Origin of the sequence: Rickettsia endosymbiont of Thecocarcelia acutangulata, from assembly GCF_964263195.1 — a bacterium.
GTDB classification, from domain to species: Bacteria; Pseudomonadota; Alphaproteobacteria; order Rickettsiales; family Rickettsiaceae; genus Rickettsia; species Rickettsia felis.
In genome coordinates this window covers 978,937-1,094,279 of the sequence record NZ_OZ181652.1, presented here as the reverse complement: position 1 = coordinate 1,094,279, position 115,343 = coordinate 978,937, and the positions used below count along the sequence as shown (strand labels likewise).

Below are 115,343 nucleotides of genomic sequence, written 5' to 3'. Positions count from 1 at the left end.
AGATGAATATTTTATTGAGAGAAAATTATATCCAAATGTTGATTTTTATTCAGGTATTATCTATAAAGCTATGGGTATACCATCGCAAATGTTCACGGTACTTTTTGCAATAGCAAGAACAGTAGGCTGGATGGCACAATGGAAAGAAATGCACGAAGACCCTGAACAAAAAATCAGCAGACCTAGACAGCTTTACACCGGTTATGTACATAGAGAGTATAAGGGTATCGGGGAGAGGTAAAACCCGCTGTGTCATACCGTGGCTTGTACCTGCGGTATCTAGAAAAGCAGTTCAAGGCGTACATTTTTTGGTATTTTTTTGGATACCGTGGTCAAGCCACGGTATGACACAGAGGTATATAATGAATTTTATTGATGAAGTTAAAATATATATAAAAGGTGGGAACGGCGGCAATGGCTGTGTTAGTTTCCATCGTGAGAAATTTATTGATAGAGGCGGACCGGATGGCGGTGACGGTGGACGTGGTGGCAGTGTTATTTTTAGGAGCAATCATCATCTTAATACGCTAGTAAATTATCGATATAAACAGCATTTTACCGCAGAAAACGGTGAAAACGGTAAAGGTTCAAATAGAAGCGGTAAATCAGGAAGATCGTTAGTTCTTGATGTTCCCCTCGGTACTCAAATCTTTTCCGAGGACGGCAATATATTATTGCATGACTTCACTGAGGATGACCAAAGCTTTGAAATAATTAAAGGAGGAAGCGGCGGTCTTGGTAACAGTCATTTCAAAACGTCGGTTAATCAAGCTCCAAGAAAGCGTACGGAAGGGGAAATTGCTGAAGAAATGTGGATTCATTTAAGCTTAAAACTCCTCTCTGATGTTGGGCTTGTGGGGTTGCCGAATGCTGGTAAATCTACTTTTTTATCGGTTGTAACGGCAGCTAAGCCTAAAATTGCCGATTATCCCTTTACTACTTTAGTGCCGAATCTTGGAGTGGTGTATGTTGATGACGAAGAGTTTGTTATAGCCGATATTCCCGGCTTAATTGAGGGGGCTCATCAAGGTCACGGTCTTGGCGATAAATTCTTAAAGCATATAGAAAGATGTAATGTATTAATACATTTAATAGACGGCTCTAGTAATGATGTAATGGCAGATTATAATACAGTACGTCTTGAGCTTGAGTCATATTCCGATTATCTAAAAAATAAAATCGAAATCATATGTCTTAATAAATGTGATGTTCTTACCGATGAGGAAATACAAGAAAAAATAAATGAGTTGCAGAAAGCTACTAATAAAGAAGTTTTTCCTATCTCTACCTACACTAATCTAGGGGTAAATAAAATAGTTAAACTAGCTTTAAAGACTATAAAAAATCAGGAGTAATATATTGCCGGAGCTAAGAAAGACGGGCATTGCCTGCGTGAATACCGATGTCATTCCTGCGAAAGCAGGAATCCAAAAAAAAGTATAAATACAGCAAATTTTTAAAATTAAAAGCGGAGGTTATCTCGCTTTATGCTGGATTCCCGCTTTCGCAGGAAGGCGTTGTTGCGTGGATCAATTTTACCTCTGTCCATCCCGTGGCTTGACCACGGGATCCAATTAAAAATACTAAAATTATTAGTATTTTTTATTATTTTTATGGACCCTGTGGTCAAGCCACGGGGTGACACAGTTGGTTTTGCCGGTCCACACAAGTGCTACGAACTGCTCGCAATGACAATTAATAAAGCTTAAATCAAAGTAATACGTTGCTCTTCTGCCTCTAGATATTCTCTAGCTCTTCCTTAGTATATTTCTTTTCTTTAAGCTTTATTTCGTTATTAAATATATATTGTACAGCTTTATCTTCTAAGGCAGGACCTTTAAGTCCTTCAATTGCTCTAGGATTATTTTTATAAAAATCAAATATCATATTTTCCTGCCCAGGAAAATTACGTGCTTGTTGTATAATAACTTTCCTTAAATCATCAGGCTCTAATTGCAAATTTTTAGATTTTGCGTATTCAGCAAGTAATAAGCCTATTCGCACACGGCGTAGGGCTAATTTATTATAATATTCTGTTATTTCTTTAGGGGATTTATCTTTTAATAATGATTCATCTTGGTCATTTTTATCGGTTTCGGACTTTAGAATATCTTTTTCTTGCTCTAATAAAGATTCCGGTACGTCAAAATCTAACAATTTTTCTAAATTATCAAATAAGTTCATTTTCATTATAGTATTAATAGCTTCTTCCGATTCGTTTTCTATTTGTTTAGCAAAATGTGTACGCAATTCTTCAAGGCTATTACTTTGGAATTTTTTAGCAAACTCCTCATCAATAACGGTAGGTTCTGCAGTATGTACTGCTTTAATTTGTACTGCAAAACGAGCATATTTACCTGCTAAATCTTTAGCATGGTAATTTTCAGGAAAAGTAACATTAACATCTACTTCGCTACCTGTTTTAGAACCTATTAATTGTCTCTCAAAACCTGGAATAAGTGCATTACTACCTATTACTACCTTAAAATCATTTAATTTACCGCCTTCAAAAGCTTCATCCTTGATGTATCCGATTGCATCAATAGTAACCTGATCTCCGTCTTTTATTTTTGCTTTACTTTCTTTAGTATAGCTTTTTGTTAATGCAGCAAGTTTTTCTAGTTGTTCTTCAACATCTTTAGAGTTTACTTCTAATTTTGGACGATCTAGTGAGATTTTCTTTAAATCCGGAATAGTAATCTTAGGTAATAGCTCTATTTTTACGGTAAATTCTAAAGCTTTATCGGGTTCGTTTTGCAATTCTTCAATTTTGGGTCTACCGATTATATTTAGATTATGTTCTTTAATAACGTGATTTACCGAATGGTTAATTCTTCTTTCTATTATATCATTCCTGACGGAAGTACCGTATTTTTTCTTAACAATTGAAACCGGTACTTTACCGGCTCTAAAACCTGCTATTTTAACTTTTTTGGTTAAATTAAGTAATTCTTTTTGAATATCGTCATCTATCTCACTTAAAGGAGTAGAGATTCTTGCATGAAAATCCAATCCTTCGTTTTTTAATACGGTAATTCCCATTTTAATAATCCATTAATTCTGTACATAGTTTGCTAATCAAAATAAACTAATGAGCCGAAATATGCAATAGTTTTTATAAAATTCCATTAGGATTAGGTATTGTTAACTGTGTCATAGTAAATCACTAACTATTTAGACTTATTAGACTTAGCATTTAACAGCAATTGAACAATTTTTGTAGCAGTAAACCCTTGCTCTTCAAGGGCTTTAATAACTTCTGATATATCAAATATCGGATTGACATTATTAATATAACAATATCTAGTTCGAGTCCTCTTTTTTATTATCTTAATGTCCGGTTCTGTTTCTGATATATTATGTAATAACCTATTTAATTCGTGTCCGTAAATCTTTATGATAGCTTTTTTTTCTGCTTCTTTATTCTTAGTGCTAAGTAATCGTTTGTCGTTGCTTGTTTGTACTTTTTGTTCTATTTCTTTAGGATAATTATCAATAATCCATTCGGCTATTTGAGAATTACTAAATTCCTTGCCTGGGTGAGCTTTAAGGAACTCAATAATTGCAGTTTTACGATCAAATTTTTTATAATATACCTCATTATAATTAACCGTTCTATCAGTATTATTAACATAACAATATTTAGTCAAATGCCCTTTTTTTATCATCTTAATGTTCGGTTCTATTTTTGGTATGGTTGTACGTAATAGTGTTTTTATTTCCTTTTTATACAAAAGTATAGCTATTTCTTTTGTATTACTCATCTTGTTAACGCTCATTAATAGCTTATCGTTACTTGCTTGCACTTTTCGTGTTGCTGCTTGAGAATATGCTCCAACTATCCATACGGCTATTTTAGAAGCAGTAAACTCTTTTCCGGCATTATCCTTAAGAAACTTAATAATTATGGACTTAAGATCAAATTCTTCATGAATCGTAAATTCATAATTAATTACCTTATCAACATAACAATATTTAGGTTTAGGACCTGCAGTTATTTTAATTCCTGGTTCTGCTTTCTGTAAAGACGTACGAAAGCCTAAAGTAAACTCATTACTATATAACCCTATAATAAACTGCTTTCTCTTTGCCTTATTAGTAATCTTAAGTAGCTTTTTATTTCTGCTCATTTTCTCTTTTTGTTCAGCCTCTTTAGGATATGTGTTAACTAGCCATGTTGCTATTTCAATAGCCGTAAACTCTTTCCCTGGATTAGATTTGAGAAATTTAATAATTGCAATTTTGCGGTTAAAAAAAGACATATTCGGTAATTATATTAAGTTAAAATTCATTTCACTTTAATTTTTTAGACATTTTTAAATAAAGATTGATATTGTCATGAGCTAAGAGACTAGACGTAGTCAATATTTTTAGTACTAACTTGTTTTCTTTTTTGTTATTACTCGTTTGTTCTTTATCTGAGTTAGCTTTAAAAATTTAATTGAATATCATACAAGATAATAAATTATAAATTCTCCAAAGTAAACAAGCAATTATATAGAAATAAAAGAATTAATATTATAGTGGTATAAAAATACAACTGTTTTTTAAATTATATAGAAATGAGGCATTTAGGGGGTAAATTTTATTTTTTAAAAAGAATTTAAAGGGTTATATCTTAGAGGCTATCTGTAAATAAATTTTAACCGATAATAGACCTCTTCGGAAACTCGCTTATAGGGAAGAATTTGAAGGAGACACGAAGCACAGAACTGCAGCGTACACAAACGTACGTGAGGATTCAAGCATCGGATTGACGTACAAATTACCCCTAGAAGTAGAGTTTCCGAAGAGGTCTAATGTAAAACAACTAAAAATACTAATATTTTAGTATTTTTAACTGGATACCGTGGTTAAGCCACGGGATGACAGAGGTGAAATTGATCCACGCAACAAGGCCACGCGGGAATGACATAAAACGAACCATGCAACAAAGTTACAAATTCCTCACAATGGCGTTAAGCAATAAGATTCAAGCGTACTTCTTCGTTTAGTTCTTTTGTAGAAGATAATTCTATGTCAAGTTCGGCAAATATATGCACTAAGGCTATAGATAAATCATTGATTATTTTATCGGTATGGGCAGGGGTTGGGATGATTCGGAGGCGTTCCGTACCTCTCGGTACGGTTGGAAAATTGATATGTTGAACGTAAATACCGTATTTATTAAGGAGCATATTTGAGGCACTAGCTGCTTTAATCGGATCACCGATAATTATCGGCACTATATGACTTTCATTTTTCAAATAAGGTATATTAAAATTTTCAAAAGAATTTTTAAGTTTTGTAACTACTTCTTGATGTTTTATTCGTTCTTCATTCGATTCTTTAAGGTGTCTAATACTATGCGTTGCAGCGGTAGAAATTACCGGCGGTAATGAAGTAGTGAAAATAAATCCTGGAGCGGTTAGCCTTATAGCATCGACTAAATTATGGTTGCTAGTGATATAACCGCCGATAGTGCCGTATGCTTTGGCAAGTGTACCTTGAATAATATCGATTTGATCGCTACAATTAAGAAGCTCGGCAATACCGCCTCCATGTTTACCGTATAAACCGACCGTATGAACTTCATCGATAAAGGTTAAAGCATTATATTTTTTGGCTAAGTTGATTATATCTTTGATGGGTGAGAAGAAACCGTCCATAGAGTAAGCCGATTCAAAAACAATAATTTTCGGTCTATTAATATCGACTGATTGTAAAAGCTCTTCTAAATGCTTAACGTCTAAATGTCTATATATATATTTCTCGGCTCTTGAACTTGTAATTCCTGCAATTATTGAAGCATGATTTAGCTCATCGGAGAAAAATACTATATCTGGCATGATTTTAGCAAGACTTGCAAGCGTTGTATCATTTGCAACAAAACCGGATGTAAAAACTAAAGCTGCTTGCTTTTTGTGTAAATCTGCAAGTTCTTTCTCAAGCTCAAGAATGGCAATATTATTACCGCCGATATTGCGAGTTCCGCCTGATCCAACACCGTATTTTAGCAAGGCATCTATAGAAGCTTGCATTACTTTTGCATGTTTACTCATACCCAAATAGTCATTAATGCACCACATAACTATTTGTTTATTAGCGTGTTCTGCAAAAGGAAAATTATCGGCTTGTCTTTTTAAGGCTTTAAATTCTCGATATCTTCCTTCGCTCTTAATTTTGTCTATATGTTTGCTAAATATAGTATCGTAATAAGACATTAGAACTATTATTTGTTTGAAGTTTTTTATGTGAATTGTATACCCGTCATTGCGAGCAGTCGTAGTACTTGCGTGGCAATCTCGTCAAATATCCTGAGATTGCTTCGTCGAATTACTATGTAATTCTCCTTGCAATGACGATATCTCAGCAACCATTCTACATTAAAATTTAAAAAGTTTAAAGTTATAATATAGCTTTTTGTACAATATCGTTTAATCTCTTTGAAAATGCACCGGTATCAGCAACCGGTTCGCCCTCTAAAATACAGGCTTGATCAAATATTAGATTAACCAATTCTTCATTATTTTTATTATTTGCTTTTAAGTCGTTAAAGATTTTCTCTATGATTTTATTTTTAGGATTTAGCTCTAAATTTTTGGCAGATGCAGCAGCTATTTGTTTCTGCTCAATCAAAAACCTCTCCATGCGAATATCCATAGCAGCTTCGCTAACGGCAAGACAAGCAGGGCTTGAGGTTAGTTTTTTAGAGATCTTAACTTCTTTTACTAACTCCCCAAGCGTCTCTTTAAAATAATCGGTTAGCAATTTATATTCGTCATCGGATTTTTTACTATCTGCATTTTCCTCCTCAGATTGTGAAGTAGTTTGCTCTACATCGATATCGCTTCTTGTTGCTGATTTAATAGCATGTCCTTTATATTCGCTATTAACATTTACCCAAAAATCATCCACTGTATCGGTAAAAAGTAATACATCGATATTTTTACTAAGTAGTCCTTCGATTTGTGGGCTTGAAAGTAATTTATCGGGATTATCCCCGCTTAAATAATATATAGTATTCTGCCCCTCTTTAAATCCTGCTATATATTCGTCAAGGCTAATCATTTTATTATGCAAGGCACTTCTGAATATGCATACCTCTAATAATTTTTCATGGTTGGTAGTAGCCTCACATAAACCCTCTTTTAAAGCACCACCGAAATTAGCCCAAAACTTATTATATTCTTCAGGTGATTCCTCTTTCTTTTTTCTAAGCTCTGAAAGCACTCTTTTTGTAATAGCATTCTTGATTTTCTCAAGTACACTATTATGTTGCAATGACTCACGGCTAATATTCAGCGGTAAGTCTTCTGAATCAACCACACCTCGTAAAAACCTTAAATATGAAGGAATTAAATCTATATTCTCATCGGAAATAAATACTCTTTTTATATATAATTTTACACGCCTTTTGCGATCAGGATGGAATAAATCGAATGTTTTGCTCGATGGAATGAAAAGCAAGTTAGTAAATTCTATAGCTCCTTCGTTTTTATTATGCATAGTTATCCAAGGGTCATCAACGGCATAAGATAGGCTTTTGTAGAATTCTTTATATTGTTCTTTCGTAATTTCTGATTTCGGTCTTGTCCATAATGCAGAAGCTGAATTAAGCTGGATTTCATTATTACCGGCTTCATCAAAGAAATATATCGGTACTGCTATATGATCGGAATAGCTTTTAACGATGTGTTTTAATCTAAAATGATCAAGGAATGTATCTTCTTCCTTTTTGATATGTAAAACGATTTCCGTGCCTCTTGTGAATTCTTTGTCCAAATCTGAAACAATGTACTCGCCAAGCCCGTCCGATTCCCAAACATGGACTTTATCTTCCCCGGCTTTTCTTGAAGTTACAGTCACTTTATCAGCTACCATAAAGCTTGAATAAAATCCAACACCAAACTGACCGATTAGCATATTATCTTTTTTAGAATCACCAGAAAGGCTTTTAAGAAAATTTGCCGTACCTGATCTTGCAATAGTACCGAGATTTTCAATCAAATCCTCTTTATTCATACCGATACCGTTATCACGGATAATAATCTGTCCTTTATCTTTATCAACTTTAACCGTAATTTTGAAGTTGCTATCGCCTGATGTTAATTCACTATTACTTTGAGATAAATAACGTAATTTATCGCAAGCATCCGAAGCATTGGAAATTAACTCTCTCATAAAAATTTCTTTATTACTATAAAGAGAGTGAATCATTAAATTTAAAATCTTGCCAACCTCGGCATCAAATTTCTTTTTTTCTTGTGTCATATTAAACCAATTTATAAATTCTTGTTTTTAGCTTTGTTACTAGGTCAGTTTTTTCGTCATTGCGAGAAAAAATTGAAAATTTTGACGAAGCAATCTCGTGCTATAGTCCTGAGATTGCCACGTCGCTTTGCTCCTCGCAATGACGATTTTGGCATCTTGTAACAAAACTTTATTTATTTAATATAGGAATTAATAATCAAATTTAAATAGTCTTCATCAATATTTTTTATCAATATCGTTTTTAAGCTATTAGTATGACCTTTAATAATTTCTATATCCTTGCGTGATAATTTCCATTCTTTTGCTAGATAATTTATGATTTCTTCATTAGCTTTACCTTGCTCCGGTGTTGCTTTTATAGATAATTTTAGATATGGGATATTATTGATGATTACAAAATCGCTAATTAGATTCTGTTTAGAATTAGGCTTTACTTTAAGATTAAGTAAAACCTGATGTGAAGAAAAATTGTAATTATAGAATTTATTCATTATGTTATTTATCACATTTATTTATGATAATAAAAGAATACTTGAAAAAACTATTAAAACTGATATAAAGTTTACCGTAAATGTTTAGCACCCTTAGCTCAGCTGGATAGAGCAACAGATTTCTAATCTGTGGGTCAGAGGTTCGAATCCTTTAGGGTGCGCCATTCTTCATTTTTCGGTATTTCTACAAAAATATCAAACCGCAGATGCAGCATAAAATCAAGCTTTTTGCCGTTTAATGAAAGGTTCGATAAAACTAATTTTTATTAATTGTCTTTCACCAAATCTCTAAACTAAGCAGCTTTTCTCTTTCTTCTAAAATTTAATTAACCAGCAAGCCGTCTTAATCTCGTTTATTTTCAACTGCGGCGGCGGAAAATTCCAAGCATCAACATTTAATCCTCTAAATACCCATAAATCCCTTAAATTAATCTCAACTCGTCTATTCATACTTCTAATTAAATTTCTATTGCATTCCTAAAACTCCCTACTATGATTCTATCTATAGCTCATTTTTAACAAAATATTAAAATTTATAGAATTTAATAAGGAGTAGATTATGCTTAAATGGTGGTTTCAAACTAAATATGATAGGCTAATAGAAGCAATATGTGTAGGAAACGAAGCAGAAGCACAGAAGTTAATTGCCCGAATGGATACAAACGTAATAATGATGGGGATACAACTTTAAGCTTGGCTGTTTTGTATCGTTTAGAAAAAGTTTGTGTGTTGCTTATTGATAAAATATCCGAGCAGGCTATTAATCACGTTAATAATGACAGCGAAACAGCTTTAATTTGGGCTGCAAGTAAAGGCTTAGACAAAGTATGTGAAATGCTTATTAATAAAATGTCCGAGCAGATTATTAATCATATTGATGATAATGGCAACACAGCTTTAACTTTGGCTACTGGTAAAGGATTCGATAAAGTTTGCGAATTGCTTATACCTAGAATGTCCGAGCAGGTTAATTAATCATATTGATGATAATGGTAACACAGCTTTAATTTTGGCTGTTAGCAAAGGCTTAGACAAAGTATGTGAAATGCTGATTCTTAAAATGACCGAGCAGGCTATTAATCATATTGATAATAACGGCAACACAGCTTTAATTTTGGCTGCTACTAGTAAAAGATTCGACAAAGTATGTGAAATGCTAATACCTAAAATGTCGGAGCATGCTATTAATCATAGTGATAAAGACAACGATACAGCTTTAACTTTGGCTGCTTATAAAGGATTCGACAAAGTATGTGAAATGCTAATACCTAAAATGTTGGAGCATGCTATTAATCATAGTGATAATAACGGCAACACAGCTTTAACTTTGGCTACTAGCAAAGGATTAGAAAAAGCTTGCGAAATGCTAATACCTAAAATGTCCGAGCAGGTTACTAATAATGGTGAAACGGCTTTAAATATAGCTAAGAATAAAGGCGTAAAATATATATATGACTTATTACATAAAATAGATGGTTTTCAAAAGTTGGCTGATGGAATAAACGATAAAGTAGCTACTAATATTGTAATAAATGCTAAAGATAAAGCTATAATAAAAGACACTATAGAAGAGATAATACATAAAGCTAAAGGACTTAATAATACAACCGATATAGACAAAATAACTGCTAGTATGCAAGGGCTTATAGTTGATAAATCTACAAAATTAAAAATTATGACTATAGAAAACCAGCTTAACGAAATAATTGACAACCAAAATATAAACGATGATATTAGCATGTTAGGTGGTGATAATACTTTTGTACCCGCTGCCGGTTAATAATAAAATGCAAAAATATTTATCAATTAAGCAGATATCACTGGAGAAGGGGTGAAAGATTTCGTTGGATAATTTCCACTTTCTTTCTCCAATTTTTCAAAATGAAATATACCAAATCCAAATCCAATACTTGTTGGAATCATAATAATTAATACTCCCCAGTTTCCAAAGACTTCTATTAAATGAGGAAAACCAAAAGAGCTAATAACATACATACAAGCAGCTGATAAAGCATATGTAAATGTTACGGAAGTAAATCGTTTAAAGATTAGAAAATGTCTAAAACAATTTGGTACAGCCGGCATAACATTAAGGGCAAAAGCCATGATAAGTGATTGAATAATGAATATTTAATTTGGATTAGAAGCCTTATTTAATAAATATGGACATAGTAATATTGTAATAGTAAAAATACCTAATAACGCTTTTAGAATTTTTAAAGGATATATCTTATAACTTAATGCTGCTACTATTATTATACTTATAAGTTCTATTATAGATAATTTGAAATTTTGTTTTATAACTTGTTCGGGAGTACAGTCAAATTTGGTTACAAGAATATCGCCGCAATAAATATATGCAAAATAAAAACATACAGGCCATGCACAATCCATTATAAATAGAGCTATTGCTGTCTTTTTATTAATTTTTTCTTTCCAAATAGGATTATTTTCTAATACTTTTATATTCCTATTAGCTTTTTCAAAAGTTTTAAGTAATTTAAGCTTTGCATTAGCAAATTCAGGAGTTTCTCGTAATGCGGTTCTTGCTAATGTTCCTACAACGGCAACAATTGCACCGATACCAAATGCATAACGCCAATTAAAGCCATAAGAAGTAACAATAGTAGCAACCCCTAAAGCTGCGAAAGTTCCTACAGTAGCGAAAACCGTAGCTAAGGCTACAGTAGGATATTGTATTGGAGGTTTAGTAAACTCGGTTAAATAAACTTCTGTTCCTATTACCTCTTCCATTGAGGACATACCTTGAACAATTCTACATAATATTATTATAATAGAAGCTGTTATACCAATTTCATTGTAAGTAGGAAGTAATGCTATTACTATGCACGAAGTAGCCATCATCATAGTTGTTATAACTACTGTAGTTTTTCGCCCATATGTATCGCCTAAATATCCGAAAACGAGAGCTCCGAGCGGTCTAAAGATAAAAGTAGCACATAAAGCTGCTATAGAGTAAAGCGAAGTAGCATAAGCATCAGCTTTTGGGAAAAAAAGCTCATTAAGAAGTACGGACATATGGACATAAAGCATAAGATCAAAATATTCTAATAAGGTTCCTACAGATAACAACCCTACGGCTTGCTTCTGTTCTTTTGTCAAACTTCTTTGTTCTTTTTCGTAGCCTAGCATAATCCTTGTATAAAAAATTAAATTGTAAAAAGAATTATACTGTTTTGTATAAAAGTCAATAAAGGATTTTGTCTTAAAGGTTATAAAGAGCTTTTTTAGAGAAAATTGATAAGATTTTTGAAAGCATTTAAATTCTTTGGTCAAATTTTATTAAAAAGTAAGTCATGGCTTCCCTCTAGTGGCTCTGTATCTCCGCTTATTGCCTTTCAGTAACGTATGCTTAATCCAATCCTGATATATTTTACAAAAATCATCAACTATTGAAATTGAACATCTAGTTCTTTAAAGCTCTATTTATATAAGGTTTAATAACATTCCTCTATTCCTTTCTAACTTCAACTCTCCCATCATACCCGTTAATCAAAGATTATTAATATTTTATTAAAATATTAATAATCTTATTTACATAGAAGAATTTTTTCTATATAATGCTAATTCTAAAAAATAAATTAATTTTTAATTATCAGGTAAACTTTATGACACACGAAAACAAAATACCGGAATATGATGTAATAATCGGTAATTTTTATAAAATAGCTAAATATTCTCCTCACAATTTTGAATTTAACAATTTAACCGATTATTTAAATGCTCAAAAAGATGTAAATGATCCATCGATATCTAACGAAGAGAAAGCCAAATTAGATCTTTCAATAAAAAAACATGAATTTTTTAGAGATAGCTTTGTTAAAATATTCACAACAAAGGCCGAAAAAATAATCAAAAATAATACAACGCAGCATGAAAAGTTTTATACTGCGTATGAGGAGGCATATAGAGACGTTAACGGTATAGCCGGTCATCCCGAAAGTAGTATATTAAAAGCAATTCGTACAGGTGATCTTGAGCTAATTACGGATTATTGGAATGTAGGTATTTTTGAGAAAATCATAGAGAAAATGAACAATTTTTTAGAAGTTGCATCTTATAAAAAACAAGACGAAATAGTTAAATTTTTAATTGAAAAAGGCGTAGGTGTAAATATAGATTCTTCTTTATCGAATGCTATCTTGGCCGATTCTAAATCAACGGCAGAAATTCTTTTAAAAAAAGGTGCTAACCCAAATTTTGTAGATGAGAAAGGCATGCCACTTTTATCTTCTGCTATATGCAAAGAAAACTCGCTAACGGAACTTCTGCTGAAATACGGTGCTAATCTGGATGGAGTAGAGGGACAGAAGCCGCCTTTACACAATTGTATCTACAAAAATGATATACCGCAAATGAAACTTTTTCTGAAATACGGTGCTAACCCAAATGCAAAGTCAAAAGCAGAAAAGACCTCACTAGACATAGCAATAGAACGGGAAAATATAGATGCAATAAAGATACTGTTACGGCATGGGGTTAGTCCTGAAGTGAATGACGATTTTTTAATGCCGGGTAGTGATATATGTGCTCTTTTAAAGCTTGAATCGGCTTTTCGTACCAATGATATTAGCTTCAACACAATTAATTCTCATCCTATTGTTAAGATGGGGATAGAAGTTTTTGATAAAAATGACCCTTTTTTGAGCAATAAACTAATCACCGGTAGTCAGATCGAGAAGTTTGTTAAATGGAAAGCGGAAACATTATTAAGGACTGAAACTTTAAATGAATATACAACAAATTTATCCTATATGAAAAACTTAATTTCACTTTATGAATTTTGTAAAACCGACTCTAATCTTTTAAAAAGTCCTATAGTAAAACAACTAGGAGAAGGAATTAGTAAATATTTAGTCGGTAAAGATATAGAAGCTATAAAACAGCCGATACTTACTTTAAAAAATATGATAGTTTCTAAAATATCCGACTTCATAAAGGACGAGGAGTATAAAGACGATATTAGTATTTTAGAAGATGGGTTGAAAGCATGCACAATTCCGTTAAGCGGAGTACATTACGAGACGGTAGAAGGTTAATCTCGTTGCGAAAGCATATCGGTAATTTCTGAGTGACCTTTCATATATCGGATGCTTCACGAAATAAAAGAAAGCTTATATATCCCCAATAGACACTATTGGGGATATATATTAATAATATTTCTTAATGCTTAATTACAAGTTAGAGGAATATCTAATATATTAGACCAAACTTTATCCCAACCTTTTGCATGAGAAATATTAGGAAAAGTTTTCTTTTTTACACATAGTGAGTTACTTGTTTTTACGTAAAGTTCTGCTATGAAAGGCGGGACTCTTTTGTCATTTATGCCGGAGAGATGTAATTGAGGGATATTATTAACTTGCTTTGCATAATTTATCGGGTTTAACGATTTAACTAAGTAACCACGATAATTATGATATTTATCGAATTTTTTAGTATCTAAATTACCGGCAATTGTTATAATATCTTTAACATTACTATTTTGAACGGCAATTAATATTGTAAGCCCGCCGCCACCGGAGAAGCCGACTAAGCTAAATTTTTGTCCGTTATTGATAATATTTATGACATTGTTAATTGAATCTACGACTTCCTGCCCCATTCTTTTATCTAACCAATAATCGCTAACGCATTTTGGATTCATTTCTAAAGGAGTATATTGACAAGGTCGTGCTATATAAACAACATTCGGTCTTTTATCCATTGTAGCAAGCTTTAAGAGCATCGGATTAACAGGGGTAGGGTTGTCAGAGTTAACGCCGCCATCTGCAAGATGCCCATCTCCCTCAATATAGAATACGAAAGGTAGGTTATGGTTGGTAATACGCTGATAAGTCGTAAGAGTAAAATCATCACCGTTTACTAGCCTCATCTGAAAGTTATTTTGAGTTGCTATATCTTGTGAATGCTTTACCCTACTAGCTACATCATGAGTGGTAGAACACCCTGAAAGAAATATTGATTTAAGGAATATTATACAAAGAAGTTTTTTCATAATATTTACAGGCAATATTTGGTAGAAGTTACTTGCATGTCTTTAATGTTATTCCTGCGTGGACACCAAATCGTCATTGCGAGCGACTGAAGGCGTTGTTGCATGGATATCGATGTCATTCCTGCGAAAGCAGGAGTCCAGTAAAACCGACAAAAAACTAAATAATTAAAACGGTATTTCGTCGTCTAAGTCGCTATGGTCAAAGGAATGATTTTTAGCTTCAGGATGTTTATATTCGCTATGCCCTGAATCTTGAGTATGATTATTAGAGTTTTTACTATCTAATAATATTAATTGTGAATTAAAATTTTGTAACACAACTTCCGTAGTATATTTTTCTTGACCTGAATTATCATTCCACTTACGGGTTTGCAATGAACCTTCAATATATAATTTACTACCTTTTGTGACATAGCGTTCTACAACAGATACTAACCCTTCGCTAAATATCACTACTCTATGCCATTCAGTTCGTTCTTTTCGTTCGCTGGTAATGCGATCTTTCCAAGTTTCGGTTGTTGCTAAGGAAAGATTAATGATTTTTTTCCCTTCGCCCGTAGTTCTAATTTCCGGATCACGCCCTACATTACCTATTAATATTACTTTATTTAAACTACCTGCCATAGATTACTACCTATTTTAAAATATTATTATTGCAATAATAAAATAAAAGAGCCTATAATACTACAGGTTTTTTAAAAAATATCTCAAAAATTTTGTAGTGAAGTGATTATGAACCAAGAATATATTAAGGTACGCGGTGCTAAAGAGCATAATCTAAAAAATATAAATGTTGATATTCCAAGGAATAAATTTGTTGTTATCACCGGTCTTAGTGGTTCAGGCAAGTCTTCTTTAGCTTTTGATACTATTTATGCAGAAGGTCAAAGGCGATATGTTGAAAGCTTATCTTCATATGCAAGGCAATTCTTGCATTTACAAAATAAACCGAATGTGGAGTCTATTTCCGGATTATCGCCTGCTATTGCAATTGACCAAAAAACTACTTCTAAAAATCCTCGTTCTACAGTTGGAACTATAACGGAAATTTACGATTACCTTAGGTTATTATATGCAACGGTTGGTATTCCTTACTCTCCGGCAACCGGTCTTCCGATACATAGCCAAACGGTTTCTGAGATGGTAGATATAATTAATGAACTACCTAAAGGCACGAAAGTATATTTACTTGCTCCTATTGTTAGAGGACATAAGGGGGAGTTCAAACGTGAAATTATGAATCTGAAAAAGCAAGGCTTTCAGAAATTAATAGTTAACGGTGAAGTTTGTGAAATTGATGATTTACCAAAACTTGATAAAAATAAGAAGCATAATATAGAAGTCATCGTTGATAGAATAGTTCTAGACGAAAATTTAGGTAATAGGCTTGCAGATAGCTTAGAGAGTTCGTTAAATCTTGCCGAAGGTATTACTTATTTAGAAATTGTAGAATTACCGCCGGCAGTTAAGACCGAATTTGAAAAAAGTCAGCGTATTACTTTTTCCGAAAAATATTCTTGTCCGGTATCCGGTTTTCAGCTTACTGAAATAGAGCCTCGAATTTTTTCTTTTAATAGCCCTTTTGGAGCATGTCCTAAATGTGAGGGAATAGGTAAGGAGTTTTTCTTTGATAGAGAATTAATTGTTCTAGATCAAAGAATTTCTATTAAAGATGGTGCAATAGTGCCTTGGGGTAGCACATCTTCTAAATTTATCCTAGAGACATTAAAGGCTCTTGCCGATCATTATAAATTTTCTATTGAAGTACCTTTTGTAAGTTTATCACAAAATGTTAAGGATATTTTATTTGAAGGTTCAGGAGAAGAGGCAATAAAATTTGAATTTCACGACGGTTCTAAAACGCAAATAATAAAACAACCTTTTGCCGGTATAATACCAAGTTTGCAGGAAAAGGACCGTACTATAGAATCGGTTTTAATTAAAGAAGAACTAGCTAAATTTAAGTCAGAACATAAATGTACTGCCTGCTCAGGGTTTAGATTAAAAGACGAAGCATTATGCGTTAAAATAGCGAATTTTCATATAGGCGAAGTAGCAGGTATGAGTATTGCAGCATTGCAAAAATGGTTTAGTCACTTAGAAGAAAAATTAAATAAAAAGCAATTATTTATTGCTGAGCGTATACTCAAAGAAATTACTGAGAGATTAAAATTTCTTATGAATGTCGGGCTTGATTATCTAACGTTATTACGAGAAGCAGGTACTTTATCGGGAGGAGAAAGTCAGCGTATTCGTCTTGCATCTCAAATAGGATCAGGGCTTAGCGGCGTTTTATACGTACTTGATGAGCCGTCTATAGGTCTTCATCAACGAGATAATACAAGATTAATCGAAACCCTAAAAAGGCTTAGAGATCTAGGTAATACCGTTTTGGTAGTCGAGCATGACGAAGAAACAATGTATGAAGCAGACCATATTATCGATATAGGACCGGGAGCCGGTATTCACGGCGGTCGTGTTATTGCAGAAGGCAATGCAGAAGAAATAAAGAATTTTGAAGAAAGTATTACAGGTAGGTATCTAAGCGGTCGTCAAACAATCAAAGTGCCGTCTGAAACAAGAGTAGGGCATGATAATAGGTCAATTGAATTACTTGGGGCGGTTTCTAACAATTTAGATAATGTTGATATCAAAATTCCACTTGGTACTTTTACTGCTATAACGGGAGTATCGGGAAGCGGTAAATCAAGCTTGATGATTCATACTCTATATAAAGCGGCTCTAAAGCATTTAGAGCCGACTAGTAAAGTATTTCCTGGAAAATATAGAGAATTAAAAGGACTTGAATATATTGATAAAATTATCGATATTAATCAATCCCCGATAGGTAGAACTCCTCGTTCAAACCCTGCGACTTATACAGGTGCCTTTACCCATATTAGGGATTGGTTTGTGGAATTACCTGAATCAAAAGCTAGAGGGTATAAAGTAGGCAGATTTTCGTTTAACGTTAAAGGCGGTAGATGTGAAGCATGCCAAGGTGACGGGCTAATTAAAATAGAGATGCATTTTCTCCCTAACGTATATGTAAAATGTGATATTTGTAATGGTCACAGATATAATAGAGAAACACTTGAAATAAAATATAAAGGCAAATCTATTGCCGATATTTTGATGATGACGGTAGAAGATGCAATGCAATTTTTTGAGAAAATCCCGTTAATCTATGAAAAACTAATTACCTTAAATGAAGTGGGTCTAGGCTATATTAAAATCGGTCAGTCTGCTACTACTCTTTCAGGCGGTGAAGCACAACGTGTTAAACTTGCTAAAGAATTATCAAGACGTTCAACCGGTAAAACGCTTTATATACTTGACGAACCGACTACGGGGCTACATATTGACGATATTAATAAATTGCTGAAAGTTTTGCATAAACTCGTTGATATGGGTAATACCGTTTTAGTTATCGAGCATAATTTAGATGTTATAAAAACGGCAGATTATATTATTGATGTCGGTCCTGAGGGCGGTGACAAAGGCGGTAAGATAGTTGTATGCGGTACTCCTGCCGATATCGCTGCTTGTGCGGAAAGCCATACCGGCAGATATTTAAAGCAATATTTGGAATGATCTATCATATTAATTTGCTGTGGGTCTGTTAACAAAATAATTTAAATTGATATTTTATTAACAGCCCTATATTCTTTCTTTTTCTAAATTATTTGTTGAAAATAGTTATCACGTAGAAAAGTTAGTTAATTCTGGTCTTAAGATGCAAGAATTACTTGGTATGGAAAGAGAACAGCAAGAATCTTTCATTAAGAATGGTTTGGGAGAGTAGGAAGTTTAATTGATTTTGGTCTTAAGATACAAGAATTACTTAGTATGGAAACGGATCAGTAGAAATTATTTGTTGAGAATGGTTTTCAGGTAGAAAAGTTAATTAATTCTGGTTTTAAGATGAAAGAATTACTTGATATGGAAGGAGAACAGCAGAAATTATTTGTTGAGAATGGACATGAGATAGAAAAGTTAGTTAATTCTGGTCTTAAGATACAAGAATTACTTGGTATGGGAAGAGAACAGCAGAAATTATTTGTTGAAAAAGGTTTTCATGTAGAAAATTTAATTAATTCCGGTCTTAAGATGCAAGAATTACTTGTTATGGAAAGAGAACAACAAGAATTTTTTATTGAAAATGTTTATCAGGTAGAAGGTTTAGTTGATTCCGGTCTTGATATATCTAATAGACAAGAATCAAATATTACAAATGACAATGATTTAATTTGGTTTGATAATACGGACTATAATTTATCAGAAGTAGATCTAATGAGTCTAGATTGAGCGTGGAATAAAATTTAAGTACATTAGACTACCCATACGATAGGTGATCTAATGCCTATGGTTGTGGTGGTGGGTATAGAAGCCTAGAGAAGAAAGTGCATTTGAAAATTCAGAGTTAGGAGTTATTTCGTTTGGTATTCCGCTACAACATATATGACCGTTTAAGCATATCACTTGTTCGGAGTTTTTTATTACGGTAAATAAATCGTGAGAGATCATAAAGACCGTAATATTTAGCTTTTTACGAATCAGATTAATAAGCTGATAAAATTCCTGCTGGCTTGTTACGTCTAAAGATTGCAGCGGTTCATCTAAAATAATTAAGTCGGGGTTATTAACTATTGAACATGCAAGAACTACCTTTTGAAACTGTCCTCCTGAGAGTTTAGAAATTTCTTGATCTTTTATATGTTCCAAATCAATAAATGAGTTAATCTCTTTAATATTGTTATTAAAATTACTTGGTGCTAACAAATCTAAAAATTTTTTTACTGTAATAGGTAGATCAGGGTTTAATCCGAACTTCTGCGGTACATATCCGATTTTTAATTTGGAATCAATTATAATCTCGCCCCTTGTCGGTTTTTCAAGCCCAAGCATTAACCGTACTATGGTAGTTTTACCTGCACCGTTAGGTCCGATTAAAGTAGTGATATTGTTTTTTTTGACGGTAAAGCTAACATTATTTATCGGCAATTTATTACCGAATTTTTTAGATACGTTACGAAACTCGATTATAGGTTTTTGCAAGATAATATTTTGTGTTTAAAGTTTTATTTCTAGCTAAAAGCGTGGTTGTTGCATGGTTCGTTTTATGTCATTCCTGCGAAAGCAGGAATCCATCATAAAGCGAGATAAATCGAGCTTTTAATTTCAAAAATTTGTTGTATTTATACTTTTTTGGATTCCTGCTTTCGCAGGAATGACATCAAGCCGTTTCGCGAGCCGTGCAACAACGCCTATGATCGCTCGCAATGACGGTTTAATGTGGGTAAGCCATGACATTATGTAGAATAAATGCCGATTAATTCAGTTTCAGCTAGTAAATGTTTTTGCAAAGCTAATACTAAATCTTGCTTGCTAGCGTTTTCATCAAGCTCAAGATAATCATTTAGAGCATATAGTTTGAAAAAATAACGATGAGGTTTACCGGCAGGTGGACAAGGACCTCCGTATTTCTTTTCTTTCCAGCTATTATCTAAAATTTTAATATTGCTATCTATTTGTCCTTCTGAAAGCTCAGTAATAGAAGCAGGAATATTATATATTATCCAATGATCCCATATACCGTGCGGTGGTGCTATTTCTATTGGTGCATCAGGGTCATCCATGATAAGCACAAAAGATTTAGTATCTATAGGAGCATCACTCCACTCTAAATGCGGAGAAACATTCTGTCCTTTACAAGTAAATTTATCAGGAATACGCTCATTATGCTTAAACGCCGTACTTGTTATTATGAAAGTCATAGGTTGCTCCTTTTATTATAACGTCATTGCAAGTAGGTATTGCCATGCGGATATTGAAGGTCGTCATTGCGAGGAAATTGCATAGCAATTGACGAAGCAATCCAGTAAAAAATTCTGATTTTTAGAATTTTTTTATTATTTTTCTGGATTGCCACGCTCCTTATCAGTCGCTCGCAATGACGATTTGGTATCCATGCAGGCAATGCCTACTCGCAATGACGTTTGGTCTATCAATTCACAACTTGCCATTGTCCGTCAGGTTGGCGGCATGCGTTACCGTATGCTTTTTGTTGTTTTCCGCCTATTACAACTGTTTGAGTGTACTCACGGCAATATTGACCAGTACTATTTCTATAAGTTTTATTAGGTGTTACGTAACCGTAATTGCCGTTATCCGGATTACGCCATTCTACGTTACTACCGCTAGGAGCTGCTTCTAAAGCTCTTTGTGAAGTGAGTTCAGCAAGTCTTCTATCCTGCTCATCCATACCTGCACCTATTTGTCCGCCAAGAACTGCTCCAAGTAATGCACCTACACCTACTCCGACAAGCTGTCCTTTGCCCTTACCGAATTGAGAACCAAGTAATGCACCGCCGGCACCGCCAAGAAGTGTTCCTGTACCTTGTTTATTCATACCACCTGGACCGTTACAGGCTTGTAACATAGAAGCTGCAAGAGCTATAATCATAATTTTAGATAATAGTTTCATATAAATTCTCTCTTATTAAATATATAATTTAATAAGTATATGGTTTTTAGAATTTTGTAAAGTTAAAACTAGATTCTGTAAACAAAATTTAAATTATTTGTATTTTAAAATATTATTTTTAATTTTGTTCACGGAACCTAATTATAATTGAATTTTATATTTTCTTTGTTAAACTACAAAAAATAAATTGGAAAGATTCGTTATGGATACTAATAGCCGTAATCGGTTAATAAAATCGGCATCTTATTTATCGGTTACTACGGCATTAATTATTTTAAGTATAAAATTATACGCTTGGGTTGTTACCGATTCGCAATCAATTCTTGTTTCTTTAATTGATTCAATGCTTGATATAACTTCTTCCTTTATTAATCTAATAGCTTTAAGATTTGCCCTGCAACCGCCCGATCATCATCACAGGTTCGGGCATGAAAAAATGCAGGATTTAACAATTTTTTCTCAATCGATATTTTTCTTTGCTTCAGCTTTTTTTGTAGGCTTTTCTTCGGTTAAATCTTTATTTGAAAAAACAAAACCGGAGAATATCAGTGACGGTACTACGGTAATGTATGTATGTATATTCTTAACAATTATTTTAGTACTTTATCAAACTTATGTAATTAAAAAAACAGGATTGGAGATAGTAAAAGCCGATAAGCTTCATTATTTCACAGACTTATTAACTAATGTTATAGTAATTATCTCTATAAATTTAAGTGATTATTTTTGGTTTGTTGACCCATTATTTGGTGTAGTTATTTCGTTATATATATTTCACTTTTCTTATTCTTTATTTAAAAGGGCATTTAAAAATTTAGTTGATCATGAATTACCTGAACAAGATAGACAAAAAATTATCTCGATAGTTAATAACCATTTAGGCGTAAAAGGTATGCACGAAATGAAAACTAGATATGCCGCTCAAAAAGCTTTTATTCAGTGTCATTTGGAAATGGACGGCAATATGTCGCTTTATAATGCTCATAAAATTAGCGATGAGATTGCTTTTGAAATATTACAGGAATTTCCGGAGGCTGAAATAATTATCCACCAAGATCCTTTTGGAATCGAAGAACACGTAAATTACCGTGAATATATTGTTAGATAAAAAAACGGATTTTAATAATTTTTTCATGGAGCAAGCTTTAAAACAAGCACGGCTCGCTTTTGATAAAAATGAAGTTCCGGTTGGAGCGGTGATTGTAGATAGGTTAAATCAAAAAATCATTATTAGTAGTCATAATAATACCGAAGAAAAAAACAATGCTCTTTGTCATGCTGAAATTATTGCTATTAATGAAGCATGTAATCTTATATCTTCTAAAAATTTAAATGATTATGATATTTACGTTACTTTAGAACCTTGTGCCATGTGTGCAGCGGCTATAGCTCATAGCAGGTTAAAACGTTTATTTTACGGGGGTTCTGATTCCAAGCACGGAGCAGTCGAAAGTAATTTACGATATTTTAACAGTAGTGCTTGTTTTCATAGACCGGAAATATATAGCGGAATTCTTGCGGAAGATTCGAGGCTATTAATGAAAGAGTTTTTTAAGAGGATACGATAATCATGGTAGAACTGTTGATATCGGAGTCGTCATTGCGAGCAGCCGTAGGCTGCGTGGCAATCTCATGAAATAATAACAAACTCCTGAGATTGCTTCGTCGAATTACTATGTAATTCTTCTCGCAATGACGATTAGGCATCTATGCAGGTAATGCTGAGTTAGGAATGACATTGGGAATAAAAAAATATGCTAAAACTATTAACCCCCTATTATTTTAATAAATTATCAAAGGTTATTATAATACCTATATCTACTTTTGTCATGATGATTATAGGTCTTTATTTAGCTCTAATAGTTTCACCGGTAGATTATCAACAAGGCGAGTTTGTACGCATTATGTATGTTCATGTTCCTGCTTCTTGGATGGCCCTTGGTATTTATATTTTCATGGCAGCATGCAGCTTTAGTTATTTAGTATGGAAAACTACTATTAGCTATTTGCTAGCTGTAGCTTCTAGTTACGTTGGGGCTACTTTTACTTTGATTAGCTTAGTAACAGGTTCTTTATGGGGAAAACCTATATGGGGAACATGGTGGGTTTGGGATGCAAGACTTACCTCTATGCTCATATTATTTTTATTATATCTAAGCTATATTATCATAGTAAATAGTGCGGATAATATAAGAAAGGCACAAAATCCTGCTTCTATTATTGCTCTTATCGGGCTGATTAACATACCGATAGTAAAATTCTCGGTAAATATTTGGTATAGTTTGCATCAGCCTGCTAGTGTTTTAAGGCTAGGGAGTCCAACTATTCACTCTTCAATGCTAAAGCCTTTAATTATCATGTTTATCAGTTTTATATTATATTTTCTATTAGTATTATTTTTAAGAACTTCTATATTAATCGACAAAATCAAAAACAGATAACAAAATGACCTATGTTATAACTGATGAATGCGTAAAATGTAAATATACCGATTGCGTTGACGTATGCCCTGTAGATTGTTTCTACGAGGGTGAATTTATGCTAGTTATCAATCCTGATGAATGTATAGATTGCGGCGTATGTGTTCCTGATTGTCCTATAGATGCTATCAAACCCGAATCACCGGAGTTAATAGAATGGGTAGAACGTGCAAAAGATTTTATAGAAAATAAAGGATGGAAAAATATTACCAAAAAAAAACCTGCCTTGCCTGATGCCGATAAATTTAAAGATGAGAAAAATAAGTTTAATAAATATATAAATAATATGAATTAAATACATGTGTTTATTTTGTCACAAAACTTTATAAAAGCTTTATTATATGAATCTAATTACCGATTAAATATAGAACTAAAAAATATAATATGTTATATATGCCATTAAAGATAATGTTTAATTATTTAATTTGAGGTGCTAACCATGAAAAAGTTACTTTTAATAGCTGCTACAAGTGCAACAATTTTATCTTCTAGCGTATCATTTGCTGAGGGCATGGATAATGAATGGTATTTAAGAATAGATGCCGGTGCAGCAATGTTTAATAAAGAAAAAGATAAGGCAACTGGTGTTAAATTAAAATCTAATACGACTGTTCCGGTTGATTTAGGTATCGGTTATTATATTTCCGAAAATTTTAGAGCCGATTTAACTTTAGGTACTATAATAGGTAGAAAGTTAAAGAAATCTGGAACTGCAACTAATGCACCTTTTACCGGTACTAACATTTCAGCAAGCCATAAACCTACTATTACACGTTTACTTATTAACGGTTATGTAGATTTAACTAATTTTGATATGTTTGATGTTTTTGCCGGTGCAGGTGTTGGTCCTGCATTAGTTAAAGAGAAAATTACATATAATGGTATAACAGGTCTTTCATCTAACACTAAAAACAGAACTAATATCTCTTACAAGCTAACTTTAGGTACTTCTGCACAAATCGCCGACGGTGTTAAAGCAGAACTAGCTTATAGCTGGATAGATGATGGTAGAACAAAAAGTAAGAATGTAATTTACCAAGGAACAAGTGTACCAACCGGTGGCATGCGTTATCAAAGCCATAACTTAACAGCCGGTATAAGATTTGATATATAATTAACAAGAATATATTAATAGTTTTAGGTAATAGCCCAATGTCATACCGTAGCCCCACCACGGTATCTAGAAATACAAAATAAAGACTGGACTCCGTGGTCAAGCCACGGAGTGACATTAAGCGACAACTCAGAAATGTCACTTAAAACTATTTTTTATCGAATTTAGGTAAAAATTATTATCTAATATCGTTTTTACTAACAACTAATAAAATTTAAAGGAAAAATTTAACAATATGAAAAAATTACTTTTAATAGCAGCTGCAAGCACAGCACTTTTAACTTCCGGTCTTTCATTCGCTGATTGTGATATGAATTCTTCCGTAGATTCATCTACTAATTCATCGATGTCATCATCTATGGAAAATCAATGGTATTTAAAACTTAATGCCGGTGGCGTAATTTTTAACAAAACAAAGCCTAAAGGTACAGATTTTAAATTAAAATCTAACACAGGTTTTACTGGTAATATCGGAGTAGGTTATTATATCATGGATAATTTAAGAACCGATTTAACAATTGGAACAGTAACAAATGTTCATTTGAAAAAATCAATAACTGAAAAAAATAGCTCAGGAGGTAGTTTAACTCAGTCAGTAAAACATAAGCCTACTATTGTAAGTGCATTACTTAACGGTTATGTAGATTTTGTTGATTTAAGTATGTTTAAAGTTTTTGCTGGTGCTGGTGTTGGGCTTGCAATGGTAAAAGAGAAAATTACAGGAAAAGATGTTGTTACAACTGCTAGTGGTAGAACTACAACTCTTAATGATCCTAGCCTAACTACTAAAAATAAAACAAATTTTGCTTATCAATTATCTTTAGGTACTTCATTTGAAGTAGCACAAGGCGTGAAAGCAGAACTCGTTTATGCTTGGACAGATTACGGTAAAACAAAAAACACCACTAAAGATGGAGTTCAATATAAATTTGGTGGAACCCGTTATAAAGGTAATAACTTAATGGCAGGATTAAGATTTGATATGTAATTAACTCTCAAATCTTTTTATAATCGATTAACACGAAAAAGGAGTCTTTAATTAAAGACTCCTTTTTTTTGTTTGTGTACCTGCCTGTATGGATTCTCAATCGTCATTGCGAGCGACTGAAGGTCTTGTTGCATGGCTCGAAAAATGCACTCGGTGTCATACCGTGGCTTGTCCACGGTATCCAGAAATACTAAAATTATTAGTATTTTTTATTGTTTTTATGGACCTAGTTAGCAAGCCACGGGGTGACATTAAGGATTACTGGATTCCCGCTTTTAGCTAGGAATGACATAGAATAAAAATTGTCCGGTACTATACCCGTCATTGCGAGAAGACATTTATGCCGACGAAGCAATCTCATGAAATTTAAAAGAGATTGCCACGTCGCTTCGCTCCTCGCAATGACGATTTGATACCCATACTAAAGAGTCATCTTATCTTAGGTTTTTGCTTATAAAACGTTACGTTCATTTGATGTATTGCCTCAAAGCCTAAATAAATTTTAATACGTTCTAAAATAATATCTCGATAATAAGGTAATTCTGCTGCCGTAGCATTATCTTCTGCTTGTATAAACAGCGTATTAATCTTTTGTTTTTTATAAGTATAGGTGGTGATTTTTAAAGGTAATGCTTTAGTGCTGAAGTTAAATCCGACTATTTTATTCCAGTTAATCATGATTTCAGGCAGCAATGGATGTTGTTTGGCAAATATACGTCTAACTATTTTATCGATATCCTCTTTAATTAGCTTCATTTTAATAAACTCTGCACTGTTAAAGTTATGACGGCTATTGCAAGCATTATAGATATTACGGGAAAATATAAAGATGTAACCGATATAATCATTAAAAATATATTACAAACTGCTATAATCGATACTACTTGTTTATGAGACTTACCTTTCTGTACTGCTTTTTGAAAAAAATGTTTTAGATGAGGTTGCCAAATTTTTTCTTTATTGAGTAGCCGAATTAATATGGTTAGCACTGCATCAGTGATGTAATATAGGCTAGCAATAGCACAAGCTACAAATAAATTAGTGCTTGTAAGAGCAAGCAAGAGTAAGCAAAGGCCTGTTAAGAATCCAAGACTAATACTTCCCACATCTCCTAAAAATATTTTTGCCGGATGCCAATTAAATATTAAAAAACCACAAGAACAACCAAGAATAATCACATTTACGCTAGCTATAAAATACGGATTATCAATAGCAGGAAATTGTAAGAAACATAATATAAGCATGGTGCTAGATAGATGGATAGATTCCACACAACTCATACCGTCTATACCGTCCATAAAATTATATATATTAATAAAACCGCTTAAAGCTATAACTAAAATAGAATATATTATTATATGAATGGAATTTACCTGCGAAAAAAGAAAAATAGCAAAAGCTGCACAAATTAAGTGAAATATTAAACGAATTAGAATAGGTACGGCTTTTAAGTCATCTAAAAAGGAAATCGAGGCAATTACCAATAATAACGGTAATATTTTTATTGAATTAGCAAGGTTATTGCTCGTTATATATTCAAACCCGCTCAAAGCAATCATTACGACAATTACAATAGCAAGACCGCCACCGCGCGGTGTTATCTTATCATGAGAGCGACGACTACTAGGTACATCAACTAAACCGATTGCAGGAAGATATTTAGTTAATATATATGTTAATATAGCGGTCGCTATAAAAGAAAAAATAAATAGTAGACTTCCTGCATAACTTGTTTCTAAAGGTAATTTGTACGTCACTCCGGTACTCGCATCTGTGCGAACTAAAGTGTACGCTGCGGTGCTGTGTTCCGTGTTTCCTGCAAATTCCTCTTTATTAGCTGTGTTATGCAGGAAGTCTAATGTGCTATAGCTATTTATATTCATAGTAACATATTAGATTTAAAACTATAATATTTGTTATTACTTATAATGACATGATCATGTACCATAATATTTACGGTTTGGCATGTCTCTACTATCTTATTTGTTATATGAATGTCGGCTTTTGAAGGTTCAGGGCTGCCGCTTGGATGATTATGCACAAGTATAAGGCTGCTTGCTCCATTAAATAAAGCTCGTTTAATTATCTCACGTGGATATACTGCAGCTTGGTCTATAGTTCCTTGACTTAAAACCTCATCGGCAATTAAAATATTTTTCTTATTCAAAAATAATATACGAAATTGCTCTAGTCGCATATTACCCATATTAACTTTTAAATAATCAATCAAAGAACTCCAAGAAGCAATAATATTTTTATTTATTATTTTTTGTTTCAATACTCTATTTATCAACTCACGTATTAAAGCAAAATTGATATATAAATTTTCATTGGTGCCTTTAATACTAAGTAGCCTTTCCTTATCAAGGTTAATTAAATCCGTAATATCAAAATGATCAAGTAATTTTTTAGCAAGAGGTTTTACGTCTTTACGAGGGATAGCCGAAAATAACATTACTTCAAGTAATTCGTAATCGGAAAAATGTTCTGCTCCGGCAGCGACGAAGCGTTCTTTTACTCTTTTACGGTGACCTATATAATGAGGCGTATCATCTATTACTAAATTCTATCAAATTATTTTCTAACATTCTTTATGTTTACTCAAATTTGTTGCTGATGTCATTCCTGCGAAAGCAGGAATCCAAAAAAATAACCTATAATTATTAGTACAAAATACATATAAAAAACAAGTTTTTTAATATGTTCTGTTGGATTCCTGCTTTCGCAGGAATGACATCAAACCGCTATGCCAAACCATACAACAAAATCAATTTTTATCCTATAGTTTAGTATGGAGGATAATCAAGTTTTTTAGGTGATAACGTAAATATTTCAAAACCGTCTTTAGTCACGCCTATAGTATGCTCAAATTGAGCCGATAGTGATTTATCACGTGTAGTAACCGTCCATCCATCTAATTTACTTAATATAGTATCATAATTACCGGCATTTATCATAGGTTCAACGGTGAAAAACATCCCTTCTTCTAACGTTAGACCCGTGTCGCTGCGACCGTAATTTAATATTGACGGTTCGTCATGAAAAACTCTTCCGATACCGTGACCAGTATAATCTCTGACCACCGAATAATTATGTTTCTCGGCATAGCTTTGAATAGCATACCCAATATCACCGAGTTTAGCACCGGGTCTAACTACTTCAATCCCTTTCATCATTGCATCATAAGTTACTTGAATAAGACGCTTTGGCTTAATTGCTACGTCACCGACATAATACATACGGCTAGTATCGCCGTACCAACCGTCTAAAATTACTGTAACATCAATATTTACTATATCACCGTTTTTTAACGGTTTATCGTTTGGAATGCCGTGACAAACCACATGATTTATAGAAGTACAAATCGATTTCGGAAAGCCTTTATAATTTAACGGTGCAGGAATGGCATTATGAGAAGTAATAAAATTATGACAAAGGTCATTTAAACTATTAGTAGTGACGTTCGGTTTTACGTAATCAGTAATAAAATCGAGCGTCTCTGCAGCTAATTTTCCAGCTGCCCGCATCTTTATGAAATCTTTTTCCGTGTGGATTTTTATGGTCATATTATATTATAAGTTTTTTAAAATCGTTTATAGTATAACATTTTTTTCTAAGGTGTAAATTTCAAAAATTGACACTAGGCTCTGTGAACATTTCTAATTGATTTGCTATTTTGAGGTATTTTTTAGCGAAAATTAATAAGATTTTTGCCGGAATAGTTATTCATATTTCAAAAAAATCTTATAATTTGCAGCAAAAAATAACCAAAATTGAATCTTTTTAGAAATATTCACAGAACCTATAAATCATATTAAATTAGCTTGTCTAATTTACTTTAAAAATGTATTTTATATTAAAATTTTCTAAAAATTACCTAATGCTATATTACATAAATAAAATTCTTTCAAACAATAAAGTACAAGCCGTTATCTTAGGGATAATCGGGTTTGCTATTGTTACTGTTCTCACGTCATATAATATAGACGATCCGTCTTTTAACTCGGTTACAACAGAGTATCCTAGTAATTTAGTCGGAATTCCTGGCTCTTATTTATCAGACTTTTTATATCAATTTTTTGGGTTGGCTGCTTTTATTATACCTCTTGCTTGCTTTGTTTGGGGTAGAAATTGTTGGTATGGAAGATATCGCGGCTCATTTATCCGTATATTTGTAATGTTGCTTGCTCTCATTAGCAGTAGCACATTATTATCTAAGATTAAGCTAGAATTCATACCTGCAAATGCAGGAGGAGCTGTTGGAATAATAGCTTCTAATTTTTTTGAGCGATTTACAAATCAACTATACTTATTATTAATATTTTTTACCTTTATTATATTAGTTGTTTTACTTGAAATTAAATGTACTTCTTTAAGAAATTTTATTATTAAGCTAGGTAAATTTTTAATCTATCGGGTACAATATTTTTTACATAATGTATTTTCACGATTATCGTCGATAAGATTATTCCCTACTAAAAACAATGATAAGATAAATATAACTTCTTCTTACCAAAAGCCTGTAAGTGAAAAAGTAAAATTCACTGAAGAAGCAAAACCCGTACCTGCAAATCCTATAAAATTCTTTAGCAAACCCCCAGCAGTTCCTAAAATATCTCAAAGTGAAATAGCAGAATTGCCGCCTATTTCGTTATTACGTGATCCTGAAAACCATCATGTAAAAGGGGCTTCTTCCTCAGAGCTTAAGCAAAAAGCCGAGGAGCTGTTAACCGTGCTGAATGATTTTGGAGTTAAAGGGCATATAACTAATATAAATCAAGGACCTGTTGTAACTCAATATGAATTTGAGCCGGCAGCAGGTACGAAAACATCAAGGGTAGTAGGATTATCCGACGATATAGCACGCTCGCTTTCGGCTCTATCGACAAGGATAGCAGTCATACCGGGGAAAAATGTGCTTGGCATTGAGCTTCCTAATAAACAACGAGAATTCTTTTGTTTAAAGGAGTTGATAGAGACTCCCGAATACCAAGACAAATCAACTTTATTACCGTTAGTTTTGGGTAAAGATTTAGCAGGTAAGCCGCTGATTGCCGATCTTGCTAAAATGCCTCATTTATTAGTAGCAGGAACCACCGGCTCAGGTAAATCGGTCGGTATTAACGCTATGATAGTCTCGCTCTTGTACCGCTATACTCCTGAAGAATGCCGCTTTATCATGATTGACCCGAAAATGCTTGAATTATCGGCTTATGACGGAATACCGCATTTGCTAACTCCTGTGGTAACCGAGCCTTCTAAAGCGGTAGTTGCTCTTAAATGGGCGGTTAAGGAAATGGAAAACCGTTATAGAATGATGAGTAATATCGGCGTTAAGAATATCGCAGGTTACAATGCAAAAATCTTAGAAGCGGTTAAAGAGAATAGGGTAATTGAGCGTTCGATTCAAACGGGTTTTGACCCTGAAACAGGTAAGCCTATTTATGAAACCGTTACGATGAATATGGAAAAGCTACCTTACATAGTGGTTATTGTTGATGAGATGGCTGATTTAATGCTAGTTGCCGGTAAGGATATCGAGATGCTGATTCAAAGGCTTGCTCAGATGGCAAGAGCGGCAGGCATCCATATTATTATGGCAACTCAAAGGCCTTCTGTAGACGTTATTACCGGCGTCATTAAAGCCAATTTTCCAAGCCGTATTAGCTTTAAAGTTACCTCTAAAATCGATAGCCGAACGATTTTAGGAGAGCAAGGTTCCGAGCAGTTACTAGGTATGGGTGATATGCTATTTATGGGGAACACTTCAAAGATAAGTAGGGTACACGGACCGTTTGTTAATGAAGCAGAAATCGAAAAAATTACGGAATATTTGAAAGAGACCGGTACGCCTGAATATATCTCTGCCGTTACCGAACAACCTGAGGAAGACGATAGTAGTATTGATATCGGCGACGGTACATCTGATGAAGTGCTTTACAAAAAAGCTGTGCAGATAGTGCGTGACGAACGTAAATCCTCCATTAGCTATATCCAAAGGTCGCTTAGAATCGGCTATAACAAAGCTGCTAATTTGGTTGAGAAGATGGAGAAAGAGGGAATAGTCTCACCGCCTAATCATACAGGTAAAAGAGAGATATTACTGCCCGAGAGGTAGGAGTGGTTTTTCGTCATTGCGAGGAGCGAAGAGTCTTGTTGCATGGATCGAAAATTGTTGCAAATTCGGCTATGTCATTCCTGCACAGGCGGGAATCCAGCATAAAGCGAGATAAATCGAGCTTTTAATTTTAAAAATTTGCTGTATTTATACTTTTTTTCTGGATTCCCGCTTGCACGGGAATGACATAAAATGAGCCATGCAACAACGCCGGAGCGAAGCTTTGCTGCAATCTCATGAAGTAGTATAAAATTCCTGAGATTGCTTCGTCAATTGCTATGCAATTTCCTCGCAATGACGCCTCGGCTTACATTTTTCATTGACATTATTCTTAATATATTTTAATAATTGCCGCCGCAATATATTAAATAATAGAAATAATTCAATGACTACCTCTGATACTGGAACCAGATACCCAAGTTACTACATCCCATATACCAAAACTACTTCTAATATAATATCACGTCTTAAAGCTTTAAAAGCTAAGATAGCGAAAGTAAACCCGATGGCTATAAGAGATAATAAATGGTTGGATTTACATATAGCGGTAGGAGCTAAAGAAATAAAGTTAGTAAAAGCTTTATGCAATGAAAAAAATATTAATGCTACAGATGCTAAATGTAGAACTCCTTTGGAGTTAGCAATACTTGGCAATGATTTAGAAACAGTAAAATTTTTAGTTCAGATGGGAGGAAAAATTGCTCCTAACATGTATGGTTGGTCTGCTATTCATTTAGCAATAAAAATCGGTAATGTAGAAATGGTAGAATATTTATATGAAAATACGGAATTTCAAAAGTACGATAAATATGGATATACTTTACATGATTGGGCAGAAGCAATGGGGCGTGGAGAAATAGTACGGTTTTTTCATGATAAAAATCATAATAATAAAACCCCTTTAGAGTTAGACGTAGAATCGAAGAACATTTCATCAGTAAAAGCATTAATTAGCAAAGGTGCTAAATTTGATATTAAAAGCGAACTCGGTTATAAGATTTTTGAACTTGCTATTGATTCTGAAGATATGAAATTAATAGAGTATCTAGTAAATCATACGCTAGTCGGTAAAAACACAGGGCAGCAAACTCTTTTAGAAAAAGTAGCTCAAATTTATGACAAGAATATAAATCTCTCGAAACTAGTAAAATTTTTGATTAAAAATAATGCAGGATTTGATAAAGCTTTAGGACAAAAGCTTTTACAAAAAGCAATATATGCTGATGATTTGGAGTTAGTAGAAACTTTATATAATAAGGGTGTTGATGCCCAGTATAAAGACCAATTAGGACGTAGCGGCTTACATCATGCTATAAAAGCTAATTGCGGTGAAGAATTAATCCAGTTTTTGATTGAACACACTACGGATATTAATTATCGTGATAAATCGGGCTTAAATCCTTTAGGCTTAGCAAAGAGTAATAATTGTACCGTAGCTACAAAATTATTACTCGAAGCCGGTGCGTATGAAGGTTATATGTATGATGATGTTATTAAGGTGTTAGGAGAATACGGATACTAAATAGTCATTGTGAGCGGGCGTTGCCTGCGTGGAGCGATTCCCTCCCTGTCATCCCGTGGCTTGACCTATAGTACCGGACATTTTTTTAAAAAATCTCGATGTCATCCCCGCGTGGATACCAACTCGTCATTGCGAGGAGCGAAGCGACGTGGCAATCTAGAAAAAATAATAAAAAAATTCTGTAAATCAGAATTTTTAACTGGATTGCTTCGTCGAATTACTATGTAATTCTTCTCGCAATGACGAAAAAACGAGCCATACAACAAAGCTACCACCATTGCAGAATGCAAATGCCACATATTCATACTAAATTTGTAAAATATTGTATATAATTATTAATTATAATAGACATATTAAAAAATTGTATTAAAATTGTAACAATTCCTAAGTTATTTAATTTTTATTAAGGTTTACATATTATGGCGAATATTTCTCCAAAATTATTTCAAAAAGCAATACAACAAGGTCTTAAGACTGCTTTATTCACCACCTCAACCGCAGCAATAATGCTGAGTAGTAGTGGGACACTCGGTGCCGGTGTCGCTTCTGGTGTTATTTCTGTTAATGATGCAGCATTTAGTGATCTTGCTGTTGCCAATACTTGGAATGAGATAACGGCTGCAGGAGCAGCTAATGGTAATCCTGCTAACGGTCCTCAAGACATTGAGGCATTTACTTACGGTGGGGATCATACTATCACTGCAGATGAAGCTGCTTGTATTATTACTGCTATAAATGTTGCAGGCACTAATCCCGGAGGTTTAAATATTACTCAAGATACCAGCGTCGGTTCTATTGTTACAGGCGGTAACTTGTTACCTGTTACTATCGCTGACGCCAAAAGCTTAACTTTAACCGGTACTGAGGCTGTTGCTGCAGTTCATGGTTTTGATGCTGCTGCTGATACCTATACAGGTTTAGGAAATATAACTTTAGGGGGAGCGAATGCTGAACTAATTATACAATCTGCAACTCCGGCAAAGATAACACTTGCAGGAAATATAGATGGAGGAGGTATAATAACTGCCAATACAGATGCTGCCATTAACGGAATAATAGGTAATACTAATCCGGTAGCTCAAATAAGCATTGGAGCAAGTACTCTTTCTCTTGGAGAGGCAGTTATTAAAACTACTACAGCTAAGTTAACAGATGCAGGGTCGGTATTAACGCTTACAAATGTAATATTAACCGGTGCTATAGATAATACCGGTAATGCAAATAACGGTGTAGTAACATTTACCGGTGATAGTACGGTAACAGGTAGTATAGGTGGTACAGAACTCTTCGCAACAGTGAATATAGGAGCAGGAATAACATTACAAGCCGGAGGAAGCCTAGCTGCGAATAATATAAATTTTGGAGCCGCGAGTAATTTAGAGTTTAAAGGTCCTGCCGGTGAGAATTATAACTTAATCGGAACTATAGCAAACGGTAATAATGCTACACTTAATATTAATGCTGCCGGTACAGTGATTGCAAATGATAACAGTATCGGTACGGTTGCACAAATTAACATTCAAAATAATAAGATTTTTGTAATAAATGCTAAGAACGCTGATGTTGATATATTAGACGCTCAGGCGATTAGTTTTAAAGGAGCAGCTTCACGTCTTTTCTTAGCTAACGTTAGTACTACAGATGATAGAGTTATCACTCTTAAAAATCATTTACCCGGCCTTGCTAACGGTGGTGGTGAGTTAATTCTTTTGAGTCCAACAAAACTTATAACCGTACAAGGTGACGGTGGAGCTAAAACAATAGGTACGGCAGGAAATGAATTGGCATCATTAAGTGTTTTAGGTCATGTAGCATTGAATGATATAGATGCTACAAATGTTCCTGTATTTAATATCCTAAATGTTACAGACTTTGTTGATGTAGGCGGTATTACTAACCAAATTAATGTAATAAATATCGGTGCTGCAGGCGTAGGGCCTACAGGTGAAGCGATTCCTGCCGCTGCCGGTTCTTATACGATTGATGCAAATGGCGGTAATGTAGGAATTTTAGCAAACGGTCAGACTATTAATTTTGCTCATGAAGACGCAACTTTAGTATTACAAAATAGTGCAGCCGGTAACGGTATGATAACATTAAATGCCGCACTTGATCCTGGAGTTCCAAATAAAGGTAAACTTGCTGTAGATTCAGGAGCTGCGGGTGGGAAAGTAATTCTTGCAAGTGTCGGAAATGCTACTTACGGTACTGCAGTAAATAAATTAAAAGAATTAGAATTTAGAGGAAACGGAACATTCCAAATAGATACTGATATATTTGCTAACGATTTAGAATTATCAGTGCCGGCAATTACCTATAATAAGGATATCAACTCTAATTTATCATTCGGTGCTGCTACTGCTTTAACTCAAAACGGTAATATTAACGGTAATGTAGATTTCAATAATCAAGCAGCAGTTATAAAACTTGGTGCAAATAAAAATATCATCGGTAGCGTTACAAGCAGCAATGGAGTTAACGGTACAATCATTGCAACCGGTGCAAGTACTATTAATGGACCTATTACAAATATTGCTATGTTAAAAGTAGGTGCCGGGGCTGTAAGCATAACCCAAGACGGTAATACTAGCATCACTGAAATCCAAGGTAACGGTACTGCACTCTTAACATTACCTGCAAACTTTAACTTAACAGGCAGCATAAATAAAACCGGCGGTCAGGCTCTGAAGTTAAACTTCACGAATGGCGGTAGTGTTAGCGGTGTTGTAGGGACTGCGGCTAATTCGGTTGGTGATATCACAACGGCAGGCACAACAAACTTTGCAAGCAGTGTTAATGCAAAAGGTGCGGCGACGCTCGGCGGTACTACAAGTTTTGCCGATACATTTACTAACACCGGTGCAGTTACTTTAGCTAAAGCTTCTATCACTAATTTTGCTAAAAATATAACAGCTACCAGCTTTGCAGCTAACAATGCTACTATTAATTTCGGTAATAGCCTAGCCTTTAATAGTAATATAACAGGTAGCGGTACTACAATTAACCTAGGAACAAATCAAGTAACATATACTGGTACCGGTAGCTTTACCTATACGCTAACCTTAAATACTACTTTTGACGGAGCAGCTAAGTCAGGTGGTAATATCTTAATTAAATCAGGTAGTACTCTTGATTTATCAGGGGTTTCAACTTTAGCACTTGTTGTTACTGCTACTAATTTCGACATTAATAATATAAGTCCGGATACAAAATATACGGTAATATCTGCAGAAGCGGCAGGTGGATTAAAGCCTACTCCCGCAGGTAATGTTAAAGTAACCGTTAATAATGATAACCGCTTTGTCAACTTTACTTTTGATGAATCTACTTTAACGTTATTTGCGAAAGATGTATCTCAAGAAGTTATAGATAACGACTTCAAACCGGGCGGACCGCTTGCAAATATCCCAAATGCTGCAAATGTAAAGAAATCGCTTGAGTTAATGGAGCAAGCACCAATCGGTTCAGATGCACGTTTAGCTTTTGATAACTGGGGTAAACTGAATCCAATCCAAGAAGCAGATGCTGTAACTCACCTCATACAAGACGTTGTAAAGCCTAGCGATACTATAGCTGCTATTAATAATCAAGTTATACTAAGTAATATCTCAAGTAGCTTAATTAATCTAAATGCTAGAATGGATGCAATACAGCCGGCTGCCGTAGCTGCCGGTGATGAGGACAGAGATGCTAAGTTTGGTGCATGGATAAGTCCGTTTGTCGGTAATGCAACGCAGAAGATGCGTAACAATATAAGCGGTTATAAATCTGATACAACCGGTGGCACTATAGGTTTTGACGGCTTAGTTAGCGATGATCTAGCACTAGGGGCTGCATATACAAGAGCCGATACCGATATTAAGTTGAAAAATAATAAGACGGGCTATAAGAATGAGGTAGAGAGTAACATCTATTCCGTATACGGTTTATATAATGTACCTTATGAAAATCTCTTCGTTGAAGCTATAGCATCTTACTCGGATAATAGGATAAAAAGCAAATCAAGACGTGTTATTGCAACGGCACTAGAGACTGTCGGCTATCAAACTGCAAACGGTAAGTATAAATCTGAAAGCTATACAGGTCAGTTAATGGCTGGTTATACCTATATGATGCCTGAGAACATTAACTTAACACCGCTAGCTGGGCTTAGATATTCGGCTATCAAAGATAAGGGTTATAAGGAAACCGGTACTACTAACCAAAACCTTATAGTTAAAGGCAAGAACTATAATAGCTTTGATGGTTTACTCGGCGGTAAAGTATCAAGTAATATCAATGTCAATGAAGAAGTAGTGCTAACACCTGAGCTTTACGCAATGGTTGATTATGCATTCAAGAATAAAGTTCCGGCGATTGATGCAAGATTACAAGGTATGACTGCTCCTTTCCCAACGGGCAGCTTTAAGCAAAGCAAAACAAGCTTTGATGTCGGCGTCGGTGTTACTGCTAAGCACAAAATGATGGAATACGGTATTAACTACGATACAAATATCGGAAGTAAGTATTTCGCTCAGCAAGGTAGTGTAAAAGTTCGTGTAAACTTCTAATGAGCATGGTACTCGTTATTGCGAGCAGGCATAGGCTGCGTGGCAATCTCATGAAATAGTAACAAACTCCTGAGATTGCCACGTCAAGGCTTCGCCTTTCTTCGCAATGACGGAAAGCCAAACTACGCAGAAATGACATCGAACATCTACAAAAACAATATAAAAGCCTATATAGTTTGACTATATAGGCTTTTTTGCTTTATAATGTAGTCTTGAGAGCCGTCATTGCGAGCAGTCATAGGCTGCGTGGCAATCTCGTCAAACATCCTGAGATTACCGCGTCGCTTCGCTCCTCGCAATGACGATAAAAACTTAAATAAAAAATTATGTTAGATAATATTAGAAAAACTGCCGATAGTTTTATAATGCGAGTTTTATTCGCAATGATAGCTTTTGCTTTTGTCGGCTTTGGTATTAAAGATGTATTAAACGGAAGAAGAAGAGGTGATATTGTTACTTTTTCTCATGTGAAAAATATCTCCCAAGAAGATTTTTTGAGAGCGAAATCTTTAGAAATTAATGCTATAAGTAAGCAAACAGGAACAAGTTTAACGGATGAAGAAATAGCACAGTTAAATATTGATAACCGAATCCTAAAAAGGCTTGTTTACGATAATGTTTTAGATTATTTAGTTAGTTATTATGACTTAGATCTAAGTGATGATACAGTTAAAATTTTAGTCAAAGAATCACCGGTTTTTAAAAATGAGCAAGGCGTTTTCGATATAAAAATTTTTAAAACTTATTTTAGAAATTCTTATATGGATGAAGAAAAATATTTATTAAACTTCAAAGAAAAAGCTCTAAAAAATATTTTTGTCGGTAGTTTTGTAGAAAGTTTCTATGTTCCTAAAGCTATGACTGACAATATAGTAGATTATATGGCTGAAAAAAGAGAGGTAGAATTAGTACAGATAGATTTACAAAATAAACCGAAAGATTTACAAATCTCTACCCCTACCGACCAGCAATTAAAGGATTTTTACCAAGATAATAAAACCTCGTTTGAAGTACCTGAGAAACGCAGCTTTTCTTATATTAAAGCTAATATTAAGGATTTAAAAGCCTTAGTTACTCAAGATGAGTTGTTAGAGTTTTATAATGAAAATAAAGATGAATTCGGTGATCAAAGTTTTGAAGCAGTACAGAAACAATTACATGATTTATTAAAGGCTCAAAAAATCGACATACTTAATATGGAGTTTGCTAAAAAGCTGGAAGATGAGACGGCAGCCGGTTCTAGCTTAGTTGAAATTGCCGAAAAATATAAGCTACCGATACAAAACGTTAACTATATCAGCTATGCAGAACTTATTGAAGATAAAATAATTGCCGAAAATGTTGATAGTATTTTTGAGCTTTCGGAAGGAGAATTATCTTATCCTATAGAAGCAGAAGATAAAAGCTATCTTATATTGGTAGAATTAAAATCGATTCAGCCGGCAAAAATACCTGAATTTGATGCTATTAAAGAGCAGGTAAATAAAGCTTGGATAAAGCGAAATATTGCAGATGTGAACTTAAAAATTATCAAGAATTTAGCAAAGGAGTATAATTCAGATCAAGAGAACATAAAAGAGCTTAAAACTACCGGAATAAAAATAAGCAAAAAAAGCTATATTAGATCCGAAATGGAAAATGATCTAACCCTAACTCCTGAAATATTATTATCAATTTTTAATACTAAAATAGGAAGTAATACACCTATATTCCAAGTAGGTGATGAAGTATATTTCGCACATATTAAATCTAGAAGTATCGATGAATTAACGGCTAAAAATATTCATGTCAATTCAGAAAAAAATATAATATATAATATTAAAAATTCTGTAATTGACGAGCTAATTAACTACACAATTATTCAGAATGATATGCAGGTAAAAGGGAATTTTAGCAGATGATGAGGAAGTGTTTTCGATGTCATTCCTGCGAAAGCAGGAATCCATTACTTTAAAACGTTTTAAAAGCTCGATTTATCTCGCTTTATGATGGATTCCTGCTTTCGCAGGAATGACATAAAACGAGCCACGCAATAATGTCATGCAGTAATGACATAAACATTATAAACAAAAAAATAGAACTATGAGCTTTAAAGATTTACCGGAGTTTTTAAAATTTTTAGAAAAAAACGGTGAGCTAAAGCGTATTTCTACCCCAGTTAAAACTGACCTAGAAATTACTGAAATCAGTAGAAGAGTATTAGCACAAGGCGGACCTGCATTACTTTTTGAAAATGTTATAAAAGCCGATGGCACTAAATCCGATATACCTGTTCTAACTAATCTTTATGCTAGTATAAATCGTATTTGTATGGGACTTAAACTTAAGTCACCTAAAGAATTAAGAGAGCTTGGCGTTTTACTAGCATTCCTTAAACAGCCGCAACCTCCTGCATCTTTTAAAGAAACATTATCAATGTTACCGCTTGCTAAGCGTATATTTGCGATGTCTCCTAAAATCGTATCAAAAGCAGCTTGTCATGAAATCGTCATTGACAAACCGAATATCAATATATTACCGATCCAAAGATGTTGGCCTGATGATATTTCGCCTTTAATTACCTGGGGGATAGTAGTTACTAAAGGACCTAGTAATGATAAAATAGATAATTACAACCTTGGTATATATAGGATGCAAACAATAGCTCCTAATAAGCTATTGATACGTTGGTTAAAGTTACGGGGCGGAGCAGAGCATCATAAACGTTGGAAAGAAGCAAAAAAAGAGCCGTTTCCTGCTGCTATCGTTATTGGGGCAAATCCGGCAGTAACTTTGGCAGCGGTTACACCGATACCTGAGAATATCTCAGAATATAATTTTGCAGGTTTACTCGGTAATGAAAAAGTAGAGCTGGTGCAATGCAAAACTATTGACTTAAAAGTACCTGCACATAGTGAAATAGTGCTAGAAGGTTATGTAAGTTTAGAGGAATATTTGCCTGAAGGCCCTTTTGGGGATCATACCGGATATTATAATGATGTTGAGGAGTTTCCGGTCTTTACCGTAACTGCGATAACGATGAAGAAAAATCCAGTATATTTAAGTACCTATACCGGAAAACCGCCTGATGAGCCGTCAATCTTAGGTGAAGCATTAAATGAAATCTTTATTCCTATCTTGCAGCAGCAATTTCCGGAAATAGTCGATTTTTGGCTTCCACCTGAAGGTTGTTCATATAGAGTTGCGGTAGTATCGATTAAAAAGCCTTATCCTGGTCATGCTAAAAGAATAATGCTTGGGATTTGGTCGTACTTACGGCAATTTATGTATAGTAAGTTTATTATAGTTGTAGATGATGATATTGATGTTCGTAATTGGCAAGAAGTAATTTGGGCAATAGCAACAAGAAGCGATCCAAGGCGTGATACGAGCTTTATAGATAATTCCCCGATAGATTATTTAGATTTTGCATCACCCGAGTCAGGTCTTGGTAGTAAAATGGGAATAGATGCAACCGATAAAATATACCCTGAGACAAATAGAAAATGGGGTAAAAAAATAGAAATGAGTCAGGAAGTTATCGACAAGGTTGATAGTATGTGGGATGGTTTAAAGATATAAAGTATATACTCGCTGAATTTGAAAAATTGGCGTCGTTGTTTCATATTTTTTGATCCTCACGTACTAATATGTACGCTGCGGTCAAAAAATGTGAAACGCCTTGCTCTTTTCCAAATTAAACTTCGTTTACTATTTATATTAATTGTTAATTTTTTAGAAACATCTTGGAACTAAACATGTATAACATCCCGCACGAGACGATAATTAATAATTTCAAAGAAATAGCCTATAAATCCGCCTTTAAACTCGGTCAAAATATTGCGGCAACAAAAGGAAAAGTTATATTCCAAAATGATTTAATGCAATTAATATGCTATGAACCGAAAGAGAAAGTTCATAAGATTCCGATATTTATTATTCCGCCATGTATAAATAAATATTATATACTTGATTTATCTTCGCATAATTCTCTAGTATCTTTTTTGGTAGAAAATAATTTTCAAGTTTTTCTTATTTCATGGGTTAACCCTGATATTTCTCTATCGGAAAAAGGCTTCGAGGATTACTTAAAAGACGGTATTTTAGCACCTTTTGAGTATGTTAGAAATCTTGGTTTTGAGAAAATTGATTTTGTCGGGGCTATTGCATGGGTGGTACGTTCCTTGCTATAATTATCGCCTACTTTAAAGTAAAAAAATAGATTCTGTTCACAGTAGTACTTTCTTTACTACTTTGCTTGATTATACTCACCCGGGCGAGCTTGGAATATTTTTTAATGAAGCTACGATTAATTACATTAAAGAAGATATAAAGCTAAAGGGCTATTTTGACGGACAATATTTATCAAATAGTTTTAGTTTGCTAAGGGCAAATGATCTAATTTGGACGTTTTTTGTCAATAATTATTTGCTTGGTAAAAAACCTATGCCTTTTGATTTGCTATATTGGAATGCGGATTCTACTAACTTGCCGGCAAAAATGTATGAGGAATATTTACAAAATACATATTGTAATAACTTGCTAAAAGAGTCTAATAATTTAGAGGTACTCAGAATAAAAATAGATCTTGGAAAAGTTGATTGCAACACTTTTTTCGTAGCCGCAAAAGAAGATCATATAGCTCCATGGCGTTCAATATATGATGGAGTAAAATTATTAAACGGACATAAGATTTTTTGTCTCACGGATTCAGGTCATGTAGCAGGTGTAGTTAATCCTCCTGCAATTGCTAAATATAATTATCGGCTTAACGATGACTTAAGTTTAAGTAGTCATGAGTGGCTTATAAAGGCTACGGAATATGAAGGCTCATGGTAGAACTATTGGCTTGATTGGCTTATAAAAAATAATGATAATAAGCTAGTAGATTCTTTAGATTATCAGAATCTAGAGGCTATTGAAGAGGCACCGGGCAGTTATGTAAAAAGATAGGTGTTATGGCGTATTTCGTCATTGCGAGCAGCCGTAGGCTGCGTGGCAATCTCATGAAATAATATTCCTGAGATTGCTTCGTTAATTACTTTATAATTTCCTCGCAATGACGATTTGCAAGCCACGCCTAAAATATAAATAAGTTATGAAGAGAAAAAATAATAAATTTATAGAAATATCTATTGCCTTTATCTTAGGAGTTGCTTTAGGTATTTATGGACAGAATCCGGATTATTTTACTAATCTAATAAATCAAAAATCATTAGCTTCATCTGCACCGAAAATAAAGCATTACAATACTTCAGAGCTTTCAAGAAGTAAAGTTAGTACATGTTTTACTCCTCCTGCCGGTTGTACTAAGTTTATAGCAAATCAGATAGATAGAGCTGAAGAATCTATTTATATGCAATCATACGGTATGAGCGATGCGTTAATTACTACTGCACTTATTAATGCACAGATGCGAGGAGTAAAAGTTAGAATATTGCTTGATCGTAGTAATCTTAAGCAAAAATTTTCTAAATTGCATGAATTACAACGAGCAAAAATTGATGTGGGCATAGATAAAGTACCGGGAATCGCTCATAATAAAGTTATCATTATCGATAGAAAGAAAGTAATAACCGGTTCGTTTAATTTCACGGCTGCTGCTGATAAACGTAATGCTGAAAATGTAATTATTATAGAAGATCAGGAACTAGCAGAGTCTTATTTACAAAATTGGTTAAACAGAAAGGCGAGTAATTGAGGGGAAAGCCGTTATTGCGTGGACAACGCTCCGTCATTGCGAGCAGCCATATGGCTCCTTTATGTCATTCCCGCGGAGGCGGGAATCCAGAAAAAAGTATAAATACAGCAAATTTTTGAAATTAAAAGCTCGATTTATCTCGCTTTATTATGGATTCCTGCTTTCGCAGGAATGACATAAAAAAATAGTTAAAAATTACGCAGATTTCTTATTAAAGTTTTTTTGTACTTGTTCTGTCATATTTTGCATATTATTAGAAGCATGATGAACATTCTCGGCAATATGCTTATTTGCAGCTTCTAATATTTTGTTTGAAGACTCATAAGCAATACTTGCTAATTCCTTAGCATTATCCATAGATGTTTCATAAATAGATTTTAAACATTTTTGATGACATTCACTAGCTTGTTTGAAATCTTTAGAATTTGCTGCTTCTTTAGTAGTATTCAAAATAGTATTAACATTATTTTGTATAATCTCGGAATTTTTCCTAAGCAAATATTGCATGCTTTCTGTAGCAATTTGGTTAGTTGTTAAAAGAATATTCATAGCTCTTTGCATTGTATTTGTGATAGATGAAAGATCTACACTAGGAATATTTTTCATAGAACTCATATAAAATTCCGGATTCATATAGGATTTCATTAAATCTAAAAATTGTGTATTATTTAACATTATTCATTTTCCTAAAATAAATTAAATTTTTTACTTAAAAAATTTTTTGTGTTTTATAGGTTACGTATATGTAAACATAAATCCTCAATTCATGCTAACATTTATAAAATTATGAGTCAATAATTGTTAGCATTAAGAATAATATTAAAAATAGTTAAGTTTTTATAAATGTTAGACACATCAATTCAAGAATTAATAGATAAGTGGCAAAAATACCTCGTTTTGCAAAGAAATTACTCTAATCATACAGTAATTTCTTATAATAATGACCTTAAGCATTTCCTTGAGTTTATGAATTATTATAATTCAGAGCTTGTAACGATAAACCATATTAAAACCGCAGATATAAGATTGATCCGAAGTTGGCTTGCAAAACGTAACTGTGATAATTTTACCACTTCTTCAATTTCACGTGGTTTATCTGCAGTAAAAAATTTTTATAGGTTTTTAGAGAAAACAACGCAATTAAATAGTCATATAATTTTTTCTATAAAATCTCCTAAAAAAACTAAATTATTACCAAAAGCTTTATCGGAGGATGATGTAGTAATATCACTTGAACATATTGAAGAATACGGGAATGTTAAGTGGGTAGAGCTTAGAAATAAAGCCCTACTTGTTCTTATATATGCTTCAGGTCTACGTATATCGGAGGCATTATCAATTACGAAACTTCATCTACAAAATCTAGAATTTATAAGAATAATAGGTAAAGGTAGTAAAGAAAGAATAATTCCGTGGTTACCGATTGCTAAAAATTTAATTACCCAATATTTAGAAATATTGCCGTATAAGCTAGGTGATAATGAACCGATATTTAGAGGAAAGCAGGGTAAGAAATTGCAGCCACCGGTATTTAATCGTGAATTAATTAAATTAAAGCATTTTTATGGTTTACCGCAGCATTTAACTGCTCATTCATTTAGGCATAGTTTTGCTTCACATTTGCTTGAGCATGGTGCAGATTTACGCTCTATTCAAGAGCTATTAGGTCATAAAAGTCTATCTACTACACAAAACTATACTAAAACAAGTATAAAGCATTTAGAGGCTGTATATACTACCGCATATCCAATTAAAAAATAAAATATATTAATATTCATAATCTTCTTGCGTTAATTTTAAGCTATATATTATATTTTTTTAAAAACCTTTAAACCTAATATAGGTTATCAGTAAATAAACTTTAATTAGTAATTAAAGAGTTTTTTTAGCGAAAATTAATAAGGTTTTTGTCGGAATAGTTATTCATATTTCAAAAAAATCTTATAATTTGCAGCAAAAAAGAACTAAATTACCGGTTAAAATTTGTTTACTGATAGCCTCTTAAAAGCTAATATTGAGATATTAATATGCTAGAAACACCTAAGTTACCTATGGGATATAAACCTTCTAAAGATGAAGAATATATGTGTCCTAATCACCTAGAATATTTTAGACAAAAACTTTTAAGATGGAAAGAGGATTTATTAAAGGAATCTCAAGAGACTTTAAATCATTTAAAGGAAGAAAATTTAAAAGAATCCGATCTTAACGATTGTGCTACTCACGAAACAGAAAGAGCTTTTGAGCTTCGTAGTAGAAATAGATATTGTAAATTAATGAGTAAAATAGAAGAAGCATTATCACGTATTAAAAATGGGGAATACGGTTACTGTGAAGAAACAGGCGACCCAATAGGTATAAAAAGATTAGAAGCACGACCTATTGCTGCATTATGTATTGAAGCTCAAGAGCGTCATGAAAATTATGAGAGAAGTCATTTGGATGAGCCTGGAAACTGAGCGGTTGGATATGAGTCGTCATTACGAGCCGGCATTTATGCCGGTGCGGCAATCTCAGGAGTTTTTTAAATATTATCTTATGAGATTGCCGCGTTTGCTAACGCAACTCCTCGCAATGACGATTCGGGTATCCACGCGGGCAATGTCCCGACTATTAGCGATTATATACCTTAAAACCTAAAGAAGTTAGAGTATTTACCGTTTCAAATAAAGGTAATCCCATAACATTTGAATATGAGCCGGAAATAAATGAGATAAAAGCTTCTGCATAACCGGAAATTTTACAGCCGCCGGCTTTATCTATTCCCTCATCCAAAGAACAATAAAAATTAATCTCTTCATCACTTAATTTTTTGAACTTAACAATAGTCTGAACTATTTTTTGCCTAACTGTAAGCTGATCATTCTCTTTTTTGATAATACATAAACCGGTATAGACGTGATGACGACGTCCGGATAACATCTTAATACAATTCGTGACTTCTTCATAAGTAGTAGCTTTCGGCAATATTCTTCTACCTACTGCCGCTATGGTATCGGCAGCTATAATTATAGCGGATTCCTCTATTTGAGATGCAACTTTTATAGCTTTTTCGTAAGCAAGTCTTATGGTTAAGGGAGCTGGTAATTCACGCAAATTAGGTGTTTCGTCTATATCTGCCGGAATAATTTGTGAAGGGATAATTTTGATTCTGTTTAGTAACTCAATTCTTGCAGGAGAGCTTGATGCTAATATAATCGGTAGTTTTTTTTTGTTCTGCTTCATACTTATAAAGACTAGTGACGATGAATCACACGCCCCTTAGTTAAATCATAAGGAGTCATTTCTACCGTAACTTTATCCCCTAGTAATATTCTGATACGATTTTTACGCATCCTACCGGAAGTATGAGCAATAATTACATGATCATTCTCAAGCTTTACTCTAAAAGTAGCATTAGGTAAAAGTTCAAGTACTGTACCTGTAAACTGAATGAGGTCGTCTTTTGACATTATAATTTATGTTTTTATGGTCGGGGCGGAGAGATTCGAACTCCCGACCCTCTGGTCCCAAACCAGATGCGCTACCAGGCTGCGCTACGCCCCGAGAATTAATTATGTCTATACTATATACTCTATTATTCGTAGCAAATCAATTTGTTTATGCAAAAATTTATAGATTTTGCTCAATAAAGCAAGATATCGTCATTGCGAGCGAACGTAAGTGAGCGTGGCAATCTTGTCAAATATCCTGAGATTGCTTCGTCGAAACTTGCAGTTTCTTCTCGCAATGACGGTTTGGGTATTTCTTAAGTTTTATATACGATTTACCGAATTTCTACAAAAAACACATAAAGTTTAATTTATTTTAAACAAGAAAAAGTAACTTATAATTACTTTCTATAAGTAGAAAATACTTTATTTATAAGTATTTTTATAGATATTTTAGTATTTAATTAATGTTTTTCAACTAAAAGTAATGTGTTATTTATATAACAAAATTATAAGTTAGAAAAATTTTTGTTCTTTTAATAATTATTAATCATTTCATCTTATCCTCTTTTATTATTAATATTAATTAAAGCCCTGAATAAAAAATTAATTTTATTATTAACTTTTTTTAAAAGTGCAACATAGGTTCTGCGAACATCTCTAAAAAATAGCAAATTAATTAGAAATGTTCACAGAACCTAACAAAAATATTAAGAATTTTTATCTTAATCTCATTTACCAAAGATTTTTAAAAATCTTCCAAAATACAGAAAATTTATATTTGTTTAATGAATACTAGTCTCGAATTGATAATTTAGAAAAATTAAGTCCAAATTTAGGAGATATTATGTCAACTCAACGAAAAAATACTCTAAAAAATTTAATAAAAAAAGGAATGTTTACTACAGCTTCGGCGGCGGCAATGATACTTGCGAGCACGAATGCTCTTAGACTCCGAACTGTCATAGGTCAGGATGCTGTGTTATCCACAGGCTTTAACCTTGATGGAGGAACACCTTTTGCCCCAGATGACGATTTAGTACTTGGAGGGCTGTATAATTTCACTGCGGATGTTTCAATTTCAATTGGTTCTTTAAATATAGGTGCCAATAATAACGCAGTTATGACTGTACCGGCCAATACAGCAATAAATCTTGGTAATGTTACATCTAGTGGTGCTGGAGATGGACTAAGTGTCAATGTTCCTAATGACGGGGCGAGTCTAACTTTAACAGGTAACAATTATTACATTAATAATATGAATTTTAACGGTACTGCTAGTACTTTGAGTGTTGCTTCTACTGTTCTTGCTCCTGCTAATTCTACTATTTTCTTTACTGAAGACACTATGTATAACCGGTCTTCAGGGGCAAAACAATCTTACAATAGTTGTTGATACTGAATTTGTTGTTAAAGATCCGGCTTGGACTAAGGCAAATGCTATTAATATCAGTGACCTTGTTAACTCAAGATATAATCTTGTAACCGATACTTCAGATTTAGCACTTTATCCCGGTGGTCCTCCTGAAGTTGTAGACGCACAACCTATAGCAAATATCAATTGGAGCGGTCCAAATTCTCTTTATGTAGTAACTAATGAATCACCAAATCAAGCAAAATTTATAGCTACCGTACCACTGTTCTTGCACAGGATTTATGGGGGCAATTAGGGGGACACGTGGCTGCCGGTAGCCGAGAAATTGCACTTAATGCAGGTAGCGGTAACGGAACGGCGGGAACAAAAAGGCTTAACATATTTAGTACCGATGGGATAGCCAATGAGCCGGGACAATTGCTAAATGAAAATCCGGTTACGGTTACAGGAACTATCTTTGCACAAACTATTCAGATAGGTAATCAGTATGAGATTCTTAATCCGGGAGTAGATCCGGATTATGGTGTAGATTGGACAACAGCAATTGATACCGGTGTTTGAGGGGTAGTACAATTTACGCACAACTCGTTAACACGATTTCAACAAAACGTAATTTCTGACATAGATTTTAACGGTAAGGCCGCACAAGTGACAATAGATGACAAGGCAAATGTCGGCGGTGCTACCGGCGGGAATATAGATAATACGGTAGCCGGAGGTGCTAATATATTAAATTTTGTCGGTAATAGTACGGTTACCGGAGCTGTAGGAGCTACAAATCCTATTAATATATTAAATGTTCAAGGCGATAATACTACAACTGTTGATTTAGGAGGTGATGTTAGAGTTGTTCAGTTTAATTATACTAGCACTGGTGTGGCTACCGTGGGTGGAAATTTAACTGCAACAGCAGGGGTTAATTATAACAATGCATTAGCTAGACTTCAATTTAACGGTGTTGTAGGCATAAATCCTTATACTTTTGCAAGTCCGGTTCTTCAGGCTAATAATGGTATATTAGACGTTTATACTAATCTTCTTGCTAGTGATGTCAAGTATCGGAACACTTGCAACAATTAATATAGGTAATGTTGTAGGCCCAATGGACGGAATGTTTACGGTTACCGTTGCGGGAGGTGCTTTAGCATTGAATGGTGCACTTAATATAAATACAGTTGACGGTACTAATGGTAACTTAATATTAGCAGGCAACAAAACCATTGGTGCAACTAATAATTTAAATGCAATAAACATAAAAGGTATTGTTAATGCACAAGCCGGCTTAAGGATCTGCAGCATTAAATCTGCAAGGAGGTTCTACATTTACTGATAACAGTATTACTTCATCAACTATTGCTAATATAAATATCGGTGATGGGAATGGAATCGGAACGTATATCTTAACGCCTAATGCGAATTTTAATATTAGTACTGCTAATATGAAATTCAATAATGCTGGTTCAATATTAAATATTACAAGTAACGGCAATGTAACGGTTACAATGAATGGGGATTTAAATCCCGGTGCAGCAGCGGCGAGCGGTATAATTCAGTTAAGTTCAACCGGCGGTCTTTTAACGATAACCGGTGCAAATAATTTAGGTATTAATGGCGGAAATACGTTAAATTCTATAATATTATCCGGCAACGGTGATATCACAATTACGCCTACAATTAATATAGCGAACCCTCTTTCTACAGGTATAGCAGGTAATTTAACTCTTACCACTGTTAACGGACCGGTCAATTTTACAAACACTACTACGCTTGCAGTAACTAATATTACCGGAAACACAGATTTTCTAAATAATGCAGGTACGGTAAATCTTGCTGCAGGCGGTAATTTAGCGGCAGTAACAAGTACGGGCGGTATTAACGGTACTGTTAATGTATTAGGAGCAGGTACACTTGGACCTGTGACAGGCATTGCGGCTTTAAATCTTAACGGAGCAGGGGTTGTTACGATAAACGGAGCATCTAGTGCAACTAATCTGACGATAAATAATGCAGGTGTAGTAGCTACTGCTGCTGGTGGTTTTACCGGTGATGCTGCAGTTGGAGCTGGTCAATTTACAACAAATACTACAGGTGACGTAACTGTCGGAACAGGAACATATACAGGGGATATTACGGGTACGGCAACTTTTTTAGGAGCAAGTATTATTAATACCACAACTATCGGTGGAGCAACGGATTTCGGCAATAATGCCGGTATAATAAATCTTGCTAATAATGGACAATTAGCGGTAGTAACAAGTACGGGCGGTATTAACGGTACCATTAACGTGTTAGGAGCAGGAACATTAGGACCCGTTACCGGTATTACGGCTTTAAACCTTAACGGAGCAGGGGTTGTTACGATAAACGGAGCATCTAGTGCAACTAATCTGACGATAAATAATGCAGGTGTGGTAGCTACGGCTGCTGGTGGCTTTACCGGTAATGCATCAGTCGAAGCTGGTCAATTGACTACGAATACTACGGGTAACGTTACTGTTGGAACAGGAACATATACAGGGAATATTACAGGTACGGCAACGTTTGGTGGAGCAGGTACTATTAATACTACGAATATCGGTGGGCAAACGGATTTTGTAGGTAATGCAGGTACGGTTAATGTTAATGACGGCGGTAATTTAGGTGTTGTTACAAGTAGTAACGCAGTTAACGGTAATTTAGTATTTTTAGGCGGTGCTAACGTAAACGGTGCTATAAGTAATATCAATACAATAAGTATTAAAGGAGTTGCTGGAAATATAGTAAACTTTACGCAGAATGTATCAGCAGCGAGCCTCACTTTCACTAACGGTGCTACGGCAAATTTAAGTGGGTCGCTTGGAACGGCTAATAATGCGGTTGCAGTAGATTTTGGAGCAGGTGGAGGTGTTTTAGAGTTTTCAGGTACAAATTCTGCAGGCTATTTACTTAACAGCCCAATTACAAACGGGAACACAGGAACATTAAACGTTTATACTACCGGCACTACTTTAACGGCTACTGATTCAAGTATAGGTACGGTACAAACAATTAATATCGGGCAAGGAAATGCAGCCGCAGCATTTACGGTAGACGTATCTAACAAGGCTTTAAACTCTAGAAAGTGCTATTAATTTGAATAATACTAACTCCATATTTGGTTTAACTACTAGCAAAAATCAACAAGTTACCTTTACGAATAATGTCGATGGTTTTGTCAATGTTGGCAATGCGGGCGGTATTGTTAATTTAAGTAGCACTTCTAATACTCCGCCAAATAAAAATGTGTTAACTTTGCAGGGTAATGTTGGTAATGAAACTCTTGGTACAAAGGCAAATCCCCTTGCTGTTATAAATGTTAGTGGTAATGTCGGAGTTGCTGGTACTAATGTTACTTTAGGGACAAATAAACTTGATGTGAGTAATACTGCAGTGCTTAATATTGCGGCCGGCGGGGTTTTTGCCGATGCATCACTTACCTCGGCAAGCATTGATGAAATTAACATCGGTGATAATACTGCAAACGGAGCGGCTACTTATGCACTTGATGCAATAAATGCTGATTTTGGCTTAGATGCACCGGGTGTTGCATTTAAAAACGTTTCATCTGTTTTAAAATTAATGACTACTTCGACAGTTGCCAATAAAACAAGTACCATATATCTAACCGGTAATATAGAACCCGGTGCTGCAAATTTCGGTATAGTTGAGTTAAATGCTGAAAATGCCAATACTACATTAGTAATAAACGGTGTTAAAAATAAGGGAGTTAATCCTATTCTTTCACTTGGTACTGCTAATCATCCACTACAACAAATAAAATTTTCTGGGTTAGGTACAATAGAAGTAACTGCGATTAATACCAAGAGTATTGACGTCTCGGTGCCACAGCTTGCTATAGGAGTCGTCAATGCAGATGCTTTCTTCTCAGGTGCTACTAAGCTTGGAGTCGTACAGATTAACGGTAATATGGATTTCCAAAATAATGCCGGTACCGCAATATTTGCTAGTGATGCAAAAAATAATATACCGGCACTTATTACCGGTAATATAACGAGTACCGGCGGTCAACCTAACGGTACTGTAGTCTTTATGGATAACGGTACTATAGGTACTGTTGGCGGTAACAATACAATTACAAACCTTGCAATGCTACAAGCAGGGGCTGACAACAGCACCGTCACGATTAATTCCGGCGGTAATATGTCGATTACTGAAGTCCAAGGAACCGGTACCGGTGATATAGTATTTACGCAAGCTACTAATTTAACCGGCGGCATTAATACCAGCGGGGGTAAAGCCGTTAATTTAACATTTAATAACGGCGGTAGTATTAGCGGTGACGTTGGTACAGGTAATGAGATTGGTAACATAGTGCTTCAAGCCGGTGAAATGATATTTTCCGGTAAAGGTGAGGGAAATGCTATTTATTTAGTTCCCGGTAACGGAGCAAGAATTAAAACCTTAGATGATTTTAATCTTGCAATTATTGTAGGTGCTTCCCCTGTTCCTGGTACTCTTGTTCAACCGGGTGCTTTAATAAATGTAGTAAATGATACGTTATGGATAGCAGATAGTAATGAAGCTGAAACTTATAAAGATCCGGTTGGAAGTGCTGCTATGCCTTTAAATACTTTTCAAGTGGATGGTTCAGACGTAACATTTTTAAGTCCGGCATATATTAATAACCTTAACTTCACTACCTCTAACTCAGTTACTGCAACATTTAAAGGTATAACGCAAATCGATGGAGCTGCTACTAGCGGTAATAAAATTCATACTATTGCATTATCCAATGACTTAACAACAGGTACTTCGCCGTTTGGTTCAGATTCTAATCATCTTAAGACTATTGAATTTCTTACGGATAATAAATTCACCATTGATAGCCAAGATGTTTACTCTAGTGTCACAACCAAAACTAATAACGAGGGTACGGCGATATTTAATGCCGATAACGGTTTTACCGATGATTTAGGCGGTGAGAATTTAAACCTTAAACTAGTTCAGTTCAGTAGTAATAAAGGCACGGTAAAAGGGGATACCTATGCTAAAGATATTACTATTGATGCCGGTAAATCAGCTGTATTTACCGGTTATAACAGTAGGAGCTTAGATATAGCTGTGGAACTGTTGGCGGTGTTAAAGTGCCTAGAGCAACCACGAAATTTAATTACAAAACAAAAATCGTTTCAGAGAACTTCAAAGGAAGCAGTAGCGATTCTTCAGCAGAATATACTAATGCTGCACTTGTACAAGCACCGATTAACGGCGGTAGCCATAAATTCGATGATGACGTATGGCTACAAAAAGCGGTAACTGGTGCGAATGTTATTACTTTTGCATCGAAGAAAACAGCTTTCATTGCGTCGAATTTAGGAGCAAATACTATAGTTGCCGTTCAGGCGACAATGATGTTTACCGGTGATAATACTAAAGTAAATGTTGGGGGTAATATATCAGGTAGTAATATTACTTTTGACCTTGGTAATAATCAAGTTACTTATACAGGCTCTGCTACTCCCACCGGTGAGCTTATTATTAATGTCTTCTATGATACTATAAACATAGGTCAGACAGGTAACGCAAATAGCGGTAATATAGTACTCGCAAGCGGTAATACCTTTGATTTATCAAATGTTTCTTCTATAAAGTATTTTTAACTGCTCAAAATAACCCGTCTGCTATTGGAGAAGGTAGTGCTTATCCTGTCATTAGTGCAGCAGGAGGTAGTATAATAGTCGGTAATGCTGCAAATCTACCGTTTAACGTAACGGCTAATGAAGGCAGCTTCGTCAGATGGCAAATTACAGGTAATTTCTTTGTACTTTTACCGATAGAACCAACAGGAGATAATGTTATTGATAATATTATAGGTAAGATAATAAAAGCTCCTCCGGGTAGTGATGCGGCAAAAGTTACAAATGTTTTAGTAAATACACCTATAGATCAAAGGGCTGCGGTAATTAAGCACCTATTACCTATAATCGAGCGTCTTTCAAATGAAATACACAGAGTAACTATTCCGCTTACTCCTATGGGGCCTTCTGTCGGTCTGAGTGTTGGAGGTTTTAGCCCTATACAGCCGCCACCAACTAGCGGTAGTGTAGTTAACAATATATATGTTCCGCCTACCACTCCGGGCGGCTACGATGTAACACCTAGCAATCCAGCAGGATATAATACTCCGACTACTCCAGTTACAGGCACCGGTGGCTTTGGACCTAACGGTCCGGGTACAGGAGGAAATGCTCCTAGTGCTTCTGTAACCGGCGGAGTATTTACCCCAAGCAACCCAAGTAATCCGGCTAATAACGTTGTGCCTGTTATCGGCACTCGCGGATTTGGTCCTAATGGTCCCGGCACAGGAGGAAATGCTCCTAGCGGTTCTGTAACCGGTGGAGTATTTACTCCGAATGGTCCAAGTGTTGTGGCTCCAAGCGGTCCGGCTACAGGCGGTAGCGTTGGTGGCTTTGGTCCTAACGGTCCTGGCACGGGTGGAAATGCTCCTAGTGGTTCTGTAACCGGCGGAGTATTTACTCCGAATGGTCCAAGTGTTGTGGCTCCAAGCGGTCCGGCTACAGGCGGTAGCGTTGGTGGCTTTGGTCCTAACGGTCCCGGCACAGGCGGTACTACAGGAGGTAATCCGTCAGTTGGTACAGGTGGAGCTACAGGCACTACGGGCAGTGGTCTAGCTAATGTTGGAAGCAATTCTTACGGTCCGGGTAACGTCGGTACAATACCAACCTCAAGCGTAGGAGGTAATCCGTCAGTTAGTACTGGTGGAGCTTCAGGAAGTAATGTAGGTACAGGCGGCACAAGTTATAACGGTCCGTCATCAGGCGGTAGTGTAGGTACAGGCGGTACCAGCTACAATGGTCCGTCATCAGGCGGCAATCCTGCTGGCTATGTTCCATCTACTTCCGCTACTTCAGGTGGCAGTGTAGGTACAGGCGGTACAAGCTATAATGGTCCAGCTTCAACCGGTGGCGTTGGCAACAGTGGAACTACTCCAAGTGGTACAGGTTCTAATATTGGTACAGGCGGTAACTCACCTGCCGGCGGTAATAGTGTATACAGCCCATCAACAGGTAGTACTCGTAATAATGTCGGTGGGTATACTCCTTCAGTTGGTCAGGGTGGTACAAGTTCTAACGGTCCGGTAACAGGCGGTAGTGTAGGCACAGGCGGCTCAAGCTATGGTGGTGCAGGTTCTAACGGCGGTGTAACCAACAGCGGAAGCAGTCCATACGGTAATAGTGGTAATCCTACAACAACAGGTGTTTCTCCTGCTAATAATAGTAACAATATGGGAGGCAGTTCTGAGAGCGGTATGCCTGCTATAGGTAGTAGCCGAGATAATTCTTCAGGTACAGGTAGCGGTGGAAATTCAGGTAGCGGAATAAGTCGTTCTAATGCGAATGACGGCTTTAATGCTGCTCATGATAATACTAGTACCGGTACTCAAGAAGTAGGTAAGAGACTTAAGACTCTTAAAGATGCAGCAGAGGATGGTGCAAATCCTGCAGCAGAAGATGCTACCTCACGTAAGAGAGGTGCAGCTGTCGGAGGCGGTGACTGTGAACTCGATGAAGGTAACGCTAATAATTCCGTTTACGGAGTATGGGTTAGCCCATATTACGGCAAAGCGGTACAAAAAGCCTTTAACGGGTTTAGCGGTTATAAAGCTAAATCTACCGGTGGCTCAATCGGGGTCGATACCGTTATAAACGATAATATAGTACTTGGAGCTGCTTACACTAGAGTCGATACGAAGTTACGTTACCAAAATGCCAAATCCGGCAATACTACTAAGGTCGGAACTAACATGGGTTCTATATACGGTTTGTATAACTTTGTAAATAACTGGTTTGTAGAAGGAGTAACTACCTATTCACGAAGCGATATTAAAACTAATGAACTACGTAATATTATAGGCGGTTATGAAACGGCACACGGTAAGTATCATTCAACTTCTTATAGCGGTCAAGTAGTTGGGGGTTATAATTATCTATGGAAAGAAACTTCATTCGCACCGATGGCAGGTTTAAGATTTACTAAGATTAAAGATTCCGGTTATCAGGAATACGGTACTTCTTTCCAAAACCTAACTATTCAGAAGCGTCAATATAATAAGGTTGAGGGTATACTCGGCGGTGAAATTAAAACAACTTTCTATAAGGATGAGTTCATAATTAGACCGCAAGTTCATGCCTTTATTAATTACGACTTTAAAGGTAAGACACCGGCAATCATCGCAGATCTTAACGGTCTTAATGAGTCTTTCGGTACCGACGCCTAAACCTACTAAAATGCTGTATGATTTAGGAGCAGGGGTAGTAGTTAAGAAAGGTAGAATGGAGTATGGAGTGCATTACGGGCTGAACTTAGCTAAAAAATACCATGCTCAATCCGGTACGCTAAGACTTAAAGTAAACTTCTAAAAATCCGCATCAGTTAAGGATAAGAACTATAAAATTTCTATCCTTAACTAAGTAGTAAATTTTATTTTATAATCAAAGATGAAGCTTAATAATGTCTTTGATTACCTTATCACTATTCAGGATAAGTTTTTATCCTGAATAGCTCGCTATTTAATATTTTCTATCTATTATCCTAATGGCTGCCTTTATGAGAAGCATGCCCTCCTTTAGCAGCTATTTCTCTTACCTTTTCTTTATCCATAGAGGCAAAGCCCTGTTTTCCTGATCCGTGATCATGATCGTTATGACCATGATGTCCTCCGTGAGAAGCATGTCCTCCTTTAGCAGCTTTTTCTTTGTCTCTAGAGGCGAAGCCTTTGTTATTATTAGTCATAATTCCCTCCTAAATATTCGGGTTAGTTAATAATACAGAACCACTTTTTTTCGTTTTCAGTAGCTCCATATATGATGGTAGAAAAATTTATAGGGTGAGTCAACCTAAATTAAAATATTATAAACTATTATTTTTAACAATAAAGTTAATTACTGTTTACTTATAAAAAATTTATTTTTATTGTTGTTTTTTTAACCTTGACCTGAAAAAATTTAAGGAGTAGGCTTATAATTGCAACCAAAAATTAAGGAGGCTAACATTACAACTTTAGTAGGAACCCCAAATAATTTTGCCGATGCAATAAAAGAACTTATAGAGCTTGATTACGATGCTATCGAAGCATATAAAACTGCTATTAATAGAATTACTAATGAAGATTACAAAAAACAGTTAGATGCCTTTAAAACGGACCATGAAAGACATGTAAAAGAGTTAAATAAGCTTTTATCAAAACATAACGAGAAAACACAATAAAAGGACCAAGTAGTAAGCAATGGCTGACAAAAGGTAAAGTGATACTTGCTGATTTAGTTGATGATAAAGCTATATTATATGCTATGCATACAAATGAAGAAGATACTAATACTGCTTATGAAAGATTAAATGAGCATAGTAATAAATGGCATGATGCATCAAAAACTTTAAAACAAGGTCTTTTAGATGAACAAAAACATAAGAAATGGATAAAAAAACAACTTGAAGAGTAAATCTATATAAATTAATAAGGAGTAAAAATAAATTTTACTCCTTATATAATCTAAGCGTTATAAATATTAGCTGTGTGAATATTTCTAATAAAGAGTTAATTCTGGTTATTTTTTGCTGCAAATCATAACATATCTAAATCAACATTTAAAACAGTACTTAGTTTTTTTAGCGTATCTATTGTGCCTTTTCGTAATCCTTTCTCAATAAATGATATATATTGCTTAGTTTTACCAATTTTAATAGCTAATTGTTCTTGAGATAACCCTCTATATTCACGATAAACTTTAATAGGATTTTCGCCGTTTAGAATTTTTTGTACCAAATCTTCAGGAAAATATTCCTCATTTTTGGCTATAGCTTCGGCGTATAATGTTTCATCGGTAATACATTGTTTCTTATTGATAAGTTCCTGATATTCATTAAAAGGTATAACAACAAAAGCAGGTTTCCCTTGATATTCTATTATATGTTTATTACTCATTTATATACCTATCCTCTAACATCAACATTAATTACTAGAATTTCTAACTTTCCTTTATTTATTCTATTATATAACTCTATAATCTCCAATCCTTAATCTATAACCATCGTATCCTATTAATTTCTCGATATTATTATTTTCCTTATAAGGATTTAATTTTAGTTGTTCTAATTTTTCTAATATAGCTTTTCTTTTGTTTGTAGAAATTTTGAGTAAGTTTTTTAAAGCTGTTTTAGAAAAGCTGAGTTTATATTGCATTTAGAGATGAGAATAGATTAAATTATAATATACTCTATGTAAGAATAGAAGTCAACATATTGTTGACTGATGCAATCAGAAAAATTATAATCTTAATACTAGGCTCTATGAAGCTTTCTAAAAAAGATTTAATTTTGATTATTTTTTACTGCAAATTATAAGATTTTTTTGAAAATATGAATAACTATTCCTTCAAAAATCTTATTAATTTTCGCTAAAAAATACCTCAAAATAGCAAATCAATTAGAAAGCTTCATAGAAACTAAGTTAAGTATAAGGTTAATTAAATAATAAGTTGAATTTGTGCAAGATTTATTATATTAATATTTGTAATTATTTTTCAGGAACTGCGATAGTTTTTATGGTAATTACATGTAGTTTTTTATTTAATATTTCAGACAGGGCGTTTTTTACTAATTTATGTTGATTAATTAAAGAAAGTCCATTAAATTGAACATCTGATATTTCTAATGCATAATGGTCTTGATCTCCTACTAAATCAGTAATTTTTATTATACTGTTTGGAAAGGATTCCTTAAGTATTTTTTCTAACTCTTCTGCAGATATTGCCATTATTTTATCACTTTTTAGATATAAAAGCCTAAATATTAATTAAAGTTTTTTTTAGTTAAAGTAAAGCTTTATATGAATTTTTATTATAGAATTTTAAACATTCATTGATAAACTTTACTCTTATGCATATAATAATTAATATTATTATGTCATTTATTAATTATTATGAAAAAAGAAGCTGAAGAATTAAAATTATTTATCTTAGAATGTTTGAATGAGAAAAAAGCAGAAGATATTGAGGTAATTGATTTAACAGGAAAACATAAATTAGCCGATTATATTATATTTGCTAGCGGTCGTTCGACTAAAAATGTTGGAGCAATTGCTGAATATGTAGCTTTAGAATTAAAAAATAATGCCGGTATAAATAGTAATATTGAGGGGCTTGGTAAATCAGAGTGGGTACTAATAGATGCAGGTACTATTTTAATTAATATTTTTTATCCTGAAGCACGGGAGCATTTTAAGCTAGAAGAAATTTGGAAAAGATGAACGATCATATTCTTATTAACGTTATAATTTTACTCGGTACTGCGGTTTTTATCGTGTCTATACTTAAGCGTCTTAGATTAAGTCCGGTACTTGGTTACTTAATTGCAGGAGCTGCAATAGGTGATCACGGTTTAAAAATCGTAACATATGACCAAACTAAGTTACTAGGTGAACTTGGTGTAGTATTTCTATTATTTGCAATAGGTCTTGAGTTATCATTCGAGCGATTAAAAGCTATGAGACGATATGTCTTTGGTCTAGGTAGTTTGCAAGTTTTAACGACTGCTATAGTAATTGCCGGTGCAATGGTACTTATAGACGGCAATAGTAGTGCGGCTATTATTACCGGCGGTGGTCTTGCCCTTTCATCTACGGCACTTGTTATGCAGGTTATTGAGGAAAATCGTAGTCAATCAACGCAAATAGGAAGAGTTTCTTTAGCTATTCTGTTACTGCAAGATTTGGCCGTAGTTCCATTGCTTGTGGTAGTGCCGCTACTTGCCGATAGTAATAAAGCTTCGCTTGCGGCGGCTCTTGGTATTGCACTCTTAAAAGCCGTAACGGCCTTACTTACAATATTTATTGTCGGTCGTGTTTTTCTTCGTCCTGTATTTTCTTTCATTTCATCAGAAAGTAATAATGCAAGCGAGTTACCTATTTCAATGACTTTGTTAATAGTACTTTCTGCTGCTTGGGCTACCGAAACATTTGGTTTGTCTTTAGCTCTAGGAGCATTTGTTGCCGGAGTATTAGTTGCAGAAACCGAATTTAGATTGCAGGCAGAAGAAAGTATTTATCCTTTCAAAAGTTTATTTTTAGGATTGTTTTTCATGACCGTCGGTATGAATATCGACGCACTAGAAATGTATGAAAAAATATCTCATATTCTTACTTTATCTATTGCTTTAATAGGTATAAAAACCTTAATCATAACGGCTTTTTGTATTTTATTCGGTTTTAATAAAGGAGTTGCTTTTTATTCAGGCTTATTATTATCGCAAGGTGGAGAGTTTGGTTTTATATTATTCAGTTTAGGTAAAGATAGCGGAGTATTAGAAGAAAGTACTGCCGATATATTATTACTCGTAGTTACTTTTACTATGGCACTTACTCCATTACTCGCAGCTTTAGGGAAAAAGATTGCCGAGAAAGTCGATAAAGGACTCGGTAAAACTCCGACTCAAATGATTGAGCTTGGGGCAAGAGACTTAACAAACCATATTATTATTGCCGGTCTTGGTAATACCGGTAAAATGGTAGCAAGAGTTTTGGAAGCGGAAGGTATAAGTTACGTAATACTTGATTTAGATGATGATAGAGTTAAAGAAGAGCTATCAAACGGTTTACCGGTTTTTAAAGGTGACGTATCGCAAGCCGATACTCTAAAGGCATTAGGTACGGAAAGAGCATTCGCTATAATACTTACTATGAATAATCAAGTAACTATTAAGAAATCGCTTAAAACAATTAGCGGTAATTATCAGGATATACCGGTTGTCGTTAAGTTAAAAAATTTAAAAAATGCTAGAGAGTTTTATGATTTAGGTGCCACAACTATTATTCCGGAAAGTTATGAGACTGGATTACAAATCGGTGGAACAGTCCTAAAAAATATAGGTATTAGCGAGCAGGAAATTAATAGAATAAAAGTACAATTTAGGCTTGGTAATTATATAATAGCAAAAAAAGAGGATGCTTTATCTGAAGTGGAAGATAATGATTAAAGTTTTTATCATTTTAATTACGATAATATTATCAACAACAATTAACGCCGATAATAAAAAATTGCCTATTCCAAGATTTGTTTCAATAAAATCTAATGAAGTAAATGCAAGGAGCGGACCAACCACTAAATCTGCCGTAGAATGGGTTTTTGTTAAAAAAGGCGAACCGGTAGAAATAACTGTAGAGTACGAACAATGGCGACAAGTACGTGACATTAACGGCGAAGGTGGTTGGATACATTCAAGTGTTTTATCAGGTAAAAGATCAGTAGTTATTACCTCCGATAAGGAAATAGAGCTTACCAAATCAGCAGCCCCTAAAAGCCGAGTTATAGCAAAATTAATGCCCAAGGTTCGCTGCGGTTTAAAAAAATGCAAAGAACAATTCTGCCAAATTACATGTAAGAATTACACAGGTTGGATTTCTAAGAAAGTAATTTGGGGGGTATATGATGATAATGATAGGTATTAATAGACTTTTTGCATAACCTCCTTCTAAAGGTAATTTGTACATCAAGAAGGTAACTAGCATCCTCACGTATTTATATACGCTGCGGTGGCAAGTGCTTCCGTGTTTCCAGGAGGATTCCTCTTTATAAGATAAGTTATGCAAGAAGTCTAATATTTATAATAAATTGTAAAAGTAGTTTACTATCTGAGGTTAATTTGCTATATATGCAAACTTACTAAAAATATAATTATTTATGCAAAGATATTTAGACGGTACAAATGATGTCGCATTTAAAAAATTATTTAGTGATAAAGTAAAATTAATAAATTTATTGAACTCTCTTCTTAGGTTATCGAAAGGAGATAGAATCATAGATTTAAGTTATATAACTACTGAACAATTGCCTTTATTTCTTGAAGGAAAAAGAAGCTTATTCGATCTAAAAGTTAAAGATGAAACCGGTAGATGGTATATAATCGAAATGCAGCGTAAAATGGAGAAAGATTATCTTAATAGAACACAGTTTTACGGTTGTTATACCTATGTTAGTCAAATTAAGAAAGGTATGAAACATAGGGATTTATTGCCGGTAGTAATAATTTCTATCATAGGAACAAAAGCTTTGCCTGATGAATTGCCGTATGTTAGCTATCATTATATAAAAGAAAGCAATACCCATAAACAATATTTGTTTTCATTAACTTATGTATTTATTGAACTAGGAAAATTTAAAAAAAATGATTTTAAAGATGATACCGATGAATGGTTACATTTATTAAAATATGCTTCGCAAGAACAAGAACCGCCAAAAGAAATTAAAAATGAAATTGTGTTATCGGCATATGCAAGTTTAGAGCAATATAAATGGACAGACCAAGAGCATGATGATTATTTTAGGGCTGAAATGGCTATACAACAAGAAATAGACAAGTTTGAGGAAAAGTTTAATGCCGGTATGGAAAAGGGGATAGAAAAGGGAAAAATTGAAATAATAAAGAAAATGCTAACTAAAAAAATACCTATAGAAGAAATACATGAGATGACAGGAATATCCATAGAAGAAATAAAAAAGCTAAAAGCAGAAATATAAAATATAGATATTTAAATGAAAACCACCTTACCCGAACGTTCTCTTAAAATTAGAGCAAGGCTTAATTTTATAGTGCAGCAGATTTTAGATATTGCACAGGATAAAATTGCTATGATTATCTTGTACGGCTCTTTTGCTAGAGGTGATTGGGTACGTGATCTACCTAACGGCTATCATAGCGATACCGATATTTTAATAATTCTAAAAAAAGGTAAATATAAAGGACTCGCTGCTTTAAGATTAGAGGATAAAATATATAAGAGATTAGAAAAAACCGGAGTAATAAAAGACCAGATTATCCCATATGATTCAGAAATATCTATAATTCTTGAGTCAATAGAGGAAATAAATAGGCAGCTAGAAAAAGGACGTTATTTTTATACGGATATAAAAAAAGAAGGCGTTCTTTTATATGATAGCAAGGAATTTATGCTTAGCGAAGCTAAAGATTTACCTTGGAGCGAGATGAAAGAAATTGCTAAAGATTACTATGAAGAATGGTTTGATAGAGGTAAGAGTTTTTTAGATTGTAAAAATTCACTAGAAAAAGGATATTTAAATAAATGTGCTTTTGAGTTACATCAAGCTACAGAAAGTTTTTACAGTACTATTTTATTAGTTTTTTCTAATTATAAACCGAAATTGCATGATATAAAAAAATTGGGTAGTAGGGCCAAAAACTATAATAGTGAGTTGTTGCAAGTTTTTGCTATAGCAACTCCTGAGCAAAAAGAATGTTTTAAGTTGCTAAAGGAAGCATATGTTAAAGCAAGATATGATAAAAATTATAAAATTACTAAAGAACAGCTGCTTTATCTTATTGAAAGAATAGAAAAATTAAAAGAAATCACCGAAAGAATCTGCACAGCAAGAATTAATAAATAGTAATATTTTAAATTCAATTTCTTTTGCTAAAAAATGCTCAATCACATATCCACTTAGTCATTATCCATGTAAATTTATATGGATAAGATTAATACGTCAAGATGTTAGTTTAAAGCTTAGCTGAATTTATAAATAAAAAATAATATGGTATGTTTATCCTTATTTGATAAAAATACTATTCGTTATAAAGTATTACTAATATGGCAAAAAAGAAAATAAAAGATAAAGCCCATAAAAAAGAAAGTATAATTTGTATTACTACTCCAAATCAAGCTTTAGCAAAATTACAAACAAAAGTGCAAGATTATATAGATACTACAGGAGAAAAAATTTCTCTAGTGGATGAATTGATTAAAACAAGAAGAGCAGATGGATAGTGTTTTCGGTTTATTTAAAATTTGATAAAATTATCTAAATATAGTATGATATAAAACTTTTTATAATATACTCGATGAACTTCAAAAATTGGCTGCGTCGTTCTACAAGAGCTCCGGTTCTCACGTATTAAGTATACGCTGCGATCCTCGCCTTGAGAACTTCTAGCTCTTTTTGAAGTTGATCTTCGTATAGTATTGTAGTTTAAAGATATATATAAAATTTTATGAGTAAGAAGCTTTATATTAAGACCTACGGCTGTCAGATGAATGTTTATGACTCCGTTAAGATGCAAGATTTGCTTTATCCTTTTTGGTTATGAACCTACGGAAAATATAGAAGATGCTGATGTTATTATCCTAAATACCTGTCATATCAGAGAAAAAGCAGCCGAGAAAACTTATTCTGAACTTGGTCGTATTAAGAAACTACAAGATACTAGAAAAAAACAAGGTTTAAATTTTGCAATAATAGTTGTAGCCGGTTGTGTTGCTCAGGCGGAAGGAGAAGAGATTTTCTCAAGAACTCCTTATGTCGATATTGTTGTCGGTCCGCAATCTTATTATAACCTACCGGAATTAATCTCAAAAGTCGTTAGACACGAAAAACATTTAATCGATCTTGATTTTGTTGAAGAAGCGAAATTTGATAATTTACCGGAACAATTATATCCGCAAGGTGCTAGTAGCTTTCTTTATATCGGTGCAAGAAGGATGCGATAAATTTTGTACTTTCTGTGTGGTGCCTTATACGAGAGGAGCTGAATTTTCAAGGAACGTAGAGCAGGTCTATAGAGAAGCGTTAAAAGTAGTTAGCAGCGGTGCTAAAGAAATTACACTACTTGGGCAAAATGTTAATGCTTATCACGGTAAAGGACCTGATGATAAGATATTTACTCTAGCCGATTTACTGGGACATCTAGCACAAATCCCAAATTTAGAGAGATTGCGTTATATGACGTCGCACCCGATAGATATGACTGATGATCTAATAAAACTACACGGTACTGAGCCTAAATTAATGCCGTTTTTACATCTACCGGTGCAGTCAGGTTCAAATTAAATATTAAAAGCAATGAACCGCAAACATGATCTGGATTATTATTTTGATATAATTAATCGCTTAAGAGAAGCAAGGCCCGATATAGTGTTGTCCTCTGATTTCATTGTCGGTTTTCCCGATGAAACGGATGAAGATTTTGAGGATACTTTAGATTTGGTCCGCAGAGTAAAATACGGTCAGTGCTATTCGTTTAAATATAGCCCTCGTCCCGGTACGCCGGGAGCAACTAGAACGGATCAAGTTCCGGAACACATAAAATCAGAGAGATTAACTATATTGCAAAAAGAACTGATGGCTCAGCAACTAGCTCTTAATGAAACTTGTGTCGGTAGTACTATGAAAGTTCTATTTGATCGTAGTGGTAAATTCTATGATCAAATAATAGGTAAAACTCCATACATGCAGTCCGTATATATCCAAAACCCTAATAAATCTTTACTTGGTAAAATCATTGATGTAAAAATTACTAAAGCCGCAATGAATAGCTTAAGTGGCGAGATAGTTTAATTATGTAATTTACGTATTACAAAAATAAATGTTGTAAATAAAAGCCTATGTATGTTATTATTTACAACATGATAAAAAGACATATAACATCGTTTGTAAAGCAATCTTTAAAAGATTTTTCTGCAGTTCTTGTTATTGGAGCGAGACAAGTTGGTAAGTCTACAGTAGTAAAACAATTATATGACGAAGGAATTTTTAAATCATATATTACTTTAGACGATATTTCGCAATTAGAAGCAGTAACTAATGATCCTCATGGATTTATAAAAAATGCAAGTTATCCTCTTGCTATTGATGAGATTCAAAGAGTCCCGGATCTTTTAAAAGCTATAAAAAAGTCAATTGATGAAGATAAGAGACCGGGGCGTTTCCTTTTAACCGGATCGGCTAATATTTTTTCTTATCCGGGAGTATCTGAAAGTTTAGCAGGACGTGTTGACATAATACATCTTGAAGGGTTAAGTTTAGGAGAAATTTTAAATCAAAATAACCCTTCTTCTTTTATATTAGATATTTTTTCAGGAGCAACTATTCCTGAATTAAAAGACAAATGGACTAAAGAGTTAGAATATAAACCAAAAATAAATAACCAATCTTTAAATGAATATATTTTCTATGGCGGATTTCCGGAAGTTGTATTAAAAAAGCAAGAAAGATTTCGTGAACGTTGGTTTTCTTCTTATCAATCAGCCTATATTGAGCGAGATGTACGAAATATAAATAAGTTTTTAGATGTTGTTTCCTTTGCTAAACTTTTTCGCTTGATTGGTTTACAAAGCGGTAATTTATTAAATCAAAAAAATTTAAGTATTGAAATAGGGCTAGATCAAAGAACAATATCAAGATATTTAGAGATTTTAGAAACAACTTTTCAAGTAAATCAATTAACTCCTTGGTTTAGTAACACACGTAAAAGATTAATAAAAACCTCTAAAATTTATATGAATGATTCAGGTTATGCGTCGTATTTAAACGGCATAACAAGTCCTAACTTATTGTTAAATAGCCCTTACTATGGAACAATATTTGAAACATGGTTATGGGCAGAACTTAGGAAAATATTAACCTTAACTACGGGTATAGAGCAAGCATTTTATCGTACGCATTTAGGAAAAGAAGTTGATTTTCTTTTATATAAAGGTGATGTATTTTGTGGCATAGAGTGTAAAGCCACAGAAACTATTCAGAGCCGGCATTTTACGGGTCTTAAAGATTTATCGGAAGCATTAGCCCCACGAATTATGCGTGGCATTATACTTTATAACGGCGATGAAATAATCAGTTTTTCTGATAAATTTCTTGCACTGCCTATAAAGTGTATAATTTAAATGCTCTTTATGTCATTCCCGCATGGCGTTGTTGCGTGGATCAATTTCATCTCTGTCATCCCGTGGCTTGACCACGTGATCCAGTTAAAATACTAATAATTATTAGTATTTTTTATTGTTTTTATGGACCCCGTGGTCAAGCCACGGGGTGACGCAGTAGGTTTTACCGGTCCACGCAACAACGTCTTCCCGCTTACGCAGGAATGACATCGGTATCCATGCGGGCAATACCTATATTCTATTATAATGTAAAAAAATATTATCTATTAAATGTATAAATCTCTATTTTTTTGTTTAAAAATTTTTACCGTACTTATTTTATTAGGTTGCGGGATTACTGCTTATATAATATATCACTATTCACGTGATTTGCCTGATTACTCACAGCTTGCACGTTATTATCCTCCGTCGGTAACACGTATCTATTCTCATGACGGTAAATTAATGGAGGAATACGCTTTTGAACGTCGTGTATTTGTACCGATTAATAGCATACCTAGTTCATTAATAGAAAGTTTTATTGCAGCCGAGGATAAGAATTTTTATAACCATCCTGGTGTCGATTTACTTGGAATAGTTAGAGCGGCATTTTTAAATATATCTAATTATTTACATCATAGGCGTATGGAAGGAGCGTCTACAATTACTCAGCAAGTGGTTAAAAATTTTCTGCTAACTAACGAAGTTTCTCTTGAACGTAAGATTAAGGAAGCGATTCTTTCTTATATGATTTCAAGAGTATTTACTAAGGATCAAATCTTAGAATTATATCTTAATCAAACATTTTTTGGTCGTGGTGCTTACGGTGTTGCGGCAGCTGCACAAAATTATTTTAATAAATCCGTAGAGGAACTTACTATTGCAGAATCAGCTTTTATTGCGGCACTGCCTAAAGCCCCTTCTGAACTTAATCCAGAGAGAAACTACGCTAGAGTAAAAGCTCGTCGTGATTATGTAATAGCACGTATGTTTGAAGATGGTTACATAACAAAAGATGCTGCGAAAGAAGCTATGGATAGCCCGATAGTTTTACGTAAACGAGCTAAAGAAGAAACTGTTACGGCAGATTATTATGCTGCACAGGTTAGAGAAGAAGTAATTAGGATGTTAAATAGTAAGGAAGAATTTTATACCGGAGGTCTTACTATTATCACTTCTTTAGATGCAAAGATGCAGCAATTAGCCGAAAATTCTCTAAGAAAAGGTCTGAGAGAGTTTGATAGAAGGCGTGGTTTTAGAAAGCCTATAGCTAATATTCCTCTTGATAATTGGCAAGAGGAGCTAAAAAAACTACCGACTCCTCCATCGCTTTTAGAGTATAAATTAGCTGTAGTTCTGGATGTGACTGATAATCATGCAGAGATTGGACTTATAGACGGCAGTAAATCTAAGATGCCTATTGCTGAAATGAAATGGGCAAGAAGTAATCTTAAATCAGTTAAGACCTTGCTTAAAAAAGGTGATGTGATAGTGGTTGAACCTATAAAAGACGGCTATGCTCTTCGGCAGATTCCGGAAGTAAACGGGGCTATTATGGTTATGAACCCAAATACCGGACAGGTACTTGCAAGCGTCGGCGGTTATGATTTTTCCACAAGTAAATTTGATAGAGTAACTCAAGCACTTCATCAACCGGGTTCTTTGAGTAAAACCTTTGTTTATTTAGCAGCTCTTGAAAACGGTATTAAGCCGAATCAGATTTTTAACGATGGACCTATTGAGATTTCGCAAGGTCCGGGGATGCCTAGCTGGCGTCCTAAAAATTATGAGGGTAAGTTTTTAGGTGAAATTACTATGCGTACCGGTCTTGAAAAATCTCGTAATCTTATAACTGTAAGAGTTGCAACTGCCGTAGGACTTACAAAAATCGTTGATATAATTAAGCGATTCGGTATTAATAATGAACTGAAAAAAGTTTACTCTATGGTACTTGGTTCAATTGAAACCACACTTAGCAGAATGACTAATGCCTATGCAATTATTGCTAACGGCGGTAAAAAAGTTGAACCTCATTTTGTAGAATTAATTAAAGACCGTAACGGTAAAATTATTTATAGGCGAGATAATAGAGAATGTCTTTCTTGTAATGTTTCGGATAGCAATTTAGATATCGCAATATTAGAAATACCGAAAGAAGATATTTATAGAGTTACGGATGAAGCTAGCGATTATCAAATTACTTCGTTTTTAACCGGAGCAATAGATAGAGGTACTGGCTATGCTGCGAAGAAGTTAGGGAAAATTATCGGTGGAAAAACCGGTACTAGTAACGATAGTAAAGATACATGGTTTGTAGGTTTTACACCCAAAATAGTAGTAGGTAGTTATGTCGGTTACGATACACCGAAAGAGCTTGGAAAAAGAGCAACAGGTTCAAACGTAGTATTGCCGATTTTTATTGATTTTATGAGTAATGCTTATAAGGATGAGCCATCGCTGCCTTTCAAAGTTCCGGATTCAATTAAGCTAATCGCCGTAGATAGAGCAACCGGTAAAATTACACCAAGCGGCACTGTTATAGAAGCGTTTAAAGTCAATAATGTTCAGATGCTTGAGAATGAAGATATGATCGATAATAATGATATTTTTGATTATGTGCTGAGTAAAGAAGATCAATCTCAAGAGATTTATTAAGTATACTGTCATACTGTGGCTTGACCACGGTATCCAGAAATACAGTTTAGAGTCTATGTTGTTTTACTATTTTTAAACTGGATACCGTGGTCAAGCCACGGTATGACACCGAGCGTGTTTTCCGATCCACGCAACAATGCCTAGCGGGAATGACATCGGTATTATGCAACAAAACCACCTATTTTAACCTATGAAAAAAATTATTTTATATCTAACTGAATTAATATCACTTACTATACCTTTTATAACTAAAGCTAATTGTTTTCTAGTTAAAGAAAATGATAAATTTATTAAACAAGAAGGTAATTGCGAGTCTCGTTATGCTCCATGTTCAACATTTAAAATTGTCTTAAGCTTGATGGGTTATGATGATGGGTTTTTAATTGATGAAACTCATCCGGAGTTACCTTTTAAAGAAGGATATGACGATTATCTTGAAGTTTGGAAGCAGCCGCGCATACGCCTAAAGACTGGATGAAAAACAGCTGTCTTTGGTATTCACGTCTTATTACTAAAGAATTAGGTTATGAAAAATTCCGTGATTATGTAACAAAATTTGATTATGGTAATCGTGATATTTCAGGAGATAAAGGAAAGAATAACGGTTTAACTAATTCATGGCTTTCTAGTTCTTTAGAAATTTCTTCTGAAGAACAATTAGCTTTTCTTCAAAAACTTGTTGCAAATCAATTACCCGTAAGCCTTAAAGCTCAAGAAATGACAAAAAATATTATGTTTATTGAAGATTTTGCAGATGGGTGGAAGCTCTACGGCAAAACAGGTAGTGGAAATCGCCTTAATGAAGATAGAACTGTAAAGCTCAAAGAACGTCAAATAGGTTGGTTTATAGGTTGGTTACAAAAAAATGGCAGAAAAATTTTCTTTGTACATTTTATTGAAGATAAAAAACACCATGACTCTTATGCAAGTCTACGTTCTAAAGAAGCAGCAAAAGAAAAGCTAAAAGAATTGATAAATGTTGACTAAAAATCAAAACTCTAAGTTTATCTATACAGGAGTACCTTCGTCATCATAGGAGACTCCGGTCATATCTACCGTAGTATGATCATTATGCTCTGTGCTGTTGTTAAGAGCGTTATGCTCTTCAGTATAGTTAACAGCAAGTTTATTTTCAGCAGCTCTTTCAGCTTCAATTTCATCAATATATTGTTTTAATTTAGCTTTTTTTGCGTTTTTACTTCTAACGCAATACCAAGTTACTCCTGCACCTATTGCAACAACTATGGAGGCAGCTACAGCTGTACCAATGCCTATATATGTAGCTAAGGAATTATCGTTATCACTCTAATCAAACATATTTTCTTGAGGGTTATAAGTTGAATTGAAGGCAGTATTAGTAAGGTTTGCTACGGTGTTATTAATTAAATTTATTCCCGTTTCAGTCCAACTTTCAGTGTTATCGGAAAAGATTGATTCAGAAATTTCAGCAGTAGAATTTGTTATTGTATTATTAACTGCATTAGTCGCCATTTCAGATAAATATTCTGTTACGGACTCTGTCCATCCCTCGGTTGTATTAATATCAATTGCTTGAGTAGTGCTAGATATCGGGTTAGCTATTAAATCCTTTATTTCTGAGAGAATCGCCTGTAGAGCATTTTCTTTCTCTACTTCAAATATTTCGCACCCTTTAATATCTCCTATAATAGGGTTATTATACCCTGCGATATTAAGTATACCCTCAATAGTAAGATTTCCTTGAAGATTTTCTTGACATATTTTAAGCAAGCGTTCCTCATATATATAAGTCTTATCACCTTGTTTTTGCAATATATAATCCCGTATGGTCTTTATTATCATTAATCGCTGTAATAATAGCTTTATTTGCAGTTAATACTTCCTTTATTTTGAATATTCCTTCAAATACAAAATTGCTTGTTTTAGTATTTAATAATTCAATTCCTTTATTACACATAGTTGTTAATATATTCTCTTTAGGGTAAGTCTGTTCAATTAAACTAAGGGTAGTAGTAGTTAGATAGTAACTGGCCACATTATGCCCTATTTTAAGTATGTGGTATCCTTGACCTATTGTATTAGTAATTCTTGCTGCGGTAGTTAAAGAAAAGTGTAATATGTGATTCATGCCGTTCTATCCTTAAGTTTTAAATTAAGGTGCATAATAGGTAAAACTAATATGATTAGTCAAGAAATTACTAATAAAAATTAATATTTAATATATAATCATTGCAATTTTATTCTTAATTGATAATTTTATTGTTTGAGTGATGTAAAAGTGTTACAATAATAATACTAATCAATAAAAATAATTCTATATGTCTAAAAGTCCAATAGTTAATGTTACTTTTGACCCGGTAATTTCCACTTTGCTTAGTAATTTAGCAGTTCAAGAAAATAAATCTTTATCGAGTTTAGTCAGAGAATTAACACTTGAAGCTCTTGAAATGAGAGAAGATTTATTTCTGTCAAAAGTTGCTAAAAAGCTTGATAAAGAGAATGCTAAAACTTACTCTCACGAAGAAGCGTGGAAATGAATTATAAAATACGTTATCTAGAAGAAGTAACAAATAAGCATATCCCAATGCTTTCCTCCAATGCAAAAACTCTTATCAAACGTGCAATTGAAGAACGATTAATGTTTGATCCCATAGCTTTTGGCAAACCGTTACGCTATAGTTTGAAAGGTCATAGAAGACTCCGAGTAAGTGATTATCGTATTATATACCGTATTGAACAAGAAACATCTACGGTAATTATTATTGCAATCAAACACAGAAAAGAAATATATCAGGAATTTATATAAGCCCTGTTATCTCTTGAAGTGTCTAAAGAAATGTTATAAAGTCAAAAAGTTCATAAAAATTTGAGGATATTATGCAAGTAGTAAAAGTTTTAGAACAAATTTTAGCAGATAGTTATGCTTTATATTTTAAAACACAGAATTATCACTGGAATGTAGAAGGAGCAGAGTTTAGAAGTCTACATTTATTATTTGAAGGACAATATGAAGATTTAGCTGAAAGCTTAGATGAACTTGCTGAAAGAGTGAGAAGTTTAGGTGCTAAAGTCCCCGCATTATCAAATTTAATAAAGCTTGCATCTATAGATGAGGCAAATCCAAACGTAACGGCAAACGAAATGCTTAAAAGTCTAACAAAAGATCAAGATATTATTAGAGATACCTTATATAAGGGACTCAAAGTAGCACAAGCAGAGGGCGATGAGGGGACAACCGATATGATTATTGGACGGATTAAGGTGCATGAAAAAAACAGATGGATGCTGAAGAGTAGTATACTCGTTTAATTTAAAAAATTGGCGTTACTAAATGCTATATAAATGTCATTCCTAATTAAAAGAGGCCTTGTTGCATGACTCCTATGTCATTCCCGCATAGGCGGGAATCCAGGCTAAAAAATCTTTAAAACAAAGATTTTTTATTATATCATTTTATTCTTTGAATGAAGTTTTTAAAAAACTTTAAAGTACTAGATTCCCGCTTTCGCGGGAATGACATAATAGGTTCATATAGGGATGGCAATAAACCTAATAAACAAAACTAACAAAATAAAAATAAAATGGAACAATACGATGTAGCCGTTATAGGCGGTGGTCCGGGTGGATATGTTGCAGCAATTAGAGCAGCACAATTAAAGAAAAAAGTTGTATTAATAGAAAAAGAACATTTAGGAGGAGTGTGCCTTAATTGGGGATGTATACCGACTAAATCTTTGCTAAAATCTGCTGAGGTTTTTAAATATATAAAACATGCTAAAGATTATGGAATTGATGCTAAAGGTGCTGAAATCAATATTAAGAAAATAGTCGAACGCTCAAGAGAGATTTCAAATAAGCTTGCAAGCGGTGTTAAGTTACTATTGAAAAAAAACAAAGTTACCGTAATAGACGGAGTAGCAAGCCTTGCAGGAAATAAGATAATAAATATAAATGATAACCTTAAGGTAAAAGCAGATAATATTATTATAGCTACTGGAGCAAGATCTAGGGTTTTAAAAGGCTTTGAGCCTGACGGCAAGCAAATATGGACTTCAAAAGAAGCTATGATACCGCAGTATGTGCCGAAATCTATGATTATTGTCGGCTCAGGTGCAATAGGTATAGAATTCGCTTCATTTTATAATAGTATTGGTGTAGATGTTACCGTAATTGAGGCACATAATAGAATATTACCTGCTGAAGATACGGAAATTGCCGGAATCGCTCATAAGAGCTTTGAGAAGAAAGGCATAAAAATTATTACAAATGCTAAGTTAATTAAGCAAACAAAATCAAAAGATAAGATAGAAGTTGAGCTAGAGTTATCCGGTAAAACACAAAAATTACAAGCTGAAATCTTACTTATGGCAGTAGGTATTACGGTAAATACAGAAAATTTAGGACTTGAAAAGACCAAAATTAAAGTAGAAAACGGCTATATAGTTAATAACGGACTAATGCAAACTGCAGAATCGGGAATTTATGCTATAGGGGATGTAGCAGGAGTACCTTGTTTAGCTCATAAAGCAAGCCATGAAGGGATTATTGCAGCGGAAAGTATAGCTGGCTTAAAGCCCCATGCTATTAACAAACATAACATTCCAGGCTGCACTTATTCCTCACCGCAAATAGCAAGCGTTGGACTTACGGAAGAAGCAGCGAAAGCTTTAGGTTACGAGCTTAAAATAGGCAGGTTTCCTTTTATGGCTAACGGTAAGGCTTTAGTAAGCGGTGATAGCGACGGCTTAATTAAAACTATATTTGATGCTAAAACCGGTGAGTTGCTCGGAGCTCATATGATAGGTTCGGAAGTAACAGAATTAATACAAGGATATGTGGTTTCAAAAAATTTAGAAGGAACGGAGTTGGATTTAATTAATACTATCTTCCCGCATCCGACTTTATCGGAAATGATGCACGAGTCGGTGTTAGCTGCATTTGATAGGGCAATACATGTATGAACAAAGATAATTTAATCGAGAATTATGCAGTGGCGTTATTTAATAACGCTATGGTTGATAATATACAAGATAAAATCTTTGAAGAAATTACCGCTATAAATCGTATAATTACCGATAATTTTGATATTAGAGAGTTTCTATTTTCTCCTATAGTAAATAAGGATGATAAAATTAATGTGGTTAATTCGTTAGTAAAAAATACTAAATTTAACAAAATAGTGAATAATTTTTTATTGTTATTGGTAAAAAATTCTCGTACTGCTATTTTATCTAATATAGTAGATGCTTATAATACTTTACTATATGAAAGTAAAAACATAAAAATAGTTCAGGTTATTTCTGCAAATAAGTTACAACCTAAAGAGCAAGAGTGGATTAAATCTCGTATAGAAAAAGAATTAAATCAAAAAACAGAAATATTATTTGATATTGATAGTACTATTATTGGCGGTATTGTAATTAAATATGATAGTATGTTGCAAGATTACTCAATAAAAGGTAGTTTAGAGAAAATAACGAAAGCTTTAAAGAAAGTTAGGATTGCTGCATAGATATTTATATCGTCATTGCGAGGAAATTACGAAGTAATTGTACGTACGCAATCTCAGGATATTTTATGAGATTGCCAAGCAGCCTATGGCTGCTCGCAATGACGTGAACAACTAGGAGACATAAAACCCATGAAACTAAAGCCTATTGAAGTAGCTGAAATATTACAAAAGGAAATAGCTAATATTAATTGCTTAAGTGAGCTTGAGGAAGTAGGGCAGGTAATTTCGGTCGGTGACGGTATAGCTAAAATTTACGGTCTTGCTAATGTAAAATCCGGTGAAGTAGTAGAGTTTAAATCCGGTGTTAAGGGTCTTGTTTTAAATTTGGAGAATGATAGCGTCGGTGCTGTAATTATGGGCGATGATAACCAAGTACAGCAAGGCGATAATGTCAAAAGAACTAAAGAAGTTTTAGAAGTACCGATAGGAAAAGCTTTGCTTGGTCGTGTTGTTGATGCTCTTGGTAACCCTATTGACGGCAAAGGCGATATTGCAAGTAAAGAGTACAGACATATCGAGATGAAAGCTCCGGGAATAATAGAAAGAACGAGCGTAAGTGAACCTGTACAAACCGGAATAAAGGCTATAGATTCGTTAATTCCGATAGGTAGAGGGCAAAGAGAGTTAATAATCGGTGATAGACAAACCGGAAAAACGGCTATAGCGGTTGATACTATTATTAATCAAAAACAAGCTCATTCACTTACTAATGAAAGCGATAAAATTTATTGTATTTATGTAGCTATTGGGCAGAAAAGATCAAGTGTTGCACAGATAGTAAAAAAACTAGAAGATGCCGGAGCAATGGACTATACAATCGTTGTTTCGGCTACTGCTTCGGAAGCTGCAGCTCTTCAATTCATTGCCCCTTATTCTGCCTGTAGTATGGGCGAATATTTTCGTGATAACGGCATGCACGCACTTATTATTTATGATGATTTAAGTAAGCATGCCGTCGCATACAGACAAATCTCATTACTTCTTAGAAGACCTCCCGGGCGAGAAGCCTATCCCGGGGACGTGTTCTACCTGCATTCAAGATTGCTTGAGCGAGCTGCTAAAATGTCAGAGGAAAAAGGCAATGGTTCACTTACTGCTCTTCCTATAATCGAGACGCAGGCAGGTGATGTATCTGCTTATATCCCAACAAATGTTATTTCAATTACCGACGGTCAAATTTTCTTAGAAAGTGAGTTATTTTATAAAGGCATAAGACCTGCCGTTAATGTCGGTATTTCAGTAAGCCGTGTTGGTTCTGCAGCACAAATAAAGGCTATGAAGCAGGTATCAGGTTCGGTAAAGCTAGAACTTGCTCAATTTAGAGAGCTGGAGTCTTTCTCGCAATTTGGATCAGATCTAGACCCTGCCACTAAAGCACAAATCGATCACGGTAAAAGATTAGTTGAGATATTAAAACAAGCACAATATCATCCCTTTCCGGTAGAAGAGCAAATAGTAAGTATTTATGTCGGAACTAAGAAATATTTAAATGATGTGCCGCTTCAGAAAGTAAAAGAATTTGAGGATAAAATGCTTACGGAGATAAGGTTAAATAAAAAAGATATTTTGGAATCAATAAAAAACGAGCAACGTATAACCGAAGAAACCGAGCAGAAACTGAAAGCATTTTTAGAAAATTTCGTAAAAGCCTACTGTGTCATGCCGTGACTTGATCACGGCATCCAGTAAAATAAGTTAAAAATACTGGACCCTGTGGTCAAGCCACGGGGTGACAATGGAAAAACCAAAAAACTATATGTCAAATTTAAAGCAATTAAGAACTAGAATTAAAAGCGTTAAATCTACACAAAAGATTACTAAAGCAATGCAACTAGTATCAGCTTCTAAAATGACAAAAATAAAAAGTCAAATAGCCAATTCAAATTTTTATATTGAGGCTATTAGTAAAATGATGTCCGATATATTATCAATTGATATGTATGAGCTATCTATAGAAGAGCAGAAATTTTTTAATACTATACCGAATAAAGCAAATTTATTGATAGTTATGACATCACAGCGTGGTTTATGCGGAACGTTTAATTACAGTATAATTAAGCAAGTTAAGAATGATATTAAAGAGTTAGAAAATAAAGGCGAACAAATAAAGCTTATCATTATAGGTAAAAAAGGTTACGAAGCACTAAAAAGACAATATGCAAATTATATTGATAGCTATTTTGAGTTACCCAAAATTCATGATGAAAATCTGATGTTGCAAGTAAAACAGGAAATTATGTCGCTAGTTACAAATTTAGAAGTTAGTAATTGTGTTATATATTTTAATAAATTTAAAAACGCAATGACTCAAATTATGACTAGACAACAGGTTTTACCGGTAGAAAAATATCATGATGATTCTGCAGATAATTCTATAGTCAATTCAGTTGGATTTGGATACAAGGAGCAAGGAGCGAAGCCTATAAATAATAGGAGAGCGACGAGTGACGCAGTAGGCGAGTCCAAATCAATTGACTATAATTATGAGTATGAGGGAGAGAATCTAATTTCTAACTTAATTAATTTATATGTGAATTCCCAAATAAATTATGCTTTACTACAAAGTAGAGCAAGTGAAGAGGGAGCTAGAATGACCGCTATGGAAAATGCAACAAATAATGCTAATGATTTAATAAGTAAATTAGTTTTAAAGTTGAATAGATCAAGACAGGCTATTATTACTACAGAGTTGATAGAGATTATAGCCGGCTCTGAAGCGGTGTGACTCGATGAACTTCAAAAATTGGCTACGTCGTCTTATAAGTTCTGCGGTGCTCACGTATTAAGTATACGCTCCGCTCCTCGACTTATAGACTCCTTGCTCTTTTTGAAGTTGATCTTCGTCAACATAAATACTTAATGATGATTTTAGGTATTATAACAAAAGAAAAAATTATGACAAAAAATATCGGTAAAATTACTCAGATTATTTCAGCGGTGGTGGATGTAAAATTTACGAATAACGGTGAGTTACCGGAAATTTTAAATGCTCTAGAGTGCTATAACTATAAACAAAGGATAGTGCTGGAAGTAGCACAACATATAGGCGATGATACGGTGCGTTGTATTGCTATGGATTCTACCGAAGGATTAGTGCGGGGTGTAGAAGTAATAGATACAGGCAGTCCTATTCGGATTCCCGTAGGTACTGAGACGCTTGGGCGTATTATGAATGTTGTAGGTGAGCCGATTGACGGTAAAGGAGACATTAAAAGCTCAAATATTTCTTCTATATATAAGTCTGCACCTGATTTTACCAACCAGTCAACCGAGCGTAATATATTAGTAACCGGTATTAAAGTTGTTGATTTACTTGCTCCTTATACTAAGGGCGGTAAGATAGGATTATTCGGTGGTGCAGGTGTAGGTAAAACCGTGTTAATTATGGAGCTTATTAATAACGTAGCTAAGGCCCATGGAGGTTATACCGTATTTGCAGGAGTCGGTGAGAGAACTAGAGAGGGTAATGATCTTTACCATGAAATGATTGACTCCGGTGTGGTTGACCTTGAGAAACCGGAAAATTCAAAAGTAGCTCTTGTTTATGGACAAATGAACGAGCCGCCGGGAGCAAGGGCAAGAGTTGCATTAAGCGGTCTGACCATTGCGGAAAGTTTTAGAGATATGAATGAGGGGCAAGATGTTTTATTCTTTGTAGATAATATTTTCCGTTTTACTCAAGCAGGTTCTGAAGTATCGGCACTACTTGGTAGAATTCCGTCAGCGGTAGGGTATCAGCCTACTCTTGCTACTGATATGGGAGAGCTACAGGAGCGTATCACCTCTACTAAGAATGGCTCAATAACTTCCGTGCAGGCTATATATGTACCGGCAGATGATTTAACCGATCCTGCTCCTGCTACTTCTTTTGTGCATCTAGATGCTACAACAGTACTTAGCCGTCAGATAGCCGAGCTTGGGATTTATCCGGCAGTTGACCCGTTAGATAGCAATTCACAAGTGCTTGATCCGATGATTGTCGGCGAAGAGCATTATAGTGTAGCAAGACAAGTGCAGCAGATTTTACAAACTTATAAATCGTTGCAGGATATCATCGCTATTTTAGGTATGGATGAGCTATCCGAAGAAGATAAACTAACCGTGTCGCGTGCTAGAAAAATACAGCGTTTCTTATCACAGCCTTTCCATGTCGCTGAAGTATTCACCGGAGCTGAAGGCAAATTTGTTAATTTAGCCGATACTATAGCAGGCTTTAAAGGGCTTGTAGAGGGTAAATACGATGATTTACCGGAAGCTGCTTTTTATATGGTCGGAACTATGGACGAGGCTATAGAGAAAGCGAAAGCTCTGAAGTAGCATCTATGTCATTCCTGCGAAAGCAGGAATCCATAAAAAATTTTTAATTACTAGATTCCCGCCTTTGCGGGAATGACATAAAAGTATGAACGAAACAATTCTAGTCAAAATAATTACTCCTTTGAGTATTGCATTTGAAAAGCAAGCTAAAATGGTAACAATGCCGGGTGAGGAAGGTATGTTTGGAGTGCTGCCGAATCACGCTCCGATGATTGTTAGTTTAAAAGCCGGTTTAGTACAGGTTTATATAGATGATATACACACCCCACAAATTACTTATCTTATTTCCAGCGGTGTAACCGAAGTAACGGGAAGTTATGTTAATATAGCAACGGAAACTGCTATTAACGTTACAAATTTAAATGAAGCAGAAATAGCAACTAAGCTTCTAGAACTTCAAAAACCTTTATCAGAACAACATTAATTTGTTTTAAAAATCTACGTTTTGGGATAAGGTTATTTTAATGTCATTGCGAGGAGGCAAATCCACTGTGTCACCCCGTGTCTTGACCACAGGGTCCATAAAAATAATAAAAAATACTAATAATTTTAGTATTTTTAACTGGATACCGTGGTCAAGCCACGGGATGACACATAGGGGAAGTTGAACCACGCAGCCTACGGTTGCTTGCAATGACGATGTTCATTCCACATAATCAAGTGAGAAACAAATGTCAAAAGTGCATAATTCAGAATATCTTAAAGAACTATCAATTGATAATACTTCCTACAAAATTTACGATATAAATAAAGCGGCAAGCGATATCGAACTTCCCTTAAAAAAGCTTCCATATAGTTTAAGAGTGTTATTTGAGAATGTATTACGTTCTAATGGTTCAAAGCAAAACTTACTTGTATTTAAAGAATGGCTAAAAACTAAAGAATCTGATGCGGAAATAGATTTTATGCCGGCAAGAGTTTTGATGCAGGATTTTACCGGTGTGCCTGCTATTGTGGACCTAGCTGCTATGCGTGATGCGATGAAGAAAATAGGAGGCGATCCGTTAAAAATTAATCCGCTTATTCCTGTTGATTTGGTAATAGACCATTCCGTAAGCGTTGATTCTTATGCAGCTAAAGATTCATTCGATAAAAACGTGCAAATGGAAATGAAACGCAATATTGAGCGTTATCAGTTTCTTAAATGGGGGCAGCAGGCATTTAATAATTTTAAAGTAGTGCCGCCTGGTACGGGTATTTGTCATCAGGTAAATTTAGAATATTTAGCAAAAGTCGTGTGGCATAAAGACGGACTTGCTTACCCTGATAGTTTAGTTGGAACTGATAGCCATACAACCATGGTAAATGGATTATCGGTGCTTGGTTGGGGAGTTGGCGGAATAGAAGCAGAAGCTGCAATGCTTGGACAACCTCTTACTATGATTCTACCGGAAGTAATCGGTGTAAAACTAACAGGAAAATTAACAGGTATAGCTACCGCAACCGATTTAGTGTTAACCGTTACCGAGATGTTGCGGAAAAAGAAAGTAGTAGGTAAATTTGTTGAGTTTTTCGGTGAGGGACTTAAAAACCTAACAATTGCTGACCGTGCTACTATTTCTAATATGTCGCCTGAATACGGTGCTACTTGTGGCTTTTTCCCGATTGACCAAGAAACTATAAAATATTTAGAGCTAACAGGTAGAGAAAAAACGCAAATCAAATTAGTAGAAAAATACGCAAACGAGCAGAATCTTTGGTATTATTTTGAGCATGAGGCAGAATATACCGAAATTTTAGAGCTAGATTTATCGAAAGTACAAAGTTCACTCGCCGGTCCAAAACGCCCGCAAGATAGGGTAAATCTAAATGATGTAGCAAGCAGTTTTAAACATGAATTACCGAATTTTGCTTTAGAAAATAAAGACATTGATAAAAAGTATGTTATAGCAAATCAGAATTACGAAATCGGTAACGGCGATGTGGTAATTGCAGCAATTACTAGCTGTACTAATACTTCTAATCCTAGCGTGATGATTGGTGCAGCACTTCTTGCTAAAAAAGCACTAGAACATGGGTTAAAGGTAAAGCCTTGGGTTAAAACTTCTCTTGCTCCTGGCTCAAAAGTCGTAACAGAATATTTGAAGCTTAGCGGTCTTGATAAATATTTAGATGAATTAGGGTTTAATCTAGTAGGTTACGGCTGCACTACTTGCATCGGTAATTCCGGACCTCTAAATCCGGAAATAGAGGAAACTATTAACAAAAACGGGCTAGTTGTTGCTTCTGTTTTATCCGGTAATAGGAATTTTGAAGGGCGAATTAATCCACTTACTAAAGCAAGCTATCTCGGCTCGCCTATTTTAGTTGTAGCATATGCACTTAGCGGCACTCTTAATATAGATTTAAATAATCAGCCGATAGGAAAAAATATTTATTTAAAAGATATTTGGCCAAGCAAAGAAGAGATAGATGAAGTTATTGCAAATTCAATTAATTCCTCTATGTTTATAGAAAAATATTCCGATATATTTAGTGGAACGAAAGAGTGGAAAGATTTACAGATTACAACTAGCTCTACTTATAACTGGAATAAGAACAGTACCTATATTAATAATCCGCCTTATTTTGAGGATATAGGCAGCAAGAATAATATAAAAGATATAAAATCTGCAAAAATTCTAGCAATTTTCGGTGATTCTATTACTACCGATCATATTTCACCGGCAGGAAGTATTAGTAAAACCAGCCCTGCTGCTAAATATTTAATGGACCATCATATAGAGCCTCTAGATTTCAACTCTTACGGATCACGTAGAGGGAATCATGAAGTGATGATGCGTGGCACATTTGCTAATATCCGTATAAAAAACGAGATGTGCAAGGGTGTGGAAGGCGGCTTTACTATAAACCAATTAAGCGGTATGCAGCAAACTATTTACGATGCGGCTATGGACTATAAAGCTAATGATGTACCTGTAGTGATTTTTGCCGGTAAAGAATATGGTAGCGGTTCGTCTAGAGATTGGGCGGCAAAAGGTCCGCAACTGCTTGGAGTAAAGGCAGTGATTGCCGAGAGCTTTGAGCGAATACATCGTTCAAATTTAGTTGGTATGGGTATTTTACCGCTAACTTTTACCGGCAATAATACAAGATTAGATTTAAAGCTAGACGGTTCGGAAACTATTGATATTATAGGCTTAAGTGAACAAATAAAGCCTTATAATCCTGTTAAATGCGTGATAAAAAAACAAACTGGCGAAACAAGAACAATCGATTTAATATTGCAAATATTTACGGATAATGAGATAAATTATATAAAGCACGGTAGTATTATGCATTTTGTGGTAGAGAGTTTGAAAAAATAATGGAATTGTTGTGTGGATATTGAAGGTCGTCATTGCGAGGAGCGAAGCGACGTGGCAATCTCGTTAAATATCCTGAGATTGCTTCGTCGAATTACTATGTAATTTTCCACGCAGCAACGCCTCCTCGCAATGACGAATCAACAGGTTCACACAACAATGCCTCGCAGGAATGACATAAAGGGCTGTGGGAATAAAGAGGTAAAATATGGACAAGCATCTTAAAGAATATACCGAGAGCGGTAAGAAAAACTTAATTGTAGTATATATATTATATTTATGCGGGGTAGTAGCACCGATATTACCATTAATTGGAGTATTTTTTGCATATCTTAATAAAGATAAAGGTGATAATTTTGCTACTAGTCATTACGTGTTTTTATTCCGTACTTTTTGCCTTGGGGTACTTGGGTGGATTGTATGTTTCATATTTACATTTATCATTATTGGAGTAGTACTATACTTTGCACTTGCTGTTTGGTATGTACTTCGTGTTGCCATCGGTTTTAAATATATGATAGAGGATCAAGCTTATCCGAACCCTATGACTTATTGGATTAAATAAGATGATAAAACTGAACGTAGACGGCTCTGAAATAGAAGTATCAGAAGGTAGCACCGTTTATCAAGCTTGTACACAAGCAGGTAAAGAAATTCCTTATTTTTGTTATCATGAGCGTCTAAAAATCGCCGGTAATTGCCGTATGTGTTTGGTTGAAATGGAAAAATCACCAAAGCTTATAGCTTCTTGTGCAATGCCGGTAAGTAACGGTATGGTTATTCACACTGATACGCCTATGGTAAAAAAAGCACGTGAAGGAGTGATGGAGTTTTTACTTATTAACCATCCTCTAGATTGTCCTATTTGTGATCAAGGTGGAGAATGCGACCTACAAGATCAGGCTTTTAGATACGGTAAAGGTACTAATAGATTTCATGAAAATAAGAGATCTATTAAAGATAAATATATGGGACCGCTGATTAAAACAGCGATGACTAGATGTATACAATGTACAAGATGTATTAGATTCGCAAATGATATAGCCGGAATAGAAGAAATGGGAGCTATCCATCGTGGTGAGCATATGGAGGTAACTTCATATTTAGAGCAAACGCTCGATTCCGAAATATCCGGTAATATGATAGATATTTGTCCGGTCGGTGCTTTAAATTCCAAACCTTATGCTTTTAAAGCTCGTAAATGGGAACTAAAACATACCGCTAGCATTGGCGTACATGATGCCGAAGGTTCCAATATTCGTATAGATAGTAGAGGCGATGAGGTAATGAGAATATTACCTCGTGTTAATGAAGAAATAAATGAAGAGTGGCTTTCTGATAAAAACCGTTTTAGTTATGACGGTTTGAAATATCAACGCTTAGATCTCCCCTATATCAGAAAAAACGGTAAGTTAGTAGAGGCTAGTTGGAGCGAAGCTTTAAAAACGATAGCAGATAAAATTAAATCCGTAAAACCGGAAAAAATTGCTGCTATTGCCGGCTCTCTCGCATCTGTTGAAGCAATGTTCATGCTAAAAACATTACTGCAAAAGCTTGGTTCTAATAATTATAGCGTTAATCAGTTTGATTATAAATTTGATACCACGCAGCGAGGAAACTACTTATTTAATACAACTATTGCCGGTGTAGAAAAGGCTGATTTATGTTTACTAATCGGAGCAAATCCAAGGCAGATAGCACCGATATTAAATAGCCGAATAGGGCAAAGAGTGCGTGCAGGCTCATTAAAAGTGGCAAGAATAGGTGAAGGACATAACCAAACTTATAGAATTCAGGATTTAGGAAGGGATATTAAGATTATTGAGGAGCTAGCTATTGGTACTCATGAGTTTAAGAAAGACTTAAAAGCAGCAAAATATCCGATGATTATAGTGGGTGACGGCGTATACGGGCGAGATGACGGATATGCTATATTGTCGCTTATTCATAAGATAGTGGCTGAATATAATATTATGCGTGATGACTTTCAAGGCTTTAATATGCTGCATAATCACGCTTCTATAGTCGGCGGTCTTGATATCGGTTTTAATACTCCTATTAAGCTTGAAGAGTTAGAACTCACTTACCTACTTGGAGCTGATGAACTCCCATTTGATAAGCTAAAATCGGCTTTTATAATATATCAAGGACATCATGGGGATTCAGGTGCTGCGAATGCTGATGTAATTTTACCTGCGGCAGCTTATACCGAGCAGAGCGGAATTTACGTAAATTTAGAAGGAAGACCTCAAATAGCGGAAAAAGCAGTATCGCTTGTAGGAATAGCTAAAGAAGATATAGAAATTATTAAAGAGCTTGCCGGTTATCTGAAAATAGATATCGGAATGAGTGATTTACGAGAAGTAAGAGCCAAACTTGCTAAAGAATATAAGATATTTGCTAATATTGATAAAATTGTAGAGAGTAAATTTGCTAAATTTAGCTCTAAAGATAAGTTATCAAAAGAGCCTATAACTACGGAACCTATTAATTATTATATGACTGATGTAATTAGTAAAAACTCGGTCACTATGGCTAAGTGTGTAGAGGCTAAGGAAAAGAGAAATGAGAGGGCGGCATGACAATAATGTCATACCTTGGCTTGACCACGGTATCCAGTAAAAATGTTGATATAGCGTGTATTGTACTACTGGATACCGTGGTCAAGCCACGGTATGATACTGAGGTACTCTCATGCTAGAACTCTTTTTTGAATATATTTTTCCGTTAATTATCATCGCTCTAAAGGTGGTGGCGATCACTATCCCTTTAATTTTATGCGTTGCGTATTTAACATATGCAGAACGTCGTGTTATTGGATTAATGCAGCTACGATGTGGACCGAATGTCGTTGGACCGTTCGGGCTTTTGCAACCTATTGCCGATGCGGTTAAGCTCTTATTCAAAGAGCTGATCATTCCAACCCACTCCGATAAAATATTATTTATTTTAGCACCGATGATAACTTTTATATTAAGTTTAATCGGCTGGGCAGTTATACCATTTTCAAAGGGGGTAGTTCTTGCAGATATTAATGTCGGTGTTTTATATATTTTTGCTATATCCTCTTTAAGCGTTTACGGCATTATTATTGCCGGCTGGGCAAGTAATTCAAAATATGCCTTCCTTGGTGCTATACGCTCATCCGCCCAAATGATTTCTTATGAAGTATCGATGGGGCTGGTTATTATTACCGTGCTACTTACTACCGGTACTCTCAATTTAAGTGGGATTATTGAAGCCCAAAGAACTAGCCCATGGTGGATTGATTTAATGCTACTACCTATGGGTGTCGTATTTTTTATCTCGGTGCTTGCCGAAACAAATAGGTTACCTTTTGATTTACCTGAAGCAGAATCGGAATTAGTCGCCGGCTATAATGTTGAATATTCCTCTATGGGATTTGCTTTATTTTTCCTAGGTGAATATGCTAATATGATACTCGTTAGTGCAATGACTACGACTTTCTTTTTAGGAGGTTACTTACCGCCCTTTAATATATCGTGGTTAGATTTTATTCCAGGGTTCTTTTGGTTTGTATTTAAGGTCGGATTCTTATTGTTTTGCTTTTTATGGATTAGAGCAACCTTACCGAGATATCGTTATGACCAATTAATGCGTTTGGGGTGGAAAGTATTTTTACCTCTAACTTTGTTTTGGGTGGTGTTAGTGTCGAGCGTGCTTATTTATACAGATAATTTGCCGAGTGTTTAGGTGTTATGTTATTATTGCGTGATCGGTTTACCCGTCATTGCGAGAAGAATTACGTAGTAATTCGACGAAGCAATCCAGTAAAAAATTCTGATTTACAGAATTTTTTTAATTATTTTTCTAGATTGCCACGTCGCTTTGCTCCTCGCAATGACGATTTGGTATCCACGTTGGCAATACCCCACAATAATGCCATCGATCTTTAATATATAATGTTTATGATAAACTATTTAAAATCGTTTTTTCTATATGAGATAATAAGGGGAATGGCTTTGACTTTAAAGTATTTCTTTAAGCCTAAAGTTACCATAAATTATCCTTATGAAAAAAGCCCTGTTAGCCCTAGATTTAAGGGCGAGCATGCACTGCGTCGCTATGAAAACGGTGAAGAACGTTGTATTGCTTGCAAGCTTTGTGAGGCAATTTGTCCGGCACAAGCGATAGTGATTGAAGCGGACGAACGAGATGACGGCAGTAGGAGTACAACACGTTATGATATAGACATGACAAAATGTATTTATTGCGGGTTATGCCAAGAAGCTTGCCCTGTAGATGCGATAGTTGAAGGTCCTAATTTCGAGTTTGCAAGCCTAACTCATACGGCACTTATTTATGATAAAGAAAGATTACTGCAAAACGGTGATAGATGGGAGCAGGCACTAGCTAGTAAATTACATAAGGATTATGAGTATAGGTAAATTACTATAGTACTAGATAGTTTTTACTCTATGTCATTCCTGCGAAAGCAGGAATGACATAGCCGTTAATCCCTTGAAAATTTGAACTTTCATAAACTTTTGTAATTCACTATAAGCATTGCTTTTCTTTTTTTGCCCCCTATAATTATAAATGATTATAAAATACTGAGAAATTATGCTTATAAAACAAATTTATAGTATGGTAGTTTGCTTTGTTACTACTATAGTTTTATTGATAACGCTCTCTATTACATTTAATGCATTCATTACACTATTCCTACCGGAATATACTAATAAAGAGGAACTTATAAAATATAGTACTAATGAGCAATATTTGAAGCTAAAATCATATGATAAGGATTTATATGAACAATTAAAAGGGTTGCCTCCAAAAGAGCTAGAAGAAAAGAGAATTAGTTATAAGAATGAATATATAGAAGTTACTAAAGCACGTGCTATAAGTACAATAATTAATTGTTCAATTTGGATTATAGTTAGCCTTATATTTTTTATTGTGCATTGGAAGATTTATAAAAATACGCAAAACAATAATAATTAATCCAGCTGTAATGTCTGTGCAGATTTTATAGAATTTTCTAGGTGAGAGGATAGAAGAACAATACCTCCGCTATTTGCTTTCATAGCAATTAAATTATTTAGCAAATCTCTATTTTCTTTGCTTAAATTAGTTTCAACTTCATCAAGTAGCCATAAGTCAGATTGGCAGGCAATAAGTCTTGCTGCGGCTACGACTTTCTGCATTCCGCTAGATAAACTATAGCATTTTTCATCTAATAAATCTTGTAATTTAAAGTAATGAATAGCAGCGTATAGGGTTTCAGCGTAATTATAAATTTCCGACCAAAATTTTAGATTCTCAAAAACAGTCATTTCGAGTTTTAGACCTAAATTATGACCTATATAATTGCAGTATGGTTTAGGGATATTGTCGATATTATTATTTTTATAGTAGATATTACCGCTACTTGGTTGCATAATTCCTGCTATCATTCGCAGTAGCGAGCTTTTACCGCAACCATTAGCTCCTTTTATATAGGTAATAGAAGAAGGAAGAAAAGTAATACTTAGATCAAATAAATTTCTTTGTTCTATATTAAATTGTAATTGATGAAGTGATAGCATACTTGTCATACGTCATACCGTGGCTTGACCACGGTATCCAGTAATAAAATTAGTAATATTGCATGATGTTTTCTGGATACCGTGGTCAAGCCACGGTATGACACACACATAATTAGTTACCGAATCTAACCAATAAATTCTCCACCGATAAACGAAATACGTTTAAAATAGAACTGGGCATTAGACCAAAGTAAATAATCAATAATATTAAAGGAGCTATTGAGATTATTTCATATTTATATAAATCTCTGAAATGTATAATTTCTTTATTGGTAATTTCACCAAGCATAACTTCTTTATGTAATTTCAGCATATAAACCGCCCCAAGGATTATGCCGAGAGCCGCTATAAAGGTTGCTGCTACATTCACCTTATAAATCCCAAGCAAGCTTAAAAATTCTCCGATAAATCCGCTAGTTCCGGGTAGCCCGACAGAACCAAGCATTGCAATCATAAAAAATGTGGCAAGTACAGGCATTTTACTTGCTACACCGCCGTATTTAGCTATTTCTTTGGTGTGCAATCTTTCATATAAAGTACCGACTATTAAGAATAGGCATGAGGAAATCACGCCATGGCTAAGCATCTGAAATATTGCTCCGCTAACTCCGGCTTCAGTAAAGCTAAAAATACCTATCGTAACATATCCCATATGTGCAATAGATGAATATGCTATCATCTTCTTCATATCTTTTTGAGCAAGAGCAACAAGGGACGCATATATTATTGCAATAACGCTAAGGTAAATTACGTAAATTGCAAATTCTTGTGATACACTCGAAAATAGCGGTAGTAATACTCTTAAAAAACCGTAGCCGCCGAGTTTTAGCAAGATACCGGCAAGTATAACAGAGCCGCTGGTTGGAGCTTGTACGTGTGCATCGGGTAACCAAGTATGAAACGGAATCATAGGAATTTTAGCGGCAAAAGCAATAAAGATAGCCCACCATAAAATTTGCTGAGCAAATAATGGAATATTACCGGTAAGTTCAGGAATATAGGTTAAATCAAAACTATAAATTTTGCTATAAATATAAATTAATGAAAGTAGGAAAAATACCGAACCAAAGAAAGTATATAAGAAGAATTTAAGAGCTGCATATATTCTATTCTCACCTCCCCAAACACCGATAATAATATACATCGGCACTAATATTGCTTCAAAAAAGAGATAGAATAATAATAAATTTACTGAGGTAAATGCCCCTATACAAAAAGATTCCATTAATAAAAAACATACTAAATATTCTTTAATATATTTTTTAACGGTAAATAAGCTTCCTATTATGCAAATAAGAGTAAGAAAAGAAGTTAGAGCTACGAAAAATATTGATATACCGTCAACACCTACATGGAATTCAAGCCCGATTTTATCAAGCCAAGCATAGCGTTCAACAAATTGATAAGCGGGGTTTGAAGAGTCAAACTCTATTAAAATATAAATAGTTGAGATGAATGTTAAAACAGAACTAAGTACTGCAACATACATTACATATATCTCTTTATTTGCCTTTTTACTTTGACTAATAAACAGCAAAATATATAGCACGCTTATTAGCGGCAGGAAAATACTGATAGATATAATAGGTAATTCTAACATTCTTTTAAGATTTTATGGGTTTCTTCCGTCATTGCGAGCGGTCGAAGACCGCACGGCAATCTCATGAAATAATACTCCTGAGATTGCTTCGTCAATTACTTCGTAATTTTCCTCGCAATGACGGTTTTAGTTTTTAATGCCAAGTATACTAACCTCTCCAAACGAAAACGCTAATTACAACAACAATAAACGATACAATATACAAAGCATAATTAAAAACATATCCTGTTTGTGTTTTACCGGTAAGAACGCTAAAGCAATTAACGACTCGTGAAAAACCGTTTGGTCCAAAACGATCGATTATTTTCTGATCGCCAAGATAAAATAAAGAAGCTAAACAGTTAATAGGTTTTACAATTAAGAAATTATATATTTCGTCGAAGTAATATTTATTTCTTAGTATGTTGGAAATTAGTCCAAAGGGTGTCATCCCGTGGCTTGACCACGGGATCCAGTCTTTTTTAATATTTTTATTGGATCCCGTGGTCAAGCCACGGGATGACAATGAAAATACACAAATACCAATAACAATCCCCATTATGCCAACTGCCATAGGTAGTAGCTTAATATATAAAGGCGGGTGGCTAATTAGTAGTTTATAAATATGTAAATTAAATAGACTTTCATGGAAATAGCCGTTTGGTTTGTCCATAGAAAGTAAATAATAACCGATCATACCGCTAAAAAAGCTCCCAGCGACAAGCAATATAAGGGGGTTATTCATTATTTTAGCCGGTTCATGGGTATGCTCAAAAACATCTTTTTCTAGCTTAGTTTTACCATAGAACACAAGCATAATAATCTTCATTGAATAAATAGCAGTAAGTATTGCTGCCGCTATCCCAAAAATGAACATAAACGAGCCGCTACTATAGGCTGCTTCTAAAATCGAATCTTTAGAGTAAAACCCTGCCAAAGGATAAATACCTATCAATGCAAGTGAGCCGATTAAGAAATTTCCGTAAGTTACCGGCATTTTATTTCTTAAATCACCCATTTTAAAAATATCCTGCTCATGAACTGCATGTATTACACTGCCGGCTGATAAGAATAATAAGGCTTTAAAAAAGGCATGAGTTACTAAGTGAAATATCCCGCTATTATAGGCAGATACCCCGCAAGCCATAAACATATAACCAAGCTGACTACAGGTAGAGTAAGCAATAATCTTTTTGATATCGCTTTGCATAATAGCAATGCTTGCGGCAAAAAGACAAGTAACACCGCCTATTATTGTAATAAACTGTAGAACTAAAGGGCTATATTCAAACAAATACGAGCAGCGTGCTACTAAGAATACTCCTGCCGTTACCATGGTTGCCGCATGAATAAGTGCAGATACCGGAGTCGGCCCTTCCATCGCATCAGGCAGCCATACATGTAAACCAATCTGTGCAGATTTACCCATACAGCCGATGAATAATAACAAGCAAATAACATCTAGAATAGAAAATTGTAAAAATATTTTTGTATTAGATAATAACTCTGCAGATGAAAATACATCTTTGTAATTTGCCGAACCACAATAAACAATAATCGTTATTATGCCTAAGATAAAGGCAAAATCGCTGGCTCTATTAGTTATAAAAGCTTTAATCGCTGCTTTATTGGCGGATTCTTTTGAATACCAAAATCCGATTAGTAAATATGAACAAACCCCAACGCCCTCCCAGCCGAAAAATAATTGTAAAAAATTATCTGCGGATACTAGCATTAACATAAAGAACGTGAATAACGAAAGAAAAGACAAGAAACGTATAATCCCCTTATCCTCCGCCATATAGCCAAGCGAATAAATATGCACGACGCTTGACACCCATGTTACGGCTATAAACATTATGCTAGTGAGCTGATCGATATAAATCGACCAATTTACTTTAAAATTTCCAACCTCAATCCATGGTAATAATTTAATATGGATTATATTCCCGTCTAAACCTGCATCACAAAATATTACTAATGAGAATAAGGCAGATAAAGATAAGAAGCCGGTTGCAATTATTTGAACTAATTTTTTATCTATTACTTTTAAGAATAACCCGTTTATTACGCTAGATGCAAGCGGTAACATGATAATCATTATGGCAAGATTTTGATACATCTTATCCCCTCATCTGATTAATGTCAGTGATTTCAATTGAGCCTTTATTACGGAAATATATTAGTAATATCGCAAGCCCTATTGAGGTTTCGGCAGCTGCTACGGTTAAGATTATAATACTAAAAATTTGTCCTGATAATTCTTGCATATATATGGAAAATGCAACAAAATTTATGTTAACTGCAAGCAGCATTAACTCAATGGACATTAATATATTGATAATATTTTTGCGATGCATAAATAATCCAAACATCCCAATAGTAAAAACTAAGCTGCTTAAGATTAAATAATGATTAAGCGAAATATATTCATTCATATTTAATATTCTCGACACCTTTATTTAGAGTAGGCTTTGTCATCAATACAACATTACTTTTATTATGGGAGAGTTGCTTTGTAATATCTTGATGTTTTACTCCTTCACGCTTCTTTAGCGTTAATGTAATACATGCAATCATAGCGACAAATAAAATAAGCCCCGCCATTTGAAACGGTAGCATAAAATCGGTGTAAAGCACGTTACCTATTGCTTTAGTATTTGAGATATTATTTGTTATGGTAAACGATACATCTGAAATGAAATTAATATTTTTAGTACCAAGTAAAATAATTGTTACTAAATCAGCAAACATTATTAGAGCTATAAAAATACTTAAAGCAAGATTTTCTTTTAACTGTGTTATTGTCTTATTAAAATGCATATCTAGCATCATTATCACAAATAAGAATAATACTGCTACAGCTCCAACATAAATCACTATCAGCATCATAGCTAAAAATTCTGCTCCAAGCAAAATCATAAGTCCTGCACCGTTGATAAATGCAAAAATTAACCATAATACCGAATATACGGAATTTTTGCTTAAAACAACGCATAAGCTGCTGATAGTTATTAATGTTGCAAATAAATAAAAAAATATGAACATGAGTTATATAATGTCATACCGTGGCTTGTCCACGGTATCCAGTAAAAAATGTTAAACTAGTATGTATTTTTAATTGTTTTTTGGATACCGTGGACAAGCCACGGTATGACACCGTAACAATCAAATCAACAAAGCGTTAGAAGAAAATTTCTCAATCATCGGAGTAAATAAGCTTTCTAGTTCTTTGCGTATTTCTTCCTTGTTTTCTACTTTTTGACCTTCTTTACTTAAAGTTAATTCGCCTTTTTCTACATGACCAAGTACAGCCTCAATGATTGCTTTTTTATCATGTTTACCGTCCATATATCTAAGTGCAAACTTCTCAAAGAAATTAACGCCGATCGGTTCATGTTTTAAATTTGTAACCCACATAGAAGGTGTATGGGTTACTTGATGTATCACCATTTTTGTTGTTTTAGGCTTATCAAGCTCAGGGTTATTTCGATGCTTCTGATTTGTAATACTAATATAACCTTGTAGTACTAGCTTCATTGCATTATTTAAAAGCTCAGCTTTAATTTCGTTTAATTTAGTACTATGTAGCTTTTTATTGGCTTCAGAGGTTATTTTCTCAAAGCTTAACGTATTATTTAGATTCTCGCTGAAAGTGTATAAAATAGCTTTCATGTAAGGCGAATTAGTTGTTAAATTAGAATCTTTATTACCGTTTAAGAAGAATTTTAAGGCTTCGGAAGCATTATTAAGATCTACTTCTTTAATCGGCTTTTCAGGCACTATATTAAAGATCATATTAAATTTCGTTATATCATCATTATTAATATTTCTATTAATTTTCATATCACTATGACATAGTAAAGTGGTTCTAAAACGACGATTTGTAATGAAATCCATATATTGTTCAGTTCTAACTATATCGTCCACCGCTTTTAACTGTTCTACTACTTTTGGCGGCATATTACCAAGATACATAGTCGAAAGATTACAATCGGCTAAATATTGTAAATTGTGTTTTCTTGCTTCATTCATAAATTCATGGAAGTAGAATTGAGCATTTTCTTCTTCTAGATGATCATGACGTAAATAATGATCGGTTTGTTTAGCAAGTAGCCCTGCTTCGGTTTTTAATACTTCTGCATAAGGGGTTTTAGAGTTTTCTAAGCTATCCTTAACAAATTCTAGTAACAATCTAGATTGAGCTATTCTATCACGGACATTTGCAAATGAGCTAGAATGATACATCATCATATCTCTAATAGTACGGACCATATTCCAGCCAGGGAGGGTATTATAGCTAATATATGCTATTCCGTTTGGACTAAGATTTTTATTACAAACTTCAAAAATTTTATCTCTAACGGTTTTTGGTACCCAAGAAATTACACCATGGCAAATTATATAATCAAACTTACCGAAAGAATCATCAATATCGGTTATCGAGCAATGATGGAACTCTATATTTTTTAATCCTAGTTCTTTAACATTTTTATTTGCTTCGTCAATTTGTACCTTAGACAAATCAACCCCAACAAAATGAGCTTTTGGATAAAGAACTGCATGTGGTATTAAATTACCGCCCGCTGCACAACCAAGCTCTAATATTTTTGCATTCTCGACTTCAGGAGCATTCACACCGAAAAGAGTTGCAAGTGTACTTAAGTGATAAGGATTCGTAAGAGCATATGGGTAGCTTTCATACGGCACTTCATCATAAGTGTTATGATTTGAAACCGCACCATTCGGAACAGGTTTGGTAGTTTTTGCTGTCTTATCATGACCGTTAGGGGTAGAAGAAGAGTTAGTAGCTTTTAAGGACATATTTTTTCCTTATATAGTTGATTTTCGTATGTATCATAACGTCATTGCGAGGAGCAAAGCGACGTGGCAATCTCGTCAAATATCCTGAGATTGCGGACGTACAATTGCTATGCAATTTTCTCGCAATGACGTTGACGATGCTTTCATATAAATATTTCACAGAATTCTTAAAATGGCAATCTATAAGTAAATCCTACACCAAATTCTCCAACGGCTATAGTTTTTTTGATAGGATTTGCCGGAACGAATTGTCCTGTTTTCATATCAAGCGTATCATAATTAATTCTTACTCTATATGCCGTTTGTAATTTTGCGGTTGCATCAATACTTAAATTTGAAGTTACATCTTGTGAGATTCCAAGACCTGCTTGCCACGCAACACAATTTTTATGAGTTCTTCTTACTTTAAAATAATCACCATTTATAACACTCCATCTAGAGGAGGTAGGCTTAACTTTTACTTGTGCTATTCCACCTCCAAGTATTACAAAAGGCGTGAAAGTTTTTATTTTTTCTAAATCATAAATAAGATTTAGCATATATATATTTGATAATACTTTAGTATTACCCGGGGTTTTAGGAATAGTGAGACCATTACTTAAATTTTGCTGAGGTAATACGTAATGCAGACGATATTTAGGTTGATAAGTTGCTGAGAATTCAATAGCTATCTGTGGATATATTATATAGCCTATTTTTCCGCTATACATACTTGATTTTTTTAAAATTATTTCGGTATTTGAGTGTTTATGTCGGAATTTACTAACGACCGGTTCAACTATTCCGCCTTCTGCTCCTATATAGAACCCTGTTTCTTTTGCAAAAGCAATGTTATTAAAAATGATGATAGTAATAAAAAATAATTTTAGTAATTTAGTCATTATAATTGCTTAAAAAATAAAAAAATATTATATACCCCCTTTATTAATGGTCAATCATATTTTTTCTAATTATGGAAGCAATTATACCAAATAGTAATAAAGTAATAGTTACAATGAGCGAAACATATGCCGGAATTGCTATATAATGATGAATAAATATTTTAAATCCGATAAATATTAAAATTAAAGCCAAAGAATATTTTATATAACTGAAACGTTCTACAATTTCTGCTAAACAAAAGAATAACGCTCTAAGCCCTAAAATAGCAAAAATATTTGAAGTATAAATTATATAAATATCATTAGTAATTGCGAATATTGCCGGTATACTATCTATAGCAAAGACTAAATCTATTGCTTCTATCAGTATTAGAGATATAAAAAGAGGGGTAAAATATAGTTTGTTATTACGTTTAACAACAAATTTATCCCCTTCAAGATTAGGAGTAATATTTAGATTTTTTACTATTGACTTGTAGATATAAGAATTCTGTATATCAAAAGTTTTATGTGATACATAAAAAGTTTTTATACCGGTAGCAATAAGTATTACGGCAAAAATATATAATAACCAAGCAAATTTATTTATAAGAATAATACCGCCATAAATCATTATGGCTCTGAATATTATTACGCCTATTATACCAAAAAATAAAACACGATGTTGATATTTCCCGGGAATTTTAAAAAATTGGAAAATAATAGAGATAACAAAAATATTATCAAGGGACATAGCTTTCTCAATGAGAAAGCAAGTATAATATTCACGAGCATGTTCTGCCTCCGTATTATAGTAAACATAGATACCGAATAAACAAGCTATTACAAAATAGAAAAGACTAAAAAGTACGCTTTCTTTAAAGCTCATTACGGTATTTTTTTTGTGTACTATTCCCAAATCGAGAACCAGTAAAGCAGCGATTACCGTATAAAAAATAACCCAACTCATTTATTTATCTCTTCATTTTATATTGCATGTGGAAATATAGCCCCCCACCAAACATAACTCTTAGCTGGAATCTAATAGTATTTTCTCCTTGTTTTAAATAACGCTTTATATCAATCGGTAAATTCTTAGCTTGTAATGCCTGACCTTGGTCATTTCCATTGTTACAGTACCTTTTTTCATCTAGAGAATTAACGTCAGTAGGGAGGCTAAGTAGCTTTTGACCGTTGACATATATTAATGTGCAATCATCATACCATAAATCTTTTACTTCAAAATACTCAATATCGTCCATTATTGCATCTAAAGTTACTTTGAATTCTACATTATGCAATATTGTATTGTCCGGTTTATTTGTTGCATCTATAAATGCCCCATCCTTTGGAAATGCCATAATGCTCCCCTGCGGCACCGGTTTTTTGTTTAAGATATAGTCACCTATTTTAGTTACCGGATTATAAGGAGTCTCAGGTAATTGGCTTGATGGAAAGTCGTTATAACCGACTTTTATAGGCAATCCTGTAGATTCTCTACAACCGACATTTTGACCTAAATGTTCAAATTCAACAACTTTTCTATCAAAATATGATAAACAATGGCGTTCTAAAGGTTTACTAGGATCAATAACTATCCAATTCGTCGGGCATCTTCCTATTGCAAGTTCACCTATATCGCTTTCATCCCATTCTGCATTACCGTGGGTGCTACCGGAAGGAGCATCGGCGGTGCTAGGAATTTTAGCACAAGTAGGTACTAATATAGGAGCACAAAGATCTAGCTCTTGCCAAGTTTTATCTCTTACATCCTCAGTCTCAGCTTTATATGTCGGCTCTGGAGGATGGTTTTCATCTCCTGCTGTATATGTCACTGTATAATATTTTGATTTATCATCTAACGGTACTAATTTTGGTCCTTTGTCAGGTCCTGGCTCGACTCTATCTTTATAATCCCTACTTAAAACACATACTGGAGTATTAGGGCTATTATTATTAGTATAGCAGTTACTTGGAATATTATTTATATTGCAAGCATAAATAGTAATACCTTCCACTGTTTCTTTTAGAGTACAGCTACTTGTATTTATATCTTTGCTGCATAAACCAAGGTTTGGATATTTAAGGCTATATGTATTTTTAAAATTCTTACAATTTATAGTATTGTTGTTGTTTAGTTTAGCAAGTACACAATTTATCGAGTCATTATTGTAACCGGGAATAGGTGAACCATCAGGTAAAGTAGGAATCGGCATAGGATTACAATGTTGGAAATTTTTCGGTATCAAGCAGGCATGCGTTCCACCTTGGATATATTTACCGTTTATATATTCTAAATATTTTAAATATACCGCACTTGAGTCAGGTTTTCCATTGCTATCATAAGGTTCTCTATCGTCTTTATATTTACCGTGAATAGTCAACTGATTTAGAGCATTTTCTCCTGAAAACGGCATAGCAATATATTTATCATTTGTCGGATCTTTTGGTGGATCTTTAGGTATAAACGCAACGGAAGAACTATACTTATAACCGGCAAGCATTACTATACTTTCTGTGTCCGTGGGGTTGGGAGGTGGAGATCCGGCATATGCTAACGGTGTTACAAGAGTGCTTGTTTCATCTATAATGTTAATAGTCCCATCTGTTTGTTTCTCTCTTACTTGCACTGAAGCAATGAATTGCGGTTTATAATAAGCATCGTTAGCATTGTTATTAGTACAGGTAATTCCGGCATATTGTCTTGAACATTCATAAGCAGCTAGACTATAAGAATGATTTACTCTCGGTACGCAATCTATTAAATTACCGGACTCAAATAAGCAAATATTATTAGGATTTTGCTTATCGTCTTCGGTATTACTAATAGAGACATAAAGTTTTCTATCTTTACCGTTATTGTCTTTTAGGGTGACATCTGTCTTTATAGGTATTAAGCTATTTGTATCTTGCCCTTGTATCTTAGGAAACTTTATGCTTACATCCTTAAATTCGCCTATATTAACTCCCCATACTTTTTGGCAGGTAGTTGAACTAGAACTTGGACAGTCCGGTATATCGCTTATGTAGTAATCGCTAGGTGTTTCTACATTTCCAATTTTCTGCGAATATACTATTCTAAATCCCTCATTACAACCGTTAGCCGTAACACTACATGGCGTAGATATATCTGTATTAATACATGGAGTGCTGCCTGAAGTATTCTTACACGATTTAATTAAATCTTTAAAAGCCGTATTAGTATGAGTAATTTTTGCTGAAGAAAAATCTTTATTACGTGGCTCTACACAAGTTTTGAGGTCAGAGTTTGATCCTGTGCAAAGTGGAACAAGATTGCTAAAGCTAACACGTATGGTATTATTAACAATATTGTTTTTAACATTAATATTAGACGGCACTACACACGCCGGACTAGTAGAAGATTGATCAAAATTGCCGCTTGCATCTTTTATGCTACATACATTATTAGCACTAGCATTAATGCTAATATAATCTAAATTTGGGCAATATGGCGGTGGAAAAGGTCCTAAAGGTAATTGTACACAACCAAAAGAATAGCTATCTACAGAACCGTTTAATGCTCCGAGTTTTTCAATAACCGTTATTATTAAACTAGGAAAAAAATTAAAAATCTCTCCTATTGCATCAAGTATTGATCTAAGCACTTTTATAAATTCTGAATCTTGATCTATCATACCAAGAAGCTGCCCTAATAAACTTGATAAACTTACTCCTTTTACTGTGTCAACTAAAAATTTTAATACTTTTGCAATAGGACTAAGTTCGTTAGTTTGATGAAGAGGTTGACGATTAGGATTCCAGTCCATCGGATCAAGATGTACCCCGGAATCTGAAACAAGATTAACAAGTCCAGGGTCGCTATAAGCACAAAGTTTAGGAGATTTTAAAGTAACTATTTTTCCGTCTACACCTATTATCTTATTATCAGTTTCTGTATAACCGACTTTATTGAGATGTACTCCATCGGTATAACCCGGATCTGCAGGGGAAGGTGTGGCGTTTATTCCGGGAGGTGGAGGCATATCCGGTACGGCAATTCTAGCACAGACTCTAGTTAGAGGTAGACCGTAACCCGTAGGCCATAATACACATTCTCCATCCCAATTTAAGGTAGAGTTTTGATTCCAACAAGCGGCAGCATTACAGCTTTGAACTCTAATACGAATTTTTGGAGTAAAGTAACTACTATCAGGGGCTTCTTCCGCACATCTATTGAGTAAAAAACCGATAAATGTGCCTGGGTAATCAAATTTTAATAAACAAGTATCACTATCACGACCGTCGCTTTTATTCCAAGGAGGACATAATGTGCCTGGTTTAAAGGGTCCTCTTTTTACTTCATTTTTGCTGCCTCTATTCCAAGTTTCCGTTCTATCGCTTTGTCCGCAATTACATGGATCAGTAATACATTCACCTATATCACCCCAAATAGATGCCTGCACATTAAATGAGAAAAATGAAAATAAGAAAAATAATAAATATTTTTTTAACACTTTGAGTATTCTTTATGTTCGTTGTTTTGTTGTCATTGTGAGAAGGCATCGCCCGCATGGACCAATTTTCCGTCATTGCGAGCGACTGTAAGGAGCGTGGCAATCTCATGAAATTAAAACTAGATTGCAACAAAGCTTCGCTCCTCGCAAGGTATTGTTTTTATGGACCCCGTGGACAAGCCACGGGGTGACGCATTGGGTTTTATCGGTCCACGCAACAACGCCTCCTCGCAATGACGATTTAGGTATCCACGCATGCAACACCGTCTCGCAATGACAATGGTTTTAGTAGCTATTCACCTCAGTCCGTATTTAACTCATTATATAGGTAATTAATCCAATTATCCGGAGGACCTTGGTGTTGTTCAAGTATTTTGTTATAAATATCCATTTCCTCTTGTCTGCTTGATAAAATACGGACAATTCCTATTAAAGCGGCAATACTTAATTCAGAAGCTATCGATTCATTATCCTTATTAATTAAGAACATTCTTGCAGAAAGTATTAGCTGTGATAATTTTCGTATTTCCGGCTCGCTTAAACCTAAAATTTTATCTAAATCTTCTATTTTAACGTCAGACGGTAGAATAATTTTAGTATTAATTAAATCAAGCCAAGGTTTTATAGTATATTTTGGATATGACTTAAGATAAATAAAATTGAAATTACTGACGAAAATACCGTTATTTTGAGATAAATTATTATAGATTAAATTTATATTATCATAATAAACTTCAGGTCTGTAAAGTTTATCAAAATTATCGGCAGCAAATATTTTAGGTTTTGTGCCAACTATGCTTAAATGATAAGTAAAAGCATAAATTACTCCTGCACAAATAGCTTGATGTTTCTTTAAATTATTATTAAATTGTTCTAAAAATTTTCTCTCCGTTGGGTAAAATTGTTTAGAAAACGGCTCATCAGAAAGTTTATATAAATTAAACCCTATAACTTTCCCTTCTTCAATGTTAAGAGACGGTCCGTCAAATAATCCGAAATATAATTGTCCTTCGGTAAAAACTTTAAGTTTATCAAGTATTTGTATTCCTCCTTCCTCTTTAAAATCTTCTAATTTTAAAATATCAGAAAAAATACGTTTTTCTTTTTCAATTGATAAAATTTTATTTTTTAATTTCTCTAGAAATGATATCTCTATTTCGCTAAGAGGTGAAATATAATGACCGCTGATTAATTTTAAAAATTCTAAAATGAAGGCTTGTGATTTTTCTGTATCATCTACTAAAAATGGATTGATAATTTGTTTGTCCGGTTCTAGCCATTTGCCTTCTATTGACTCGATAAAAATTTTAGAATCATTATTATTAGAGATATAAATTATTGTTGGATCGTATTTAGTTGATTCTGATATTAGAAAGTTCAATAATACGGTTTTGCCGGTTTTTTCCGTACCAAAGATGCAAGTATTACCTTTATTCGTTTTATCATGAAAATTCATGAAATATGGAGTACCTTTCTCGGTTCGCAGTAAAGTTATAGCCTTACCCCAAGGATTATATTGATTACCGAGTGTAGTATTATGAAGAGCGGTAAGAGAAGCAATATATTCTACGGATAATGGTGACATTCTGCGGATAAAGGCAAAGTTAGCAGGTAATTGCGACCAAAATATTTGCTCAATATTAAGATCTTCTTTTACATGAATAATACCAAGTTTAAAAAGTTCGGTTGATGCTTTAGCTACGGCTGCATCTAGTTTATTTTCATCTTCTTCTATAACGGCAATTGAAATTTGCTGATTACAAAATTGAAAATCTAAATTAGATGCATCAAGCTTATTAATCCCTTTATGATTAAGTAAAGTTGAGTCGTTAGTAATTTTTAGAATATGATCTTGACCACGCAATTTGGATATTACTTGTTTTTTGCTAACAAAGTAAAATATTTCAGTTATTATTAATTCAATCGGTAACTGTAAAAATTTATCTAGTGTATTAGAAGGAGTTTCTTGATATTCTTTTATAGATAGTAAAGAAGCGAATTTGTTATTTTTCTCATGATCCGTAACTACCATTTTATCGCTGCTAATTGTATAAATACTTCTACCTAGTGCATCGGATAAATCTATTATAGGTACCAAACAATCATTATTATTAAGATTAGCTATTCGATTATATAAAAATAAAGGATTAGAAAAAACATTATCATTTTCAAATATTATGCCGAGTTTCTCAGCACCGAATTCGTTTAAATCGTTTAAAATATTATTAGTGATATTTTCTAGTTTTTGAAAAGCTGAATCTAAGTAGTTATTTTCAAAATCAGTAATTAATTTATTAGATAAAGAATTTATTAAAGAGTTAAAATTTTTGATGTCAACTTTAGCAGAATCATGTACTATAGATATATATAAAGTATTAACGAATTTATCATTCCAATGGTTTTTTCTTTGCCATAGTGCATGAATATTTGCCGGTAATAATTTTTTGTAAGGAGTGGAATCATCTAAATTTTGTTTTTCTCGTATTGTATGTAGCCAAAAAGCAAAATCATAATCGGTTATATTCTTTTTTATAGAAACTCTAACCATTTCACGTAAATTTTGTATGTTATCGCTTATTTTCTCTGAGTTAATGCCGTGTATTTTTATAATTTGTAGTAATTTACCGTCTTTGGTAAGTAAAGTATTTTCATTATAATGACATGCTATAGGTATAAAATTAGGAGCATTATAATTATATATATCTTTGTCAAATTTTCGTAAATCACTAAACACAAATAACCTGAATTTAAATTATCGTTTTGTATACTGTGTCATACCATGGCTTGACCACGGTATCCAGCAAAAAACTTATAATACTAATTTTTAGTATTATAAACTGGACCCCGTGGTCAAGCCACGGGGTGACTAACGGAAAAATCAACTCATGCAACCGCATCTTCTACACTACATAGCCAATTTTCTAAATTAAACGAGTATATCACAAAACTTTACCTTATTATTTATATTTAATAAACAATTATTCACTATATGTAGTGATTTTTTGTAATCCTCCCATGTAATTTATCAAGACATCAGGTATAGTTATTGATCCATCTTCATTCTGATAATTTTCAAGTATTGCAACCATAGTTCTTCCGATAGGTAATCCTGAAGCATTTAAAGTATGGACTAAGGTAGTTTCGTTACTGCCGAATTCCTTATATCTTGCTTTCATTCTACGTGCTTGAAAATCTCCACAATTAGAACAGCTAGCAATTTCGCGATATTGCTTTTGTCCCGGAAGCCATACTTCTATATCATAGGTTTTTTTTGCCGCAAATCCCATATCTCCGGTGCAAAGTAACATAACACGATAAGGAAGATTCAGTTTTTGTAAAATAGTCTCTGATGCATTAGTTATATATTCATGCTCATTTTTTGATTCTTCAGGGGTAGTAATAGATACTAGCTCAACTTTACCGAATTGATGTAATCTAATCATACCTCTTGTATCTCTACCGCTACTACCTGCTTCTGATCTAAAGCACGGGGTGTAAGCAACATAACGCATCGGTAATTTTTCTCTTGGTATAATAGTATCGGCGACTATATTTATTAAAGATACTTCTGCGGTTGGAATTAGTCTATAACCATTTGTTGTTGCAAAAGACTCTTCGGCAAATTTAGGTAGTTGTCCTGCATTATACATAGCATTATCTCGAACTAATACCGGAGGTGATATCTCAAAAAAGTCAAACTCTTTAGTATGAACATCAATCATAAAGTTAATTAAAGCACGTTCTAGCTTTGCTAAATCACCTTTTAACGTTACAAATCTAGCTCCAGAAATTTTAGCAGTTTGTTCAAAATCCATTAAATTTAATTTTGTACCTAATTCAAAATGCTGTTTATTCAAAGCATTTGGATTTGTCTCTCCGTAAGTACGAACTAATTTATTCATACTTTCATCCATTCCGTAAGGTACTTCTTCGTCCGGAATATTAGGAAGCATATTTAATAGTTCATTTAATTCGTTATTATTATTTAGATCCTGTTCAAGTTCTTCCAACTTCTCATTTATATGTTTGACATCTCTTTGTAGCCCTTCAAACTCTTCGCCGCTTTTAGAGGCCATATTACCTAAAATCTTTGATTTTATCTTGCGTGCATGCTGAAATTCTTGAATTAAACTCGTAATTTTTCTTTTCTCTCCGTCGAGCATAGCAATTTTACTAGACATAGGTTCAATAAATCTTTGGCTAAGCTTTTCATCGAATAATTCTTGATTTTCTCTAATCCATTTGATATTTAACATTTAGTGTCCTCGGTTTTTCTATAAAATTACATATCATTATTGAAGTTTCATATAATAAAAGTAGCGGTATTGCAAGAGCAAACTGGCTTAAAATGTCAGGAGGCGTTAATATTCCTGCAATAATAAAGTTAATTACCACGGCAATGCGTCTTTTTTGCTTAAGTGTTTGTACCTTAACTATTTTTAGTATATTTAATATTATTATCACAACCGGTAGTTGAAAAGCAACTCCAAAAGCAATAATTAAATGAATAACTAAATTTAGATACTCGCTAATTCTTGCTTCCAAAACTATCGATACTATCATATCACGTTTTTCAAAACTAAGAAAAAAATTCCAAGCTTTCGGCATTACAAAGTAAAAAACAAAAATACTACCGCACCAAAATAAAATAGGCGACATAAAAAGAATAAAAGCGATAATTTTTCTTTCATGGCGGTGTAACCCTGGGCTGATAAATAAATAACACTCCAAAGCAATTATAGGTATAATAATAGTAAAAGCAGTAAAAGCTGCAAGTTTAATATAGGTAAAAAATGCTTCTGTAAGCCCTGTATAAATTATATTTCGTACCGTATCACCGCTTAGCTTAGCAAGCGGTTTTAATAAAAAACTATAAATATTGTCGCTAAAATAATAGCAAATAGCAAATATAATTATAAAAGCAGTAAATATTCTAAGAAGTCTTATTTTTAATTCTAATAAATGTTCTTGAAAACTATATAATTTCATAAAAATTTTGACTCTTCATTTTGCAGAAGTATATATATCAATATTATAAACCTTTTTTAATAATTGTCATATCTTTTTAGAAATATTCACAAAGTCTAGTTTCTTTCTATATATTTTATAAAATATCGGTATAAATAATATGCTAAACAGAGTATTACCTAAAAAGAATATAGACCAAGTAAGATATTTTGCACAAATACCGCCAAGGCTAGCTAGAATAATACGGCTAAGAGAGCTAAAAGATGCAATAATAGAATATTGCGTGGCAACAAATTCACTATTGCAAAGACTAGCAAAATAGATAGAGATAATAGTTCCTGCAAAGCCTGCACAAAAGTTTTGTACTGTAACTGTTATTATAAATATCCTTATATCATAGCCGATGGTTGCAAGAATCATAAACATAAGAGGCGACAATAATTGAATAACTCCACCAATTAAGACGCTATGAAATATACCCATTTTTGCAGCTAAAACTCCGCCTAAGGCTCCTCCGACTATCATGATTAGTAACCCGTAAGCTTTGTAAATAACGGCAATTTCATGAGTAGTAAAACTTAAATCTAGAAATAAAGGCGAACTCATAGCCATAGGTATAGAATCCGCAGCTTTATATAAAAAGACAAACAACATAATTAGCAGTATACTCGATGAACTTGAAAAATTGGCTACGTCGCCTTTGTAAGACCTCGGATGCTCACGTATTAATATACGCTCCGCTCCTCGGCTTATAGACTCCTTGCTCTTTTCCAAGTTGATCTTCGTATAACCATTCTTCATTTCACAGGCATCATTTTTTAAAGATATAATACTTTTTTTAATAACTTCAAAATATTGTTGTAATCCTATTAAATTAGTAGTCGTATGACGTTTTTCTTGAGGTTTCGGTTCTTTGATACATAAGATTACTATAGGACCAACTACAGTAATAAATAAAGCAAATTTATATACTGTATTCCAGCCGAAAATAATTGATAAATATAAAGCACCGACGCTGCCAAGTAACATACCTAAACGAAACCCTATGCTACTAAAGGTAAAAGCCATTGAAAGCTCTTCTTTAGATGTAGGTCTCTCAATTCTATATGCGTCAAGTACAATATCTTGCGTAGAACTGCAGAATGAAATAATAAATAAGATAATTGCAGTAATATATAAATTATTACAAGGGCTTACTTTTAAGAACCCTGTCATCGCTAGGATTAAAAATATTTGTGATACCAATGCCCAGCCACGCCTGTGACCGAATTTAGAACATAAAAAAGGTATAGAGTATTTATCTATAAAAGGTGACCATATGACCTTTAAGCAATACGGAAAAGCAGCTAGTGATATCGAGCCTATTATATCAGTGGTGTATTTTGCTTCGGATAATTGATATGGAACTGTGAAAAAAATTAAATTAAACGTAAGACCGGAAATTAAGCCTAAAAGTAAAATACCGATTAAATATAATTTTTTGTACACGGAATATAACTATTTATAGTTCATTTTTAAGGAGTAAGGTGCTACTTTGGAAAATATTTTACCGACTACCGGTATTTTAGTTACAATAGTGCTGATTAAGAAAAAGGAAGGAATAACATTTCCTTTAACCGTAATTAATTGCTGTTTGGTATCAATATTACCTTTCATAGTAAAATCAAAGAACGGTCCATGTGCTTCCGTATCGAAAATTGTAATTATATTTCCTCTATAATTAAATTTACCGGTCATATCTTCAAATAAAATATTTTTATTATTAGTTATTGAACTAAGAAAACCTGGCAACGAAACAAAGGAAACAAGCCGTGTTAAAAAAGGAGTATCGACTACAGTAAAATGTTTTATAGAAAATTTGCCGTCTAATATCGGCACTATTTCCCCTTTTTTTACTTCATATCTTCTTGTATTTAAGTTGATGTTAATCTGACCGTTTTGCATAGTGGTATACATTCCAAGTCCCTTAAGTAATGCTCCGGCATTATCGGATTCAATTAGCCATTGTTCAAAAGTGTCTTTAGCGGTAAGCGACATCTTAACTTTTTTATTATCAATATTAGCATTTAGAAAACCGGAGAAACACCGCACTTTATCACATTTAATTGCTAAATCAAGATTACCTAGAATTATATTATTCTTTAAAAATATTTTTGATATATTAGTTTTTAAATTAATATTACGTGTAGAATCTCCCTCTTTTTCTAAAAACTGCATCATATTAGCATTTGATAAATCTAATCCGCTTCCATAAAGTTCCGTATTAAGATTATGGTTATCTATGATTATTTTTCCTTTTAAATCCGTATGATTATGTTTAACAGAGGCTAGATTAATATTATAAATATTTTTCTTAATTAGGGCATTACCGTTAATTTTTAGATTATCCTGCCCCGACAGGTTAAATTCAAGATTTCTATCGAAATTTTTATCATTTAATTTAGTATATAAATATAAATTAGCTTTTTTATATAATTTTTTATGAATAGATACTTTATCTATATAGAATTCTAAATTATCAAGATTAGAATTAATGGTAATAAAACTCTCATTATTATGCTGTTTTTTATACTCAAAATTTAAAATGCTGCTGCCTGAAATTAATTTAAATACTCCAAATCTTTGATTATTTGCCGTAATATTACTTTTTATTTTAAGTAAACACTCATTATTTTTATCTGATATATCATGATCATAAGTAAAGCTGCTTGCATAATTATTAATTTTACCCTTACCGTTAATATTTAGTTTGTTGTCTTTAAAGCTACCTTTGGCTTCACCGTTTTGTAATAGGATATTATTGTCTAAGGCGTTAAAAGAGATATTTGTTAATGTCGACAAAACATTATAGCTATTAGGGATATTGGGGCTAATAGGAATTATTAGCTCTATTATTGAATTTGCCGTTCCTTTGATTTTTTTAAGATCAATATTTTGAGCTTCAATATTTTGATAGGCATCATTTGGAACAAAGGCAATTAAGTCGTTAATTTCACCTTTAGCAGTAGCATTAAAAATAAATTGTGATTTATCCGGTCCTTCCCATTTGAAAGTCATAATGCCGTCTGAAACAACACTTTTACCGCTATATGCTTCATTAATTAGAAATTTTATTTCCGGTCCTGAAATGATTATATTAGTATCAACTTTAGTCAAAGGCGGTAAATCTGTATGATATTTATATTCAAAATTCGAGATATGTAAATTTGCTTTTAAATTATCTTCTACTAAAATATTTTTTTTTAAAAATTTTTTATCTAATTTAATATTTAATTCTCCGTTTTGGATGTAACCTTGTTTTATATGTTCTCGTAAATATGAGATTATAGGGTTATCCGGAATAATTTTTTCGACTGTTTGATAAATTATTAAAGGCATATTTGCGGCAGCTGCACTTGCATCGATATTTTTATCGGTTATTATACCGCTTAGTGATAAAAAAGCTTTGTCTCCAAAGGTAAGTTTGCAATTAACAGTCTTTGGATTATCTTTAGAATAGGCGGTTTTATATGAGCATAAAGCATTTCCTAGAGGTAAGTCCGCTTCTTGCTCATCGGTTAAGATATCACTTTTTATTGAAGTTAGTCGTATGTCGGTTAGGGAATCTTTTTTAATTATATTTAACGAATAATCCCCGGTTGTTGAAGTGTTTATAATCTCTTCATCGTTATTTGAGATTACGGAAATTTTATCAATATTAAAATTAGCCTCTATTAACGAATTAGAGAAGAAATTTTTGAAATTAAAGAAAAGATTAAAATCATTAATTTCTCCTCTAGCATTATCTATAAGACTTAAGGAAATTTTATCTATGGATAATCGGTTTTCTTTAAATTCTAAATCATGTAGTACAGCCTTTATATCATTTTTACTTAAATAAAATTCAATTATTTTTTTCAAAGGTTCATTTAAGTGTCCTTTATTTGCACTATAAACAGTTAGAGTTATAGCCAAAGATAATGAAATTAGAATTATAAAAATACTAATAAAGGTTTTTTTAATAAAATTCATTTGAGCTTGTAAATCTATTGAAATATGATAAAAGCTTTATATACGTAGATAGAGCTTCAAAAATTGGCTACGTCGTCCTATAAGTTCTGCGATGCTCACGTATTAAGTATACGCTCTGCTTCTCGCCTTATGGACTCCTTGCTCTTTTTGAAGTTGATCTTCGTCTATACTATTCTTTTTGAGGTATACACTTGGAATATAACGTATAATCTAAAAATTTAATATAAAAATCACAAAAAATTATGAATATTACATTTATCGGTAGCGGATATGTGGGATTAGTCTCAGGTATTATTATGAGCTATTTAGGTCATAATGTTACTTGTCTTGATAATGATGAGGTTAAAATATCCAAATTAAATAAGCAAATATTACCGATTTATGAAGCTAAACTGGATGAGTATCTTAAGCAAGCTTTAGAAGCTAATAGGTTAAAATTTACAAATATTTATAATAATGAACTTCAAAATGCCGAGGTAGTATTTATTACGGTCGGTACGCCTTCAAAAGAGTCGGGAGAAGCAGATTTAAAATATGTCTATGATGCTATTGATAGAGTTTCCGAGCATATAAATAAAGATTGTTTAATAGTCATAAAATCTACTGTTCCACCTGATAGTTGCAGTAATATTGTAGCTTATTTAAAACCAAAAGGCTTTTCATTTAATGTTGCTTCTAATCCTGAGTTTTTAAGAGAGGGCAGTGCGGTAGAAGATTTTTTATATCCTGATCGTATAGTTATCGGGGTAAATAATAAAGAATCAGAGGAAATATTGCGAAAAATTTATGCACCTTTAATAGAACAAGGTGCAAAGTTCGTGGTTACCGATTTAGTGACGAGCGAGCTTATTAAATATGCTTCTAATAGCTTTTTAGCTACCAAAATTGCTTTTATTAATGAGATGGCTGATTTATGTGAAAAAATCGGCGGTAATATTAAAGATTTATCTAAAGGTGTAGGACTTGATCAAAGAATCGGTCAAAATTTTTTAAATGCAGGACCGGGTTTTGGTGGTTCATGTTTTCCAAAAGATATTCTAGCATTAAATAATCTTGTAGAAAATCATCATATCGATTGTAAGATTCTTAAGGCAGTAATTAAAATTAATAAGCAGCGTCCAAGTAATATGGTAGATAAGATAGCTACTTTGTTAGACGGAGATTTAAAAGGTAAAAATATAGCAATTTTAGGCTTAACATACAAAGCAGGAACAGATGATGTTAGGGCAAGTCCTGCCATCGAAATTGTAAAGATCTTATTAAATAAAGATGTATATGTTAAAGCATTTGATCCTATAGGTCTTGAAAATGCTAAAAAGAATTTAGAACATAAAAATTTGCTATATTTAGATTCGGTAGCTGAAGCCTGTAAATCAGTAGATATTATAGTTATTGCAACTGAATGGTTAGAATTCAAAGAACTTAATTGGCAAGAAATTTATGATTTAGTAAAATCCCCGATAATCATTGATCTTAGAAATATAATAGATAATGAAGCAATAAAAAAAATCGGTTTTAGATATTATGCAGTCGGGAGTAAAATTTAGCCTGTTAAGGTTGCCGATGTCATCCCCGCGTAAGCGGGAATGACATAAAATCTGTAGGGATAACATAAAAAACCATATAACATTAATAAAAAATGCAACCTGAATTTATTCATTTAAGAACTCAAAGCTCTTATTCTTTTCTAGAAAGTGCATTAACTATCAAGAAAGTAGTAGAGCTTGCTTCATCAAATAAAATGCCTGCTATTTGTTTGGCAGATAAGGGAAATTTATTCGGCTCGTTAGAATTTGCATTATATGCAGTAAAAAAAGGACTGCAGCCGATACACGGAGTTATTCTAAATATAAAATACGATATAGATATTTTTGCTCAAATTTTACTTATAGCTAAAGATGAAACCGGCTATAAAAATTTACTCAAACTATCAAGCCTTACTTTTACTAAAAATGATCGTAAGCTATGCGATCACATTGATTTTGAAGATTTAATTGAATATCAAGAGGGATTAATAGCGTTATGCTGTTATACCGACGGTATTGTCGGAAAATGCTTGCTAGCTCGGAACGAAGAGCAAGCGATGCTATTTGCACGTAAATTACAGGACATTTTAGGAGATCGTTTTTATTTTGAGATTATGAGACACGATCTACCGGAAGAACAGTTTATTGAAGATAGTTATATTAGAATTGCTGCCGAGCTTGCTATTCCGCTTGTTGCTACTAATAAAGTTTTGTTTAGCGAAAAAAGCATGCATGATGCACATGATGTATTGTTATGTATATCAGCCGGTGTTACTAAAGAATATCCTGATCGTAAAACAGTTAGTGAAAATTGTTATTTTAGATCACCGCATGAGATGATAGAGCTTTTTTCTGATCTACCTAGTGCTATCGAAAACACCGTTAATTTAAGAGAGCGTTGTTATTTTACAGCACATGCAAACCCGCCGATGCTGCCTAATTTTGCTACACAAGATATTAGCGAAACGGATTTAATTAGAAAAGATGCTAAAGAAGGGTTGCTTGCAAGGCTTGCTACAAAGTTTAAATCTGAAAATATTCCGCTGCAGAATCAAGAAGAATTGAAAACCGAATATTTTGCTCGTCTTAATTATGAGCTGGATATTATCTGTAATATGAATTTTGCCGGTTATTTTTTAATTGTGTCCGATTTTATTAAATGGAGTAAAAAAGAGGGTATTTTAGTCGGTCCGGGTAGAGGCTCAGGAGCAGGCTCGGTTGTTGCTTGGAGCTTGCTTATTACTGATCTTGATCCGATTAAATTCGGCTTATTATTTGAGAGATTTTTAAATCCCGAACGTATTTCGATGCCTGACTTCGATATTGATTTTTGTCAAGAAAGACGTGAAGAAGTAATTAATTATGTACGCTCTAAATACGGTAATAATAGGGTAGGACAGATTATAACTTTCGGTAAAATGCAGGCAAAGGCCGTAATTAAGGATGTTGCTCGCGTACTTAGTTTACCTTATAAATTTGCTGATTATCTAACAGAGCTTGTACCTTTTAGTGCGGTTAATCCCGTTAGCCTAGAACAGGCGATGCGTGAAGTTCCGGAGCTTGCAAATGCCGCTAAAGGTAATGGGCTGTATAATTTGGAGGGTGAAGCGGAGTTAATTAAGCTAGTACTTGATACTTCGTTAATTCTTGAGGGATTGCATAGGCATTCCTCAACTCATGCTGCAGGAATCGTAATAGCAGGTACTGATTTAGTCGATATAGTACCGGTATATAAAGATGCTAATTCCGATATGCTGGTAGTCGGTTATTCTATGAAATATTCCGAAATTGCCGGTTTAATTAAATTTGATTTTTTAGGGCTTCAAACCCTAACAGTTATTACCGATTGTAAGAAACTGCTTAAAGAGCAAGGGATAGAAGTAGATTTTAACAATATGACCTTTGATGATAATAAGACTTATCAAATGTTGTGTAAAGGTAAAGGAGTCGGCGTTTTCCAATTTGAAAGTATCGGGATGAAAGATGCACTTAGACGCCTTAAACCTGATTCTATACACGATTTGATAGCTCTTGGGGCTTTATATCGTCCGGGTCCTATGGAAAATATTCCTACCTATATAGCTTGTAAGCATAAATTACAACAGCCTGATTATTTACATGAGCTATTAAAGCCAATCTTAGAAGAAACTTACGGAGTGGTGATATATCAGGAGCAGGTACAAAGAATTGCTCAGATTCTTGCAGGTTATACGCTAGGAGCTGCTGATTTGCTTCGTAGAGCGATGGGTAAGAAGATAAAGAAAGAAATGGAGGAGCAGGAAGAAATCTTCGTTAAAGGAGCAATTGCTAATAATATTTCGGAATTTCAAGCTAAATCCATTTTTGCAACCGTGGCTAAATTTGCAGGTTACGGTTTTAATAAGGCACATGCTGCAGCTTACGGCGTTATTTCATACCAAACCGCATATCTTAAAGCTAATTACCCGGCAGAGTTTTTAGTAGCATGCTTAAATCTTGAATTAAATAATCATGATAAAATTAATTTATTTTTACAAGAAGCAAAAGATAGCGGTATAAAAATTATTGCTCCTAATATTAATATTTCTGAAGGATATTTTAGTGTAAAGTCTTCGGACACTGTCATCCCGCATAGTGTAAAGCTTGTCATACCGCGGCTTGACCGCAGTATCCAGGAAAAAGACTTAAAAGATCCCGCTACAAGTTCGCGTGATGATATCGAGAGTGCAATAATCTTCGCCTTAGGGGCTATTAAGGGAGTTACGCCGAATTTCGGTAAGTTAGTAACAGACGAACGGCTAGCTAGGGGAGCGTTTAAATCAATTACCGATTTTATTGAACGATTACCGCCAAAATCTATTAATAGTAAATTACTGGAAAATTTAATTAAATCTGGCTGCTTTGATGAGCTACATGATAATCGATTGCAATTATTTTCAAGTATTTCAAAATTGCTTGCTTATTCGGCTTCATACCATGCAGAACAGGAATCGAATCAATTTAGCTTAATTAAAGTTTCTAGTTTAAGCCCTAATATATTAATAGCAAGTGATTATGCCGATAACAATACTTTAGCTTTTTATGAGTTTGAATCTATGGGTTTATTTATCTCTAATCATCCTCTTACGCAGTATCAAGAAATATTTAGTCGTTTAAATATTTTAAATACGGCAGATTTACATAATAACTTACCTGACGGTACTAACCGAGTAAATCTTGCCGGTGTAATACAAAAAAAGGATTCTCGTATGTCGGCAAGAGGTAGGTTCGTGACGCTTGTGCTTTCTGACCCTGAGAATATCTTTGAACTTAGTATTTTTAGTGAGGAAGTTTTAAAAGATTATGTACATTTACTCGATGTTAAAAGTTTGGTAGTTGTTAATTGTGATATAGTTAAAGATGAAGGAGGAATAAAACTAACGGCAAAAAGCTTTTCATCAATTGAGGATGCAATTAATAATAAACAATTTGAGCTACAGCTTTACCCACAAAATCATGAAGAATTACGGCAGATAGTAACCTTGCTTGCAGCTCGCACTAATAACGGGGACCAGAGTAATGCTAAAGCTACAATCTATTTACAAAGCGAAGGTGTAAAGAATTTTGTAGCAAGAATTACATTACCTGAAAAGTTTTTTCTTCAAGGGCAAGATTTTGAGATTTTAAAAGGATATAGTAAATAGTGGGGTTGTTGCTCGGCTTTCTATGTTATTCCTGCGAGGCATTGTTTTGTGGCTCTTGAAAAACGCTCGGTTGTCATACCGTGGCTTGACCACGGTATCCAGTAAAAAATTCTGATTTACAGAATTTTTTTATTATTTTACTGGATTGCCACGCAGTCTACGACTGCTCGCAATGACGGGGTGGTATACATGCAACAATGCCTCGCAGGAATGATAACCTTGAGTTAACTTTTTATAGGCAGTACCTGAATTGGCGGTAAAATGAATCTATAATTGAGTAATATTCTTTGATGTTTTTTTACCGCTAAATACGGCATTATTATTTTTATTATCGCTAAGTTCCATATATTTTGTTAGTCGATGTTTGTCTGCTATTAACTTTGCTTCTTTTTCTAAATTAATATTTTGTTCAAGATTTGGCTCTTTAATTAAATCTTTAAAGTAATTACTTATGGATTTTAATCCCAACTTTTCTGTTAATTTACTTAAATACTTATAAAATTTATGTTTGATAGTTTGTTTTTTAGGTTCTGAATTTTTATTGAATATATTATCAGTTTTAACTTCTTGTTTTTTATCGTCTACTACTTTCGTACTATCAGGTAGGTTTTTATTAGCTTCAGTTATTAGTTCATTTACTAAATTTTGTTTTTCTTCTTTAAGTACAGTGTCATTCAAAAAGCTTGATACAGGCGAATTTTTTGAGTGTATTGTATCCAAGTTAAGATTAGTAGTTTCTTGTTTTTCTATGTTCGGGAGTGGTATATTAATATGCTCGTTTTTTGTTTCAATTATAGGTGAGTCTATTAATTTATTCTCTTCAAAAATATCTAGCGTTGCTTGCGTAAATTCATCTACTAATTTTTGAGCTTTGATAGGTGTTATTTCTTCATTAAATTTATTT

General features: G+C 33.9%; 99 protein-coding genes, 2 tRNA genes and 9 pseudogenes (1 of these 110 running past the window's edge). 65 read left to right on the top strand and 45 right to left on the bottom strand.

The features are described from left to right. Both ACE38Q_RS05935 and obgE read left to right on the top strand, forming a co-directional pair. Nucleotides 1-241 carry the 3' end of a citrate synthase gene (locus ACE38Q_RS05935; protein ID WP_500190462.1) on the top strand. Its footprint begins 1,067 nt before the window's first position, so 241 of the gene's 1,308 nt are visible here — the last part of the coding sequence; the start codon falls outside the window, past its left edge; it ends in the stop codon at nucleotides 239-241. Nucleotides 242-362: 121 nt separating this feature from the next. Then, a complete protein-coding gene (gene obgE / locus ACE38Q_RS05930; protein WP_500191345.1) occupies nucleotides 363-1,355 on the top strand; it encodes a GTPase ObgE in 993 nt (330 codons plus the stop codon). Nucleotides 1,356-1,705: 350 nt separating this feature from the next. On the opposite strand, the pseudogene tig reads toward obgE, so the two are convergent. From tig to ACE38Q_RS05905, 5 genes and pseudogenes are all read right to left on the bottom strand, one after another. Further along, nucleotides 1,706-3,042, bottom strand: a pseudogene (gene tig, locus ACE38Q_RS05925) (trigger factor). Between the two features lie 128 nt (nucleotides 3,043-3,170). After that, nucleotides 3,171-4,262 carry a hypothetical protein gene (locus ACE38Q_RS05920; RefSeq protein ID WP_500190460.1) on the bottom strand — a complete coding sequence of 364 codons (1,092 nt, stop codon included), beginning with the start codon at nucleotides 4,260-4,262 and terminating at the stop codon, nucleotides 3,171-3,173. A gap of 696 nt (nucleotides 4,263-4,958) precedes the next feature. Continuing rightward, entirely contained in the window at nucleotides 4,959-6,203 is a 1,245-nt protein-coding gene (gene hemA / locus ACE38Q_RS05915; RefSeq protein WP_500190459.1) for a 5-aminolevulinate synthase, read from the bottom strand. A 184-nt stretch (nucleotides 6,204-6,387) separates the two neighbouring features. Then, nucleotides 6,388-8,253, bottom strand: coding sequence for a molecular chaperone HtpG (gene htpG / locus ACE38Q_RS05910; RefSeq protein ID WP_500190457.1), 1,866 nt, complete (start codon nucleotides 8,251-8,253; stop codon nucleotides 6,388-6,390). A 173-nt stretch (nucleotides 8,254-8,426) separates the two neighbouring features. Continuing rightward, nucleotides 8,427-8,744, bottom strand: a complete 318-nt coding sequence (locus tag ACE38Q_RS05905; RefSeq protein ID WP_500190454.1) for an A1G_07140 family DUF167 domain protein — start codon at nucleotides 8,742-8,744, stop codon at nucleotides 8,427-8,429. 87 nt (nucleotides 8,745-8,831) lie between these two features. On the opposite strand from ACE38Q_RS05905, the gene ACE38Q_RS05900 reads away from it, so the two are divergent. Next, nucleotides 8,832-8,908, top strand: a tRNA-Arg gene (locus ACE38Q_RS05900). A 151-nt stretch (nucleotides 8,909-9,059) separates the two neighbouring features. Here ACE38Q_RS05900 and ACE38Q_RS05895 read toward each other — a convergent pair. Next, nucleotides 9,060-9,194: a hypothetical protein gene (locus ACE38Q_RS05895; protein WP_500190452.1), complete on the bottom strand. Its 135-nt coding sequence runs from the start codon at nucleotides 9,192-9,194 to the stop codon at nucleotides 9,060-9,062. Between the two features lie 109 nt (nucleotides 9,195-9,303). Here ACE38Q_RS05895 and ACE38Q_RS05890 point away from each other — a divergent pair, with 109 nt between their 5' ends. The 3 genes from ACE38Q_RS05890 to ACE38Q_RS05880 are packed head-to-tail and all read left to right on the top strand — an operon-like array spanning nucleotide 9,304 to nucleotide 10,524. Beyond that, entirely contained in the window at nucleotides 9,304-9,435 is a 132-nt protein-coding gene (locus ACE38Q_RS05890) for a hypothetical protein (RefSeq protein WP_500190449.1), read from the top strand. A gap of 11 nt (nucleotides 9,436-9,446) precedes the next feature. Beyond that, a complete protein-coding gene (locus ACE38Q_RS05885) occupies nucleotides 9,447-9,719 on the top strand; it encodes an ankyrin repeat domain-containing protein (RefSeq protein WP_500190447.1) in 273 nt (90 codons plus the stop codon). Then, the gene (locus ACE38Q_RS05880) at nucleotides 9,655-10,524 is read left to right on the top strand and encodes an ankyrin repeat domain-containing protein (RefSeq protein ID WP_500191343.1); all 870 of its coding nucleotides are present in this window, start codon (nucleotides 9,655-9,657) and stop codon (nucleotides 10,522-10,524) included. Before ACE38Q_RS05885 ends, ACE38Q_RS05880 begins: the two co-directional genes overlap by 65 nt. A gap of 26 nt (nucleotides 10,525-10,550) precedes the next feature. Here ACE38Q_RS05880 and ACE38Q_RS05875 read toward each other — a convergent pair whose 3' ends face one another. Both ACE38Q_RS05875 and ACE38Q_RS05870 read right to left on the bottom strand, forming a co-directional pair. Next, complete coding sequence (locus ACE38Q_RS05875; protein ID WP_500190444.1) at nucleotides 10,551-10,850, bottom strand: hypothetical protein; 300 nt, start codon at nucleotides 10,848-10,850, stop codon at nucleotides 10,551-10,553. Between the two features lie 24 nt (nucleotides 10,851-10,874). Continuing rightward, nucleotides 10,875-11,897: an MFS transporter gene (locus ACE38Q_RS05870; protein ID WP_500190442.1), complete on the bottom strand. Its 1,023-nt coding sequence runs from the start codon at nucleotides 11,895-11,897 to the stop codon at nucleotides 10,875-10,877. Between the two features lie 476 nt (nucleotides 11,898-12,373). Between ACE38Q_RS05870 and ACE38Q_RS05865 the strand changes: the two genes are divergently transcribed. Then, nucleotides 12,374-13,804, top strand: a complete 1,431-nt coding sequence (locus ACE38Q_RS05865; RefSeq protein WP_500190441.1) for an ankyrin repeat domain-containing protein — start codon at nucleotides 12,374-12,376, stop codon at nucleotides 13,802-13,804. A gap of 131 nt (nucleotides 13,805-13,935) precedes the next feature. Here the strand turns inward: ACE38Q_RS05865 and ACE38Q_RS05860 are convergent, their stop codons facing one another. Both ACE38Q_RS05860 and ACE38Q_RS05855 read right to left on the bottom strand, forming a co-directional pair. Further along, nucleotides 13,936-14,763, bottom strand: coding sequence for an alpha/beta hydrolase family protein (locus ACE38Q_RS05860; RefSeq protein WP_500190440.1), 828 nt, complete (start codon nucleotides 14,761-14,763; stop codon nucleotides 13,936-13,938). Between the two features lie 165 nt (nucleotides 14,764-14,928). Further along, complete coding sequence (locus tag ACE38Q_RS05855) at nucleotides 14,929-15,387, bottom strand: single-stranded DNA-binding protein (protein WP_041079061.1); 459 nt, start codon at nucleotides 15,385-15,387, stop codon at nucleotides 14,929-14,931. 108 nt (nucleotides 15,388-15,495) lie between these two features. Between ACE38Q_RS05855 and uvrA the strand changes: the two genes are divergently transcribed. Together uvrA and ACE38Q_RS05845 are read left to right on the top strand one after the other, a co-directional pair. After that, nucleotides 15,496-18,357 (top strand): excinuclease ABC subunit UvrA, encoded by a 2,862-nt coding sequence (gene uvrA / locus ACE38Q_RS05850; protein WP_500190439.1) that lies wholly within the window; start codon nucleotides 15,496-15,498, stop codon nucleotides 18,355-18,357. 330 nt (nucleotides 18,358-18,687) lie between these two features. Further along, the gene (locus ACE38Q_RS05845) at nucleotides 18,688-19,071 is read left to right on the top strand and encodes a hypothetical protein (protein ID WP_500190438.1); all 384 of its coding nucleotides are present in this window, start codon (nucleotides 18,688-18,690) and stop codon (nucleotides 19,069-19,071) included. Between the two features lie 48 nt (nucleotides 19,072-19,119). Here ACE38Q_RS05845 and ACE38Q_RS05840 read toward each other — a convergent pair whose 3' ends face one another. From ACE38Q_RS05840 to ACE38Q_RS05830, 3 genes are all read right to left on the bottom strand, one after another. Beyond that, the gene (locus ACE38Q_RS05840) at nucleotides 19,120-19,821 is read right to left on the bottom strand and encodes an ATP-binding cassette domain-containing protein (protein WP_500190437.1); all 702 of its coding nucleotides are present in this window, start codon (nucleotides 19,819-19,821) and stop codon (nucleotides 19,120-19,122) included. Between the two features lie 254 nt (nucleotides 19,822-20,075). Next, complete coding sequence (locus tag ACE38Q_RS05835) at nucleotides 20,076-20,540, bottom strand: YbhB/YbcL family Raf kinase inhibitor-like protein (RefSeq protein WP_485440761.1); 465 nt, start codon at nucleotides 20,538-20,540, stop codon at nucleotides 20,076-20,078. Nucleotides 20,541-20,770: 230 nt separating this feature from the next. Continuing rightward, on the bottom strand, nucleotides 20,771-21,250 hold the full coding sequence (locus ACE38Q_RS05830; protein ID WP_010420998.1) for an RT0821/Lpp0805 family surface protein: 480 nt from the start codon (nucleotides 21,248-21,250) through the stop codon (nucleotides 20,771-20,773). 202 nt (nucleotides 21,251-21,452) lie between these two features. Here ACE38Q_RS05830 and ACE38Q_RS05825 point away from each other — a divergent pair, with 202 nt between their 5' ends. From ACE38Q_RS05825 to adr (ACE38Q_RS05800), 6 genes are all read left to right on the top strand, one after another. Beyond that, nucleotides 21,453-22,358 (top strand): cation diffusion facilitator family transporter, encoded by a 906-nt coding sequence (locus ACE38Q_RS05825; RefSeq protein WP_500190436.1) that lies wholly within the window; start codon nucleotides 21,453-21,455, stop codon nucleotides 22,356-22,358. After that, complete coding sequence (locus ACE38Q_RS05820; RefSeq protein WP_500190435.1) at nucleotides 22,339-22,818, top strand: nucleoside deaminase; 480 nt, start codon at nucleotides 22,339-22,341, stop codon at nucleotides 22,816-22,818. Before ACE38Q_RS05825 ends, ACE38Q_RS05820 begins: the two co-directional genes overlap by 20 nt. Before the next feature lie 186 nt (nucleotides 22,819-23,004). Then, entirely contained in the window at nucleotides 23,005-23,691 is a 687-nt protein-coding gene (locus ACE38Q_RS05815) for a heme ABC transporter permease (protein ID WP_500190434.1), read from the top strand. 4 nt (nucleotides 23,692-23,695) lie between these two features. Beyond that, nucleotides 23,696-24,025, top strand: coding sequence for a ferredoxin FdxA (fdxA, locus tag ACE38Q_RS05810; RefSeq protein WP_040256521.1), 330 nt, complete (start codon nucleotides 23,696-23,698; stop codon nucleotides 24,023-24,025). A gap of 144 nt (nucleotides 24,026-24,169) precedes the next feature. Continuing rightward, nucleotides 24,170-24,844, top strand: coding sequence for an adhesin Adr (gene adr / locus ACE38Q_RS05805; RefSeq protein WP_500190433.1), 675 nt, complete (start codon nucleotides 24,170-24,172; stop codon nucleotides 24,842-24,844). Between the two features lie 235 nt (nucleotides 24,845-25,079). Continuing rightward, nucleotides 25,080-25,832: an adhesin Adr gene (adr, locus tag ACE38Q_RS05800; protein ID WP_500190432.1), complete on the top strand. Its 753-nt coding sequence runs from the start codon at nucleotides 25,080-25,082 to the stop codon at nucleotides 25,830-25,832. Nucleotides 25,833-26,261: 429 nt separating this feature from the next. Here the strand turns inward: adr (ACE38Q_RS05800) and ACE38Q_RS05795 are convergent, their stop codons facing one another. From ACE38Q_RS05795 to map, 5 genes and pseudogenes are all read right to left on the bottom strand, one after another. After that, nucleotides 26,262-26,588 (bottom strand): DciA family protein, encoded by a 327-nt coding sequence (locus ACE38Q_RS05795; protein WP_500190431.1) that lies wholly within the window; start codon nucleotides 26,586-26,588, stop codon nucleotides 26,262-26,264. After that, nucleotides 26,585-27,514, bottom strand: coding sequence for an MraY family glycosyltransferase (locus tag ACE38Q_RS05790; protein ID WP_500191339.1), 930 nt, complete (start codon nucleotides 27,512-27,514; stop codon nucleotides 26,585-26,587). The genes ACE38Q_RS05795 and ACE38Q_RS05790 overlap by 4 nt, the downstream gene beginning before the upstream one ends. A 41-nt stretch (nucleotides 27,515-27,555) precedes the next feature. Further along, nucleotides 27,556-27,685 (bottom strand): annotated as a pseudogene (locus tag ACE38Q_RS05785) (palindromic element RPE1 domain-containing protein); the annotation flags it as partial. Between the two features lie 16 nt (nucleotides 27,686-27,701). Beyond that, a pseudogene (gene radC / locus ACE38Q_RS05780) lies at nucleotides 27,702-28,368 on the bottom strand (RadC family protein). A 250-nt stretch (nucleotides 28,369-28,618) separates the two neighbouring features. Further along, on the bottom strand, nucleotides 28,619-29,398 hold the full coding sequence (gene map / locus ACE38Q_RS05775; protein WP_500190430.1) for a type I methionyl aminopeptidase: 780 nt from the start codon (nucleotides 29,396-29,398) through the stop codon (nucleotides 28,619-28,621). Between the two features lie 314 nt (nucleotides 29,399-29,712). On the opposite strand from map, the gene ACE38Q_RS05770 reads away from it, so the two are divergent. From ACE38Q_RS05770 to ACE38Q_RS05735, 8 genes and pseudogenes are all read left to right on the top strand, one after another. Next, nucleotides 29,713-31,950 (top strand): DNA translocase FtsK, encoded by a 2,238-nt coding sequence (locus ACE38Q_RS05770; RefSeq protein ID WP_500190429.1) that lies wholly within the window; start codon nucleotides 29,713-29,715, stop codon nucleotides 31,948-31,950. Between the two features lie 385 nt (nucleotides 31,951-32,335). Then, nucleotides 32,336-32,821, top strand: a pseudogene (locus ACE38Q_RS05765) (ankyrin repeat domain-containing protein); the annotation flags it as partial. Between the two features lie 156 nt (nucleotides 32,822-32,977). After that, on the top strand, nucleotides 32,978-33,472 hold the full coding sequence (locus ACE38Q_RS05760; protein WP_500191337.1) for an ankyrin repeat domain-containing protein: 495 nt from the start codon (nucleotides 32,978-32,980) through the stop codon (nucleotides 33,470-33,472). A 692-nt stretch (nucleotides 33,473-34,164) separates the two neighbouring features. Further along, a pseudogene (locus tag ACE38Q_RS05755) lies at nucleotides 34,165-38,022 on the top strand (autotransporter outer membrane beta-barrel domain-containing protein); the annotation flags it as partial. A gap of 326 nt (nucleotides 38,023-38,348) precedes the next feature. Beyond that, nucleotides 38,349-39,923 (top strand): SurA N-terminal domain-containing protein, encoded by a 1,575-nt coding sequence (locus ACE38Q_RS05750; RefSeq protein WP_500190428.1) that lies wholly within the window; start codon nucleotides 38,349-38,351, stop codon nucleotides 39,921-39,923. Nucleotides 39,924-40,104: 181 nt separating this feature from the next. Continuing rightward, nucleotides 40,105-41,583 carry a UbiD family decarboxylase gene (locus ACE38Q_RS05745; protein WP_500190427.1) on the top strand — a complete coding sequence of 493 codons (1,479 nt, stop codon included), beginning with the start codon at nucleotides 40,105-40,107 and terminating at the stop codon, nucleotides 41,581-41,583. A gap of 176 nt (nucleotides 41,584-41,759) precedes the next feature. Next, nucleotides 41,760-42,194 (top strand): hypothetical protein, encoded by a 435-nt coding sequence (locus ACE38Q_RS05740; RefSeq protein WP_500190426.1) that lies wholly within the window; start codon nucleotides 41,760-41,762, stop codon nucleotides 42,192-42,194. Nucleotides 42,195-42,255: 61 nt separating this feature from the next. After that, a pseudogene (locus ACE38Q_RS05735) lies at nucleotides 42,256-42,678 on the top strand (PHA/PHB synthase family protein); the annotation flags it as partial. 260 nt (nucleotides 42,679-42,938) lie between these two features. Here the strand turns inward: ACE38Q_RS05735 and ACE38Q_RS05730 are convergent. Next, a complete protein-coding gene (locus tag ACE38Q_RS05730) occupies nucleotides 42,939-43,079 on the bottom strand; it encodes a hypothetical protein (protein WP_500190425.1) in 141 nt (46 codons plus the stop codon). Nucleotides 43,080-43,099: 20 nt separating this feature from the next. On the opposite strand from ACE38Q_RS05730, the gene pld reads away from it, so the two are divergent. Continuing rightward, nucleotides 43,100-43,702, top strand: a complete 603-nt coding sequence (gene pld, locus ACE38Q_RS05725; RefSeq protein WP_500190424.1) for a phospholipase D — start codon at nucleotides 43,100-43,102, stop codon at nucleotides 43,700-43,702. Nucleotides 43,703-43,897: 195 nt separating this feature from the next. Here pld and ACE38Q_RS05720 read toward each other — a convergent pair whose 3' ends face one another. After that, complete coding sequence (locus ACE38Q_RS05720; protein ID WP_500190423.1) at nucleotides 43,898-44,377, bottom strand: phasin family protein; 480 nt, start codon at nucleotides 44,375-44,377, stop codon at nucleotides 43,898-43,900. A gap of 168 nt (nucleotides 44,378-44,545) precedes the next feature. On the opposite strand from ACE38Q_RS05720, the gene ACE38Q_RS05715 reads away from it, so the two are divergent. Both ACE38Q_RS05715 and dksA read left to right on the top strand, forming a co-directional pair. Continuing rightward, entirely contained in the window at nucleotides 44,546-45,463 is a 918-nt protein-coding gene (locus ACE38Q_RS05715) for a tyrosine recombinase XerC (protein WP_040256497.1), read from the top strand. A 266-nt stretch (nucleotides 45,464-45,729) separates the two neighbouring features. Then, nucleotides 45,730-46,161 (top strand): RNA polymerase-binding protein DksA, encoded by a 432-nt coding sequence (dksA, locus tag ACE38Q_RS05710; protein WP_032073655.1) that lies wholly within the window; start codon nucleotides 45,730-45,732, stop codon nucleotides 46,159-46,161. 154 nt (nucleotides 46,162-46,315) lie between these two features. Here dksA and ACE38Q_RS05705 read toward each other — a convergent pair whose 3' ends face one another. The 3 genes from ACE38Q_RS05705 to ACE38Q_RS05695 all read right to left on the bottom strand — a co-directional run bounded on the left by ACE38Q_RS05705 (nucleotide 46,316) and on the right by ACE38Q_RS05695 (nucleotide 47,248). Then, a complete protein-coding gene (locus ACE38Q_RS05705) occupies nucleotides 46,316-46,927 on the bottom strand; it encodes a Maf family protein (protein WP_500190422.1) in 612 nt (203 codons plus the stop codon). Nucleotides 46,928-46,938: 11 nt separating this feature from the next. Next, nucleotides 46,939-47,154 carry a translation initiation factor IF-1 gene (gene infA / locus ACE38Q_RS05700; protein WP_008579354.1) on the bottom strand — a complete coding sequence of 72 codons (216 nt, stop codon included), beginning with the start codon at nucleotides 47,152-47,154 and terminating at the stop codon, nucleotides 46,939-46,941. Nucleotides 47,155-47,171: 17 nt separating this feature from the next. Further along, nucleotides 47,172-47,248, bottom strand: a tRNA-Pro gene (locus ACE38Q_RS05695). Between the two features lie 732 nt (nucleotides 47,249-47,980). Here ACE38Q_RS05695 and ACE38Q_RS05690 point away from each other — a divergent pair. From ACE38Q_RS05690 to ACE38Q_RS05645, 10 genes are all read left to right on the top strand, one after another. Further along, nucleotides 47,981-48,529: a hypothetical protein gene (locus ACE38Q_RS05690; RefSeq protein WP_500190421.1), complete on the top strand. Its 549-nt coding sequence runs from the start codon at nucleotides 47,981-47,983 to the stop codon at nucleotides 48,527-48,529. Further along, a complete protein-coding gene (locus tag ACE38Q_RS05685; RefSeq protein ID WP_500190420.1) occupies nucleotides 48,441-48,803 on the top strand; it encodes a hypothetical protein in 363 nt (120 codons plus the stop codon). The genes ACE38Q_RS05690 and ACE38Q_RS05685 overlap by 89 nt, the downstream gene beginning before the upstream one ends. Nucleotides 48,804-48,811: 8 nt before the next feature. Next, nucleotides 48,812-49,069, top strand: a complete 258-nt coding sequence (locus tag ACE38Q_RS05680; protein WP_500190419.1) for a hypothetical protein — start codon at nucleotides 48,812-48,814, stop codon at nucleotides 49,067-49,069. Between the two features lie 87 nt (nucleotides 49,070-49,156). After that, on the top strand, nucleotides 49,157-49,588 hold the full coding sequence (locus ACE38Q_RS05675; RefSeq protein ID WP_500190418.1) for a hypothetical protein: 432 nt from the start codon (nucleotides 49,157-49,159) through the stop codon (nucleotides 49,586-49,588). Next, nucleotides 49,557-49,838, top strand: coding sequence for a hypothetical protein (locus ACE38Q_RS05670; RefSeq protein ID WP_500190417.1), 282 nt, complete (start codon nucleotides 49,557-49,559; stop codon nucleotides 49,836-49,838). The genes ACE38Q_RS05675 and ACE38Q_RS05670 overlap by 32 nt, the downstream gene beginning before the upstream one ends. A 109-nt stretch (nucleotides 49,839-49,947) precedes the next feature. Further along, on the top strand, nucleotides 49,948-51,618 hold the full coding sequence (locus tag ACE38Q_RS05665; protein WP_500190416.1) for a beta strand repeat-containing protein: 1,671 nt from the start codon (nucleotides 49,948-49,950) through the stop codon (nucleotides 51,616-51,618). Nucleotide 51,619: 1 nt separating this feature from the next. Next, nucleotides 51,620-53,803: a beta strand repeat-containing protein gene (locus tag ACE38Q_RS05660; protein ID WP_500190415.1), complete on the top strand. Its 2,184-nt coding sequence runs from the start codon at nucleotides 51,620-51,622 to the stop codon at nucleotides 53,801-53,803. A gap of 92 nt (nucleotides 53,804-53,895) precedes the next feature. After that, on the top strand, nucleotides 53,896-54,147 hold the full coding sequence (locus ACE38Q_RS05655; protein ID WP_500190414.1) for a hypothetical protein: 252 nt from the start codon (nucleotides 53,896-53,898) through the stop codon (nucleotides 54,145-54,147). Between the two features lie 374 nt (nucleotides 54,148-54,521). Continuing rightward, nucleotides 54,522-56,786: an autotransporter family protein gene (locus ACE38Q_RS05650; RefSeq protein WP_500190413.1), complete on the top strand. Its 2,265-nt coding sequence runs from the start codon at nucleotides 54,522-54,524 to the stop codon at nucleotides 56,784-56,786. Continuing rightward, nucleotides 56,761-56,928, top strand: coding sequence for a hypothetical protein (locus ACE38Q_RS05645; RefSeq protein ID WP_500190412.1), 168 nt, complete (start codon nucleotides 56,761-56,763; stop codon nucleotides 56,926-56,928). Before ACE38Q_RS05650 ends, ACE38Q_RS05645 begins: the two co-directional genes overlap by 26 nt. A gap of 172 nt (nucleotides 56,929-57,100) precedes the next feature. Here the strand turns inward: ACE38Q_RS05645 and ACE38Q_RS05640 are convergent, their stop codons facing one another. Next, nucleotides 57,101-57,301: a KGG domain-containing protein gene (locus ACE38Q_RS05640; protein ID WP_410527585.1), complete on the bottom strand. Its 201-nt coding sequence runs from the start codon at nucleotides 57,299-57,301 to the stop codon at nucleotides 57,101-57,103. Nucleotides 57,302-57,532: 231 nt separating this feature from the next. Here ACE38Q_RS05640 and ACE38Q_RS05635 point away from each other — a divergent pair, with 231 nt between their 5' ends. Next, nucleotides 57,533-57,775 carry a DUF2383 domain-containing protein gene (locus ACE38Q_RS05635; RefSeq protein ID WP_500190411.1) on the top strand — a complete coding sequence of 81 codons (243 nt, stop codon included), beginning with the start codon at nucleotides 57,533-57,535 and terminating at the stop codon, nucleotides 57,773-57,775. 38 nt (nucleotides 57,776-57,813) lie between these two features. Continuing rightward, nucleotides 57,814-58,008: a hypothetical protein gene (locus ACE38Q_RS05630; RefSeq protein ID WP_500190410.1), complete on the top strand. Its 195-nt coding sequence runs from the start codon at nucleotides 57,814-57,816 to the stop codon at nucleotides 58,006-58,008. A gap of 122 nt (nucleotides 58,009-58,130) precedes the next feature. Here the strand turns inward: ACE38Q_RS05630 and ACE38Q_RS05625 are convergent, their stop codons facing one another. The 3 genes from ACE38Q_RS05625 to ACE38Q_RS05615 form a co-directional block, all read right to left on the bottom strand. Next, complete coding sequence (locus tag ACE38Q_RS05625; protein ID WP_011271587.1) at nucleotides 58,131-58,490, bottom strand: helix-turn-helix domain-containing protein; 360 nt, start codon at nucleotides 58,488-58,490, stop codon at nucleotides 58,131-58,133. 66 nt (nucleotides 58,491-58,556) lie between these two features. Continuing rightward, nucleotides 58,557-58,748, bottom strand: coding sequence for a type II toxin-antitoxin system RelE family toxin (locus ACE38Q_RS05620; protein WP_500190409.1), 192 nt, complete (start codon nucleotides 58,746-58,748; stop codon nucleotides 58,557-58,559). A 333-nt stretch (nucleotides 58,749-59,081) separates the two neighbouring features. Then, nucleotides 59,082-59,321, bottom strand: a complete 240-nt coding sequence (locus ACE38Q_RS05615) for a BolA/IbaG family iron-sulfur metabolism protein (RefSeq protein ID WP_500190408.1) — start codon at nucleotides 59,319-59,321, stop codon at nucleotides 59,082-59,084. A 165-nt stretch (nucleotides 59,322-59,486) separates the two neighbouring features. Between ACE38Q_RS05615 and rsfS the strand changes: the two genes are divergently transcribed. From rsfS to blaOXA, 10 genes and pseudogenes are all read left to right on the top strand, one after another. Continuing rightward, the gene (rsfS, locus tag ACE38Q_RS05610) at nucleotides 59,487-59,813 is read left to right on the top strand and encodes a ribosome silencing factor (protein ID WP_011271584.1); all 327 of its coding nucleotides are present in this window, start codon (nucleotides 59,487-59,489) and stop codon (nucleotides 59,811-59,813) included. Continuing rightward, nucleotides 59,810-61,537 (top strand): monovalent cation:proton antiporter-2 (CPA2) family protein, encoded by a 1,728-nt coding sequence (locus ACE38Q_RS05605; protein WP_500190407.1) that lies wholly within the window; start codon nucleotides 59,810-59,812, stop codon nucleotides 61,535-61,537. The genes rsfS and ACE38Q_RS05605 overlap by 4 nt, the downstream gene beginning before the upstream one ends. Further along, a complete protein-coding gene (locus ACE38Q_RS05600) occupies nucleotides 61,530-62,009 on the top strand; it encodes an SH3 domain-containing protein (protein WP_500190406.1) in 480 nt (159 codons plus the stop codon). Before ACE38Q_RS05605 ends, ACE38Q_RS05600 begins: the two co-directional genes overlap by 8 nt. A 232-nt stretch (nucleotides 62,010-62,241) precedes the next feature. Further along, nucleotides 62,242-63,078: an Rpn family recombination-promoting nuclease/putative transposase gene (locus tag ACE38Q_RS05595; protein WP_500190405.1), complete on the top strand. Its 837-nt coding sequence runs from the start codon at nucleotides 62,242-62,244 to the stop codon at nucleotides 63,076-63,078. Between the two features lie 15 nt (nucleotides 63,079-63,093). Further along, the gene (locus ACE38Q_RS05590) at nucleotides 63,094-63,963 is read left to right on the top strand and encodes a HEPN domain-containing protein (protein WP_500190404.1); all 870 of its coding nucleotides are present in this window, start codon (nucleotides 63,094-63,096) and stop codon (nucleotides 63,961-63,963) included. 200 nt (nucleotides 63,964-64,163) lie between these two features. Next, nucleotides 64,164-64,340: a hypothetical protein gene (locus ACE38Q_RS05585; RefSeq protein ID WP_500190403.1), complete on the top strand. Its 177-nt coding sequence runs from the start codon at nucleotides 64,164-64,166 to the stop codon at nucleotides 64,338-64,340. Nucleotides 64,341-64,564: 224 nt separating this feature from the next. Continuing rightward, nucleotides 64,565-65,907 (top strand): annotated as a pseudogene (gene miaB / locus ACE38Q_RS05580) (tRNA (N6-isopentenyl adenosine(37)-C2)-methylthiotransferase MiaB). A gap of 68 nt (nucleotides 65,908-65,975) precedes the next feature. Next, complete coding sequence (locus ACE38Q_RS05575) at nucleotides 65,976-67,235, top strand: ATP-binding protein (RefSeq protein ID WP_500190402.1); 1,260 nt, start codon at nucleotides 65,976-65,978, stop codon at nucleotides 67,233-67,235. 270 nt (nucleotides 67,236-67,505) lie between these two features. Next, entirely contained in the window at nucleotides 67,506-69,869 is a 2,364-nt protein-coding gene (locus ACE38Q_RS05570; protein ID WP_500190401.1) for a penicillin-binding protein 1A, read from the top strand. 190 nt (nucleotides 69,870-70,059) lie between these two features. Then, nucleotides 70,060-70,856: pseudogene (gene blaOXA, locus ACE38Q_RS05565) on the top strand (class D beta-lactamase). Nucleotides 70,857-71,174: 318 nt separating this feature from the next. Here blaOXA and ACE38Q_RS05560 read toward each other — a convergent pair. Beyond that, entirely contained in the window at nucleotides 71,175-71,618 is a 444-nt protein-coding gene (locus ACE38Q_RS05560) for a hypothetical protein (RefSeq protein WP_500190400.1), read from the bottom strand. Nucleotides 71,619-71,643: 25 nt separating this feature from the next. Beyond that, nucleotides 71,644-71,976 (bottom strand): hypothetical protein, encoded by a 333-nt coding sequence (locus ACE38Q_RS05555; RefSeq protein ID WP_500190399.1) that lies wholly within the window; start codon nucleotides 71,974-71,976, stop codon nucleotides 71,644-71,646. Nucleotides 71,977-72,166: 190 nt separating this feature from the next. Between ACE38Q_RS05555 and ACE38Q_RS05550 the strand changes: the two genes are divergently transcribed. The 13 genes from ACE38Q_RS05550 (at nucleotide 72,167) to nuoH (ending at nucleotide 86,696) form a co-directional block, all read left to right on the top strand. Then, nucleotides 72,167-72,385: a DUF6290 family protein gene (locus ACE38Q_RS05550; protein WP_500190398.1), complete on the top strand. Its 219-nt coding sequence runs from the start codon at nucleotides 72,167-72,169 to the stop codon at nucleotides 72,383-72,385. Further along, entirely contained in the window at nucleotides 72,382-72,654 is a 273-nt protein-coding gene (locus ACE38Q_RS05545; protein WP_500190397.1) for a type II toxin-antitoxin system RelE family toxin, read from the top strand. The genes ACE38Q_RS05550 and ACE38Q_RS05545 overlap by 4 nt, the downstream gene beginning before the upstream one ends. 71 nt (nucleotides 72,655-72,725) lie before the next feature. Then, entirely contained in the window at nucleotides 72,726-73,157 is a 432-nt protein-coding gene (locus tag ACE38Q_RS05540) for a Dps family protein (protein WP_500190396.1), read from the top strand. A gap of 272 nt (nucleotides 73,158-73,429) precedes the next feature. After that, nucleotides 73,430-74,809, top strand: coding sequence for a dihydrolipoyl dehydrogenase (gene lpdA / locus ACE38Q_RS05535; protein ID WP_500190395.1), 1,380 nt, complete (start codon nucleotides 73,430-73,432; stop codon nucleotides 74,807-74,809). Further along, nucleotides 74,806-75,360: an ATP synthase F1 subunit delta gene (gene atpH / locus ACE38Q_RS05530; protein ID WP_500190394.1), complete on the top strand. Its 555-nt coding sequence runs from the start codon at nucleotides 74,806-74,808 to the stop codon at nucleotides 75,358-75,360. The genes lpdA and atpH overlap by 4 nt, the downstream gene beginning before the upstream one ends. A 129-nt stretch (nucleotides 75,361-75,489) precedes the next feature. Next, entirely contained in the window at nucleotides 75,490-77,028 is a 1,539-nt protein-coding gene (gene atpA / locus ACE38Q_RS05525; protein ID WP_500190393.1) for a F0F1 ATP synthase subunit alpha, read from the top strand. An 88-nt stretch (nucleotides 77,029-77,116) separates the two neighbouring features. Further along, a complete protein-coding gene (atpG, locus tag ACE38Q_RS05520) occupies nucleotides 77,117-78,085 on the top strand; it encodes an ATP synthase F1 subunit gamma (RefSeq protein ID WP_500191333.1) in 969 nt (322 codons plus the stop codon). Nucleotides 78,086-78,255: 170 nt separating this feature from the next. After that, nucleotides 78,256-79,677, top strand: coding sequence for a F0F1 ATP synthase subunit beta (atpD, locus tag ACE38Q_RS05515; protein ID WP_500191329.1), 1,422 nt, complete (start codon nucleotides 78,256-78,258; stop codon nucleotides 79,675-79,677). A gap of 85 nt (nucleotides 79,678-79,762) precedes the next feature. After that, nucleotides 79,763-80,101, top strand: coding sequence for a F0F1 ATP synthase subunit epsilon (locus ACE38Q_RS05510; protein WP_500190392.1), 339 nt, complete (start codon nucleotides 79,763-79,765; stop codon nucleotides 80,099-80,101). Between the two features lie 247 nt (nucleotides 80,102-80,348). After that, nucleotides 80,349-82,985, top strand: a complete 2,637-nt coding sequence (gene acnA / locus ACE38Q_RS05505) for an aconitate hydratase AcnA (protein ID WP_500190391.1) — start codon at nucleotides 80,349-80,351, stop codon at nucleotides 82,983-82,985. A gap of 205 nt (nucleotides 82,986-83,190) precedes the next feature. After that, nucleotides 83,191-83,547 carry a DUF4870 family protein gene (locus ACE38Q_RS05500; RefSeq protein WP_500190390.1) on the top strand — a complete coding sequence of 119 codons (357 nt, stop codon included), beginning with the start codon at nucleotides 83,191-83,193 and terminating at the stop codon, nucleotides 83,545-83,547. 1 nt (nucleotide 83,548) lies between these two features. Beyond that, entirely contained in the window at nucleotides 83,549-85,564 is a 2,016-nt protein-coding gene (nuoG, locus tag ACE38Q_RS05495; protein WP_500190389.1) for an NADH-quinone oxidoreductase subunit NuoG, read from the top strand. Nucleotides 85,565-85,676: 112 nt separating this feature from the next. After that, complete coding sequence (nuoH, locus tag ACE38Q_RS05490; RefSeq protein ID WP_500190388.1) at nucleotides 85,677-86,696, top strand: NADH-quinone oxidoreductase subunit NuoH; 1,020 nt, start codon at nucleotides 85,677-85,679, stop codon at nucleotides 86,694-86,696. Between the two features lie 33 nt (nucleotides 86,697-86,729). On the opposite strand, the pseudogene ACE38Q_RS05485 reads toward nuoH, so the two are convergent. Beyond that, nucleotides 86,730-86,851: pseudogene (locus tag ACE38Q_RS05485) on the bottom strand (lytic transglycosylase domain-containing protein); the annotation flags it as partial. Between the two features lie 60 nt (nucleotides 86,852-86,911). On the opposite strand from ACE38Q_RS05485, the gene nuoI reads away from it, so the two are divergent. Further along, the gene (nuoI, locus tag ACE38Q_RS05480) at nucleotides 86,912-87,391 is read left to right on the top strand and encodes an NADH-quinone oxidoreductase subunit NuoI (RefSeq protein ID WP_500190387.1); all 480 of its coding nucleotides are present in this window, start codon (nucleotides 86,912-86,914) and stop codon (nucleotides 87,389-87,391) included. A 175-nt stretch (nucleotides 87,392-87,566) separates the two neighbouring features. Beyond that, nucleotides 87,567-87,950, top strand: coding sequence for a hypothetical protein (locus ACE38Q_RS05475; protein WP_500190386.1), 384 nt, complete (start codon nucleotides 87,567-87,569; stop codon nucleotides 87,948-87,950). Here the strand turns inward: ACE38Q_RS05475 and ccmA are convergent. The 14 genes from ccmA to ACE38Q_RS05405 form a co-directional block, all read right to left on the bottom strand. Continuing rightward, on the bottom strand, nucleotides 87,947-88,534 hold the full coding sequence (ccmA, locus tag ACE38Q_RS05470; RefSeq protein WP_500191327.1) for a heme ABC exporter ATP-binding protein CcmA: 588 nt from the start codon (nucleotides 88,532-88,534) through the stop codon (nucleotides 87,947-87,949). The two genes, ACE38Q_RS05475 and ccmA, sit on opposite strands and share 4 nt — an antisense overlap. Before the next feature lie 112 nt (nucleotides 88,535-88,646). Continuing rightward, nucleotides 88,647-90,134, bottom strand: a complete 1,488-nt coding sequence (locus ACE38Q_RS05465; RefSeq protein ID WP_500190385.1) for an NADH-quinone oxidoreductase subunit M — start codon at nucleotides 90,132-90,134, stop codon at nucleotides 88,647-88,649. 148 nt (nucleotides 90,135-90,282) lie between these two features. Beyond that, a complete protein-coding gene (gene nuoL / locus ACE38Q_RS05460) occupies nucleotides 90,283-92,205 on the bottom strand; it encodes an NADH-quinone oxidoreductase subunit L (RefSeq protein ID WP_500191322.1) in 1,923 nt (640 codons plus the stop codon). Between the two features lie 31 nt (nucleotides 92,206-92,236). Beyond that, the gene (nuoK, locus tag ACE38Q_RS05455; RefSeq protein WP_011271556.1) at nucleotides 92,237-92,551 is read right to left on the bottom strand and encodes an NADH-quinone oxidoreductase subunit NuoK; all 315 of its coding nucleotides are present in this window, start codon (nucleotides 92,549-92,551) and stop codon (nucleotides 92,237-92,239) included. Then, the gene (locus ACE38Q_RS05450) at nucleotides 92,544-93,161 is read right to left on the bottom strand and encodes an NADH-quinone oxidoreductase subunit J (protein WP_500190384.1); all 618 of its coding nucleotides are present in this window, start codon (nucleotides 93,159-93,161) and stop codon (nucleotides 92,544-92,546) included. The genes nuoK and ACE38Q_RS05450 overlap by 8 nt, the downstream gene beginning before the upstream one ends. Before the next feature lie 120 nt (nucleotides 93,162-93,281). Beyond that, nucleotides 93,282-94,937: a methyltransferase regulatory domain-containing protein gene (locus tag ACE38Q_RS05445; protein ID WP_500190383.1), complete on the bottom strand. Its 1,656-nt coding sequence runs from the start codon at nucleotides 94,935-94,937 to the stop codon at nucleotides 93,282-93,284. 167 nt (nucleotides 94,938-95,104) lie between these two features. After that, the gene (locus ACE38Q_RS05440) at nucleotides 95,105-95,818 is read right to left on the bottom strand and encodes an outer membrane protein (protein WP_500190382.1); all 714 of its coding nucleotides are present in this window, start codon (nucleotides 95,816-95,818) and stop codon (nucleotides 95,105-95,107) included. 43 nt (nucleotides 95,819-95,861) lie between these two features. Further along, nucleotides 95,862-96,767: a TerC/Alx family metal homeostasis membrane protein gene (locus ACE38Q_RS05435; RefSeq protein WP_500190381.1), complete on the bottom strand. Its 906-nt coding sequence runs from the start codon at nucleotides 96,765-96,767 to the stop codon at nucleotides 95,862-95,864. Between the two features lie 4 nt (nucleotides 96,768-96,771). Continuing rightward, nucleotides 96,772-100,272, bottom strand: a complete 3,501-nt coding sequence (locus ACE38Q_RS05430; RefSeq protein WP_500190380.1) for a hypothetical protein — start codon at nucleotides 100,270-100,272, stop codon at nucleotides 96,772-96,774. A gap of 301 nt (nucleotides 100,273-100,573) precedes the next feature. Further along, a complete protein-coding gene (locus tag ACE38Q_RS05425; protein WP_500190379.1) occupies nucleotides 100,574-103,006 on the bottom strand; it encodes a VirB4 family type IV secretion/conjugal transfer ATPase in 2,433 nt (810 codons plus the stop codon). A gap of 244 nt (nucleotides 103,007-103,250) precedes the next feature. After that, nucleotides 103,251-104,528 (bottom strand): serine--tRNA ligase, encoded by a 1,278-nt coding sequence (serS, locus tag ACE38Q_RS05420; protein WP_500190378.1) that lies wholly within the window; start codon nucleotides 104,526-104,528, stop codon nucleotides 103,251-103,253. Continuing rightward, complete coding sequence (tatC, locus tag ACE38Q_RS05415) at nucleotides 104,506-105,261, bottom strand: twin-arginine translocase subunit TatC (protein WP_500190377.1); 756 nt, start codon at nucleotides 105,259-105,261, stop codon at nucleotides 104,506-104,508. The genes serS and tatC overlap by 23 nt, the downstream gene beginning before the upstream one ends. Nucleotides 105,262-105,327: 66 nt before the next feature. Next, nucleotides 105,328-106,728, bottom strand: a complete 1,401-nt coding sequence (locus ACE38Q_RS05410) for an MFS transporter (protein WP_500190376.1) — start codon at nucleotides 106,726-106,728, stop codon at nucleotides 105,328-105,330. A gap of 9 nt (nucleotides 106,729-106,737) precedes the next feature. Further along, the gene (locus tag ACE38Q_RS05405; protein WP_500190375.1) at nucleotides 106,738-109,251 is read right to left on the bottom strand and encodes a transporter AmpG 3; all 2,514 of its coding nucleotides are present in this window, start codon (nucleotides 109,249-109,251) and stop codon (nucleotides 106,738-106,740) included. A gap of 242 nt (nucleotides 109,252-109,493) precedes the next feature. On the opposite strand from ACE38Q_RS05405, the gene ACE38Q_RS05400 reads away from it, so the two are divergent. Together ACE38Q_RS05400 and dnaE are read left to right on the top strand one after the other, a co-directional pair. Next, entirely contained in the window at nucleotides 109,494-110,798 is a 1,305-nt protein-coding gene (locus tag ACE38Q_RS05400) for a UDP-glucose dehydrogenase family protein (RefSeq protein ID WP_500190374.1), read from the top strand. A 92-nt stretch (nucleotides 110,799-110,890) separates the two neighbouring features. Beyond that, nucleotides 110,891-114,439 (top strand): DNA polymerase III subunit alpha, encoded by a 3,549-nt coding sequence (gene dnaE, locus ACE38Q_RS05395; protein ID WP_500190373.1) that lies wholly within the window; start codon nucleotides 110,891-110,893, stop codon nucleotides 114,437-114,439. Between the two features lie 267 nt (nucleotides 114,440-114,706). On the opposite strand, the gene ACE38Q_RS05390 is transcribed toward dnaE, so the two are convergent. Continuing rightward, a complete protein-coding gene (locus tag ACE38Q_RS05390; RefSeq protein ID WP_039595571.1) occupies nucleotides 114,707-114,907 on the bottom strand; it encodes a hypothetical protein in 201 nt (66 codons plus the stop codon). Between the last annotated feature and the right edge of the window lie 436 nt (nucleotides 114,908-115,343).

Bases quoted from the DNA above. Each gene is read 5' to 3' on its own strand.
- ACE38Q_RS05585 (WP_500190403.1), top strand. From the start codon at position 64,164: ATGGCAAAAAAGAAAATAAAAGATAAAGCCCATAAAAAAGAAAGTATA.
- ACE38Q_RS05720 (WP_500190423.1), bottom strand. From the start codon at position 44,377: ATGTTAAATAATACACAATTTTTAGATTTAATGAAATCCTATATGAAT.
- ACE38Q_RS05770 (WP_500190429.1), top strand. From the start codon at position 29,713: ATGCTATATTACATAAATAAAATTCTTTCAAACAATAAAGTACAAGCC.
- ACE38Q_RS05500 (WP_500190390.1), top strand. From the start codon at position 83,191: ATGGACAAGCATCTTAAAGAATATACCGAGAGCGGTAAGAAAAACTTA.
- ACE38Q_RS05450 (WP_500190384.1), bottom strand. From the start codon at position 93,161: ATGTTCATATTTTTTTATTTATTTGCAACATTAATAACTATCAGCAGC.
- ACE38Q_RS05655 (WP_500190414.1), top strand. From the start codon at position 53,896: ATGATGTTTACCGGTGATAATACTAAAGTAAATGTTGGGGGTAATATA.
- adr (WP_500190432.1), top strand. From the start codon at position 25,080: ATGAAAAAATTACTTTTAATAGCAGCTGCAAGCACAGCACTTTTAACT.
- nuoK (WP_011271556.1), bottom strand. From the start codon at position 92,551: ATGAATGAATATATTTCGCTTAATCATTATTTAATCTTAAGCAGCTTA.
- ACE38Q_RS05475 (WP_500190386.1), top strand. From the start codon at position 87,567: ATGCTTATAAAACAAATTTATAGTATGGTAGTTTGCTTTGTTACTACT.
- ACE38Q_RS05570 (WP_500190401.1), top strand. From the start codon at position 67,506: ATGTATAAATCTCTATTTTTTTGTTTAAAAATTTTTACCGTACTTATT.
- ACE38Q_RS05875 (WP_500190444.1), bottom strand. From the start codon at position 10,850: ATGGCTTTTGCCCTTAATGTTATGCCGGCTGTACCAAATTGTTTTAGA.
- htpG (WP_500190457.1), bottom strand. From the start codon at position 8,253: ATGACACAAGAAAAAAAGAAATTTGATGCCGAGGTTGGCAAGATTTTA.
- ccmA (WP_500191327.1), bottom strand. From the start codon at position 88,534: ATGCTATCACTTCATCAATTACAATTTAATATAGAACAAAGAAATTTA.
- ACE38Q_RS05600 (WP_500190406.1), top strand. From the start codon at position 61,530: ATGATTAAAGTTTTTATCATTTTAATTACGATAATATTATCAACAACA.
- acnA (WP_500190391.1), top strand. From the start codon at position 80,349: ATGTCAAAAGTGCATAATTCAGAATATCTTAAAGAACTATCAATTGAT.
- nuoH (WP_500190388.1), top strand. From the start codon at position 85,677: ATGCTAGAACTCTTTTTTGAATATATTTTTCCGTTAATTATCATCGCT.
- ACE38Q_RS05835 (WP_485440761.1), bottom strand. From the start codon at position 20,540: ATGACTTTCATAATAACAAGTACGGCGTTTAAGCATAATGAGCGTATT.
- obgE (WP_500191345.1), top strand. From the start codon at position 363: ATGAATTTTATTGATGAAGTTAAAATATATATAAAAGGTGGGAACGGC.
- ACE38Q_RS05830 (WP_010420998.1), bottom strand. From the start codon at position 21,250: ATGAAACTATTATCTAAAATTATGATTATAGCTCTTGCAGCTTCTATG.
- ACE38Q_RS05890 (WP_500190449.1), top strand. From the start codon at position 9,304: ATGCTTAAATGGTGGTTTCAAACTAAATATGATAGGCTAATAGAAGCA.
- ACE38Q_RS05625 (WP_011271587.1), bottom strand. From the start codon at position 58,490: ATGAGTAATAAACATATAATAGAATATCAAGGGAAACCTGCTTTTGTT.
- rsfS (WP_011271584.1), top strand. From the start codon at position 59,487: ATGAAAAAAGAAGCTGAAGAATTAAAATTATTTATCTTAGAATGTTTG.
- ACE38Q_RS05665 (WP_500190416.1), top strand. From the start codon at position 49,948: ATGAAATTCAATAATGCTGGTTCAATATTAAATATTACAAGTAACGGC.
- dksA (WP_032073655.1), top strand. From the start codon at position 45,730: ATGCTAGAAACACCTAAGTTACCTATGGGATATAAACCTTCTAAAGAT.
- adr (WP_500190433.1), top strand. From the start codon at position 24,170: ATGAAAAAGTTACTTTTAATAGCTGCTACAAGTGCAACAATTTTATCT.
- infA (WP_008579354.1), bottom strand. From the start codon at position 47,154: ATGTCAAAAGACGACCTCATTCAGTTTACAGGTACAGTACTTGAACTT.
- ACE38Q_RS05905 (WP_500190454.1), bottom strand. From the start codon at position 8,744: ATGAATAAATTCTATAATTACAATTTTTCTTCACATCAGGTTTTACTT.
- ACE38Q_RS05645 (WP_500190412.1), top strand. From the start codon at position 56,761: ATGAGTCTTTCGGTACCGACGCCTAAACCTACTAAAATGCTGTATGAT.
- serS (WP_500190378.1), bottom strand. From the start codon at position 104,528: ATGTTAAATATCAAATGGATTAGAGAAAATCAAGAATTATTCGATGAA.
- ACE38Q_RS05740 (WP_500190426.1), top strand. From the start codon at position 41,760: ATGTATAACATCCCGCACGAGACGATAATTAATAATTTCAAAGAAATA.
- fdxA (WP_040256521.1), top strand. From the start codon at position 23,696: ATGACCTATGTTATAACTGATGAATGCGTAAAATGTAAATATACCGAT.
- ACE38Q_RS05750 (WP_500190428.1), top strand. From the start codon at position 38,349: ATGTTAGATAATATTAGAAAAACTGCCGATAGTTTTATAATGCGAGTT.
- ACE38Q_RS05620 (WP_500190409.1), bottom strand. From the start codon at position 58,748: ATGCAATATAAACTCAGCTTTTCTAAAACAGCTTTAAAAAACTTACTC.
- uvrA (WP_500190439.1), top strand. From the start codon at position 15,496: ATGAACCAAGAATATATTAAGGTACGCGGTGCTAAAGAGCATAATCTA.
- ACE38Q_RS05540 (WP_500190396.1), top strand. From the start codon at position 72,726: ATGCAAGTAGTAAAAGTTTTAGAACAAATTTTAGCAGATAGTTATGCT.
- nuoL (WP_500191322.1), bottom strand. From the start codon at position 92,205: ATGTTACCGCTTGCATCTAGCGTAATAAACGGGTTATTCTTAAAAGTA.
- ACE38Q_RS05860 (WP_500190440.1), bottom strand. From the start codon at position 14,763: ATGAAAAAACTTCTTTGTATAATATTCCTTAAATCAATATTTCTTTCA.
- ACE38Q_RS05845 (WP_500190438.1), top strand. From the start codon at position 18,688: ATGAAAGAATTACTTGATATGGAAGGAGAACAGCAGAAATTATTTGTT.
- ACE38Q_RS05870 (WP_500190442.1), bottom strand. From the start codon at position 11,897: ATGCTAGGCTACGAAAAAGAACAAAGAAGTTTGACAAAAGAACAGAAG.
- pld (WP_500190424.1), top strand. From the start codon at position 43,100: ATGAAGAGAAAAAATAATAAATTTATAGAAATATCTATTGCCTTTATC.
- ACE38Q_RS05650 (WP_500190413.1), top strand. From the start codon at position 54,522: ATGGGGCCTTCTGTCGGTCTGAGTGTTGGAGGTTTTAGCCCTATACAG.
- ACE38Q_RS05595 (WP_500190405.1), top strand. From the start codon at position 62,242: ATGCAAAGATATTTAGACGGTACAAATGATGTCGCATTTAAAAAATTA.
- ACE38Q_RS05715 (WP_040256497.1), top strand. From the start codon at position 44,546: ATGTTAGACACATCAATTCAAGAATTAATAGATAAGTGGCAAAAATAC.
- ACE38Q_RS05590 (WP_500190404.1), top strand. From the start codon at position 63,094: ATGAAAACCACCTTACCCGAACGTTCTCTTAAAATTAGAGCAAGGCTT.
- ACE38Q_RS05855 (WP_041079061.1), bottom strand. From the start codon at position 15,387: ATGGCAGGTAGTTTAAATAAAGTAATATTAATAGGTAATGTAGGGCGT.
- ACE38Q_RS05440 (WP_500190382.1), bottom strand. From the start codon at position 95,818: ATGACTAAATTACTAAAATTATTTTTTATTACTATCATCATTTTTAAT.
- ACE38Q_RS05795 (WP_500190431.1), bottom strand. From the start codon at position 26,588: ATGAAGCTAATTAAAGAGGATATCGATAAAATAGTTAGACGTATATTT.
- ACE38Q_RS05705 (WP_500190422.1), bottom strand. From the start codon at position 46,927: ATGAAGCAGAACAAAAAAAAACTACCGATTATATTAGCATCAAGCTCT.
- hemA (WP_500190459.1), bottom strand. From the start codon at position 6,203: ATGTCTTATTACGATACTATATTTAGCAAACATATAGACAAAATTAAG.
- ACE38Q_RS05445 (WP_500190383.1), bottom strand. From the start codon at position 94,937: ATGTCCTTAAAAGCTACTAACTCTTCTTCTACCCCTAACGGTCATGAT.
- ACE38Q_RS05690 (WP_500190421.1), top strand. From the start codon at position 47,981: ATGTCAACTCAACGAAAAAATACTCTAAAAAATTTAATAAAAAAAGGA.
- map (WP_500190430.1), bottom strand. From the start codon at position 29,398: ATGACCATAAAAATCCACACGGAAAAAGATTTCATAAAGATGCGGGCA.
- lpdA (WP_500190395.1), top strand. From the start codon at position 73,430: ATGGAACAATACGATGTAGCCGTTATAGGCGGTGGTCCGGGTGGATAT.
- ACE38Q_RS05615 (WP_500190408.1), bottom strand. From the start codon at position 59,321: ATGGCAATATCTGCAGAAGAGTTAGAAAAAATACTTAAGGAATCCTTT.
- ACE38Q_RS05865 (WP_500190441.1), top strand. From the start codon at position 12,374: ATGACACACGAAAACAAAATACCGGAATATGATGTAATAATCGGTAAT.
- ACE38Q_RS05555 (WP_500190399.1), bottom strand. From the start codon at position 71,976: ATGAATCACATATTACACTTTTCTTTAACTACCGCAGCAAGAATTACT.
- atpD (WP_500191329.1), top strand. From the start codon at position 78,256: ATGACAAAAAATATCGGTAAAATTACTCAGATTATTTCAGCGGTGGTG.
- nuoI (WP_500190387.1), top strand. From the start codon at position 86,912: ATGATAAACTATTTAAAATCGTTTTTTCTATATGAGATAATAAGGGGA.
- ACE38Q_RS05815 (WP_500190434.1), top strand. From the start codon at position 23,005: ATGCTAAAACTATTAACCCCCTATTATTTTAATAAATTATCAAAGGTT.
- ACE38Q_RS05920 (WP_500190460.1), bottom strand. From the start codon at position 4,262: ATGTCTTTTTTTAACCGCAAAATTGCAATTATTAAATTTCTCAAATCT.
- nuoG (WP_500190389.1), top strand. From the start codon at position 83,549: ATGATAAAACTGAACGTAGACGGCTCTGAAATAGAAGTATCAGAAGGT.
- ACE38Q_RS05825 (WP_500190436.1), top strand. From the start codon at position 21,453: ATGGATACTAATAGCCGTAATCGGTTAATAAAATCGGCATCTTATTTA.
- ACE38Q_RS05510 (WP_500190392.1), top strand. From the start codon at position 79,763: ATGAACGAAACAATTCTAGTCAAAATAATTACTCCTTTGAGTATTGCA.
- ACE38Q_RS05435 (WP_500190381.1), bottom strand. From the start codon at position 96,767: ATGAGTTGGGTTATTTTTTATACGGTAATCGCTGCTTTACTGGTTCTC.
- ACE38Q_RS05550 (WP_500190398.1), top strand. From the start codon at position 72,167: ATGTCTAAAAGTCCAATAGTTAATGTTACTTTTGACCCGGTAATTTCC.
- ACE38Q_RS05745 (WP_500190427.1), top strand. From the start codon at position 40,105: ATGAGCTTTAAAGATTTACCGGAGTTTTTAAAATTTTTAGAAAAAAAC.
- ACE38Q_RS05605 (WP_500190407.1), top strand. From the start codon at position 59,810: ATGAACGATCATATTCTTATTAACGTTATAATTTTACTCGGTACTGCG.
- dnaE (WP_500190373.1), top strand. From the start codon at position 110,891: ATGCAACCTGAATTTATTCATTTAAGAACTCAAAGCTCTTATTCTTTT.
- atpA (WP_500190393.1), top strand. From the start codon at position 75,490: ATGAAACTAAAGCCTATTGAAGTAGCTGAAATATTACAAAAGGAAATA.
- atpG (WP_500191333.1), top strand. From the start codon at position 77,117: ATGTCAAATTTAAAGCAATTAAGAACTAGAATTAAAAGCGTTAAATCT.
- ACE38Q_RS05575 (WP_500190402.1), top strand. From the start codon at position 65,976: ATGATAAAAAGACATATAACATCGTTTGTAAAGCAATCTTTAAAAGAT.
- ACE38Q_RS05670 (WP_500190417.1), top strand. From the start codon at position 49,557: ATGTCAAGTATCGGAACACTTGCAACAATTAATATAGGTAATGTTGTA.
- ACE38Q_RS05545 (WP_500190397.1), top strand. From the start codon at position 72,382: ATGAATTATAAAATACGTTATCTAGAAGAAGTAACAAATAAGCATATC.
- atpH (WP_500190394.1), top strand. From the start codon at position 74,806: ATGAACAAAGATAATTTAATCGAGAATTATGCAGTGGCGTTATTTAAT.
- ACE38Q_RS05895 (WP_500190452.1), bottom strand. From the start codon at position 9,194: ATGAATAGACGAGTTGAGATTAATTTAAGGGATTTATGGGTATTTAGA.
- ACE38Q_RS05400 (WP_500190374.1), top strand. From the start codon at position 109,494: ATGAATATTACATTTATCGGTAGCGGATATGTGGGATTAGTCTCAGGT.
- ACE38Q_RS05405 (WP_500190375.1), bottom strand. From the start codon at position 109,251: ATGAATTTTATTAAAAAAACCTTTATTAGTATTTTTATAATTCTAATT.
- ACE38Q_RS05640 (WP_410527585.1), bottom strand. From the start codon at position 57,301: ATGACTAATAATAACAAAGGCTTCGCCTCTAGAGACAAAGAAAAAGCT.
- tatC (WP_500190377.1), bottom strand. From the start codon at position 105,261: ATGAAATTATATAGTTTTCAAGAACATTTATTAGAATTAAAAATAAGA.
- ACE38Q_RS05760 (WP_500191337.1), top strand. From the start codon at position 32,978: ATGAAATTAATAGAGTATCTAGTAAATCATACGCTAGTCGGTAAAAAC.
- ACE38Q_RS05465 (WP_500190385.1), bottom strand. From the start codon at position 90,134: ATGTTAGAATTACCTATTATATCTATCAGTATTTTCCTGCCGCTAATA.